This window comes from Nitrososphaerota archaeon, from assembly GCA_016872055.1.
GTDB lineage: Archaea > Thermoproteota > Nitrososphaeria > Nitrososphaerales > Nitrosopumilaceae > Nitrosotenuis.
Window position 1 is genome coordinate 230,687 of sequence record VHBH01000001.1, and the last position, 111,667, is coordinate 342,353.

Sequence of the window (111,667 nt, forward strand, 5' to 3'; positions counted from 1 at the left end):
CATCTGATATGGCGCATAGCGAACACAATAGAACAAGAAAGAGTCGTGGGTTTTTCCTGATAATACTTGGCGCACTGTTGTTCTTTATCGCACCGACTTGGTTTTCCGGTGAGCCACAAACCGGAATTGCACTAATTGTGGTCGGGTTCATAGTGGGCGGCCTTGGTTTTTACCTCCGGTTCATCCGTAAATAGTAAAATTCATCTTTGTAATACATGGTGATATCACATGGGACTCTTTAGGCGAAAAAAAGAAGAAGAAATCAGAATAGAAACACCAGAGCCAGTACAGGTAAAGAGTCCAGAGGCAATCCAAGTGGAGAAAATTGCATCCGATCTTGAACATCTAAACTTGGAATTACATTCAAAGGCAGAACACCTTAGGTCTGTATCTGAAAAACTTGACAAGGTAAAGGCAGAATATGAGGAATTAGTCGGTATGGTAATGGCGGCAAAAAAAGAGGCAAACATGAAAAAGTCAGAAATGGATGCTCAGCGAGTCCAACACCAACAACTATTCAAGCAGATAGATGCCGCCAAGCTTGAATTGGAATCGACAAAAAGGCAGGCAGAGGAAAACAAGGCCATCCTATCAGAGGTAAATAGGACCAAGACAGACCTGGAGATAGCAAGAACTGAATACCAAAAGTACAAGACCGAAACAGAAGAAATAAGGAAAAACCTGGATTCGGTTCAAATTTCATACGAGTCCAGCAGAAAGGCTCAAGAGGCTGCAAACCAAGAATTGCTTGAGACAAACCACCATCTAGAATCTGCCAGAATTGAAATAGATAAGATGCGGGCGGAATCCGAATCAAAGAAAAAAGAAATAGAAAATGCAAAGCGCGAGCTTAAATTCATTGAAAATAAGATGTCGAACGCAGGCGGTCGGGCAGATCAAAAAAGCGTAGTAGCCGCGGCTAGTTCTGTAGTATCATCGCTTAACGCAAAAATCCAATCAATGCAAAAGGAAATGGAGATAATCAAAACCACTCTACAACGCGAGCGAATAGAGCACAAGCAGGTAAATGACCAGCTTAATGAAATACTAAAAAGAAAAAACTAGCGAAGTTATTTTAGAATCTTTTGTTTGATAAACAAGAATTCCTCATCCGATAATGTTCTGGTGTCCTTGAGTACCACAATCTTTGCAAGCTATTCCACGATGTTGTCATTGATTGGGCGCCATGGGGAAGGGTTTAGAATTGTGTCTGCGCAAGTATTGCGCAAATATTCTGCGTATCGTATCTTTCGGCACTGATGATTCTCTATTTTATGTGCTCATTACAGAATTTGAATCCGGAATAGCTGCAATTTGTCGGCAAATTGTTGTCATATATGTAAAATATGCTCGTATTTGTCTTAGTCTTTGGTTGCGATAGGCTCAATCTCTGGCCGAAAATCCAGTGGATTATTAAAATGAGTAGCTCGTCTGTGGCAAAATTTGGCTTTGTTTTTATGCAAAGACAGACAAATACCAGTCATGTCGGCACTGGGCAAAATCTTCAGGGCTTTTGCTTTTGTTGTAATTGGAATTGTCACGATCATTGTAGGGGCATTTATGATCCGCGGAACAATGCACATGTGGGACAAGCCCAACGACGACCCAAAGGACAAATAATACATTTTGGTTAAGATGTCATGGTAGGCCCGCAAGACGGAGGATTTGGCTTTGACCAGTCCAAAAAATACACTGAAGTTGAGAATCTGGAACAGATCTGTGTCCAGTGCCAGGCGGGACAGCACGCAAAATGCTTGGCAAAGGCAAAACAGATTCCTAATTGTGAGTGCGAGCACTGTATCATCTTTGGGTAGGTATTCAGTTATCACTGCACTTCCTTGAAATAAAATTATACATACACAGGATACATCGAGTAAATAGATTGGACATATTGCTAGACTTTTTGGTGAATCTCATCTATTATTCATGAAACCTGAAACATAGAAAATAATCATAAATTTTCCAAAATAGTATAGAGAGCATAAAAAATCCAATGAAGAGTTTGTGAAAAGTTCAGAGTGACAGGAAGAATTAATGTGAGGATAGGCATTTGAGAAATATGATTTCGGATCGATTATAATGAATTTTAAACAATTATCAAAGAAATGTTTCAAATTCATTCCAGATTTTGGGCTCCGATTCACTGAATCCGATCATCTTTGATCAAATCTCTAACTCTTCGTCATCGCCCAATCATGTGTAAAAAACGTAAGTTAAGAGTCTGCTGGAATGATTAAAAACAAAGACTGAGCAATCACATCCATGGAAAAAGAAGAGATTCGACAACTGATCATTCAAGAGCTGGAAAAGATTCGCACTCACAAAACTAAGCTTGGACAGGGATGCGCTGCATGCCATGTCATGTTTTCACTCAAAAATACACTGAACAGCTCAGAGCAGGACTGTGCTGATTTAGTTTCTCAAGTATTATCAGAAGACTTGAAGTTAAACGAGGAATTTATCGAAACGGTAGAGCAAATCCACATGACAGAGCGAGGCCTTGGCGGTGCATTTGCTATGCGAGAGCGTGAATCAAAGGACTCGTATTTGGATGTATACTTTGCAAATGTACTAGACGAGCTTGGAACAGACCTTGCGCAATACTCATCAGAGATTCTACTTCGGAAGATTCTCCTGGCGTATCTGTCGTTGTATATCGCCCAGACAATCGGCGTTGATTATCACGCGGCAACAGAAGAACTGTATTATATTTTGCGTAAAAACGAAAAGAAAAACTTCCAGCTCGACGAGTTTATCGACAAATTACAGGACAGGATAAGGCGCACTAGCCGTCAGGCTTGACAAATTTGGCGTATCCATAGTATAGCTCAAACGGCTTGCTGTAAATGACCAGAATGCTGTACGTGTCATGGTCGATTCCCGAAATGTCATAATTTTGGTCTCCCTGCGAGGCACGTAGTGAGCCTATTTCTATTCCCGTATCTACTGTGCCGTCTTTGGTCAGGTATAGTTTTTGATCAATTCCGCTTGCTATCCCAAAGTCCTGCAATCTCAGAAACGTACTTTTGCCAGAGACATAGACAGCTGTCTGCCCGCCTGCATCGTACCCCTTTACACCGCTTATCGTGGTAAGTTTGATCATTCGGAGCTCGGATGTTCCAGAGATTTCCGTCATGATGTCCTTGCTTTCTGCTGCAAAGCTTGGCCTGTCCCTTGCTTCTTCCAGTATAAGATTTCTTGTACTAGAAGGCATTGTCTGAATTAAAAATGCCTTGGTGTCTTCGGATAGTACAATGAATTTCTCATATGTCAGGTCTTGACGTATTTCAGATAATGCCATGCCAAGCTTGTTTTGCTGCTCTGGTTGCACGTATGATGCCGCCACCACATAATACGAACCTATCAGAAATGTTCCAATTATTACTGATATGGTGACTGTCCTGAGCATTCTAGGCCTCCCTAGATAGTGTGAATTTTGATTTTGATTCCACTTGGACTGCAATTGCAAAGAACGCACCCATCACAAGGCCATATACCGCATGCAGTTCAACCGCGCTGATGAGGACAAAGTTAGAATTGGTAAGCATGAAGATTATTTCGCCATCAAGCCAGTATGTTTGTACTATTGGCATTATGACAAAAAGGCTGATTGGCACAAAAAACACTCCAAAGACTACAAGTCCTGTTATGATTCCTGCAATTGCACCATTTTTGATTGAATAGTTGTCTAGCTTTTTGTGCATCCCTGAGACCAAGCCAAAAAACGTGCCTATAATGCAGGCAGTAAGCATGTGCGATACCATTCCGATAAGCGTGGCCTCAAGGCCTGATGAGCCGACTGCTAAGCCTACGATTTTATAAAAAGACCCCTGGGCAGCACCCAGTGAGAGGTCAATTATGAAGATGCTCACAAAAATCGCAAATCCGCCGACAAGCCCCGCTACGCACCCAATCTGTGCCCTCTTTTTCAGAGAGACGACAGGATCAAAACTGATCATGTAGATGGCCAGTGTTCGCTCTCTGTTTTTTCCCACTTTATTTTTTCTTCTTTCTTTGTTTTCCCTTTCATAGAATAATCCTCATACAGCATAAACGATGCAAACAGTCCCATTATACTTCCATACAGAACGTGTAAGATGAGCGCGCCCCACATTATCTGGTCCGATGTTCCCATCAGGATTTGTGCGGTTTGTAGTTGCTCTGATGTCACCATGGAAATGCCTATTATCTGATCAGACAACATTGGAAATATCAAAAACAACGACACCGGCATGAAAAATATTGCAAAGACCTGAATTCCTGTGACTCCGCCTGCGATTATTCCCTTAGCGACTCCATTGATTTGTAGTAACCTATGCATAGTGGAGCATATGCAGAAGATTGACCCAATGAGCGCTGCAGTCAGCATGTGTGTAAAGAATCCAAATAATATTGCAGGCATACCATCTAGGCCTACAAGCATCCCAACAACTTGGTAGAACGTTCCAAATGGAACTCCCACGTCAAAGTCAATCCAGAAAAACGAGCTGAAAAGTGCGAATCCACCTACCAGTCCTGCAATACATCCTGTTTTTGCCATTCGATAGATTTCTGCACCGCTAGTTAATCTTATCACCTAAAGGAGCATTACGAATGCATGTAATTTTCAACGGTATGATATCACATCAAACGAATATAATCATCATCATTTGAATTATGAAAATTTGTTTAATTCGTATTGATCATACTGAAAAATCATTCATATGAAATTTCAGGATAGTATCGCAAGCAATGCAATGAAACTTGGTTTCACGCCACAGACCCGGTACGAGCGCATCAGTGTTTGCTTGATACTACCCTTATAGTGTAATACTATCCTAGAACAATAAAGCTGATCACACCTGATCTAAACATTTGTAATATTACAAAACAAATAACAAACACATGTTAAGGCTTGCCAAAGAGCGTTTTCTGCTTTTTATCGGTAAATGAGAGCTCCTCCATCCCTAACAACAGCCTAAGCTTGTTGGCAGTTGCAGGACCAAAGCCTTCGTATCGGTTATTTGCCATTATTATTGCGTAGGAGATATTGTCTTGGATTTTTTGTATTTTTTCAATCCAAGACTTCATTTGTTTTGTCCTGTCATTTTGCAACTTGCCAAATTCTTTTTCCGGTATACTTCTATCACCAATTAATCTCAAATAGACAAAATCAGATGTGAGTGGCGCCGAGTTTTGTATTCCTGAAACGTCACTCCATACTAGACAGATCTTTTTGTCACCGAGATACTTTATTGCAGTGTCTGAAAACCAGGATTGGTGCCTTCCTTCTATTACATAATTATTATCCGGAAAATATGATTGTAGCTGTTCCAGATTTGGCCTTGCCTCTTCAAATGATAACGATGGTGGAAGCTGCACAACAGACAAGAGAAATTTTGTCCCAAGAGATTTCATTGATTGTAAAAACTGCTCCAGATATGGTGAGGGATTTGCCAACCTTTTATCATGTGTTATAATTTGTGGAAGCTTGGATGTGAACTTGAAATGGTTTGGTGTTTCCGAGTACCATTTTTTCACCATAACATCATTTGGTATCGCGTAAAATGTCGAGTTTATCTCGGTTACATCAAAAATAGTCGAATAATGCCTCAGAAAATTCGACCTTGAGAGGCTTTTTGGATAAAACGGTCCCTGCCAACCGTCATAGCCCCATCCAGTACAGCCCACATTGACTAGCATTATTTTTTCTTGAACATCCCAAAGCCGAACCTAGAGCCGGGCTGTTTTTCTTTTTTGCCGAGGTTGTTCAAGGTTTCATATGTGATTTGCCTACCGTTTCCCACCATTTTTGATGTCTTAAGCTCACGGAATTTGAATCGCTTACCGTTTTCCAAAATTATTGTTGCGTCATCAGATAAAGCAAAGCCAGAGCCCTCGTCATGAAATGTCATGGAACCGCCGTGCATTAAGGTGATTTCGCAGTTATAGTTCATTGTCGTTCCAAACATAATGAGGTGTTTTGCTCGGACCTTCACATTGTTTATCAGATTATTTACCACTACAGTTTCTGCATCCAAGAATACGGTTTCCCTTGCGTTTGATATTACGACTTTGCCCTTTGGTGCGCGCAGCTCCGTGAAATGCTCTTTTGTAATGTATATCCCTACTCTGCCCTGAGGATCCTGCATTGTTTCCTTGATGCCAGTTACATTGCCTACCAGAATGTCGCCATTTTCTGCTGTTATTTTTACTCCATGTTCAATGATGAAATTATTTTTCAGAGGATCAATTAGGACAAAGTTTCCGTTTGTTATCGTTATTCTGGTTTTGTTCTCCTCTGCATATGCAAAATACGGGCTAGTTATACTGCCTGACATATTAATCGCTCCATCATATGTGAGTGTACCTGCCCAGATTTTTCCCTTGATTGATAGATCCCCTGTCTTTTCTCGCGAAAACTCTACTTCGCCTAATTCTTTTGAGCCAAACAACCTAGAGCCTGCTGCATTGTCGTGTTGCAGTAATGCAATCCAGTCCTGAGCTACCTTCATCTCTCGCGCCACATCACCTGATAAAACCAGGTTTCGCCTCTTTCTTTCCTCCTCAGAATCACCAGTGTATACCTTCGCTTTTTTGAGCCTTTCATCTTCCGTATCTGGATAGGCCTTACCTGCCTTGAGGTCCTCATATGCCTGAATAATTTTTTTTACGATTTCCTCGTCTCCACCCCTGTCGGAGTGATGGTCTAGGATCAGCTTGCGAAACGCATCTCTGATTTCTCTTTGAGTTGCGCTGGGCTTTATCCCCAAAATATCATAATTGCTTTCAACCAAACTATATTGTATCAATATGCTATGATTATGTATTTTTTGAGCTAGTCCTTCAACCCATAGCCGCCTATGACGGAATAGCAACCTTGGGCGCAGTCCTCGCATATTGGCTTTATGGAATCGCTTTCTGTGCTGCCAATGCAATATGGTCGTTTTTCCCTATCCATACAGTCCACTGAAAGAATTGACCAGGCGGGACAGTCGACTGGTACGGTTCCCCATCCTCCCCAGTTTTTCTTCATTAGTTCCAGCTGGCTTGGGGGGTTTATGACATAGTCGCGGTTTTGTTCTGTATTGTAAGAATGGTATCGAACACCTTGGTACTCTCTGGGCCAAATGTCATCAACCGTGGAACGCCATTTTAGGCGCAATTGTAACAATAATTGGTATCTAGGCACAAAATCCGCGCCTTGTCAATGAGATTCAATGCATGAGTTCATATGCAACATCCCATGGAGAGAATCTGACGAAGGTCACAAGGAAAGTGGAGGTGTAAAGATGAGTTTTGACGATAATTCCGGACGACGTGATAACAGACGTTTCGGTGGCGGATACAGAGGAGGCGGAGGCGGCAGACGTTTTAACAACGACAGACAGTTTGACGACCGACCAAAACCAGTAGAAACTGGCAAAGAATACGATGTATCAATTACTGAAACATCCAGACAAGGCGACGGAATAGCAAGAGTAGACGGATTTGTCATATTTGTGAAAGGCGGACAGCCAGGCCAAGAGACTAAAATCAAGGTAACACAAGTTGGCAGACGATTTGCAACAGCTGAACTAGCACAATAAATTATTTCTACAGCAATGTAGGAAAAATTTAATGATTCGATTTTTTTAATATTTTTCTAATTTTCAAAACCAGTTTATACTGTGATTTTTTTGATATAATACATGATGTCTTTGTTTCAGCTCAGCACTCGTACCTATGATTCCGAGATCCCTCTGATTAGAAAGGCATTGGGGGAGCTGGAAATAAAATGTAATTTAAAGGACAGTTACAAAATTGGTACTCCGTTTAATCGAGCTGGCTGGACTTTTTTTGATCTGGAAATAAGCATGGAGCTTGCACACATGATAGAAACCAGTGGGATGTTAGAAGGTGCTTTGGGGTTTAGGATTGGGGAGCAGCTCAAAAATTTCATTGGGCATTATTTAGAATCATTTGGAAGCCAGGTCAGAATAAAGCAAATAGAATACGACTAGAATCCTTCTGGTGGATTTTGTATAAAGACATTACAAAATAAGGTATCTGTTTTTTTGTCACGATATTGTACGTTGCATGTGACAAATTTTCCCTTTAGTGCCTGCTCTAGGTCTTCTAGTGTTCTTTCTCTTTGTGGGGAAGGGTCGTTTTCTACTTTGACTATTTGGATTTTTTCCAGCTTGCTGTATTCTTCTGAATTGTCCTTTCTGAAATGAGTCACGTACATTCTAAACATGTTGCCTGAAAGACAGTCCATTACTGGTCCACCGATTCCATCCCCCATGAAATGATATCGAATTTACTTGTTATAATTGTAGATTCATTGGCATTCTATAATGTCGGCTTTGTTATAGTATAGTGTGTTTTGTGCTACTTTGATTATTGCACCGGATCTAAAAGATAAAACCATCATGATGCCATTATAGTTTTCAAGTTTTACAAGCGCACCGTTGATTTGGTCGGGAGCTGCAGAATATAGATCATCTTCTCCTGGAAAAGGCAACCAATTCTTTCCCAGAGTGAGTCTATCGCATTTAGTTTCAGATTTAAAGTCCATGTTGTGGATTTACTACATAATTTTATTTTCTTTGCGAAATAACAAGGCGGATCCGGGGGGACTCGAACCCACGACCTGACGCTCCGCAAGCGTCCGCACTATCCAAGCTGTGCTACGGACCCGCAAAAATAATTCAAAGTAAATCCGTAAAAAATGTTCTTACTATGCAGCGCTAGTCTCTGCCTTTTTGACAAAGATATAGTGCATAATTAGTCCAGCTATTATTCCACCAATGATCGGGCCTGCCCAGTACATCCAGTGGAAATCCCAATAGCCAGACGCCAGAGCCGGGCCAAGTGTTCTTGCAGGATTCATTGAAGCGCCAGTGAGTGGAATTCCAACCAAGTGCAGCAAAAATATCATTCCGCCTATTACTAGACCATACATTCCAGCGGGCGCCTTTTTGTGCACTGCCGTCATGAATATTACAGTAACCAAAAAGAACGTAAAGACCAGTTCTAGCGCAAAGCCAGACATTGCAGAGTTTCCAAGTAGCTCACTTGGCCCACCCTGCGTTCCAAATTTGACCTTGGCTCCAAGCACTGGAAATATCGCCTTTAGCGAAAATGCCGCAATTATGGCACCAATACACTGGAATACAATATACCCAATGCCATTTACTATACTGATTCTTTTAGTAATCATCATTGGAATAGTAACTGCTGGGTTGATGTGTGCCCCAGATACATGGCCAAACGCATAGACCATCAGGCCGATTACGACTCCATGTGCCAGTGATATTATCAATAATCCTTCCAAATTCAGAGAATCGCCAAACATTGTAGATGACACTATGATAGACAAAGGTCCAAAGAAGACCAGTGCAAATGTGCACAGTGCTTCTACAAACCATGATCGTCCTGATATCATCTAATATGTCGCCCCTTCCGATTTCAATATAAAATATGCGGTCGATCCATGGTTTCAAAAATAATTAATGTAGGGATGAAACCAAAACAATAATGCTAGAAGAAGGAGAAAAAGTTCCAAGCTTTGAGCTACATGACGCAAATGGAGAGACGGTCAAATCCTCAGAGTTCAAGGGAAAAAAGTTCGTAGTCTATTTTTATCCAAGGGATTTCACGCCGGGTTGCACAATAGAAGCAGATGAGTTCTCTAAAGAATATAAAAAATTCCAAAAGATAGGCGCGACTATAATTGGAATATCGACTGACAGCGTCGAGTCGCACAAAAAATTCGTAGATAAAATGAATATTCCATATGTATTGTTGTCAGATCCAGAGTCCGAGGTATCTAAAAAATTCGGAGTCTGGGGTAAAAAACAGTTCATGGGTCGAGAATACATGGGAATCCAGAGGAGTACGTTTCTTGTTGACGAAAAGGGCAAAATCTTCAAGGTCTATCCAAGTGTAAAGCCAAAGGGCCACGCAGAAGAAGTCCTAGCTGCCCTGAAATAAAAAGATAAAAGAGAAGTTTGGATTTTTAGAAGCCTTTTGGTAATGTGCCTTTTGGTTTTGCCGGTGCTGGAGGCGGTGTTGTCGGTTTGAATCCCGCTGGTAGTGAACCCCTATTCGAGTCATTTGGTTTTGGTGGTGGTGCAGTCTTTGTTTGTTGTTGCATTCTTGCAAGGTATTCTTTTTCATATGCCTCTAGCTGCTCCTTTCTTGACGCATTTTCATTTCCGCTAGAACCACTTGATTCTACCTGCTTGGTTCCAGCTGGTAGTGAACCCCGTGTTGGGTTTGGCTTCGGCGCTGGCGGTGGAGCCGTCTGTGTTTGTGCAGAACCAGTTGCTGTTGATTGTATACCGTATCCTGCAAAGTATTTTGTTCTAGGATGGTATGCGAGTTTTTCTCGTGTTGCAAAGTACTTGTTGGATGGTTGAGTGTATCCTGTTACCTTTGCCTTTTGTAGGTTCCAGTCGGATGTTGGAACGCTTGCTTGTACAACGTGCTTGCTTGCAAAGTATCGGTTTCCTGCTGGAGAGTATCCAGTTACCTTTGCTCTGTACGAGTGGAAGTCCGATGTTGGTGCGCTTCTCCATTGCTCCCAAGCTGGGACTACTTCTCCCTCTGGCTTTGGTGCTGGTGGTGGTGTTTGAACTTGTGGTTTTGGTGCTGGAGCTGGTGCCGGAGCTGGTTTGAAACCTGCTGGCAGAGTTCCTTGCGGTTTTGTTGTTGGCGCTGGTGCTGGTTTTGGTGCTGGTGGTGGTGTTTGAACTTGTGGTTTTGGTGCTGGTGGTGGTGTAGTTACTTGTGGTTTTGATTCAAATTGACTAGCTAGTTTTGCAAGTTTTTCTTCTAATTCTGCAATTTTTGCTTCTAAATCCTTTTTAGTTGACTTAGTAGTTCCAGACATGTGTTTTCCTGACCCATAATAGTTTATTTACATTTTGTTCCCCGTTGTCAAAACAATTTAGAACATTTTTTGCCAAACCGCATAATTTTGCAACAATAAAGCCAAAAATCCGCAATTCCAGACTTGGGCACCGATCTATTCAACATAGAATTTATTCAAAAAATATGTAAGAAAATATGGAATTTTTTAGAAGCCTTTTGGTAGAGAGCCACGAGAAGTATTCTTCTTCGGCGCTGGCGGTGGAGCCGTCTGTGTTTGTGCAGAACCAGTTGCTGTTGATTGTATACCGTATCCTGCAAAGTATTTTGTTCTAGGATGGTATGCGAGTTTTTCTCGTGTTGCAAAGTACTTGTTGGATGGTTGAGTGTATCCTGTTACCTTTGCCTTTTGTAGGTTCCAGTCGGATGTTGGAACGCTTGCTTGTACAACGTGCTTGCTTGCAAAGTATCGGTTTCCTGCTGGAGAGTATCCAGTTACCTTTGCTCTGTACGAGTGGAAGTCCGATGTTGGTGCGCTTCTCCATTGCTCCCAAGCTGGGACTACTTCTCCCTCTGGCTTTGGTGCTGGTGGTGGTGTTTGAACTTGTGGTTTTGGTGCTGGAGCTGGTGCCGGAGCTGGTTTGAAACCTGCTGGCAGAGTTCCTTGCGGTTTTGTTGTTGGCGCTGGTGCTGGTTTTGGTGCTGGTGGTGGTGTTTGAACTTGTGGTTTTGGTGCTGGTGGTGGTGTAGTTACTTGTGGTTTTGGTGCTGATTCTATTTGATTAGCCAATTTTGCAAGCTTTTCTTCTAATTCTGCAATTTTTGCTTCTAAGTCTTTTTTAGTGGATTTAACACTAGACATGTAACTTTGGTGCCCGTTGCGGGGTTTATTTACATTTGGGTAAATCTCAGGCGGGCAAATCTGATGAAAAAGTGGATCAAATTTAATACCAGCGTCAAGGTATATGCTCTGTTGGACGATTTTGAAAAAGAGTATCCAGACTTTGACTGGAAAAACACTCCGGCATACAAGCACCCAGGAGGAAAGGACTGTCCGTGTCCAAAGCACGAATATATCAGAGAGCAGATCAACTTTGCAAAGACTGTAAACCAGACAAGCAAAGAGCCAACTAAGGTCACACTCAAGTTCTGCCCAGAACACTACAAAGTCTACATTGAAGAAGTCATACCATCTATGCCATTCAAGTACAAACTATTGACAAAAATCGCACTCAAAGTCGGCGCAATCCAGCTGGAAAAGCTCACCCACATGCAGTCTGATCTTTGCTTTTACTGCAAGTTCGGCTCCGGCGGACATGGAAGGAAAAGCGAGCTTCCGCCAATCCAATAACCTAGACTGGGCCGACCATTATCTTTGGCTTGTTAGGAGTATCATGGTGGCATCTTTTTCCGCAGACCGGGCACGTCTTTCTGTCCAGAAATATGCACTGGCAGATGTGGGATTTGAGGTAGCTCTCAGCAGATTTTGTATGTTCTCCTGAGCCGTTGCAAAATGGGCACTGTGTTCCAAGCAGTTCTATTGTTCCCTTGCCCTTGCAGACGGGACATTTTTGCTCACTCAATTTGATTCAATCCAATGATGCTGATTAAAATGCCTTTGTCGCCCAGTCAAGCTTTATACAACATTTACATAAACCCAAACACATTGCCAATCGAAGACGTCTCAGAACTCATATCAGCATTAGAAAAAGCAGATCAGTTAAAGCGAGTAAAGACGCAGGTCGATTCCGATTTGGAGATTGCAGAAATCCTAAGGCGTGTAATGTATGCAAACGGCCCCGCAGTACTATTTGAGAATGTAAAGGGCTATGACATGCCGGTGTTGGCAAATGCTTTTGGCTCAATAAAGCGACTACAAATCGGCCTTGAAATGGACGACTTCACCGAGATTGGTCAGAGAATAGTTGACATGACAAAGATGGAGGTACCATCAGGATTTCTCAACAAGATCAAAAAGCTTCCAGAATTATCCAAGATGGGTGAGGTATTCCCAAAATTAGAAAAGTCCGGCCCGGTAACTGAAGTGATAGAGCAAAGTCCTTCATTTAGTAAGATTCCAATTTTGAAAACCTGGCACAAGGATGCAGGAAGATTCATCACGCTTGGATTAATCGCAACAAAGCACCCGGAGACAGGCGTTAGAAATCTTGGAGTGTACAGGATGCAAATTATAGATGATACCCATGCTATGATGCACTGGCAAAAGCACAAACGCGGAGCACATCATGGAGACATTTCAAAAGAAAGGGGGCAAAAAATTCCAGCTGCAATCATTATTGGGGCAGAGCCGGCAACTGTGTTTTCTGCAATTGCTCCTGTGCCGGAAGGGTTGGATAAGTATCTCTTTGCAGGTATTACTCGAAAAAAGGGAATCAAGACCGTACAATGCAAGACGCAAGATTTGGAAGTTCCCGCAAATGCAGAGATCATCCTAGAAGGATATGTCGACCCATCAGATATTCGAGACGAGGGACCATTTGGTGACCACACCGGGTATTACACGCCAGTTGAACCATATCCAACATTTACCCTAACTGGAATAATGAGAAGACAAAAGCCAGTGTACTTGACTACCATAGTTGGCAAGCCAATTTTAGAAGACGCCCATGTCGGCAAAGTAATTGAAAGATCATTTCTGCCACTAATCCGCATGTTCCATCCTGAAGTGGTAGACTTTGCAATGCCAGCTGCAGGATGGTTCCAAGGAATGGCAATCATATCAATCAAAAAGCGTTATCCAGGGCAGGCAAAAAAAGTCATGATGGGGTTATGGGGCACCGGACAGCTTACAGTAACAAAAATGTTCATTGTAGTGGATGATGACATCAATGTCCACGATTTCAATGACGTAATCTGGGCAATCACAACCCGTGCAGATGCAGCGCGCGACTGTGTTATTATTAACAACACCCCAACTGACACACTAGACCCAGCATCACCTTTGGTGAATTTTGGCTCCAAACTAGGAATTGATGCAACACAAAAGACCCGTGAAGAAGGATTCACTAGAGAAATCCAGGAAAAGGTCGCAGTCGATGAGTCAACCAAGAATCTAGTTGATTCCAAGTGGTCTAGCTACGGTATTTGAGATATTTTCTATTCTGTGCTACATAATACGAGACAGACCACTTGAGAAAATTAGTCTCATCCAGCCGTGTCTACCCGTTTGGTGATGGCAACGGTGGAATATCGTGTACTGAAAGTAATAAAATTATGTAATTTTTTAGAAAAACTATTGGTAATGCCTAGTGCATCTTGACTAGATTATAGAAATTATCTCGTTCTTCTGCAGCATATCCAATTTGGTGGATTGCATCGATAATTTTCTGGCCGGTAAGCTCCGTAGAGCGTGCACCAGTGCACGATACAACTTCTTCGCCAATCAGTGTTCCTCCAAAGTCATCTGCACCATATTGCAGTGCGATTTGTGCCATTCCGACTCCGTTTGTAAGCCATGAAGATTGGATGTGATTAATCAGTCCATCAAAGACCAGTCGAGAAATTGCAATCATTTTTAGTAGTTGCATTCCACCAACTCCAAATGTGACCAGATTTTCCCTTTGCATCAGTGTGTTGTTTGGCTCAAAGTTCCATGGAATAAACGCCATAAAGCCGCCAGTTTTTTGTTGAAGTTGTATGATTTTATCAAAATGATTTGCGACGTCTTCCTGAGACTCTACATGGCCATACATCATTGTGGCTGATGCAGGCAATCCAATTTTATGCGATTCTTCCATTATTCTCAGCCAGTCGGCAGAAGAGATTTTCTTTGGACTAATTACGTCTTTGACAGCATCAGATAGGATTTCAGCCCCTGCACCTGGAACCGACTGCAAGCCAGACTCTTTTAGTCTTGATAGCACCTCCATTGTAGATGTCTTTTCTATTCTTGCAATCATGTCAATTTCAGATGCAGACAGTCCATGTACGCCGACCTGTGGGAACTTTGTCCTCATCATCCTAAACGCATCCTCATAGTATTCAATGCCAAGGTTCGGATTATGTCCACCTTGGATCAATACTTGGCGTATTCCAAACATATCCCATGCAGTCTTTACTCGCGTCTCAATCTGCTCAAGAGACAAAGTATACGATTCCGCATCACCCGGCGAGCGGTAAAACGCGCAAAACTTGCAGTCCGTAACGCAAACGTTAGTGTAATTGAGAATTATATTATTTACAAACGAGGCCTTTTTGCCAAATCTTTTGTTGGTCAGATTTCCTGCAACTAGACCCATCAGGTGCACATCGTCAGATTTTAGCAGACGTAAAATATCGGATTTTGTGGGTCGAGCACCACGCAATGAATTTTCTAAAATGTCGCTTATCTGACTAGAATGAATCTGCTCCGTTATCTGGCTCAAGTGCCTTTGGTGGCCGGACAATGTTATTTATTCCTGACTAGGCTGAGCAGCAAATTATCACCACGCTATTTTTATTTAGGGCAGCCAGACGAGATCCGCCATGGTCTCAGGCCTGCAAATAAGAATGGACAGAATTTTGCGAAAAGGCAAGATGCTTTGCATTCCAATGGATCACGGAATATCAAGTGGCCCAATTGAAGGCCTAGAAAGTCCAGCAAGAATAATAGCACAATGCGAGACAAAGGGTTTGACCAGCGTTATAATCAATAAAGGAATTCTCAAGACATTACCAAAGCCAGCAAGAATAGGAATTCTAGTGCATTATTCATCTAGTACGTCACTTTCCATGTCGCCAAATCGAAAGATGTTATCTGGAACCGTAGAGGAAGCACTCAGACTGGGAGCAGACGGAGTATCACTCCACATCAATGTTGGAGGAAAGGAAGAGCCAGAAATGCTAGAACAATTAGGAATGACTGCATCGGAGTGCCACAAGTGGAACATGCCATTGTTAGCAATGATGTACCCGAGAGGTGAGAATGTTAAAAATCCACACGACCCAGAAATTGTGGGCCACGTAGCAAGAATTGGCGCAGAGCTTGGGGCAGACATTGTAAAAACACTATACACTGGCGATATCGATTCGTTTGCAAAAATAGTCAAAAGTACACCAGTGCCGATTGTAATTGCAGGCGGGCCAAAAGCCAAGACAGACGAGGATGTACTCCAAATGACAGAGGATGCAATTAAGGCTGGAGCCAAGGGCGTAACATACGGCCGTAACATTTTTGCACACAAAAACCCAGACAAAATAGTCGACGCTCTGGCTGGAATCATTTTCAGAAAGGAAACTGCAAAAGAAGCAGCAAAAAGAATTGCAAAAAAATAGAGAGCTAATCATCTTGCCAAAGGTAGGCAAGTCCGGATTATCCAAATTTCTATCAAGCCTAGAATCAGAGGGAGTCAGAGTCGTATACGCCGAACCCAAGGCAATCCCGCCAAAGTCAAAGCTTGCCTCAATCTATCCTTCTTCTGCTGCAAATCTCGTAGTATTGGAAAAAGACGCTCAAAAACCCAAGGGCAAAAAAGCAGGTAAAAAATTCAAGGTACTATCAAACAGTGACATTGAAAAGATATTTTCCGAGGCAAAAAAAGGCCTAGACTTTGTTATAATTGAGGTGGTAGACTGGAAAATAATTCCGCTGGAAAATATCATCGCAAAATTGCACAAAATCCATACTGAAATCTTTGCTCTTGCAAGGACACCTGAGGAAGTGCGCAAAATGTTTTCCATTTTAGAGATTGGAGTGGACGGAGTAATATTCGAAGCAAGTACAATATCCGAAGTAAAAGAGGCAATGGTGTATCTTGGTACATCAACATTTGAAATGGTAGAGGCAAAGATAATCGAAATCAAAGAAGTAGGAGACGGTGAGCGAGTATGCATAGATACCGCATCAATGCTTCACAAAGGAGAGGGAATGCTGATTGGCTCTAGATCGAATTTCCTGTTTCTAGTCCATAACGAGTCAGTCGGTTCTTCATTTACATCACCTAGGCCGTTCAGAGTTAATGCGGGAGCTGTCCACTGTTATACAATATCTCCTGACGGAACCACGAAATATCTCTCAGAACTAGAGACCGGTGCTGAGGTGTTGGTGATTAACTCTCATGGCAAGGCAAGACGTGCAACCGTAGGTCGCTCTAAAATTGAGCGACGTCCAATGCTAATGATAAAAGCCGAAATAGGAGACGAGATAGGTGGAATTATAGCTCAGGATGCAGAGACAATCCGATTTGTAAGGCCGGGCGGAAACCTAGTCTCTGTTACTCACCTCAAAAAGGGCGACACCGTTCTTGTGCATGCAAAGAGTGCAACAGGCAGGCACTTTGGAATGGAAGTGGCAGACGAATACATTTTAGAAAAATAAATGGCATACAAGACATGTGTTAGCATCGCAGAGACTAGACCAGTCAAGGTATTATCCATGCTCAAAGGCGCGCTGCAAAAATCTGACTATGCCGAGATTCGATTTGATTTTCTTGCCCCAAAAGACATCCCCAGAGCGCTGGAGATCACAAAAAAATACCACAAACAATGCGTCTTTACTCTGCGCCCAAAAAGCCAGGGTGGAAGATTCCAGGGTACAGAAAAAGAGCGCATCTCCATTCTAAAATTAATCGCAGAATACAACCCTTATTTTGTGGATTTGGAATTTTCTACAGCTAGTAAGGATCTAGTAGATTACATCAAAAAAACAAAGACACAGATTTTGGTGTCATGGCACGATTTTCATGGAACTCCATCTGCTGCAATACTACACCAAAGATATCAAAAAATGAAAAAGGTCTCTAAACACATCAAGATAGTAACTACTGCAAAGTCAATCAAGGATGCCGCAACGGTGCTGTCGCTGTACAAAAAACAAAGCGCGGGCCTAATCGCATTTGCAATGGGTGATCATGGCAGAATATCAAGAATTTTGTGTCTGCATTTAGGTGCCCTATACACCTACGTCTCAATTGGCAAACCGGTGGCACCTGGCCAGTTCAGCTTAGATGAGATTAAATCGCTGCAATCCCTGCAGAAATAACAATGGTCAAAACATTCGCAGTGATAGGAGATCCAATAGAGCATTCGCTGTCACCTAGCATTCACAATGCTGCATTCAAGGCGCTAAACCTGGACTGCACCTATATCGCATACAGAATTCCAAGGGGCGAGCTTAAAGAGGGAACCGAGTCATTGCGCCAAATTAAAATTGTTGGATTCAATGTTACCATTCCTCATAAAATAGAGATGATGCAGTATCTGGATGATACAAGTCCGGAATGCAGGATGATTGGCGCAACAAACACAGTATCCAATGACAACGGAAAGCTCACAGGCTACAACACAGACATCGATGGATTCCTAGAGCCAATCAAGAAAAGAAATATTGGGATTTCCGGAGAGTCAGTCTTGGTACTAGGTTCAGGTGGTGCTGCTAGAGCAATAGTTGCAGGCTTTGCAAAGGAAAAGGCAAAAAAAATCACCATTTCAAACAGAACATTACAAAACGCGCAAGCCCTATCAGAATTTGCATCCAACCTCGGTATAGATTCTGATTATATCACACTGCAAAATATTGATGTCTCAAAATACAAGTTTGTCATAAACGCAACCTCAATCGGACTAAAAAACGAGTCAAGCCCCATCCCCACAGGTGCAATAAACGCAAATCACGTCGTATATGACATCATATACATGCCAATGAACACAGACCTGATCCAGCAGTCAAAGAAAAATTCCGCTACAATAATCTACGGATATGAGATGCTCCTAGCACAAGCTGTCCTAGCATTTCAAATATGGCACAAAGTCCAGGCTCCATACGATGCAATGAAAAAGGTCTTACTTGGAGGATTTTAGATGAAGGTAAAGGCAACAGTAAACGGCGCAATTTCGCTGGTAAATGCAATTGCCACATGGAAGGGTGCAACACTTGGGATAACGGCAAAAGTAGAAGCGATAGTATCCACATCTGAAGGAAGAGGAATTGATTTACAGCTATACAACAAAAACACCAGCTCGCGTCTTGTAAACAAGGTAATCGAACTTGTAGTGCCAAAAAAACAGCTGGAAAAAAACAAGATAACAATCGCACTCCAATCAGAAATTCCGACAGGATATGGCCTCAAAAGCTCCAGCGCAATTTCATCTGTGATATCGCTTGCATGCCACAAATTATTCAATTCAAATTACACGGATTCCCAAGTCCTAAACGCAGGCATTGACGCATCGCTTGCCACAAAGGTGAGCATGACTGGCGCATACGACGATGCATCTGCGTGTTATTTTGGCGGAATCCAGGTCACAGACAACAAGGCCCGTAAGATAATAAGATCAGACAAGACGCCGGCAAATCTTGTCGCAGTAGTGTTTGTACCAAAGTCAAGAAAGCGAGGAAATGTAAAGCAGCTCAAGGTGCTTGATACCATATTTGAGCGAGCGTGGAATTTTGCAAAAAACGGCGACTATTGGAATGCAATGACCCTAAACGGATATGCAACATCTGCTGTCCTAAACTCTGATCCAAAAATAATCTCCTTATTGATTGAAAACGGTGCACTTGGGGCATCGGTGTCAGGAAACGGGCCATCCATTGCAGCAATAGTAAAAAAAAGCAATGCACCAAAAATAAAAAAGGTCTTCTCAGAGCATGAGGGGGCAATCATGCTAGCAGAAATCAACAACCGGCGGGCCGAAGTTCATGAAGTGTAAGGTAGAGCAGTCAAGGCTCGGTGGGACTATGTCGTGTCCCCCGAACAAGAGTTACACGCATCGGGCAATCTTTTTGGCATCATTGGTAAACGGAAAGAGCTTAGTCAAAAACGTCCTAAGGTCAAGGGACACAAACGCAACAATAGAGATCTGCAGGCAGCTTGGAGCAGAAATCACAGAAGCAGGCAGCAACCTCAAGATAAAAGGAATATCAAAATTTAAAAAAGAAGATCTAACACTTGATGCATCAAATTCTGGAACCACCATACGAATAGCGTCAGCAATTTCTGCTCTGCGCGATGCCAACACAACACTTACCGGTGATGAGTCCCTTGTCAAGAGACCTATGAAGCCGTTACTTGATGCGCTGGAATCGCTTGGCGCAAAATGCAAATCAAATGATGGCAGGCCCCCAATAGAAATATCCGGCAGCATCAAGGGAGGCAAAATATCAATTCCGGGAAACATATCAAGCCAATTCATATCTGCATTATTCATTGCATCGCCACTGACAGAAAACGGAATTACAATCAACATTTCATCAGAGATGGTATCAAAGCCATACTTGGATGCCACAATATTCACAATGAAAAAGTTCGACGTCGAAGTAGAAGTAATTACTCCGTACAAAAAATACCACATTGCTCCTCAGGAATACAAGCATGCCACAATTTCAATTCCGTCTGACTTTTCCAGTGTCGCATTGTTATTGTCGGCTGCCGCCATGGTAGGGGAAAAGCTAACAGTCAATGTTTCAATTGGGGAGTTGGCACAGGGTGATGAGGCAATAATTGACATTTTGAGCAAAATGGGCGCGGACGTCTCACTTAACAATAATGCAATTAAGGTAAAATGCCCAGAAAGGCTTTCAGGTGGAAGGTTTGATCTATCCAACACTCCAGACCTGTTGCCGCCACTGGCAATCCTTGGACTAAAATGCGAAACACCACTGGAACTATACAATGTAAAGCATGCAAGATACAAAGAAACTGACAGAATAGCAATTCTTGTCAGGGAGTTAAAAAAACTAGGCCTAGAAATAATAGAAAAAGAAGATGGCATGATAATCAACCCGCCAACAATACTAAGGGGAGCTGAGCTAAATTCAGAAGACGACCATAGATTGTTCATGGCGTTTTGCATTGCCGGCATGTATGTTGGAGGGTGCACAGTATCAGACCCAGAATCAGTTGATGTGTCATATCCAAGCTTTGTTGCAGATATGAATCGAGTCGGAGCAAAAATTGCAACGATATAGGTTATAAGCATCAGATGCTAATTTTTTACTAATGGCGGGCAGCTCTATTGGTCAGAGACTAGTACTCACTAGTTTTGGTGAAAGTCACGGTAGATGCATAGGAGCTGTTCTTGATGGATGTCCAGCAGGCCTGGAACTGGAAGAAAAAGATATTCAAAAAATGCTTGACCAAAGAAAGCCAGGACAGTCCCTAGTATCGACACAGCGAAAGGAAGGTGATATTGTTGAAGTTCTCTCAGGCGTTTTCCGCGGCCATACTACAGGTGCCCCCATTGCAATGATAATTTGGAATAAGGACCAGCATTCTCGCGATTATGACAACTTGATAACAAAGATGAGGCCGGGCCACTCTGACTATCCGGCGCTTATAAAATATAACCAATATAACGACCATCGTGGTGGCGGCAGGTTCTCAGGAAGACTCACTGCCACGCATGTGATGGGTGGTGCAATTGCAAGAAAGCTGCTCAAAGTATCACTTGGCGTTGAAACCAATTCCTATACGGTAAAAATTGGAAAAATCTCCATGAGCGAAAAGTTCGACTCTAAAATGAAAAATGTGATTTACCAAAACGAGGTCCGATGCCCAAACCCAAAGACTGCGGAAAAAATGCGAGTAGCAATTTTATCTGCAAGAAAAAGCGGCGACTCGCTTGGCGGAATCATCGAATCCACAACAACAAATCTCCCAGTGGGCCTCGGCGAGCCCATATTTAGTTCACTAGAATCAGACATTGCAAAGGCAATCTACTCAATTCCATCTGTCAAGGGAGTTGAGTTTGGATCAGGCTTTGCAGGTTCAGAATTATACGGTTCACGAAACAATGACCCATACATTTCAAAAAAAGGCAGGGTATACACCAAGACAAACAATGCAGGGGGAATCCTAGGTGGACTGTCCACCGGAATGCCAATTACAATGAGAGTGGCATTCAAGCCCGCATCATCGATTGCAAAAAAACAATCAACAATAGACATCAAGACAAAAAAGCCGGCATTACTGCAAGTGCAGGGAAGGCACGACCCATGTGTTGTCCCAAGGGCTCCCCCAGTGGTGGACTCGCTGGTGTCATTGGTATTAGCTGATCATGCGCTCATCGGCGGATTCATCAAGCCGGTTTTATAGAAAATGTCAAACATTGACCAGCTCCGAAGCAAAATAGACGAAATCACAATGCAAATGCTCAAGCTGTTCAAGGAGCGAACCGACGTAGCAAAGCAGATAGGCGAGATCAAAAAAAGCTCCGGACTACATGTATTTGATGAAGGAAGAGAAGGACAACTTCGTGTGGAGGTCATAAATCTCTGCAACGAAATAGGGCTGGACGAGTCCATTGGTATAAAATTCCTAAATTTCCTCCTAAACGAGTCGGTAAAAGTCCAGTTAGACGGAAAACAAACGCACCTGACAATATTTCTCAAGGCAAAGACACTTGAGCAGCAAGGCAAGAAGATAATCCACATGGAGGTGGGCGAGCCGGACTTTATGCCATCGCCAATAGTAAAATCCGCACTAGCCGAAGCATACGATAAGGGCCTAGTAAGGTATGGTCCGGCACTCGGCATGCCAGAACTGCGAGAGGCACTGGCGAAATATTGTACTAAAAAATTTGGCGCTCAAATCAAAACTGAAAACATCCTAGTTTCACCAGGCGGAAGATTTTCAGTATTTTCGGCAATCTCTACTCTGTTAAACCCAGGCGATGAGATCATTGTAATAGAACCCGCATGGCCTGCATACCGAGACTGCGCAGCAAACGCCGGAGTAAAGGTCAGGACAATAGCAACCACACTAGAGAACAACTGGGAACCATCCATTTCCGAAATAGAAAACACCGTCAACCCTAACACAAAGATGATAGTCCTGAATTATCCAAACAACCCTACAGGTAAGGTGCTCTCGCCAAAATTGCAGGACCAGATCATGGAGCTGGCAAAAAGGCGAGATCTGTATGTTTTATCTGACGAGATTTATTCCGAATATGCGTTTTCAGAATGGAAGTCGATTCTATCAAACAATTATCCAAAGTCAATTGTGATACAGTCATTTTCAAAATCACACGCAATGACAGGCCTGAGAATCGGCTACACCGTCACGGATCCAAAAATAATTGAAAAAATGGTTAAGCTTCAAGCGTTATGCATTACAAATGTCGCAGAGCCAATCCAGTATGCGGCACTAAAAGCACTAGAAACAGATACTACACAGAACGCAATGATAGTAAAATCAAAAATCAATGTACTGTTAGATGAGGCAAAGAAAATGGGTTTGCAGTTTGTCAATCCAGACGGCGCAATGTACCTTTTTGCCAAAATAGATAAGCCTGGATTTGATGGGCTAGAGTTCACCAACAAACTTTTAGACCATGGTGTTGCCGTAGCACCTGGGGACGGGTTTGGCGATTACAAGGGATTCATCAGGATATCTGCATGTCAGGACATAGGCAGCCTAAAGAAGGGAATGATGATATTACATGAGGTTCTGAGGAATAATAGATGAAAAAAAGCATCACTGTTTTGGGCGCAGGTGGTAAGATGGGCCAATGGTTTACCAAGTATTTTGCATCAATTGGCTACGAGGTAATCGGTTTTGATTCGGAGGCACCAATCACTGACAAGTCAGTCAAAAAGGCGACATCTTTAGTCGGTGCAGTTCTCAACGCCGACTTGGTACTATTATGCACACCAACGAGACGCACACCAGAGATAATCAGACTGATTGCAAAGGAGATGAAGCGAGAATCATTTCTTATAGAGATAACATCGCAAAAGGCAAAGACAGCAGCCGCATTATTGAAAATTCCATCAAAGATAAACCCAGTTTGCATTCACCCAATGTTTGGCCCAGGCGCAAAAAAGATCAAGGGGCAGAATATCATATCTATTCCAATCAAGGATGCAAAAAAAGAGCTTGCACTTGTAAAATCACTCTTTGAGGGCGCAAACTTTGTCACGATAGATGCAATAGAGCACGACAAAAAAATAGCAATCATACTCGGCCTAACACACCTTGTGAATCTGGCATTTGCAAATATTCTATCCAAGGATGACAAGATTTCCCTGACAGAGCGCATGTCCGGCACCACATTCAAGATTCAAAAGATTCTCTCAGAAAGCATCATGACGGAATCAACTGAGCTGATTGAAACAATAATATCAAATCCAGAAATCAGAAGAGCCGCGGAGGAATTCTGGAAGGACGTTGGAAGACTACTGACTGCTATTCAGGAGGGAAAGTCAGAGGAAATAAACACATACATTAGAACAGTTCAGGAAAACTTGGCAAAGAACTCGAACCTTGAAGAGTCCTACAAGAAACTAAATACAATGATCAACGCAATCGAAAAGTGATGCGTTCTACAAAAATAGTAACATCCTTTGTGGTATCGCAGGAAAAAATCCTCATCCTAAAACGAAGCAACCACGTAAAATCCATGAAAGGGTTGTGGGGCGCAGTAAGCGGAATAATAGAGTGTGGAGAGGAACCACTACATCGAGCAAAGATAGAGATTTTCGAAGAAATTGGCGCAAAACCAGAATCAATAGAGCTTCTCAAGGCAGGAAAGGACATGACAGTATCATCTCCACAATATCCAAACCACCAGTGGCACATCTTTCCGTTCTTGTTTAAAATGGAGACTACGGAGGTCCAGCTAAACTGGGAAAACTCATCCTATAAGTGGATTAATCCCAACGAGATAAACCAGTATGAGACAGTGCCAAACCTGGATGAAGTCCTACTCAACTTGCTGTAGGTTTTCGTTTTCTTTGACGTACTTTCTTTGCTGTGGCAGCATCAAATAGACGCATGCCCCGCCACACATTGTACAGGGGACGTTGTTGCCAGTATGCTGGCCTGTCCTGTTGTGTATTCTAGCTGCCTCTTCAGGATCAATGGACAGGGCGATTTGTTTTTCCCAATCAAGGGTTCTTCTTGCTTCTGTCATCTTTGTGTCCCATATGATTGCCTTGTCGCGCAGCTTTACTAGGTCTCCCGCATGTGCTGCAATTCGGTAAGCAATCAATCCCTGCCGAACTTCTTGTGCATTTGGCAATGCAAGGTGTTCTGCAGGAGTCAGATAGCACAAGAGGTCGACTCCCTCACTTGCGGCAATTGCGGCACCTATTGCACTGGAGATATGGTCATAGCCAGATGCGATATCTGTAACCAATGGTCCCAGCACATAATACGGAACATCTCCAATAAGTGATTTTGCAAGCCTGACGTTTGCTGCAACCTCGTTTAGCGGAACATGTCCTGGGCCTTCAACCATTACCTGAACGTCTTGCTCGTGCGCTTGCTTTGTCAGCCTTGAGATGTTTATCATTTCCTGCACCTGTAGCTCGTCATGTGAATCCAAAATTGATCCCGGTCGCAGTGCGTCGCCAAGGCTAAACGTCACGTCATATTTTTTTGCAAGTTCCATCAGATAATCATAATGAGTAATGTATGGATTTTCCTTGTCGTATTTTAGCATCCAGGCGGCAGTGATTGTTCCGCCCTTGCTCACAACTCCCCCATATCGCTGAACCTTGAGTATTCTCTTGGCGATTTCCTTTGTTATGCCAGAGTGTATTGTGGTGTAGTCTACGCCGTCTTTTGCATTGTTCTCAAACGCATTTAGAAAATCATCCTCGGTGATATCTAGTGGGTTTTTGTGCTTTTCAACCCCATGGTTGTATGCCTCGTAAATTGGCACCGTACCAAATGTGATTGGTGCGGCCTCTAGCAAAGCGCGCCTAATTGCTCCAACGTCTCCACCATCTGACAGATCCATGATAGTATCAGCATGGTGCTTTACTGCCATTTGCGCCTTTTCAATTTCCTCGTTTAGATTAACTTTTAGTGTAGATGTGCCAATGTTTACGTTGACCTTGGTCTTGAGGCCTTTGCCGATTCCGACTCGGTGTACTTTTTGCGGTCGAACATTATTTGCAGGAATGATAATCGAGCCGGTTGCCATTCTAGAACGTAGCCACTCTGGAGTTACTCCCTCGTCTTTTGCCACTTGTTTCATTTCGTCTGTTATAACACCACGACGTGCTGCAGCTAGCTGAGTTCCCATGATACCATTAGGCCGAGTCTAGATTTAAACAGTAGGCAGAATGAACTACAAATACTATAATTCAGAGAATCTCCATGAAATCTCAATGAATATTTTGGTAATTGGCGGCTCTGATCCATCTTCTGGTGCAGGAATACAAGCCGACATATTAGCAGCGCATGTGCTTGGCGCAAATTGTTTTTCCGTAATTACTGCAATCACTGCACAAAACTCCAAGCAGTTCAGCCATGTAGAGCCCGTCTCGGCAAAATCAATTGGAATGCAGATTGATTCTGTCTTGTCAGATTTTGATGTGGATGTAATCACGGTAGGGATGGTGTACGATATTGCCGCAATCAAGGCAATTCATGCCAAATTGAAAAACGCCAAGATTCCAATAATATTGGACCCAGTCATAAAATCCACTACTGGTGGGGTATTGCTAAAAAAAAATGCAATCTCTGAGCTAAAAAAACTAATCCCAATTTGCAATACTATAACCCCAAATGTTGCTGAAGCAGAACTGATTTCAGGCGTAAAAATCAAAAAACAATCTGACTTGCTTTTGGCTGCAAAGGCAATGACCAAGCTTGGCGCTAAAAACATCATAATAACCGGCCACGCCCTCGAGAAGGGTAAAGTCAGCGATTTCGTCTTTGACGGGACAAGACACCAGTCAATTCCGGGCAAAAAACTGCCTGTGCAAAACCACGGTAGCGGGTGCAATTTTGCCATTGCGGTATCATCACACATTGCAAGGAAAAAAAACATTTTTGATTCCTCCATATTTGCAAAACAGTTCACGTATGATTCCATAAAATCCGCACGGCGACTTGGCCGCGGATTAAAAATTACAAGGCCTGGTCAGGATCAAATCCAGTCCGAGCTTGCAGAGTCTATTAAAAAATTTGAAAACCTAAAGGAAATCCATACCCATATTCCAGAATGCCAGACAAACTTTGTCTTTGCAAGACCAAAGGCAAGGACTGGCTCGGATGTTTTGGGAATCTCTGGCAGAATTGTACGGGCAGGTGTCCAAGCCATAACAGCCGGAAGCCTGGAATATGGAGGCTCAAGACACGTGGCAACTGCTGTTCTTACAATGCAGAAAAAATTTCCCGAGATAAGATCTGCTGTCAACATAAAATACGACGAGGCCACAATCAAAAAGTTCGCGAGATCTAGGTTAAAGATTGCAAGCTACAACAGACTGCAGGAACCAAAATCCAACAGGAAAAAAGAAAACTCATCCATATCTTGGGGAGTCGGCCAAGCAATACAAAATCTCTCAACCCCGCCAGACATCATATATCACAGGGGAGATTTTGGAAAAGAGCCAATGATCATTGTCTTTGGCACCACACCATCCGATGTATTGCAGAAACTGGCAAAAAATCTCTAGTAGCAGGCGCAAAGATCTTTGTGTAATTGTGCATAAATACTTGGTATTTTGGTATAATTTTATGAAGGCAGTAATTCTGGCAGGCGGTCTCGGAACGCGACTTCAGCCATACACTACGTTTTTGCCAAAGCCAATGTTGCCACTGGGAGAAAAACCACTGCTAGAGCACCTTATAGAATGGCTTCGGTGCAACAAGGTCGACGAAATTGTTCTGTGTGTCAGCTATCTGAGAAAGACAATCGAGGATTATTTTGAAGACGGATCCAGATTTAGAGTCAAAATAGAATATGCAATTGCAGACAGGCCACTTGCCACTGCTGGTCAGCTAAAGACCGCCGAGTCATTTGTCGATGATACTTTTGTGTGTGTTTATGGGGATTCCGTGTTTAACTTTGATCTTAAAAAAATGATTGCACAGCATAAGGTAAAAAAATCATTTATCACAATGAGTCTTCACCAGTACAAGACCAACCTAAAATACGGAATAATAGAGACTGCCAAGTCTGGCAAGGTAACGGCATGGAATGAAAAGCCAGAGATCAAGGCAAACATCAACATCGGGTGTTATGCTATGGAGCCCGGAGTTTTCTCGTACATTCCCCAGGCAAAGCCATACGGAATGGATGACGTCATCAAGAAGGCACTTGCTAGGAAAAAGGACATCGGCAGCTTTATCATCAAAAATGGGTTTATTGACATTGGAGACAGAGCATCCTACAAAAAGGCACATCAAGAATTTAGGGAAAAGCTTGGCAAGATTTAATGTCTGATATTCTAGTTCGCAGAATCATCGAGTCGGATCTTGACAATGGGTTCCTAGAGTCGCTTGACTCACTTAGAATAGCAAGTAATATTGACAGAAAAAAGGCAAGGCGGATCCTAGAGAATATAGGCAAAAACCCAGACCATGTGATTTTTGTTGCAGAGTATAATAGAAAGATAATCGGCTCCACGACACTCCTAATTGAGCAAAAATTCATCCATGACGGTGGTAAGGTAGGCCACATTGAGGATGTTGTGGTCTCAAAGGAATTCCAGTCAAAGGGAATGGGTGTGATAATGATTCGTGCAGTGTTGGATTATGCAAAAAGCCAAGGCTGCTACAAAACCATTCTGGACTGCGATGATATTATCAAGCCATTCTATGAAAAGCTGGGCTTTACTAGGCATTCAAATGGAATGCGATACGACCACTAGAAGAATTCCTTGATTGGTCGCTTTTTTGTCCTGAACAGTACGGCGCCTGCTACCATTACCGCAATAGAGATCCACATGAACAATGGCGGGACCAGCTCAACAGTTGAGATTCTATAGTTAACATCGATTCTTGGCACGATCGAGTTTGCAATTATCATTCCAACTAGCAATACTGCGCCGCCTGCAACAATCAGCATTCCTATTTGTCGCGAGCCATATCTTTTTGACATGATAAACGCAGTACCTGCCATCACGGATGCAGGTGCTACGCCAATTGACATGTACATTAGCAATTTTGCCTCTGGTTCCGTCTCTACGTTTGGGTTTGTCAGGTAATTGTAAAATACGTTGACTTCCCCTGCAAACATTGCAAAGAGTCCAAGCGATGCAATCGCAATATATTTTTCAATTCCCGCCATAATACACAAAAATGATTTTAGATAAATAAACGGTTAGATTATCCCAACTAGGCCTGCAAGTTCTTTTCTGCATGCGGCACCCAATTGCTCCGCCGCTTTTTCCGGCGTAATCGAGTTGAGGAACACACCATATCCGCGTTCCAGGCCAGACCATGCAGATGTGAGCGGGTATACCTCAATATGCCAGTGGATCTGTCTACTGTTTTTCTTTTCCGGCGACAGATGGAACGCTAGATTATACGAGACATTTTTGAGCGAGTTTGAGAGTCCGCCAAGTGTTGCCCGTAAAATCAGAGAAAGATCATTGATTTCCTTTTGGGTTATCTTTGAAAAACTTGTAGTGTGTTTTTTTGGGCAAATCCAGAATTCGTATGGGTGTGATGGGGCCCACGGGCAGAAAGCCAAAAACCCTTCAGTCTGAAGCACCTGCCTTGGTCCGCCAGTCTCGGTGTTTACCGTCTGACATAGCGGACAGGCTCCCTTTTCGTTAAGGATCCTATGCGAGGATTCCGCCTCGGATTCTATTAGTGGTGGAATTGTGGAAAATGTCACCATGTTGATGTGCGGGTGCGCCGTTACACTTCCTGCCTCCTTACCATGGTTGATGTAAATTGAAACGTATGTAACACCACGCTGGGTGTACAACCATCTTAACCTATCCTGGATTACGACTAGGATATTGGACCACTGTTCTACAGATATTGTTGCCAGAGATTCCTTATGCTTTTCAGACGCCACAACAATATAGTGGTAGCCGTATGCTGGCTCGGAATAAAGAGGTCGCTCGCTGTATGAGTTTTCTGCCGCAACTGTGACTGCCGCATTTTTGCTCTCAAAGACACGAACCGTCCAGTTCTCAACGTAGTTGTCCTCAGAGTCCTGGAGTCTTTGCAGCATTCCGTCTTTGGCAACAAGCGACAACAATGATGGGTTTGTCATAGATTCGTTTCCAGGACAAAAGGGGCATTTTTTTGAATCGATGACTTTATCGTCATTTTGGGAGACAATTACAAATCGTTCAGAGATGTAGTCCTTTCGCATGCTCCCCATATTCGATACTATGAATACGTGTATCATAAAACCTTTTCAAGGATCGCGAATTGATTTTGGGTCAGCTGAAAGTTTAAAGTGATCTTGGATCAGATTTCAAAAGGGGATTTGGTTTGGCGGACAATTTCAAAGTCAAAATGGTTTACGTTTTGCTTGATGGAGTCGGGGATCTACCACATCCGGATCTGAAAAACACAACCCCGCTTGATTATGCACAGACACCAAATCTAGACAAAATGACAAAAAACGGCGCAATGGGGGAAGTCATATCAGTAGGAAAGGGAATTGCACCGGAATCGGACATTGCAGTTTTCAATATGCTTGGCTACAAGTTCCAGCACTCGGAATACGCAGGACGCGGAGTAATAGAGGCAATAGGAACTGGAATTGACTTTGAGGATGGCGACCTAGCTTTGCGCGGAAACTTTGCAACATTAGATGATTCTGATATCATAGTAGACAGGCGCGCCGGACGCAAAATCGAAAAAGAAGACGCACTTAAAGTATCAAGGGAAATTGAAAATAAAATAAAATTCTCAGATCCTGGCGCATCGGTAGTAGTTGCGCCCACAATTGGGCATCGAGTGGTAGTCAGGATTCGCTGTGAGGGAAAGCAGTTATCATCAGATATAACAAACACCGATCCTGCATATTCGCGGGTGGACGGTATGGGAATCGCAAAAGCTGTAGGCGACTATCTCAAAATAGAGCGATGTCTTCCTCTAAATCAGCTGCCTAATTCCGAATTGACTGCCAAGTTGATAAATGAATTCACAGAACAATCACTCAAGATTTTACGAGAGAGTGAGACAAACAAGAATAGAAAATTGCAGGGCAAGAAGCTTCTAAACTCTATTTTACTTCGCGATGCGGGCAACCACTACCCAAAGGTAGTGCCAATCAACGACTTGTATTCAATGAGATTTTCCTGTATTGTTGACATGCCAGTAGAAATCGGCATAGCTGAAGTACTCAAGATGCGCACATTTAGCGCGGGAGGCCTGACAGACTATGAGGAAAAGGCCCGCGTTGCAGCAAAGGCAATGGAGACAGAAAATGCTATCTACGTACATCTAAAGGGACCTGACGAGTTTGGCCACGACGGCGATGCAATTGGGAAAATGAAAAATATTGAGGAAATTGACAAGAGGTTCTTTGGTACTTTGCTAGACAACATCGATACTGGCAAGGTCGCAATTGTTGTCTCTGCTGATCATTCCACTCCATGTATCAATAAGGGTCACTCTGACGATCCTGTTCCGGTCTTGGTTTCAGGAGACATGGTCAAAAAGGACAACACCACGCGATACACGGAAAACAATGCAAAAATAGGAAGTATTGGACTGCTTGAAGGCGCTCAGGTAGTCAAGACGGCAATCCAGATGATCATATAGTAAACAGCAAAATTTTCCCAGAATCTCTAATTGCATCCAGCTTTTGTCTAATCAAATCCATATTGATTCCATGGTATGATCCAGAAGAATTTTTTAGCTTATCACTGGCCCGACCCAAAACAGAAAGACAGATAGAATTTTCATCCTTTTGGAAATGTACAAAGGCTGCAGCTACCAGAATAATTCCCTGAACTAGGTCTTTTTCATCCTCGTAGCATTTCTTCCAGACTCCTTCCAGAACTTCGTGCGCCTCCCAGAACCGCTCGTCATTAAAGTAAGAAACACCTTGCTGGATTGCCTCTTCCTTTGGGATATGTTCTGCTATTGCCAGCCTTGCGTGATCCAGAGGCGCAATTGGTTTTAGATTACCAACCAGCTCATCCATTTTTGATTTGTCAATTGATACGTCAAACTCGACGTATTTTGTAGAGACCCGGCAGTCGCGTATTGTACAGTCTTTTCCAAGGCTTCTAGCTTGCATCAAAAGCTGGCTTGTATCGGATGGAGAAAATCCAGTGTTCCTCAGATGCAGCATGAATCTGTCCAACAATTGACAAATGCTGAATTTTCTTAAATCTCTTCGCGAATTTCCAGTAATGGTTTATATGAAATAGAAAAACGAGGCAAGAATACATGTCTATGCAAGTAGTAAGCGATGTAAACAATACGTTTCTCTCAAGAAGAGAGATAGTGTGCGAGTTTCCAGGCTTGGCAGGCAAGCTCAAAAAGCTAGACGCCGCAGACATGATTTCAAAGCAGTTTAAGCTTGACGGTAAGATAATCATACCAATTTCTATGAAAAGCCACTCAGGCAGACCAACTGTCCGGGGAACTTTTTATGTTTATGACGATGAAGCGTTGGCAAAAAAACAGGTCAACCCAACCATTTTCAAGAGACTAGACAAGATTAAGGCAGCAATTGCGGCAGCCGCTCCAAAAGAAGAGGCTCCTGCAGAAACACCAGCAGAGGCTAGCTCATAATGGCAGACAAAAAAAAGGCAGCAAAGTCAACCGGCGTTGCAGCATACTATAAAATTGTAGGCGACAACGCAACTAAGATCAGAAAAATCTGCTCACGATGTGGAAAGGGTGTGTTCATGTCAGAGCACAAAAACAGAAAGACCTGCGGCAAGTGCGGTCTGACTGAGTTTAATCAGTAGAGTGTCTTTTTTCGCAGTTTGGATTCCTTATCTTCGTATTCTCGGATTTTTTGCAACAACAATGTGTCTATTGTAACCTTTGACATGGATTCTGCAGAAAGTTTTACAGTGTTGGAATCAAGTGCCACGTTTGTGACTGGGAGTTGTTTTGCAATCCAGAGTTTTTCCGTCTTGTCTTCCAGCTTATAGTCCTTAAACCCGGTAGGAAACTTTTTTGTAATGTGTGTAAGCAGGGTTTGGTCTGAGAATACCGCCCGTGGCTCAAATAATCTTGTACTATCGGCATATGTACTCTCAAATAAATTCGAGGATATCTCGTCGGATAGTAATTCCATCTTAGATATTTTGCGAATCAATTCTATATAATGCAAAAATTCATGCGCCAAAATGGCATGAATTGTTCCCTTGAGACCAAACGCCACAAGCGGCGCAGAAATCTGGATCATTACCTGAAATTTTTCCTCAAAGAACACAGGAATCGTCCTTGCAAATAAAATTCCGTATTGAAACGACATGTCTGAGCCGCTAGTCAAAATTACAGACGGCTCTACGTAGGATATCGGATATTTTGCACCGGAAGCTTTTTCGATTCGCGTTATTCCCTCAGTTACGAGCTCAAATCTCTCGTTTATTGTAGCATGTATGTTCTGAGGCAGAATTCCTTTTTGGTATGCCTCCCTTACCTTTACTAGCTGATCCAACGGTATGACTCTGGCGGGACATGTAAAAAGCCTTAGCGTATATGTATTTGGTCAAAATCAAATTTCTCTAGAGTGCATTTTATTGAAATCAGATCAGAGACATTTGGAAAAATGTTATCGCCATACACAAAATGCTTTAGTGGAACTCCCCCATCAATTGTTAGCTCCAATGTAAAGGAATTTGGTGACGTCAACGCATGTTTTACAGAGTGGATTTTCTTTTCCGATCGTTTGCCTGACTTTTCATAGATAGCAATCGTGTTGTCTGCAAGCCCATCAAGCTTTGCAAGACTATCTGGGGTGATCGGATTTTCTGCAGTGATGTAAAGTGTTACTTTGGATAGAAATGGGATAGGCCCCTGCGGAATCTTGGGTATTTGTTTGAGGTTATGGATTTTGATTTTGCCAGAGGAAATTGTCTTTGAAAGTGTGAGTTTTCTTTTCTTTGGGTTTAGAAGCTTAGTAAAAAACGGCCTTCCTTTGCCCAAGACAAGGCTTGTAGTGTCCTCTCCGCCAATCCAAGTTATCTTTGCCTGGGCTGCGCCTAACTTGTCAAAAAAATACTTGCAGATAATGCCCTCTACGCTGTCAAACTCTGTCATGCCGTGCCTATTGCAGCTAACGCATCCCTTACCAAGGCAATTTGAACATGGTTTCTGTTTTTGCGCAATGTCGCGAGTTGATTTTGTGTATCTTCCTGAGAAATAAAGCGATTTAGAGTGAGCCTCGCAGGATTCTGTCTTAAAATCGACTGTCAAAGTTAGGTCCGGCTCGGCCTGGTTTTGCCTTTTGTTGGCTTTACGAGAAAATTGTTTGGCCAGCTCTCGTGTAATGCTTGTCTTTATTCCATCAATTCCCTTTAACTTGAACTGGGATCTGATGTGATCGTCCCTGTCCAGAACCGACGGTCTTAGCTTCGCACCTACCAAAAACGTCTTGTATTGGTACTGCGATGAGGAATTCTGCATCTTTTCAATGTAATAGTGTAGAGAGTCAAAGACATTCTTGCAAATGTGGCATTTTTTGTTTTGAATGCCTAGTTTTTTGTGGATTTTTTTTCCAAGAAGTCTGTATGACGAGAGGCCTAGTTTTTTTGCAAACATCCTGCCAAGGCAATTATCACACAGATCGTATTCGGATAGGATTTTTTTTGATGACATTAATACCGATACAAACTTGTCTTGTGCCAATGACAAAAATCTGATAATATGACTATTAGTGGTTTGCCTATCCCATTCCCATTTTGCGCAAAAATCCTTGCATCTGTCTACCCTTGGCCGCCTTCATCATACCCTTGGAGTTTTTGTAATTTTTGAGCAATTCCTTTACCTCGTGTTCCGGCCAGCCAGAGCCCCTGGCAATTCGCTTTATCCTTGACGCGTTTAGCAGGTCAGGGTCTGCTTTTTCTGCCTTTGACATGCTTTGGATGATGTAACGCCAGCGTTGGATTCTAGTTTCCATTTGATCTATCTGATCCTCTTTTACCATTCCAGACATGCCAGGCATGTTTTCCAAAAATCCCTTGAGTGAGCCTACCTTTGATACTTCCTCCAACTGATAATAGAAATCATCCATGTTCATCTTTCCGCTAGAAATTCTCTTTAGTCGGACATCATCCGCCTCATTTTCCAGCCTCTTTGCCAAGTCCAGGACAGCCTGTATGTCGCCCATTCCAAGCAATCTACCTACAAATCTGGTAGGTGAGAATAATTCTAGGTCATCTATTCGCTCGCCTGTTCCAATGTACATTACCTTGGCTCCGGTTGCCGCAGAGGCTGCCAGTGCTCCACCTCCCTTTGCAGATGAATCAAGTTTTGTAATTATGATGCCGCCAACTGGGACGGTCTTGTGAAATGATTCTGCTTGGTTGTAGCATTGCTGTCCTATTGTTCCATCTATAACAAGCAGTGCAAGATCCGGCTCCGCTACCTTGCCTATCTCTTTCATCTCATCTAGTAGGTCTTTTTCCTCCTTATGTCTACCCGCAGTATCAATTAACATGATATCTAAGGTATGATTCTCAAAGTGTTTTAGGCCATTTTTGACTATACCGGGCGCATCCTTGTTGTTTTCTTCCCCATATACTTCGACTCCGGACTTTTCGCAGTTTGTCTTTAGCTGGACTAGTGCCCCAGGCCTATAGGTATCAGCACCAATCACTCCTACTTTGTAGCCTTGTTTTGTGAGGAATTTCGCCATCTTGCCGGTAACTGTAGTTTTTCCGCTTCCTTGGATTCCAAGCATCAATACCTTGTTTAGCTTACCTGGCTTGAATTCGAAATTGTTTTCTTTACCCAACAATCCTGCTAGCTCGTCATATAGAATTTTGATAATGTGATCTTTGCGCGACAGTCCAGGTGGCGGAGTCTCGTTAATGGAGCGTTGCTTAAGGTTTTCTGCTATTCTCAGTGCGAGATCAATTTTGACATCAGCTGCAAGTAGTGACTTTAGAACATCGTTTGCAAGCTGCTTAATTAGCTCCTCGTCCACTCCGGATGAGCTGACTATCTTTTTGATTGCTGCCCGAAGGCCTGTCTTGAGATTATCTAGCATTATTTTTCATCTTTGCAGCCAGTATTTCAAATCTTCCTCTATATCCATCCCAGAACTTTTCATATTGAATAATTTCTATTGGGCTAGAAAAAATTGGACAGCTGGTCACAAACGTTTCTGCCTCGCCTCCCTCAAAGCTCAAATTGAATTTGAATTTTTCCGATTTTTGTATTAATTCGCCAAGATTTTGCAATGTTATTTTTTTTCCAACCCAAGATTCATCCAATCCATCACAGGAAGCTGCAGATATGACAAACTCAAAGCCAGCGTTAAGTAATTCCTTCATGTATTGTTTTTGATCCTTTTTCCAGATTGGTGTAATTACCTCAAGGCCTAGATCATGCGCTGTTTTTTCAAATTTCGCCTTTTGAAATTCTGATAGTATTCCGCCATGGACCACACCCTCAACAGAATAATCCTTTTTTGCCCGAGTGAGCCCTTGCTTTAACAGCTCCAATTCGTCCTCAGTCTTGTCAGATTTTGACTCTAGTAAGATCTGCGTAATGTTCATTGATTGCGCCTGTACTTTTGTTGCCGAAATATTTGGATGGTGTAACAGATGACTGTCTGCAGATTGCGCCATGATTGTAATCAGGCATTTTACAGCATGTCCCATTTTTTGTGCCCGATAAATTGCAAATGTGCTATCCTTTCCGCCAGAGAATAGTGCTGCCAGATTCATGTCATTGTATGGTATATTGAATATTAGAGTCCTTCAATACTCATAATCGTCATCAACAATCAGATGGCTTTTCCGCCCTATCATCAGGACCCGATTTAAAATTTAATTTGTAGTATTAGTAACTAGCTCTTAATTCTCATTATCTTGGTACGTTCCATGACCTTCCAGTATTCCACTGTCTGACCTTGCTCGAGCTTGCCTTGAACTTCCTCGTCAATCATTTGAGCATCTATTGTCTCAAATGTTTCGCTGTCCATTAACTGGACTTGTTCGCCGGTAATTGAGATGATTTGTCCGGAGCGTTTGTCAATTAGTGGTATGTGTACCTGCATTGAAACCGGGCTTACGTGTGGTCTTTTTTGTCCATCAAAGATTCCAACTCCGACAATTCTTGCTTTTGCTGCACCGTGTTTTCCTGGCTTGCTAGTATCATATTCGATAATCCTGCACGGCTCACCGGTTGGTTGGTCAGCCACCGGCAATAGAATGTAAGAGCCGATCTTAAGTGATCCAAGGTCTGCAGGCTTGCTCATAGTCTGAACAATTTATGCACGGTATTTAATATTTATGAAGATCACTTTAGTTTTTCTAGAATTGACAATCCGACTAGATTATTCATTGTGAGTCCTTTTCTACAAACATTTCGTCTAGTTTGCTCACAGTGCTTGTTTACACTTTGGTGGCTTTTTTGGCTTGATACCTCCAATACCACGATGTTGTTCTTGTAGGGGAATTCGAATTTTGATGGTTCGGATGAAAATGACTCCATATTTCCTGTTGTTGCCTTACTTACCAGATCGTTTTTAGATACAGTTGTTGCAAGTTCCGACAGGTCTTCATCGGATTTTAAATATTCCAAATAATACACGGATACAAAGTTCATCATTCCATCTATGTCACGTTCAAAGAGATCTGCTATTGTGTTAAAGACAAAGGAGGTCTTTTGTTGATGGTTTATTTCAAGCTCCTTTTTTATTTTGACGCCATCTTTGAATTTAGCGATAAGATAGTGATTTGCATATGTGGGAAAATATTGCTTGCTGTCCTCAGAGAATGTGGCAGTCGCGAAATACATATTTTCTATGTTTTTTGCCTCCTGCCAGGAATCCTTGATCTCTACAGATTGATGGTCGTGCATGTATGGAATACACACATAACCATCAGATGTTGCTTCTGACACTGAAAAAATTCCCTTTCAAGATTATTTAACAGTTTTTTGATCTATGCAATTATAGAACAGTGAGTTTTGCGCAAAATTTTCTGATCCTCTAACAATACCTATTTAATACAAACATTGGCGAATTTTTTTGTCCCAGCCTAGCTCAGCCTGGTAGAGCTTCCGGCTGTAGTGGTTGGCCATCGGCTAACTGAAAATCACAGCCTACTAGGCACACAGATACCGGAGTGTCGAAGGTTCAATTCCTTCGGCTGGGACTACACTCCTTTTTCCAAATTTAGTTTATAACTCCGTTTTGCCAACAAGTGAATTATGGACTCTAAGTTTTGCACATCGATAAGCTGCATTGACGGAAGAATTCAGATGCCAATAACACAATGGCTAAAGAAAAATTACGGTGTCGATTATGTAGACACCATAACAGAACCTGGTGTCGACAAGATGTTTTCCAACCCAGACAAGATAGAAGAGCTCAAGGCCAAGGCTTCAATTTCGGTCAATGCGCATGGATCAAAGATAATCGTAGTGTCAGGACACCATGATTGTGCAGGAAACCCAGTGTCAAGACAAGAACACATCGAACAAATCAGAGTAGCCGTCTCTACAATAAAGTCTTGGAATCTTCCAGTCAAAGTGATTGGGGCATGGGTAAATGAGAGATGGGAACTGGAAATACTTTAGAGCGCATTGAGTTCATAGCTTACAAAAATTAAGATCAGAATGCATGAAGGAACAGGGTTCAAAGCTGCACAGCATATAAGAGAAATTTTGTATCAAGGAAATTCATCGATGTAACGCCGCTCCAGATTCGGCGAGATATTTACCGATTTGTTATCAGTGTTATAATTTGTGAAAGCTTGGATGTGAACTTGAAATGGTTTTGTGTTTCGAAGTGCCATTTTTTCACTATCATATCATTAGGTATTGGATAAAATGTCGAATTTACCTCGTTTACATCAAAAATAGACGTATAATTCCCCAGAAAATCCTAACATAGGAACTTTTTGGGTAAAACGTTCTCTGTCAGTCCCATCATTTCCAGTGTAAAGCCGGCGTGTGTTGGAATACCTAGATTGGTCAAATATCCCTGTATTTTGAGAACGATAGCCTTACTGTCATCAACTATTACGAAAGATCTAAGATTTCTTCAGGTGTTATGGTGAACTACTTGGACTTTTCAAATGTGTCTTTTGCGGAATTGGATTGAACTACTTTTAGAAAATATTTTACAGAACACAAAAAATTTTAGGTTATGTTTTATTTTATACTAGTTTTTTAACGATTGAACATATATGATGAAAATTATGCACCCACTATCCAGTGTATAACAATAGTAGACACATATGCAATTGCAGCGCTTCCAGGAATTGTTATCAGCCAAGTTACAACAATTTGTTTACCTACCTTCCAGCGAACTGCATGTTTTCTTCTTGTAGCGCCGGCACCCATAATTGAACCAGTAATTGCGTGGGTAGTACTTGCAGGAATTCCAAGTGATGCAAATACTGCCAGTATGATTCCACCTCCTGTCTCTGCAGCAAAGCCTTGATACGGTCGCAATCTAGCAATGTTCATGCCAAGGGTCTTGATTACCTTAAACCCGCCAATGAAAGTACCTACGGCTATTGCAGATGCGGCCGACAGAATAACCCATATGGGGACTTCAAAAGATGTGATGATTCCCTCCGCCATCAGTATCAACACAATTATTCCCATTGTTTTCTGCCCGTCGTTTGCTCCATGGGTTATTGCAAACCAAGCCGATGAAACCAATTGTAGTTTACCAAAGACCTTGTTTACAGGTCCTGGTTTTCTTTTTGCAAACATGGTGATCAGCGCAGTTGTAAACAAGACTCCAATCAAAAGACCGCCAAGTGGCGATGCAATAATCCCAATTAGCACCTTGTACATACCATCGAAGAGTAGTTTTTCATAACCAACTGAGGCTAATCCCGTACCAATTAATCCTCCAATGAGAGAGTGGCTCACTGATATTGGCATACCAAAATATGTGCATATTGCGGCCCAAGATATTGCTCCCGCAAGTCCCCCAATTATCATGTAAACTGTGACATCTTCCGGATTTAGAATTCCTTTTGCTATTGTTGTTGCAACTGCAACGCCAAACAAAAACGGTCCAACAAAGTTAGCAGCTGCTGCCAGAAGCACAGCATGTATTGGCTTTAAGACCCTAGTCCCAATTACTGTTGCAACAGAGTTTGCAGCATCGTTCCAACCATTAACAAAATCAAATATCAGTGCCGCAATTATAGCACCTATTGCAAGCTCATACATGGTTATGTGTATTTTAGAACGATGTCTTCAATTACATCTGCAACATCAAGGCATCTGTCTGATGCAGACTCGATTGCTTCGTAGATATCTTTAAGCTTAATTATGGTTATTGCGTCATTTGTTTCAAAGAGTTTTCCCACTGCTATTCTGTACAGATCGTCAATGTTATGCTCAATATCGCTGATTTTTCGGCAATGATCAATGAGGGATTTGTCTGCCTTAACTTCCTTAAGTCGCGATATGAGGATCTCAACTTCTTTTATGGCATTTAGTAGTTCTTTTGCTATATCTAACATGTATGGGGGTGCTGTTTGCACGTGATAGCTTTTGATCCTGCCTGCAATTCCTTCGATGTAGTCAATTACATCGTCTGTCTTGGAAGCAATTCTCTGAATGTCTTCTCTGTCTAGAGGAGTAATGAAGGTCTTGTTTAGTTCTGCAAAAATGGAACGAGTAAGCTCGTCTGCCTCTCGCTCTAGTTTTTTGATTTCCTCTTGGTATTGATCGGATTTATCCATATTAGTAAGCAGACTAACAAGCTGCTCTGCAGTCTCTTTTGCCTTGATTGCCAAATTATCCAAAATTATCAGAATCTCTTTTTCGTTTGACTTTACCCACGATAACCATTGACCCATGAGAGTGCTCAAAGCTCATGTGATAAAAATGTCTTCTACATATTCTATAGTTCGCTATATAGATACAGATCCATATACGAGCAAAGCAAAATGATTTAGTATTATTGAGAGATCATAAAATCATGAAGCGCGTAGAGGCAATAATCCCAGTAAATAGTCTTAACTTGGTAGTCTCTGCAATAGAAGAGGTAGGCGTTACCGGAATTACGACAATTGAAGTCAGGGGGAGGGGTAAGGGAATAAGGCCATCGCTTCGAAGTTCTCGTGGCACAAGTACACGAGTAGCTGAATACAACAAACTAGCCACAATAATCACTATTGTTGAGGATTCTAGAGTAGATCAGATAATCAGCACAATACTAAATACGGCGAGCACCGGCTCTAGCGGAGACGGTAAGATCTTTGTCTCCACAATTGATGATGTAATTGACATTCAGTCAAAAAAGAAAGGTCTTGTCTAGAACCTGACTGAGTTTAGATCATAAGACATCTTTCTGAATTTTTGCTGCAATTCTGGTAGGTATTCTAGGATGCAAAAATTAACAAAGTCGCTAAACGATTTGATTTTGTAATTTTCAAGCAACATTACCTTGTTCTGCTCGTAAAACTCTTCAACCTTAGTCAGCGTATATTTTTGTAGTGGGACAAGTCTGCTTCGCTTGGTTGGAGTTGTGACTTCAAGTTCTTTTTCTCCTTCTAATGTGTTTATGTCTACAATTTCAGTCATCTCTGAGACGAAGATTTTGCCACCATTAGATGGTTTTATGCCAGATGATTCAGAGATAATTCGAATTACTTTTTTTGCATCAACGTCTGGAATTACCAGCTCAATTTTGACCAGAGGTATGCTCTTGACATTTGTGCTTCCTATTTTAGAGCCGTGTTGATTTTCAAAAATTTCATTGTTGTTTATTTCTTGCTTGACTAATAGATATGCGCCTATTTTTGAAATTCTGCTTTTGAGCTCAATAAAGTTTTGTGCGCGAATTATCGCTTCGATTTTCTTCATTTCTAAGGATTAATGACTGCTCTGCCCAAAATCTTCCTGGACTTGAGATCCTCTAGTGCGACATTTACTTCAGATAACGGATATCTTTTAGATATGATTGGATTGATTACTCCACGCTTTGCCAAATTCAGCAATTCCACCATGTCATTATAGTTTCCAGTGTATGCGCCCTGGATGGTGATTGCCTTTAGTGGGATTGATACCAAGGATAGGTCAATTGCGCCACCAAATAGTCCGACCAATGTCATTGTGCCACGTTTGCGAATGACTGCAAGACCCATCTTTACCGTCGGCGGCGCGTTTACAAAGTCAATTACACACTCTGCGCCTTTACCCCCACACAGTGACATTATTTTCTGAACTGCTTCAGGATCCTTTGAGTTCACGGAATGATCCGCGCCTAGCTCCTTCGCGGTTTGGAGTTTTGTCTCATCAACATCAACAATTATGATATTTGCGTTTGTAATTGCCCTTGCAATTTGGACACCCATTAATCCCAGGCCGCCTGCGCCAAAAATCACCATATTGCTTTGTGATGTAGCATTTGACTTTTTGATTGCAGTATAAGCCGTAAGGCCAGAACAAGCAAGAGAAGCTGCTGCGTCAAGATCAATTCCCGTTACTTTGGCTAGGAATTTGAAATGTGGAACCAGTGCATATTCTGCATAGCCACCGTTTTGAAAAACACCCAAAGAGCGAGGAGTATCGCAAAGATTGTCATTTCCCACTCGGCATGCGACACAGTTTCCGCATCCAATCCATGGATATACTAAGACATTATCACCTACTGTTATTCCCTGAACTGCATTTCCTATTTCAGACACGGTGCCCACAATTTCGTGTCCTGGGATGACTGGGAATTTGACGCCCCTGTCGGTTACCTTCATGAAACCATCGCCAGTATCATATCCGCCTTCCCAGAGGTGCAAGTCGCTGTGGCAAACGCCTACCGCTTTGACCTTGACTAGTACTTCGGTTCCTTGCGGTGTTGGTTTAGGTACTTCGGATATCTCTAGTGCCTTTTTTGGTTCCAATATTCTGGCTGCCTTCATCAGAACACAGAAAAAGTGATTAGAATATAAGAGTTAGTTGACTGGAGACAACAAAAAAGTAGAGCCTTCATGTATTAGTAGACAAATGAGAATTCTTACTTATTGAGTGAGAACCAATCAGAAAACATCTCTCAAGCGCCAGTAAACATTTTGTTTAACCCAAATACAGTCATAAAAAAAGACGTTTGGGAGATAAACATCATCCAGATTCTTGAAATCCTAATTAGAATTCTAAAAAAGGCTGACAAAAAGGACTTGCGCGTTGCAGGAATGGCCGCACTATCATCGTCATTGATTCACAGAATGAAGGTGGAGAGAATCTTTGCGCTGCAAAAGGCTGCAATGGAGAAAAAGCCACTCTCGCAGAGAACAGACGTCGACATACAGCTGCTAAACATTCCATATCGCCACGAGTCGACATATCCAGTAACACTGGAAGAGCTGATGGACCTGCTTGAGAACTTGATTGGAACAATTGCAAACCCACGATCAAGAAAAGGCGGACAGCTAAAGTTCGAGCCAATAGAGGCACCCGACTTTAAAGAATATTTCGTATCATTAGAATCCCTGATTGGTAAATATGAAGAATTGATACTGCGCAAGCTCGGCCCAGACGGGATTGGCTTTTTGCATACAATAATTGCGGATTTGGACACTACTGATTCAATTAGGTGTTTTTTTGCCATCTTGTTCCTAGCCAGAGATCAAAAAGTAGACCTAGAACAGGCAGGTGATGACATCAAAATTACAATACTGCGTGAGGTAACGACATGAAAATAGAGGACGAAGTCGAGGCAACCTCAAGACTAGAGGCAGCCCTGTATTCTGCTGGAAGGCCTCTGACAGTAGAAGAATTAATCAAGGCATCAGGCACGGAATCTCGAACGAAAACCCTGACATTACTAGGAATAATAGAAAAAAAGACCAAGTCTGCATTTAGGGCTATCGAGATAGCCACTTTACCTGATGGCTCGTATGTGATGCAGTTAAGACCTGAGCTAAACGATACGGTGCGCAAGTTTGCCTCGCGCCCAATTCTTGCAAAAGCCACTCTAAAGACATTATCATACATCGCATACATGCAACCAATTTCCTCAAAACACCTAGTAGAGACAAGAGGTAGCGGTGTCTATTCCCACCTAAAAGAGCTTGAACAGCTTGATTTCATATTACACCAAAATGTTGGAAGACTCAAGATTTTCACCACAACTGCAAAATTTCAAAAATACTTTGGAATATCTGGAGACACCGATATCCTAAAGCAGATTCTATTCAAGAAACGAAAATCCACTCCAATATCACAGCCAATCACGCAGCAAGCCTAGATTTGCTCCGGATTGTGGCGTTGTGTATAAATTAGAGTATTCCAGACTCTGACTTGTGAAAAGATCAGTCGAAAATCTTGCAACAAGCAAAATTACTGGCGGAAGACGCGTCCCACTAAAGACTAGAAGAAAATATGACATGGATAGATTCCCAAATGAGGCAGTAATGGGTGAGCAAGTAACCGTGACACGCGAAGTCCGTGCAAACCACACAAAGACAGGACTAAAGAAAGCTGGTTTTGTTAACTTGGCAATTGTAGGTGGTAAGGTGAAAAAGACAAAGATCCTCAAGGTTTTAGAAAACGCAACAAACAGTGATTATCAAAGGCGTGGTGTAATTTCCAAAGGCGCAATTCTAGAAACTGAAGACGGCAAGTGTCGTGTTGTATCAAGACCTGGCCAACACGGACAAGTAAATGCGATTTTGATTAAGTGATTAAATGAAAGATTACGAACATGTCGTAATCTGGCTGGATTATTTTAACAAGAACCTAACAATTCGGGCTGGACGAAGACTACCAAAAGAAAAATGCATTTTCGATCCATCCCTAAAAGAACTCCAAGATGCTGCAACCGATGCAGGCCTAGTACTAAAAGAATCCAATGAAAAGGCAAGATTTCCAAGACGGGCGTTTGTCAGGTCAGGATACATTGTAGTACCAAAAACAACACCCAAGGGAAAAATTCTTGCCAAGATTTCCGAGAAAATGGTATCAAAACGTGTCAAACAGTCAAAATAAGATCGACCCTAGCTACAAGCTAAAGTAAAGTTGACAAAAGTCTATGATTAGCTGAGATTCATTTTGAAAAACAATTGCAGGAGATAGGGGAAATTATGCACTTAGCCAGTAGTGGCCGAGTCATCATCAAGTTGACTAGGCCTCTAGATGAAGGCGACTATGTTTGCGACGATTCCGGTAGAAAAATCGGCAAGGTCACAGAACTAATCGGTCCTGTGTCTGCGCCGTTTGCGTCTGCCATATCGCTGACAAACAATATTAGAAAATATGTCGGGGCCAAAGTGTACTTCCTTGATGAGCCTGTGATTAAGCGAAATAAATCAAGGAGATACAGAAGATGAATATCACAGAACTAGAAACTTGCTGCCCAGAATGCAAATCATCTTTAGTAGATGATGTTCATAATGGAGAGCGAATCTGTTCCATGTGCGGAATAGTCGTCATGGAACAGCTGGCCGACTATGGTCCAGAGTCAAAAAGCTCAAGCCTTGAGGAAAGAACAAAGCTCACACGCGCAAGCGGACAAACAACTTTTTCGCAACACGACTTTGGTATTGCAACAGAGATTTCCATATCTACAAAGGACTTTTCTGGAAAAACAATCAATTACCAGGTCGCAAGCCAGATGCACAACCTTCGAAAGTGGCAACAACGAGTACGAGTCTCATCTCCAAAAGAGAGACGACTTGCAAACGTTCTGTCCATGATAGGCAGCACATGCCAATCCCTGACACTGTCAGGAAATGTTTTGGAGACTGCGTCGATGATCTACAGAAATCTTAATTCCCACATGGAAGTTAAGGGAAAATCTGTTGCGTGTATTGCAGCTGCCGTAATCTACATGGCGTGCAAGCAATGCAACGTAGTAAGATCACTTGAAGAAGTCTGTTCCGGTACGGGATCAAATAAGGACCTCAAAATGAGGACCAAGTTGTCTGCCAAGTACTACCGCATGCTAGTCATGGAGCTAGGCTCAGTCACAGCACCAGTCATAACCATGGACAAGTACATCTCCAAAATCTCGAATCTTACCAGCACGGATGTTCGAGTAGAGAGACTTGCCTTGGAAATAGCAGAAAAGACAAAGGACATGAACGTCTCAGATGGTAAGGCACCAAACGGAATTGCCGCTGCCTATCTGTACATTGCCTCAATTCTTTTGGGGCAAAACGTTCTACAGCGCGACGTATCAAGCGTTGCGGGTGTAACCGAAGTCACGATTCGAAACAGGTGCAAAGAGATTCTTTCAGGGTATAAGCTGAATCTGACGCTAAGACCGAGTTTTGCCAAAAACTAACTCTTTTTCTTTTTGTTTTTTTAGATTAGGACTAGCTAAATTTCATCGGGATTATATACACAATAAAAACAATGCGAAAATATGGCAGTCCTAGAAATTGTCGATTTGCACGTACAAAGAGAGGGAAAACCAATTCTCAAAGGAGTCAACCTAAAGACTGGTCCCGGAGAGGTCCATGCTATCATGGGGCCAAACGGCTCTGGCAAGTCTACTTTGGCATACACCCTACTAGGACACCCAAAATACGAAGTAACGCAAGGAAAAATTATCTTTGATGGCGATGACGTAACAGAAGCATCAACTGATGAGCGGGCAAAAAAGGGATTATTCTTGGGATTCCAGTATCCAACCGAAGTGTCGGGTGTAGGATATTCGCATTTTCTTAGAACATCATACAATGCTCTATCCAAATCGCTGCAAAGCGGCAATAGAGAGGTGTTCATCACGGTTAGAGAATTTCAAAACTATCTCAAGAAAAACCTGCAGACAGTAGGACTGCGGGATGACTTTTTGGGTAGATATCTAAACGAAGGATTCTCCGGAGGAGAAAAGAAAAGATCTGAGGTACTCCAAATGGCAGTACTAAAGCCAAAGGTATCCATTCTAGACGAGCCTGATTCGGGACTCGACATTGATGCAGTACAGGCAGTTGCAAAAGCAATCAATGACGTCTCCACACCAGATGCCACGATCATAGTGATTACTCATTATGCGAGAATTCTTAATTTTCTCAAAAAGCTGGACTATGTGCATGTGTTTGCCCAAGGCAAGGTTCTGAAGTCAGGCGATGCAGGCCTTGCGCAAGAATTAGAGCAAAAAGGGTACGACTGGATAGTAAAAGCATAGTTGCGACTAGTGTTTCATAGTTTTCAGACAAGACTTTGCTGAGATTGTTGGAAATCATATCGCCATAGGAGTTACTACAATACATGTCGGCAGTGCAGCCAATGAAGAAATCATCGAAAACGTGTAAAGCATTTTTGTATTTCTTCTAAATTATACATAAAAGTACGGCGACAAATCATGAAAAGATTATCGATATTGTATAAAAAAACAACAATTGGGAAAACTGCAATAGTCGAAATTGTTCAGGTTTTTACAATACACGCATAGAATCACACCATGACTCATCAGGCAACACAATTCAAGAATTTAACCTATGAAATGTAAACTGGTTGATTTTTGTCTGGTGTTTAACGCCAATAAGTTAGATTACCTAAATCTGGAGTCCAGTTTTTGCTGGTGTGCTTGCTCTCGTTTTTCCAAGGACTCGTATTCTACCATACAGTAATAATCAAAAATCTTCATCTTTTTTGCACGCGCTTCTGATACAAATTTTTCAATTTCAGATACCAACAAGCCTTGTGCTGCCAAGAATGCTTCATCTTCTTTTCCTAGCTTTTGATATGCCTCTGATTTCGCCATTTGAGTCTTGGTTTGCTTTTCTTGTTGTTGCGCCAGATCATAATACGATACAGCATCAGAATATTTTCCCAAAAACGCAAGAGTGTTTGCCTTGTTTAGCAGAGCAGTTACGTTTGATGGCTCTATTGCAAGAGCCATGTCGTAGTATGATATTGCGACAGTGTGTTCCCCTAGCTCGTTGTATGCCAGTCCCTTGCTGTTTAGCATCCACGAATTAGATGAATTTTTTGATAATGATTTGTTGCACAAAGCAATTACAGCGTCATGCTTACCAAGTCTTTCTAGTGCCAAAATCTTGTTTTTGAGAGCATATTCGTCAAACTCGTTTAGTTCAAGTACTTTATCAGAAAAAGAAACAGCCTCATCGTATTTTCCCAAGTTCAGCAATGCGTTTGACATGTTTTGCAGTGCAGCTAGATCCTTTTGATCAGAATCCAGTATTTTTTGGCAAAACAACACGATCTCGTCCCATTGCTGGTTTGAGTATAGCTTTTTGATTACGTCGATTGGGTTGCCAACATATGCCAAGATATCATCATACTAGTATAGATACACATTAAGATTTCAAGATGATTTTTCCCTTTTTGAAACGTTCATGCAGTTCTATTATAAAATGAAACCCAATTACCTTGGCAAAGACAATGCCAGAAATCATAGCAATTGTTGTTTGGCCCAAATACAGCAAATATACAGTAACACCAGATGCAGTCATTAACTCCAAGGCAGTACAGGTACAAAACCAAAGCAGCCTATCTTTTTTCACGGCACAATTACCACACCATTTCAATTAAAGATTATCAGATAGGAATTCTAAATTATCGTTAAATATGGTAATATCAAAGCAATTCACATGTCAGAAAACAGAACATTCTTCAACTTTTCATTCTTCAAAATAGACCCAAAATGGCGCTGGATGGCAGACCTGGCAAAGGAAGAATCAGCAAAGGAAATCGACCAAGTAATTAGAAACTCCAAGATAAAGTGTAGGACCTATTCCACGCTAGGCCTGAGAGACGACGCAGAATTCTTGTTCTGGTTTGCATCCGAGTCAGTAGATGAAATCCAAAGTGTGATATCAAAGATCTACTCCACCGTCTTTGGAAAATACATTATTCCATCCCATGTGTATCTTTCATCCACTAGGCCTTCAATTTACGCAAAGATGGGCAGAGCAATGTCGTTTGTTGCAGGTGACGAGCCAAAAAAATACGTAATTGTGTATCCTTTTGTCAAGACTAGGGAATGGTATCTGCTACCTCTAGAGCAAAGAAAGAAGATGATGGATGAGCACATTGATGTTGGACACAAGTACCCACAGGTATTGCTAAATACGACTTATTCCTTTGGAATCCACGATGAAGATTTCATGTTGGCATTTGAAACAGACGACCTTCACGCATTCCAAGACCTGATAATGGAATTACGAGAGACACAGGTCTCCAGATACATCGAAAAAGACACACCCATGATCGTGTGTGTCAAAAAAGATATTGTTCCGCTGATTTCAAGTCTTGGATAAATTCAGGGATGCAAATCTTGGAAAGCCATAAATGTAAATTCAGAATCGAAACTTCCAGTATCAAGGGAATCATACAATGAAATATCGAACTCTGGGAAAAAGTGGAATTAAAGTATCCGAGATAGGATTCGGGGCTTGGACCATAGCGCTTGACTGGTGGGGCAAAAAAATCGAGGATGATGAAGCAAAAAGAATGCTAAGACGTGCATACGACCTTGGAATCAATTTCTTTGAAACAGGCGACATGTACGGTAAAGGCAAAAGTGAAAAGCTGATCGGCGAGGTATTCAAGGGAATGCGTAATGACATTGTAATTTCTACTAAATACGGCTATGAATTCGATGGTGCGACGCAAATAGGGCATTCAGAATTGCCGCAGAGGTTTGACCCATTATTCACGGAACATGCTCTAAGAAACAGCTTGGCAAGGCTGCAAACTGACCATATTGACGTGTACGGATTGCACAATCCAAAAATGCATCATATTCAGGACGACGTTATTTTCAATACTCTGGACAGAAAGATAAACGAGGGTGTAATCGGCACATACCAAGTAGCACTTGGTCCGGCAATTGGATGGACGATGGAAGGCATTGCGGCAATGAGTCGAAAAAACGTCTCTGCAGTCCAAACAGTCTATAATATTTTGGAGCAGACACCGGGAAACGAGCTAATCGACGAGGCGGCAAGAAAAAATCTCGGAATTTTGGTACGAGTACCAGACGCATCAGGAATTCTCACAGGCAAAGTAAAGGCGGACACTAAGATTGACGAAAAAGACCATAGATCAGTTAGACGCGGAGAATGGGTAAAGTCCGCACTGGATAAAGTAGAACAATTACGACCAATTGCGGAGAGAAACGGCCTTGGCATTACAGAGCTAGCAATCAAGTTTATTCTATCAAAGAACCCAGTATCATCGGTATTTCCAACTGTTATTAGTATAGAGGAAATTGAGCAGTTTGCCGCAATGTCGGACGGGCGATACATTCCCTCCTCAGACATGGAACAAATTGCTAAAATGTACTCTACTTGGCCATCATATGAGCTCAAGGCAACAGTAGTATAATATTCCACTTTGGAACTAAAACATGGATCTGGTTCCAATCTCATCATATCACATTAGTACTAAAGCGAGTCGTCCAAGACATCTTTGTCGTAAAGCCTAGACAGTGATTGGCTCTTCTACTGTAAACTCGCTTTCCGTGAAATATTCCACGCGTGTCTTTTTGAATTCGCGTGAGCTGAATAAAATTTTGTAGTCGTCCACATCAATGTGTTTTTGGATGTCTTTTGCCATTTCCTCTGCCTCTGGAATGGATTTGCAGTGGACCATGGAAAACACATTGTACGGCCAGTCTGCATAAACTGGCCTTTGGTAGCAGTGGCTGATTTGTGGAAATGCCCCAAGCTTTGCGCCAACTGGCTCTATTTGGTCTTCTGGTACTCGCCAGACAATCATTCCGTTTGCCACAAATCCCGCATCGCGGTGTCTCAGTATTGCGGCATATCTCCTCATCACACCGATTTCTTCGTAATATGCTAGTTTTTCAAAGACCTGTTCCTCTTTCATACCAAGTGCGTTTGCTGCAGGAAGAAACGGTCTGTCTACCACAGGTAGGTCTTTTTGGAGATGTCTGATGAATTCCTTGTCTTCCTCAGTTGGTGTGAACTTTACCTCTGTTACCTTTTTCTTTTCTTCTGTTGGGGCGACCTCCTTTTTCTTGTCGTCTACCATGTCCAGTTTTACTCCTATTTTGAAGAGCTTTATCGTCGGAAGCAATCTTACCTTTAGAATTCCAGGCAACTTAGAAAACTTGTCAACCTCTGTCTTTAGATCAGAGCCAGGTGGTGTTGCAAGTGTGAACCACAAATTGTACTCATGGTTTCTTTCATAATTATGTGACACGCCAGGGTGTCGATTAATCTGGTTTGCGACATAGTCAAGCTTATCAGGGGCAATCGCCATTGCGACGAGGGAGCTCTTGTATCCAAGTCTCCTTGTGTCAAAAATTGCAGACAGTTGGCGCAGTACGCCTGTTGATTTTAGATTGGTGATTCTTTTTTTCATCTCTTCATGTGTTATGTTGAATTTTTCTGCCAGTACTCGGTACGGCTCTAGGACTAGCGGAAAGGACCACTGGATTTCATTTAGAATTTCTCTGTCTAGAGCATCCATTACACCATAAAATCTCGGTTTGAATTAAAAACGTAGCGAGAATTTCACAATCCTATAAATACAATTTCGAATCTGCTCTGATCGTGATTGTCGACCTGAACCTCAAAGATAATCTAGTCATTGTGGTCGGCGCAGGGGAAGAAGGACTAAAAAAAGTGAACTCACTTATGACACAAGACTGCCAGATTTTAGTAATATCTGATTCTGTAAACACGCAGATTACGAACCTTGCAAAGCAAGGCAAAATTCAATTCAAAAAGACAAATCTCGAAGACGCGAATTTCCTCAAAGAATACGATCCGATTTTGGTAATGGCATCCACCGACAACAAAGAGCTAAACAGAAAGATTGTACAACAGGCAAAAAAGAAAAGGTGCTACGCATATGCATCTGATGACCCTAGGTTTTCGGACTTTGCGCATCCATCCGTCATCAATATCCAAGACACTGTTCAGGTGGCAATCTCTACTGGTGGGCGCTCCCCTGCAATGGCTCGCAAGCTCAAACTAAAGGCGGAAAAAATATTCAATCAGATAATAGATAAGGAAGACATTTACCAAATAAAACTTCAAAAAATAGCGCGTGATGCGGCAAAGACAAGGATCTCGACAGTTATAGAGCGAAAAAAATTCCTATACTGGTCCCTCAACGATAAACGTATCAAACAGTTATTAAAAGATGACAATTTTTCAACTGCACAGAAAGAAGTAATGAGGAAACTAGGCGAGTGGAAATGAGCAATATTATCAATGCCCGTGTAACTTTTAGAAATTCCCCAATCCATATTCTGGAAAAATTCACTTTCAAGGATCTGGACTCGGCGTACAAGTCTTTCAAAAAACACTCTGGGCTCAAGGAATTGGTGATTTTGCAGACATGTAACAGAGTCGAAATATTTGGCTCAACTAACAAACCAGATATTAGGAAAATAAAAAAAACTTGGGCTTCCTTGTCAGGCCTAGAAGAAATTGCATTCAGGGAAAATTTCGAAGTATCAGACGACACCGCAGTCTGTGAACATTTGCTTAGGCTAACATCGGGCCTTGATTCCATGGTAGTCGGAGAAGAACAGATCCTAGGCCAGATTCGCGACGCAATAATAGATGCCAAAGAGCGCAAAATGTCTGGCGAATATCTCAATACATTGTTCGATAAAGCAGTAAAGATTGGTACGCGCGTTCGCAACTCTACTGGAATAAACAAGGGAACAATATCAGTCGGCTCCATGGCAGTGAAACTAGCTGAAGAAAATATTGATAAGCTAAAATCAAAGAATATCCTACTAATTGGAACCGGTGAGGCGGCAACACTAGTTGCAAAATCGCTTGAGAAGCGTGGCTATCCTTTTTTTGTCACAAGTCGAACAATGGAAAGGTCGCAGGCATTTGCAGAAACTGTTGGCGGAAAACCTGTCAGCTTTGAGGAGATAATGAAGGGATTCTCCAACTATGATGTTTTATTTGTGGCAACAGTCGCCCCGTATTTTTTGGTCACATATGACCGAATAAGTGAGGCAATGAAGAACAAATCAGGCATGATGATTCTGGATCTATCCAATCCAAGAACCGTGGACGAAAAGGTTTCAACTATCCATGGCATAAAAATGATGAATCTGGACCAGATAGCGGAAATGGTGGACAAGAACATGCTTTATAGAACAAACCAGAAAGATAGTGCAGAAAAAATAATTAGCGAAGAAATACAGGTACTAGAGGCCCAAATGAGAAGACTCGAAGTAGAACCAGTGGTAAAGGAGATTTTCAAGGACATTGATACGAGGCGTACAAAGGAACTCGAAAAGGCACTGCGCATGCTTGGAGAAACGGATGCATCCAAGGTCAAAATCATAGAAGACCTCACAAAGGCAGTAGTTGAGGGCATAATATCAGAGCCGATGAACAATCTAAGAAAGGCATCAGAGCAGGCAGACGATGACCTGCTCAAGGCAGCGTCCAAGCTGTTCGATTACAAGAAAAAAGATTGACCTAGGATTATATTGTATTAAATAAAGAGTCGCCATATGTCTGCATCATTTCCTACAAAAAGACTTCGAAGATTACGCAAAAGTGAAAAGATGCGAAATTTGGTCCAAGAAGTTATGTTTTCGCCAAATGATGTGATTTGTCCCGTTTTCGTACAAGAAGACCTCAAGGAAAAAAGTGTTGTGAAGTCCATGCCAGATATTGTAAGGTTGCCTTTATCCGAGGTAACCAAAGAAGTCCAAGAAATAAAGGACCTGAGGATTCCTGCAATTATGTTATTTGGAATTCCTGCACATAAGGATGATTCCGGAACCGGCGCATTTGTTGACGACGGCATTGTGCAAAAGGCAATTACACAAGTGCGACAAAACTTTGGTGAAGATATTGTGATAATGGCAGATGTGTGCTTATGTCAGTACACAACATCAGGCCATTGTGGGATTCTCAAGGGAAATAAAATCGATAATGACATTAGTTTGAAAACACTGGCAAGCATTGCATTATCACAGGCAAAGGCAGGAGTCGATATTGTCTCTCCTTCTGCGATGATGGATGGTCAAGTAAAGGCAATAAGGGAAATCCTTGATGAAAACGGGTTCACCGATGTTGGAATAATGTCGCATTCTGCAAAGCACCGATCCTCATTTTATAATCCGTTCCGAGACGCAGCCGATTGTGCACCACAATTTGGCGACAGAAAGACTTACCAGGTCCCATTTACCAATCCCAGAGAGGCAATGCGAGAAATCGAGCTCGACATAGCAGAAGGAGTAGATATAGTCATGGTAAAACCCGCATTATCATATCTAGACCTAATTGCTGAGACAAAACGCATGCATAATATTCCGGTTGCTGCCTATTCTGTCTCTGGCGAATATGCTCTAGTCAAAGGTGCTGCCCAGCTAGGATGGATAAATGAGGCAGACATCATGTCAGAAATTTTGATTTCTATCAAAAGAGCTGGTGCAGACATGATAGTTACCTATTTTGCCAAGAAAATGGCTGCCCTGCTTTACAAATGAGAGACGATGAGCGATTTGAAATAGGGCGGGCATATGACGTGCTACCGCATGTGATTGGTGCCAGCTGGGCTTGCGTATGGTTTAGGACTAACGGAATCAAAAAGCCTACCATTCAAGAATTCAGGGAAAAAACTTTAGAGTTTTTTAGCACAATACAGAAACTGGATGAGTCTTATCCAGCTGAGGAAAAATTTTCCGACATTGTATCATACATGAAAAGGCGCTACAATGAAGAAGTAGAAAACATCATCCAGGGAAAAAATCCCGAGATAGAAAAACGGTACAAGCGGTACATCGACTACGGTTAGATCTCTGATTTCATCTCAGAGAGAAACTGGATCATTATCTTGGTTCTTTTCTTGGCAAGTGCCTTAGCTGCTTTTGTGTTCATTTTTTTCTCCAAGAGTAATAATTTTTTGTAGAAATGATCAACTGTCCAGGCGTGGTCGTCTGGCTTTCTTGTACGACAGAAAGGATCAGAATCGCGATAAATAGGTCTGCCCTCAGAACCCCCTACAGAAAAGGCCCTAGCTATTCCTATAGATCCTAATGCATCCAGTCTGTCTGCGTCTTGGAGTATCTTGCCTTCCATTGTTTGTGGGATTTTGCCGCGCGAATAGCTGTGGTCTCTAATCGCATCGCAGATTATCGTAATGTCAGGCTCTGAAAAGCCATGTTTTTGCAGAATTTTTGCAGCCAAAATGGCGCTTTTTGTAGAGGATGATTTGGATTGTGGATCAGACTTTGGGAACTGGACTATGTCGTGGAGTAGTACGGACGCCAAGACAAGTCTTGGGCTCGCCTTTTCCTTTTTTAGTATTGTTTGAGCGTTTTTGTAGACCCGTATTACATGGGAATAGTCGTGCGCGGGATCGTTTTGGATTATTTTTTTGACTTCGGATTCTAGTGATTTTAACGACTTCACTGCAAAAAAATTCCCAGCCTACCATACAAATAGTTTTTTCACACTAGCTAAAAGTCATAATTAATGCTCGCTAAAAAATTCCAAATTCTGGACAAAGTGCTAGTTTTGCGCCATCCAGAAATGTCTGATGTTCAAGGCTTGATGAGCTTGATTAACTCTCTAGTCAGTGAAAAATCAGACATTGCAAAAACTACACAGGTCACATTATCCCAAGAAAGGGCTTGGCTGAAAAATACAATTAAGTCAATTCAAAACAAAGAAAAATTAATGATCCTAGCAGAGATGGATGGAAAAATAATTGGTAGTTGTGAGATAACCAGGGATCCGTATGACGTATCAAGGCATGTTGGTACACTAGGAATAGGTATAATCAAAGAGGCACGAGGAATTGGAATCGGTACAAGACTAGTCCAAGAGGCATTATCCGAGGCTAAGAAAAAGCTCAGACTAGGACTGGTAAAGCTGTATGTTTTTGATTCCAACAATATAGGAAAAAGTCTCTATGAAGAAATGGGATTTACAGAAATAGGTAGAATTCCCAAAGGTGTCTACCACAACAAAAAATACAAAGATGACATCATCATGGCAAAAAGATTATAGTTTCCAGAACTTGGGCTTGACAAAGCGTATTTTCTTTTCAGATATCAGGGCATTCCAGTTCACAGAGGCAAATAGTAGCATCATTGCAATACTTGCCAAGTCCACTACCAACACACCTACATAGCGCTCCTGAAACATTTGCAAAAATGGTGTTAGGACTACGTCGCTTACCGATAACATCACATAGTATGCTGCAAAGCGGCCAAGCCAATACCCACAATAAATCTGGACACTTTTTGCCCTCATCAGACCATACGTGATAAACAAGATATTATCAGGAAGTGGTGTTGCGGCAAAAACAAACGATGCACCAAAATATCCAAGTCTTTTTGACTGCAGATAGTTCTGTATTTTATCAAGGCTTGATTTTCTTTCTGTGCTAAGAAATTTTGTAAAATAGCTGCTTGCCTTGAGCAATACAAATCGTCCAAGTGTTGCTCCACTTGCCCCAATTGCAGCCAAAGCAACCGGATTCAGTGTAGGGTCTAGCGCCCTAAATGACACTAAAACAATCCATGTAGGAGGCATTAGAATAGGAGCGGTGTTGAGAATGAACATCAAAAGAAAGATTCCAAGGTACCACATCTGATAGAAAACGGAGAAGACCTCTTCCAATGAATGATTTTTTGTATCCATCCTAAATTGGTTTGTGGTTTGTGGCTCCAAAATTGTACAATTTCAGCTAACAATCTTGCAATAATTTGCGATTCTGATCCCGATTTGCAAATTTGTGGACGAATTGTCCAATATATTTAAATTTTAAGTAGTGTATTATACCCCATGAGTGCCCGGGCTTGGAAATGTTATAGGTGTAACCTAATTTTTCGGGATGAAATGTCTGCACAGATCCATTACGATTTGACGGGCCACAAAACAACCTCTGCTGAGATTGTAGAATTATAGGTGCAGAGGGTGGGATTTGAACCCACGAACCCCTAAAGGAAGGGATTTCTTATTTTGATCTTGAGTCCCTCTCGGTTGGCCGGGCTTCGATACCTCTGCAAGAGCAATTTTCTATTCAGAGTATATAACTGCTATAGCTAGGATGCGATGTTTTGGGGTAATTTGAAAAAATCTAAATTAATTTTCAAAAACTTAATTATGGAATAATTCTGGATTTGATTGTGGTAACCACAGAACAAGCAAAAAACCAGCGAAATAAAATCGACATTGAAGGAACCATAGAAAGGATGGGAGAACCACGAACAGTAAATCTCAAAGTTGGTGGAACAGCCGAGGTATGCGACATGTTTTTGGTTGATAGTGCGGGTGAAATCAAGCTAGCACTTTGGGGAGAGGACATCAAAAAAGTAAAGAATGGATCCAAAGTGGCAATCAAAAACGGCTACACAAACACCTTCAAAAACGAAACATCGCTTGGCAAAGGCAAATACGGCGAGCTAATCGTCAAAGAATACTAGGTAAACCTAGAACTTTTCTTTCTATAATCAATTACTAGAGTCATTACTCCAATTATTAATACGATAATTCCAACCATTAGTAAAATTCCAGATATTGCAAGCGGCACCAGTGTTTTGACAAGAGGAGAGTCTGGGTCTGAGAATTTCTCAGACGTTTCCGGATTTTTTGTAAACATCATCAAAATATTGATTGGTCTAGATCCTGTGTTTTTTACATGAAAACTGTAAATGTCTGCTTGTTCTATTTTCATCGTTTCAAATATTGCAGGTTGGTCTGACTCGAATGTTCCAAGCTCATCGCCATAAATGTTTGATATTGAAATTGATACAGAGTCACCACTCTGGAAATCCATTATCTGTATACCCCAAAACACCGAGTCAACCCCACTGCTGGCATCAAACGAAAATGTCACCATCTCGTTAGACTCGATCTGGGTTCTGTCGGTGACCTCATCGAATATTCCTTCCATCATGTCAGATATAGCAAACTCGGAATCTGGAAAGCCAGTGCTTGAAACAAGCGACATTGCGACTGCAAATGATATCACCACTAGCAATACCCCACCAACTGAAATGTAAATTCCGCGCTTTTGCATGACTGATTAGAAATTTTGTGTTATAATGAGCTTATCGTCTGGATTTCTTTGATTTTCCTTTCTTTGCTTTTTTAGCTGACTTTTTTCTTTTTGTGTTATTTTTCTTGGCAGTTGCTTTTCTTTTTGCCGCTGCTTTTTTGGCTGCCGCCTTTCTTTTTTTGGCCATTTGCTCTTCTAGTTTGGCAGTAATCTTTGCCAATGCTTTAGATGCACTTTCCACTCGCTTTTCTGCCGTTGTAAGTTTTTTCTGGAACTTTTCAGAATCAATTTTGCTTTCCTTTAGTTGTGTGACAAGAGTGGGCTTTGATTTTGTCTCTTTGTGTATTTTCTGAGTAGTTGCGGATTGGGATTTTTTGTAATCAATGATTTCTTTGTCAACCTTTTGTACTGCTTTTTCCCTTATGTTTAACTCTGATTCTAGTTCTTGGATCTTTTCTGTTGCTATGTCCACGCGGTATTGGGCGTTTGATTTTGCCTCGTCGGTGTCGGCGTTTGCCATATCAATTTCTCCCTGGTCTTTTGCCTCGAGTTCTTTGATCATTCTTTCCTGGGCGGACTTTGCCAGTCTTTCCAAGCTTTCCTTTCTTGCTAAAATCTGGTTAAACTCCATGTTAATGTCAGTTAGCTGTTCTTTGTCGTGGTCTAGGTGTCGCTCCAATCTTTTTAGTCCCGATGTTGACCGCCTTCTAAGTGATTTTGCCTCATCTAGCGCGCGCTCGCTTTGCCTTCGAATTTTGGCTGCTTCCATCTTTTGCTGTTTTAGTCTCTCAGCCATCTTTTGTAATGATGCCATTACCAAAACTTCTAGGATGATACGCATAAGCTTTACATATTTTCAGTATTTGACTTGTGAGTTAAGAAATTTAACACTGGTACGAGTTTTTTGGTAGTGGTAAAGGGGCGGATTTAGTTAAATTGATCCCATTATACCACCAAAGCATGGAATTTCACCCATCTCAGATCCCAGTAATCAAAACTTATAGTATCATAGACGAAAAGGCGGCATCTGAGTCTGCCATAGAGATGGTCAATTTGGGATTTGAGAACCAAAAGGGTGGATTCAGGGTTTTAATGCCAAAACAGGAAAAGATTGCAAAAAGAATAGGATTTACCATAACCACTGAGATCAATTACATGTTGCGCAAAAAAAACCAAGAGCGAAACCTAAGGTACTGGACCTATCACCATGACGAGAAAAACTATGCAATCGTGCTGATTAGCGGCAAGGTCTTTGACGAGCTAGGCCTTTGATTTTTCGAAGAATTTGTACAGTTTTAGCTTGTTACCTATGATAGCTGCTAGAGTAATGCCAAATATTGTTCCTCCGATTACATCCATTGGATAATGCTGCAAAACATAGACTCGGCTCAGGGATTCCAGAATGGGAAATATCCAGATCAGATATCTGCCACGAGGGAATCTATTAGATATTGCATAGCCAGCAAGTAGAGCAATCACTGTCGCCCTAGTAGCATGGCCTGACGGAAAAGACCCGTTTGTTCCCAGAACAAATGTGTCTTGGGCTATCTCGTATGGCAATTCACTTCCCAAAAATTCCAGCTCCGGCCTCGGGTTGTCAATCACATATCCCTTGAGATAGCCTGCACCGATTGTACCTGCAACTAGGCTCAAAAGCATCACAAGTCCAATTCGCCTTGTTCTTCTAATAATTAGAATTACTATGCTAAATAACACCAGCCAACGCACATCCCCAATTTCGGTTATAATCCACATTGTAAGGTCCAAGTTGTGATTTCCCCCAATTGACTGGAAATACAAAACAGTGGAACGATCAAATTCTTGTGTTACTTTTGTCTGAACCAAAATAGACAGCACTATGAATGATATCACCAAGACAAAGAAAGGCCTAGATCGTAGACCAAACAACCAGTTTTGCAATCACACAAAGGCCAGTGCTGTTGCTTTTAATTTTTCTGGAGAAATTGATCGGCTCAAAGATTTTAAGATAGCAAAAAAACACCACAGACGTGAAGATCCTAACGCTTGGAGATTTTGACCTAAAGGGAAAGACAGTTCTCCTTCGCGTTGATATGAATTGTCCAATTGATCCTTCAACCGGCGAGATTTCTGGAGTAAAAAGAATTGAAGAGGCGACTGAAACCATCACTGCATTATCAGAGGCCAAAGTGGTTGTGGTGTCACATCAAGGCAGAGTTGGCAATAAGGACTATATCGGAATGGAGCAGCACGCAAAAATTTTGGAAAAGATGCTTGGTAAAAAAGTCACATACGTGCAAGATGTAATCGGTTCACCTGCCCAAGAGGTAATTAAGAAAATGCAAAACGGTGACATAATTTTATTGGATAATTTGAGGTTTTGTGCAGAAGAAAACTACGAGTTTACACCAGAAGACGCATCGCAGACAATAATGGTGCAAAGACTGGGAAAATTATTTGATTTGTGTGTTCTGGATTCATTTCCATCCGCCCACAGGGCACATCCTTCCTTGGTAGGGTTCTCCTATGTTATACCCACATGTGCAGGTAAGATAGTAGAGCGGGAGGTAAGAAAATTGGAAGAAATCCTCACCGTTGCCAAGGCACCACATGTTATAGTGCTTGGCGGCTCCAAGGTAACTGACAGACTAGAAGCAATCAAGATGTTAATCAAGCGAGGAAGAGCAGATCAAATACTTCTGACGGGTCTAATAGGCAACGTTTTCATGCGTGCACAGGCTCGAATCAAGTACCCATTAGGCATCAAGGGTGAAGAGGACGCAGTTGCCAAAGCCCATGCATTAATGGGAGAATACCCAGACGTCTTTTTCACACCGGTGGATGTAGCAATTAGTAATGATGGAAAGCGAGTAGAGCTTGATGTGCGACAATTGAACAAGGGAGACCAAATTTACGATCTTGGGCCAAAGACAATAGAGCATTATTCCAAGATAATAACTGGTGCAGGAACTGTATTCATTTCAGGTCCGCCTGGATTTTTTGAAAAGGAAGACTTTAGTTATGGAACCAAGGCAATGCTGGAGGCAGTTGCAAATTCCATGGCAACAACAATTGTTAGTGGTGGACACCTAACTTCTGCTCTAAAAAAATACGGCCTGGCGGAAAAAATAACTCACATTAGTACCGCAGGCGGTGCATTGGTGTTATACCTAACTGGAGAAAAGCTTCCAATGATCCAGTCGTTGGAATCAGCAGCCATTAGATTCAGAGCTAAATAGCTGCATTACAGAGAGGACAGTTTTTTTCTTCGGACTTGTTTACTGGAATTTCTGCCTTGCATGCAGGACATGTTACCTTTTCCAGCGGATCGAACAGCTTGAACCATTGTGTAGTAAAGTTTTGTCCAATATTTCTCATTATTCCTGTATCACACAGATTGGCAAAGTACGGCTCCATGTCGTCTATAGTGAGTGATTTTTCTATTTTGTTCGTATTTTGTAGTTCTGCAAATATTTGGTCGTTTGTGAATCTCTCATCTGTGTTGAATTTTGCAAAAATGGCGTTGCGAATCTCTAAAGAAATATCCAACATGACACCACTAGTATAGGCTTGAGGCTTCCTGCTTTAAGGCATCTGCATTTGCGTCTTTGGCTACCAAATACGAATACAGGCCGTATTTTAGGACCTTGAGCGATAGTAATGCGCATTTTATACGCACGGCCTGAAGATTTTCTAGGCCCAATTCCCCGAGGACGTCATTTTTCTGGATCTTTCTCACGTCCTCGATACTCTTACCCTTGACGATTTCGGTCAAAACCGAGGTGCATGCAAGACAGATTGCGCATCCGCGTCCGCTGAACTTGATGTCGGATATCTTATCTTTATCCACATTCATGTAAATGTCGATGCTGTCACCACAAAGAGGATTGCTGTCGTGGTAGTGAACTGTAGGATTTTCAATTTTTCCAAAATTGCTTGGGTGCCTTGAATAATCCACGATCATTTCATGGTAAATGTCTGCATTACCACTCAAAGCTTAAACAGCCTCGCAGCTCGAGATAACGAGTTAATCAGAACATCTACTTCTTCTTTGGTATTGTAAATGTAAAAGCTTGCGCGAGAGGTTGCCGCTACATCTAGTTTCTCCATTAGTACTTGAGCGCAGTGGTGGCCTGAACGTATTGCAATTCCGTCTTCATCTATTATTGTAGCTAGGTCGTGCGGATGAATGTCTGCAAAATTAAATGATATTACTCCTCCTCGCTTTGACATGTCCGATGTTCCGTATAGTTTGATTCCGTTTATTTGTGATAGCTTGTCCAGCGCATATTTTGTAATTTCTATTTCATGTGCACGGACATAGTCCATGCCAATGTTATTTAGATAGTCAATCGCGGCAGCAAATCCGATTACGTCCGCAATGTTTGGCGTACCTGCCTCGAACTTGTACGGCAGATCATTCCATGTTGTTTCATACTTGTGAACCTCTCGAATCATGTCGCCCCCTCCTTGGAATGGGGTCATTTGCTCTAAGAGTTCTTTTTTTGCCCAAAGTACCCCAACACCTGTAGGACCTAGCATTTTATGCCCAGAGAAAGCAAAGAAATCACAACCAAGCGCATCAATGTCCACTTTCATGTGTGCGACTGACTGGGCGCCGTCAATTAAAACCCGGACTCCTGCCTTTTTACATTTTGCAATTATTGTTGCAACATCAGTAATGGTTCCCAGTACATTTGACATTTGGCTTACTGCCACTAGTTTGACTTTGCCTGTTGCCAGATACTGGTCTAGCTGGTCTAGTATTAGATCGCCATTGTCATCGATTGGGATGTATTCGAGCTTACCTTTTTTTTCCTGAGTCAGGAGCTGCCAAGGAACAATGTTAGAATGATGCTCGTATTCGGTGGTGACTATGATGTCGCCTTCCTTGATGTTTTGCCTTCCCCATGCATATGCAACTAGATTGATTGCCTCTGTAGTCCCCCTAACAAAGACGATTTCTTGCCTGTCTCGGATGTTTAAGAATTTTGCAATCTTATCGCGGGTCATCTCGTATGCTTCTGTTGCCTCTTCCGCCAGTGCATGTACTGCCCTGTGGATATTGGAATTGTGATTAGTATAGAAGTCTGTAATTGCATTGATTACTTGGATTGGTTTTTGTGTTGTTGCCGCATTGTCTAGGTATACTAGGTTTTTTCCGTTTCTAACCTTTCTCTGTAGAATTGGAAAGTCTTTTCTTATTTGTTCAGTAGAAATTATAGTTTGCATGGCTAAACCTCAACATAGATCTCGTTGTGATCTATTTTAACATTGTAAATTTTCAGAGCAACTTCGGCAGGCGGATTTTGTGGTTGTCCATTCTCCAGATTAAAAACAGAAAGATGTAATGGGCATCGAACCCCATCATCTGACAAAAATCCAGTCGATAGGTCAGCCTCAGCGTGCGTGCATATTCTGTCTGTTGCATATATTTTGCCCCCTAGATTTGTGATTAGTAATTTTTTTTCTTCAATGTCAACAGAACACATATCATTATTTTTTAGCTGGTCTTGTGCACATGCCTTTTCCCATTTTCCCAAAGATGATCACCTATACTTGTAGTGGGTTTCTATTTGATCTGCTTCCTTGTATCTTACTTCTTCCACTTCTACTATGGCGCGAAGGTTTTCGTCTGATTTGAGAACCAGGTCGCGTCCTGCCCACTTTGATTCAATAAGATATGCGATCCATGCACGGACTTGGTATGACATTGTTCTGGACATTGGCTCTAGAAATCCTTCTACGATGATTCTCTCTGCCTCTGCCTTGTCTAGACATCTGCATCCCAAATAGAAAATCTGCTCTTCGTCTACCTGTGCTACTGATGCAGAGTGTGTCGCCTTAACATCGTTGGTCAGAATTTCTAATCCTGGAATTGCGTCAGACTTTGCGCCCTTATCTAGTAAAATAGAACGTCCCGACAGAAATGACCTTGATTGTGATGCGCCTTCCATAATTTTGATCATTCCCTTGAATAATGATTTTGATTTGTTTCTGAGAACTGATCTTTGCACAACTTTCCCTTCGGTTGACTGCTTTTTGTGAATCAGGTTTGCAGACAGATCAAATGATTGTTCATTGTCCCCAAAGACAATTTCTGCATCTTCTGCATATGCACCAACGCCGTCAAGGTAATAATTTGTCCTGTATCTAGACAGCATAGAGCCAAACAATCCCAGATACCAAGTTATTTTTGCATCTTGCGAGATGGTACAGTTTCTAGTGGAAAAATTGACGGCTGACTGGTCCATTGCCTGAAATGTAGTCATTGCAAGCTGCGAGTTTGGCTGTGCGTCAACTGTAAGCAATTCCATGTATGCTTGCTGGCTTGTACCCTTTGGCGCATACAATTCTTGTACAATGTTTGCCTTACTAGACTGTTCTGCCACTATGATATTTTTTGATATTGTGGATGTACCGTCTGGAGATATGCTAGACACGATATGAATTGGCTTGTCCAAGATCAGGTTCTTTGGAATTTTGATAAATATTCCAGAATTGAATGCTGCATTGTTTAGTGCGGTATACTTGTCTTCCTTTGGATCGGACGATTCCAATGCTTTTTTGACTAGATCTGGATTGTTTTGAATTGCTTCATAAATCGAGGATATCACGACTCCTTTTGCCTTGAGATCTTCTGGGAGATTAATTCTGAAAATATTAGTACCAACTTGGATGATGTGAATTTCTTTTTCCAGCTCTGCCAGCCTTGGCTTAAGAGCATCAAAAATTGTATTTTGTGATTCTGTTACTAGCGATACCTCGGATGGGTTCATTCTTTTTGCGTCTGTGTACTTGTTGTATAGTGGTGACACCTCTGGTGGCAGTGATTCGTAGATTGTAAACGAGTTTTTTCTGATTTGTTTTAGCCAGTCTGGCTCTTTTTTTGATGCTGAGATTTCATCCACATTGTTCGGATTGATTGTGGATAAAGCGAGTTTTTGCATGGTACAACAAAAAATGTGATAGGCTTTATCCTACCGAGTCGTCCATTTCCAGTTTTATTAGTCGGTTTAGCTCTACTGCATATTCCATTGGGAGCTCTTTGGTAAATGGCTCCATGAATCCGTTTACAATTAGTGTCAGTGCTTCTTCTTCTGAAAAGCCTCTGGTCATTAGATAGAAGATTTGCTCATCGCCTATCTTGCCTACTGTTGCCTCATGAGTTACAGTTGCATCCTCTTGGTTGATTTCCATGTATGGGTAGGTGTCTGTTTTTGAAGTATCATCTAGGAGCAGTGCATCGCATCGAATTGAGGATTTTACGTTTGTAGCTCCTTTAGCTACTTGGAGTAACCCTCTGTATGTAGTTCTACCGTTTAGTCTGCTAACTGATTTTGATGTGATTCTAGATGTGGTTTCTGGTGCCAAGTGTACCATTTTTGCTCCTGTGTCTTGGTGCTGACCTTTTCCCGCAAATGCGATGGATAGTGTTTCGCCGTGTGCCTTTGGTTCTAGCAAGTAAATTCCTGGATACTTCATTGTTATTTTGCTGCCAATGTTGCCGTCAATCCACTCTACTTTGGCTCCTTGGTACGCATATGCTCGTTTGGTGACAAGATTGTACACATCAGAGCTCCAGTTTTGGATTGTTGTGTATCTTAGTTTGGCGTCCTTGTGTGCAACCAATTCCACTACGGCAGAGTGCAATGATTCTGAGGAATATACTGGTGCAGTACATCCTTCGATGTAGTGGATCTCGGATCCTTCGTCTGCAATGATTAGTGTTCTCTCGAACTGTCCAATATTTTCTGCGTTGATTCTAAAGTATGCTTGTAGCGGCATGTCGACTTTAACTCCTGGTGGAATGTAGATGAACGATCCTCCGCTCCACACTGCAGAGTTTAGTGCCGCAAACTTGTTGTCCTCTGGAGGAATTATTTTGCCGAAATATTTCTTGAAGATTTCTGGGTGCTCTTTTAGAGCAGTGTCGGTGTCTAGGAACAGTACACCCTGCTTTGCTAGGTCTTCACGTAGATTGTGATATACAACTTCAGATTCGTATTGTGCTCCTACGCCTGCCAGGAATTTCTTTTCTGCCTCTGGAATTCCTAATTTGTCGAATGTTCGCTTTACCTCTGGTGGGACATCATCCCAGTTTTTCTCTGTTTTTTCAGAGGCTTTGGCATAATAGTAAATATTTTGAAAGTCGATCATGCCCAAATCCGGACCCCAATTCGGCATTGGTTTTTTCATGAAAACTTCGTATGCTCGCAGTCTAAAATCGAGCATCCACTGTGGTTCATTCTTTAATTTTGAAATTTCTTGAACTACTTCTTTTGATAATCCTTTTTTTGATAAATGCACATACATCTCGGTGGACTCTTTAAAATCATATTTTGAATAATCCATGTTGAGATTTTCTTGCGCCATGAAACACAGAACTTCGTTTTGTTATAAATAGATTCTACACTGATTACTAGTTGTGGGTCGGAGTAGGGAAAGCTAATGTAGCTCAAGCTAATGAAAAAATATTTTTCATTGCTTCAAAAGCTCCCGGAACAGTATGAACGTCTGCAATTTTTGGTTCGACGTTGAATTTTTTTAATTCCTCTGCGGTGAATGGTCCGATTGCAACAATCTGTGTTTTTTCTAATTTTTTTAGCATCTCTTTATTTTCAAAATCAGACATTATGTCAAAGAATCCTCGAACAGAGGATGCGGATGTGAAAACAATTCCGTCAATTTTGTTTTGTGAAAATAATTCCTTGAAGTTTTTCCATTGGGTATGATCAGAGAATGATTGTACATCATACAGGTAGTTTTCCTTTACTATCAATCCTATTTTTTCCAGAAGCTTTGCCAAAAATTCTGTAGATGCGCTACTTCTTGGCACGATTACCTTTTTTCCTTCCGCATTTAGCTTGGTGAACTGCTCGCCTACACCAACGGAAGAGAACTTGTTTGGAACAAACGACACCCGAATTCCCTCGCCTTCCAGTGCCTGTTTTGTCTTTGGGCCTACCGCCATTACCATGGTGTTTGCTATAGCAAGTTGTAGTTGCTGGTGTTTTCCTGTACTTTTTGCCACATCAAATAGCAGTTTAACTGCCTTTGAGCTCATAAAAACGGAATAGTCTGGCTGGAATTCTTGTACGTCCTGCAAAAAGTCATCTACTATTTTATCTCCCTTTGGCATTAGTTCTATTGTCGGTATGGGTAATGGGATTGCGTTGTCTTTTGATGCTAGGTCAATGAATTCCTGAGCATCGTCCTTTGAGCGAGTTATGGCTATTATTTTTCCTGAAATCATTTTCTCCACGCTATTGTTTTGTGTAGTTTGACTACGTTTCCTATTATTATAACTGACGGAGGTGTGAATTTATTGTCCTTGATTTTTTGCGCAATGTTAGATAAATTTCCGATTAGGATTTTCTGGTATTCGGTTGTTCCCTTGTATATCACTGCAACAGGTGTTGTCTTTGCCATGCCACCGGCAACCAATTGTTCTGATATTGATCCAATTCTGGAGAGCCCCATCATTATCACTATTGTCTCAACTGATTTTGCAAGCTTTTTCCAATGCACTGGAGATTTTGTTTTTCCTGGGTCTTCGTGGCCTGTCACAAAAACTACAGATGAGGAGTATTTCCTATGAGTCAGTGGTATGCCAGAGTATATGGCAGAACCAATGCCAGATGTTATGCCAGGGATGATTTCGAATTTTATTTTGTATTTTTTTAGATATTCTGCTTCTTCACCACCACGGCCAAAGATGAATGGGTCGCCTCCCTTTAGTCGAACGACGTTTTTATTTGACTTTGCAAACTTTACCATCTGCAAATTGGTATCGTCTTGGTGCTTGTAGTCATCGCCGACCTCTCTGCCAACATATAGCTTGGTTGTCTTTTTTGGAATCATTGCGATTATTTTCTTTGATACCAGTCTGTCATAGAGTACTACGTCTGCAGATTTGATAAGATCAGTCGCACGTAGTGTGAGTAATTTGTGGTCTCCAGGACCTGCCCCAACTAAATATACTGTTCCGCTCATTTGTTCCACTCGTCCAGCTTCGCTCTCCAGTCCTTGGCAAGATCATTTACACCTTTTCGTTGCAATTCTTCTGCTGCCTCTTTTCCTATTTTATATGGATTTGACTTGTTTCCAGATTTTGTCACGACGAGTGCTTGCTTGCCATCAATTGAATATGCGATTACTGTGAGATCTAGTGTTTCTCCATTGATTTGAGCAAATGCACCAACTGGGAATCTGCACCCAGAGTCTACAAATTCTGATAATACTCTCTCCGATTCCACTGCTATTCTGGAATTATTGTCTTGGATTTTTTGCAGCATAGATATTGTTTGATTATCATTTTTTCGACAAACAATTCCCAATGCACCTTGGCCTGGCGATGGTGGAAAGTCATCTAATGGTAGTGGTGTATGCTTAACATTTACTCCAAGCCTGTTGATTCCTGCCTGTGCCAATACAATACCATCAAAAGTACCATCTTGGACTTTATTTATTCGAGTTTCAACGTTTCCGCGAATTGTCTTTACCTGGAGATCCGGCCTTTTTCTGAAAACTTGTACGGCGCGTCTCAGACTGCTTGTACCAATTAGTGCACCTTCCTTGATGGTATCTAATGTGTCACCATTTTTTGAAATAAAAATGTCGTTGAACGACTCTCTTGGAGGAACACATCCAAGGATTAGATCATCTGGAAGAATTGAGGGTACGTCCTTGAGGCTGTGCACTGCAAAGTCAACTTGTTTTTCTGCAACTGCCTTGTCAATTTCTTTTTCAAAGATTCCCTTTTGGTTTATAGTGAATAACGGTCTTGCGTCGGTGTCGCCCTTGGTCGTTATTGTTTTGATTTCATAGTCTGAATCTGGATTTTCCTTTTTTAATTCTGATACGACCCAGTTTGTCTGTGATACTGAGAGCTTGCTTCCCCTTGTCCCAATCAGATATTTCATTGCCTGACCTGCCTTAATGCGTAATCGTATGCGTGTATTGTCTTGTCCAAGTCAGATTCGGTGTGGGCATATGACAAAAATCCTGTCTCAAACTGAGATGGTGCAATAAAAATCCCCTCCTTTAACAAACTATGAAATAGTTTGTAGAATTTTTTACCATCTGCTCTTTTTGATGATGCATAGTCTGTGACCGGCTTGTCCGTAAAAAAGATCTGAAACATTGAGTCGATTGCATTTACTTGATGTTGTATTCCATATTTTATAGCTGATTCGTGAATGGATTTTGTCAAAGTTAGGCATTGTTTTGCCAGCTTGGGGTAGATTTTATTTTTTAATGCAGACATTGTGCGTATTGATGCTATACCGGCAGAAACGGAAATTGGATTGCCTGCAAATGTGCTTGCCTCGTAAACTTTACCTCCTGGTGCTAGCTGGTCCATTATCTCTTTTTTTCCGCCAACTGCAGAGATTACAAATCCATTTGAGAGAGATTTTCCAAGTGTTGTGACATCAGGTTTGATTCCAAATTGCTCCTGCGCACCCCCCAGACCCATCCTAAATCCGGTTATGATCTCATCGAATATCAGAGGAATGCCAGCTTGCTTTGTCATTTTTCTCATGTCTCGGAGAAAATTCTTTTCAGGAAGAATAATGCCCATGTTGCAAAGGATCGGCTCTACTATCACACCGGCAATGTCTTTGTTCTTTGAGATTATTTTGTCTAATTGTTCTGAATTGTTGTATTGAACCACTATGGTGTTTTTTGTAAAATCGTCAGGTATGCCATCAGATACTGAGGTTCCTGCTAGTCCAGAGCCAGCTCGCACCAGCATTGATTCATGTGCTCCATGGTAGCAGCCTTCAAATTTTATTATCTTTTTTTTCTTTGTAAAGCCTCTTGCCAGTCTAATTGCTGTCATGGTGGCCTCAGATCCAGTGTTTACCAAACGCACCTTTTGCATTGAAGGATATGCTTTGTTGATCAGGGTTGCAAGTTCTACTTCAAGTGCTGTAGGTGCTCCATATAGTGTTCCTGTATTTAGCTGTTTTTGTACAGCAGAAATCACTTGTGGATGTCTGTGTCCCAAAATCATTGCGCCGTAACCTGTGCAATAATCGACATATTCGTTTCCGTCTTCATCCCAAATCAGGCTACCCTGGGCCTTTTTGACAAAAAACGGATATGGCTCAAAATATCGTACAGGACTGCTAACACCGGACGGGATTATTTTTTTTGCAGAATCAAATAGTTTTTTTGATTTAGGCAACGAATTATAGTGGAATTTTTGTTATTATTAATTCTAGACTTATTCACATTTTATGAGAATGTCATCGTCATTTTCCGATACTATACAAGAGTCTGAATCATCACCGCCATCAATTATATCAACACCAGTCAATCCAATTAGGAAATCCTCGCCAGACTGTCCCTTGAGTATATCTGCGCCGTCTCCGCCATTGATGTAGTCGTTTCCTTCGTTTCCATATATGATGTCATCACCGTCACCTGCCAAAATACAGTCGTTTCCTTTACCTGCAGTTATGATATCGTCTCCTCCAAGGCTGATTATTAGGTCAGCTCGATTTGTCCCTACTAGAATATCGTCGTCTTCTGTACCGATTATGACATTGTATGACGATTCTGGTTTGCCGCATGCTTCCACATTTACTGTCTGGGTTTTGCTCATCGAGTTGCCGAACATGTCCTGTACTGTCCAAGTTACTATTGTCTGTCCAAGTGGAAATGTTTCTGGGGCATCGTTAGTTATGTTTGGCGTATCATCCGTAAGATCAGTCGCGGTTGCAACACCCACGGATACTGGTGTCTTGAGCGATGTTGCATCAATCACTATATTATCAGGAATGGCCAGTGTTGGTGTTGAAGTATCTACCACAGTTACCTTTTGTGTTATGGTGGATGTATTTCCTGCCTCGTCTGTTGCAGTCCAGGTTACAATGGTATCGCCTAGCGCAAATACAGACGGTGCATCGTTTTCGATGTGAACGTCGCTTACTGTGTCTTGTGCAATTGGTAATGATAATGAAATTATGTTTTGCGTTGCAGATGTAGCCTCTACTATCAAGCCTTCAGGTTGTGTTATTTTTGGTGTAGTAGTGTCTACTAGAGTGATTTTCTGGGTTGCAGACGCTATGTTTCCTGACAGGTCAGTTGTAGTCCAGGTTACAATGGTCTCGCCCAATTGGAACACAGATGGTGCATCGTTTGTTATTGTGGATATTTCCACTAGATCTGCTGCATCTGCTTCTCCAAGAGATACAGTGTTTTCTCTAAATGATGTTGCCTCCACGGTAACGTCTTCTGGTGGCGTAATTATTGGCGATGTCGTATCTTGTATGGTGATTCGTTGTGTTGCAGTGGCTGAGTTGCCCGCCTCGTCTGTTGCAGTCCAGGTAACTGTTGTTTCTCCCAGCGGGAATTGTAATGGAGCGTCATTGGTCAATGATGTAATATCCAAAATATCAAAGACAGTTGGTACTACTAGGGTCACAGAATTGCCATCCTTGCTTGTCGCTTCTACGGTATTATCTGACATTTTAGAAAACTTTGGTGGAACAGTATCAACTATGGTAATCTTTTGAGATACCGACTCTGAGTTGCCCGTGCTGTCCTTGGCAGTCCAGGTTACAATTGTATCCCCTACTGGGAAGAATTCAGGTGCATTGTTAGTAATGGATTCAATTCCGACGTTATCCGATACTGATGGCGTCTCTAGGGTTACTCTGTTTTCCAGTTTCGATGTTGCCTCTTGGGTGATATCAGACGGTGCAGAAATTGTCGGTTTTGTGGTGTCTTCTATTGTTATTTTTTGAGTGGCAGTGCTTGTGTTTCCAGCAGAGTCGGTTGCAGTCCAGGTTACAATGGTCTCGCCCAATTGGAATGACTCTGGTGCATCGTTTTCAACTGATACCAGTGCAACTTTATCTTCTGCTTTTGCTTCTCCCAATTCTACAACATTATCAGATGACGAGGTTGCCTCTTGGGTGATATCTGCTGGCGATGTGATAATTGGATTTGTATTATCAGATATTGTGATTTTTTGAGTGGCGGTAGCCGAGTTGCCCGATGAATCGCTTACTACCCAGGTGACTAGGGTTTCACCCAGTGAGAATGATTTTGGTGCATCGTTTGATATCGTAACCTCACTTACCGTGTCAGATGCTATTGGTTCGCCAAGAGATACCGCATTATCAGTCGGCGATGTTGCCTCAAAGGATACATCTGATGGTATTGTGATAATTGGCGATGTCGTGTCTTGTACAGTTATAGTCTGACTTACAGTAGCCGAGTTTCCAGCCTCATCTGTTGCAGTCCAGGTGACAGTGGTTACTCCTAGCATGAAATAATCTGGTGCATCGTTAGTTACTGATACCACCTCAACTAGATCATTTGTCTTGATATTTCCAAAGTCAACTGCGTTCTTGTTCTCGTTTGTTGCTTCTACCGTGATATCAAATACGCGGATTTCTGGTTTGGTGGTGTCCACAATACCTACTTTTTGCTCCACAGTAGATATCAGACCGGATGAATCTGTTGCAGTCCAGGTTACAATTGTATCCCCTACTGGGAAGAATTCAGGTGCATTGTTAGTAATGGATTCAATTCCGACGTTATCCGATACTGATGGCGTCTCTAGGGTTACTCTGTTTTCCAGTTTCGATGTTGCCTCTTGGGTGATATCAGACGGTGCAGAAATTGTCGGTTTTGTGGTGTCTTCTATTGTTATTTTTTGAGTGGCAGTGCTTGTGTTTCCAGCAGAGTCGGTTGCAGTCCAGGTTACAATGGTCTCGCCCAATTGGAATGACTCTGGTGCATCGCTAGTTATGTTAACTTCGCTTATTGTATCAGATGCAGTTGGTAATTGAAATGATACCACATTATCTGAAGCAGATGTTGCCTCTTGGGTGATATCAGACGGTGCCATAATGCTTGGTGCGGTGGTATCGATAATGGTGACTTTTTGATTTGCAGTCGAGATATTTCCTGATGAATCTGTTGCAGTCCAGGTTACAATGGTCTCGCCCAATTGGAATGACTCCGGTGCATCGCTAGTAACGGATTCGACCTTGATTACATCGCTTACTTTGGCATCCCCAATCGATACTTGTGTTCCCTCCTTTCCTGTTGCCTCTTGTATTACATCAGCTGGAACATAGATTACTGGCGCTGTTGTGTCTACTACAGAGACTAGTTGTGTGGAGGTTTTTGTGTTGCCCGAAGTATCAGTTGCAGTCCAAGTTATACTGGTGTCTCCTAGTGAGAATGATTCTGGCGCATCGCTAGTAACAGATGCTACTTCGACTAGATCAGTCGTCTTTGGAGTTCCAAGTTTCACGATATTTCCGGTTGTGTCTGTTGCCTCAAAGATAATGTTTGGCGGGGCGGAGATTCCAGGAGCGGTAGTATCTATAATGGTGACATTTTGGGTCTTAGATACTGTATTTCCATAATTATCAGTTGCAGTCCAAGCTACTATAGTGGTTCCAAACGGATAATCTGAAGATCCATTGTGACTAATTGATGATACACCTGTTGCGTCAGTTGCTACAGGCTCGCCAAGAGATACAATGTTGCCTGTCTTGCCAGTCGCCTCTTTGGTTACGTCGGCTGGAACAATCAAGGTTGGGGCCAAAGTATCTACTATTGTGATTGTCTGGTTTATGGTAGAATTGTTTCCAGAAACGTCCTTTGCCATCCATGTTACTTTGGTATCACCTATCGGGAAAAAAGTCGGTGCATTGTTAGTTATGGTGACAGCTTGAATATCGGTTGCATTTGGTGGAATCAGAGAAACTATGTTCTGCTTTTCAGATATCGCCTCTATTGTTAGGTCTAAAATCGGTAGAATTGCTGGCTTTGTTGTATCTATTATGGTGACCTTTTGCGTTGCAGAACCTACATTTCCAGCTAAGTCCACTGCGGCCCACGTTACAGTGGTCTCACCCAGTGGAAAAGATTGCGGCGCATCATTTGTAATTGATGATATTTCAGAATTATCGGTGACTGATGGCTGGCCTAATTCCACAGAGTTCTGATCAAGGCTTGTTGCCTCATAAGTTATTGCAGATGGTGTCTTTACCTTTGGCGGTTTAGTGTCAATTATTGTTACGGTCTGTGTTACAATTGCCTCGTTTTTTGCAACATCGATTGCAGTCCAGGTGACTATTGTCTCTCCATATTGATATGTATCTGGTGCATCGTTTTCTATTGATAAGACTCCAACCGAATCATTTACTGTTGGGTTGCCAAGGCTTACAGTGTTTTGAGCACCATTTGCTTCTAGTGTGATATCAGTCAACCCAGAAATTACTGGGGGTGTGGAATCGCCAACGGTAATGGTCTGGGTCGCAATTCCCATGTTTCCGGCATTGTCTATTGCAGTCCAGATTACTGTGGTTATACCAAGCGGGAATTCCTCTGGTGCGTTGCTGTTAAGGGATTTTATGCCAGATATGTCAGTTGCAATCGCTTGGCCTATAGATACTCTGGTCAGGCCACCTGTTGCCTCTACGTAAAGGTCCTTTGGAGGTGTGATTGTGGGTTTTTTGAAATCAGTTCCTAAGGGTTTTGTGGTAGTTGTGGTTGTTTTGGGGGTTGTAGTTGTGCTCTCTGTTGCGGTGTCTTTGGAGCCAAACTTTTGAATTCTGTGATTGCTAGAATCCACTACAAACAAATCGCCATCAGAGTCTACCACAACATCCTTTGGCATCTTAAATTGAGAATTGCCTATTCCTGTCTTGCCAAAGACGGTCACTGACTTTCCATCTTTGTCCAACACTACGATTCTATTATTGATAGAATCTGCAAGGATCAGATTTGATCCCGAATCAATATCAATTCCGTCTGGAGAAATAGCAAGACCACCAACTGAAGAACTATAGCTGGTTAAAAATGCCCCATTAGAGTTGAATTTAAGAATTTTTTTGTTTCCAGCATCAGCGACGAAAACATTCCCGTCTGAATCCAATGCTATTCCAAGCGGTGTTAGAAATCCGCCATCAGATGTTCCACTAAAGCCAATGATGGACATAAATTTTCCAGTAGAATCAAATTTTTGAACCCGCGAGTTGCCCGTATCAACAACAAAAACAAAATTGTCTTTGGACACTGCAATACCATTTGGAAGATTTAGCTTGCCCGGCTCGGTTCCTGTTCCTCCCCACGAGGAGACAAAGTTTCCATTGGTGTTAAATTTTTTTATAACGTTTTGTTCATGGTCTACCACATAGACGTGGCCTCCGCCCACTGCAATTCCTGCAGGTTCTTGAAACTCAGACTTGCCAGTTCCCTTGGAGCCCCATGCATGTAGGAATTCGCCATCGTTGTCAAATTTCTGGACTCGCGCATTTCCAAGATCTGTGACATAGATGTTGCCGGAATCATCTAGTGCGGCATATTGAGGATAGTTAAATGCGCCGGTCTTGACTAGCCCCTGTGTTCCAAAGCTGGATACATGTGGATAATTCACGGCTGCCAGCGCAGGCTGGGATAATACCATAGTAAAAACAAAAAACGCTACTATCGTAGCTATTTTTAGCTGCATTTACGCATTGTTGGCTATTTCGGCAAAAGATCTGCCAAGTTAGGAATAGTTGAAGTTTAGGTCAATTTTTGACACTTAGAACGGTTTGTTGACTTCGCGCGTAAAGACATAGCTTGCAATAACTAACATCGAGACCACAAATGCGCCAATTATGCCCAGGCTCATTACTGCAGACACGCCTTCCGTCACACCAGTCATCATTTCACGCACTAGAAGAACGGTATAGGTAACAGGGTTTAGCCTAGCAACTGTCGCAAGCCAGTCAGGGAGCAATTCCAATGGGAATAAAGCAGGACTTAGCATGAAAAGCGGCATCCCAAGAAAATTTATTATTCCCCAGAACGTCTCTTGCGATTTTGCAGTGGCAGCCACAATTACGGAAATTCCGGAAAATCCTAAAGAAAATAAAATTACAATTGCCATTATTGGAATGATTACCAAGAGGTTTGAAAATGTGACACCAATTAGAATAGCAATTCCAATTATCAATGCCGACTGTATTGCAGAGATCATAGATATCGCAAGCATTTTTCCAAGCGCAATTGATGATCTTGAAGCTGGAGACACCAGCGCCTTGTTCATGAATCCGTACCTTCTGTCCCATAATGTGTTTACACCGCCAAAAACACTGGTAAATATCGCAGTCAGAATTATGACTCCAGGCGCCATGAACTCCAGATAGCTTCCATCAAAACCCACAGACTGGATAAGGGGTTGTGTTCCAGCAAAGGTGTGTCCTATTACAATTATCCAGATTGCGGGTTGGATCAGTCTGATCAAGACTCCGCTTCGGGATTTGCGGTATCTTTTCAGCTCGCGCCAAAACACAGTATAGGTATCATATAGCATCATGCCTTCATCCTCTGCATTTTGCGGTATTCCTTTCTTCTATCATATGATTTCCGAGTGTTGTCGTCGCGCATGTCATGGCCGGTAAAAGAAAGAAACACGTCGTCAAGTGTCGGCTGCTTTATGGACACTGATTTTATTACAATACCAAGACTAGAAGAAAGAGAAAGTATCATTGGGGCAACCTCAGTTCCCTTTGCGGAAAAAACGGTAATGATATCGTCTAGAATCGTGGCGTCGCGCACAAACTCGATTTGTTTTATTTTTGAGACAAGCTCGGCCTTTGCCGGATTTTCCTGTATTGTGAGGGAAATTATGCCTCCACCAAGTGCATTTTTGAGACTTGAAGGAGCACCTATTGTCTGAATTTTGCCGTGGTCTATTATTCCGACTCGCCCGCAAAGCTTGTCGGCTTCCTCCATGTAATGGGTAGTAAGAAAAATAGTCATCTTGTATTCATTGTGGATTTTTTTGATATATTCCCAGATTTTCTGCCTAGTTTGTATGTCAAGGCCCACAGTCGGCTCATCTAGAAATAATACTTTGGGCCTATGCAATAATCCACCTGCAATTTCCAATCTCTTTCGCATTCCGCCAGAATATGTAATGGCCGCGTCGTTTGACTTGTCGTCTAATTCTACTAGATTTAGAAGTTCCTCGATTCTGGAATTTATTTGATCTTTGTGGATGTGGTTTAGCCTTGCCTGTAGTAAGAGATTTTCCCTGCCTGTCAGATATTCATCAATTGTTATGTCTTGCTGTACATAGCCGATCCTTGCACGGACATTTTTTTGCTGAGTTGCAACATTATACCCTGCGACAAATGCCTCTCCCCCTGACGGCTTGAGCAATGTGGTTAGGATCATCATTGTTGTGCTTTTGCCTGCACCGTTTGGCCCCAAAAATCCAAAGATCTCGCCTTCCTCTACACCAATTGATATTCCGTCGATTGCCACCGTTCCGGACTTAAAGATTTTTTTGAGATCCTTGGTTTGTATAGAATACACTGATATGGTTCCCAGATATTGCTATAAAATTCTAGGTTTTTGTATTAAAGCCCGCACAAAAAAAATAACAAATTATTTTATAAAGTAATTATGGGGTTTGTCATGTAAATATTTCCTCAAATGTTGAGATAGCACTACAAAATGGCATGCCGGTTTGCGCTGCATGCAAGTCAAGAATAAAATAAAAATTAGTGTAGGTTCTTGAACTGTTCTTTTGTCAGCTTCAGGATTACTTTATTTCCAACACCCCAAATGTCAGACTTGGTAACGATTCTTGTGTGAATCAGGCCGTCAGATACTTCGATGGAGTGTAGTTCATTTGTCTGCGGGTCCTTTACCAATCGCTTTATCTTGCCCAGCTTGTGGCCGTCAATGTCTGTTACATGGGAGTTGGTCCTGACTGGCGACCTTGAGAGTAAAAGAGTCTCCTCTGTGAAATGGTCAATGTATTCTGCTGGCAAATAGTAATCCTTGTGGAACCCTTGATGTATTGTGACTCCAGATACTGCTAGGGTCTTGGAGTTGATGTGGATGTGCTTTACTTCGCCGTACTTGATTCCCTCTCGGTCAACTACGCGCTTGCCTGTGAATGTGTCTGCGGTGCAGTTGTTTTGTGGTATTTCTTCTAGTGCTGCCATGCTGTACGATTTTGAAAATAGTTTATCCAAGCCAAAAATCACAATTTTCAATCAATCGGATTAAATTACTTGACTTTGGGCACGCCTCATGCAAAAGGGCGCATTTAGAGCCACGTTGACAACAAAGGGCAGAAAGACAGGCAAATCCCATTCTGTTCAGCTGCGCGCAGTATGGCATGATAATATGGTGTTTTTTTCTCGCAGAAACGAAAATGCGGACTGGCTAAAAAATGCCCTTGTAAACAATTCAGTATCAGTAGAGTTCGACGGAAAGTCTCATTGCGGGACGGCATCGCTGGTAACGGATGAATTTCTTGCCAGAAAAATCTCAGAATTGAAATACCCTGGCGAGGCGCGGGCCCAAGAAGTACGTACAGTCTTGCAAATCAAACTAGGCTGAATCAGACCTTCATATTTACAAAACAAGAACAAGCCAGTGAAAGTCATGGTTATTACTCATTGCAATATGTTTAGTTTTTGTAAAATTCAGGCTAAAATAATCTAATCATGTTTTTATCAAGCAAAATTCTGGCAATCAGATTCAAAGATACTAAATAATGTGAATTATAGTAGAGACTCCGCGCTTATCAGTCTCGTAGCCGTTTTCCATTTCTGCAACAGTTATAGTAAATGATATCAGATCTCGTTGCTGTGCCGCAGTCGCATCTAGATATAGATGCACATCCATCAGGTCAAATTCTTCCTGAGGAATTCTCATCTCGTCTATGAAGACCTTAGCAGTCGACTCGACTCGGGTTTGCTGGCCCTTGTAGTGCTCGATGATCTTGGTCTTTCTTCCGGTTCTGCCTGCCGCCTTGACATTGACGTCTATTATTCCGGGCTTTGAGCTAGTATATCCTGACTGTTTGTTTACAAATACTCCCAGCTGGAATGGCTGGCCTGCTGTAGATTCTGCCATTTTTTGTATTCCGTCATTCATTGCAACATCTACTCCCTTGATTGTCTGGGAAACCTTGGCAATCCACTCGTTGCTTTTTTGGATGACTGCGGCTATTCTCTCCCTTCTTTTTTTGTCCTCTTCAGCCTCTAGCTGGTACCTATCAACCCAGGCCAAATAGTCCTTGGAAATGTCCTCGATGAACTGAATACATGTTACCTTGTAGTCATCGACAGAATTTGCCCGCTCTGATGCCTCATCAACTCGCATTCCATCATAATCAGCAGGCATTGCCATATTACCAGAGTGATTCCAGTCTGTAAAAAACCAATCTTGAAAAAATATAACCCAAATTATGCTGGAAGAATCGTTGAGTTTTACTAGTATTACAACACATCTGCAGGTGCAGTTAAAATCAAATCTGCCCCAGATTATGATGCTATTGCGGAACAATCCCGCAATGGCATACACAAAAATAACAGAGATAGGTCTAGATGTAGGCAAAAAATACAACATCCAGTTATTGGTAAATTTCCCACAGGAAAACAAGATTAACGAATTTGACTTTTACGGCAAGCGCGACCTATCCATTATAGTAGACAGACAGAAAAGAAACTTTGCAATTTCACGCGAGAAAATCAAGGACGTTGCTGCCAAGATTTTCGGCCCTGCTAAGATAGATGACGCTTACATGTATGAGGGAAAGGAAGGCGTTCGCGTGACATTTGATGGCGGTAGAATAGACATTTTGCCACATTCTCTGCACATTTGGTGTTTCTTTGATAATAGGGTAAACGAGTTTTGCAATTGGTTGCTAGAGCATGTCTATGATAGAGCTCATGGTTCTAGCGCTACCAGCTCATAAGAATAGTCCAGTGCGCCGTCTATTGTATAGTATTGCGCTTTTGTAGGGAGTGGAAAATTATCTGCAATCCATAGCTTGTTTTCAATGTCGCTTATTCTGTATGACACCACAAATGTTTTGAGTGTGCCAAACTCAAACTCGGAGTCCACATATTCTTTCACCTTTAGTTTTGGAGTAAATTTGCCGATATATGTTGTGCCCCATTCGGCTCCAACTATTAGATATTTGGGGCCAGTCAGAGTGTCCCTGACTGAAAAGACTGAACTGTCTAGTGCCTGAATGTATGGTTTCATCTCATCGTTTACTCCAATAAAGACAAAGGCCTCACCAATTTGCAGCTCTTGCTCTATGTGTTGGCCTGTTTTTTTGTCATCTATTGTGAGGTGGATTTTTTCAGTGTCGCCTGTTTTTTCCAAAAAAGCAATCTTTGCCAAAAATTCCTTATCCTGATAATTTACCAAATATTGCAGGACTGGTTGCTCTTCTACTCCTTTTCCAACATGCCACTGGCTTGCAAATCTAGGAATGATATTCTGCTCGGTTCCCGGAACCCCAGTCAGAAGAGGAAATGAAAGTCCAATTGCGGCAGCTCCCAGCATTATTCCTAATGGTATGAAGAGTGCTTTGCGAACCAATTGTTTGGATTTTCTAGGACTTTAATTTGATGATTCCGTTTGTTATTAGATACTGCAGGCCGTTGACAAAGTCCTTGTTGGTTGTTTGCCCCTCTGCCCATAACTTGGCTGCGTCCTTTACCCAGGATGGTATGGTGTCGCTTTTTACTCCAGTAGATGTGCTGGTTGGAATCTTTATTATTTTTTGATTAATCAAATATTGAATGCCAGAGACAAAGTCCTTGTCTGTGATGCTACCGTCTGACCAGAACTTGGCATTTGTCTTTATCCAAGACGGAATTACTATTTCTCCAGGTTTTGGTGTTGTGGTTGGCGGTGGAGTTGTTGCTCCGGTGCCCGACTGAACATTTACATCAAATATGACATACCCCCCCTTTAGCGGGTCTGGTGCAACTTCTGGGCCTGTGCCTTTGACATATATCGCATAGGTAGTTTTGCCAGATTCTTTGATGTCAATTGTTGTTCGAACTTGGCCTCCGGTTGTAAAGAGTGCATCGCGATTTGCCTCTTTAGCAATTGATCTTACAATTTCTGTGCCAGATGCTCCTGCCTTTACCACCAAAACGTCATAGTGAACCTCGTTTTCAAATTCCTCTTGGTTTACCTTACGTTTGAAATCAATAATCATGTCCATTGGGCATCCTTGCTTGGGGTTCTTTGGAGAATATTTCACGCTAATTATCATGGTGTTAGTGTTTGTGTTTTTAGTAACATATGCAAAGTCTTCAGTGATGGTAGGACAGTCTGCTCCTACAGCGACTGCGCCAGTATCCACTATTTTCTCAAATGGATTCTTGGTGACATCTCGCTGAAAATTCAATAATTCAAATCTGTACTCTTGTGGTGGGACTCCTTGTGAAACATGCGCGTATGTGTCAGCTTTTACTGGGAACGGGAAATTGTCCACAACCCAGACATTGTTAACTTTGCCGCCCGTCTTCCATGTAACTCGAATCGTATCAAATACGCCTGCCGGAACTGGAATATTTTCTTCTGCCGCGGGGATAATCTGCTCTCCACCAATGTTTCCAATTTTGCCCCATGACGGCATTGAGAATTTCTTTGGACCCTTGCCGGTCAGATCACCTGTGTCTGCTGTCGCATATGCGGAAAGCCAAGAGAGTGACGACTTGAAAGCAGCTGCGTGTGGAATTAGGTTTTTAGTACTTCCTATCGGCTCAGCGGCAATTTTACCTAGGTTGATCGTTCCCTTGTGGACTTTGCCGCCATCATAAACTACGACTTGGAGCTTCCACTGGTCTTCGCTACCGACTTGTTGACTACCCTCCACCCAAAAGTCAATCTTGAATGGTGTGCAGTCCTTGTAGTAAACATGACATAGGTTGTAGCTGAACTGATCTCCTTTTTTGAGGCCTTCGCCAATATACCAAGAGCCTTCCTTGTTTACTCCTCCCGCTTGGATCTGGGCACTGGCCCCCTGTGATAATCCGGATGCTAAAAGTGATATGGAAAGTAATGCCACTAAAAACGTCTTCAACTATACATATAGTTGATTTTGGTTAGTTAAATGTTGTTTATCTAAGCTAAGCAAATATAGAGGCAATTTGGTTTTCCAAATAGAAATGTGCGAATGTACCAAAGTTCACATGTTTGATATTGAATACAAACTGGTTGGAATGGTCGTGGTTCCAACCTGTAAAAACTGTGGCAACGCATTAAACGAGACCCAGCTTGAGAAATTCCAAAAAGAACTTGTAAAATCATGGGGCCTTGATCCTGAAGACGAAAAACTAATCTAGATACAAAAAATAAAAACAAAAAGTAGGTTAAGTTTAACTTAACCTTGATACCGCTTCTTTGCAAACAGAAGCCTTGCAATGACAGTCTGCACTACACAGACAGTGACCTTGCATTTCACAATCGCATTGAAATTCTGGATCGCCTGTTTGTGTTTCGCATCCGCAAGCTTGATCTACCATAAAATAGTAACCGTTTGGAGTGTTTTAAAGGTTGTTAGATTGAAATAAAAGAATAACCTTTATGCAAAGTTTTGCAGACGTAAAAGTTCATTTGCTATTTTGTGCAATAGTATGGCTTGCTGCTCTAGTTTGATTATGTCGTACTCCAAGTCCATCGCGGTTTTTAGAACATGTATTAGTTCTGGCTTTTTATGAATGGAATCACGTATTGTTACAATATTGTTTTTGTTTATGTAACCCAGATAAAAGTAGCAATCAGACAATAGCGAGTTTGCTGTAAGAAATTCGTATTTTTTCTGTATTATGGTACCGTGTGAAGAATTCTCAGTCATGTCTGAGAAACCGATTGTGGATTTTACCATTCGCTCTAAAAGTGAATGTGTTGCTCTTTCCAGTCCAAGAACTTCTGTTATGTTAGAAAAGTATTGATTTTTGTTGTTTTTCTCAAATTTGCGGATAAATTCGAGCATGTGTGTCGGACTGCGCTGCTTTGAGTTTAGTAGGACTAGTCCATCACAAATTAGATAGGCTGCACATTTTGTCCAGATTGCTGCAAACTCATCATTGATATTTTGCTTTGCACGGATTGCAAAAAATGCCGCATCAACTAATGTTTTTTTTGCCACGGAATTACGAATCTTTTCCTGCTTTTCTTTTGTTTTTGATAATAATGTTCGAAGCTCCCAGGACGGATCGGAGAGAATCTGCATGGATTCATATTTTTGCAAAACATCTGGATCTGTCTCGTTTATTTTACCATGATGGATTTGCACTAAGATTCCATCTATGATTTTTGTATCAATTCCTGATTTGTCATCAAACACCGTAATGTCATATTCGCAGCAATCGAGTGTTGTTCCATGTGTTTTGCATCCGCCAAGGCCTACCATATTATTCGATAAGGAAAGTTTACCTACTAGATCCTGGACCTGCAATAACAAAAATTGATTTTTAATTTTCTTAAATGTAGTAATGATTATTTTTTAACCAATCAATCGAATAGCATTCCTTTAAATTGCTAGAATCCACGGCTTTTTTTGAAGCTCCTGTGGTGTAGTCCGGTTAAGCATACTGCCCTCTCAAGGCAGTGATCCCGGGTTCAAATCCCGGCGGGAGCACTCACTTTTCCAAATCAAGCTTGAATGTTTTGGCATACTGAACAAAATCCAAATTAGAATAGAACTCATGTGATTCCCTTCTCGCATGTCCAGATTCTAGCCTAATTCTAAAGCAGTTTTGCTTTTTCGCCAATAATATAGCATGATTAATGAGGGCTTTACCGATTCCCATTTTTTGATGAGTGTTAGATACGACCAGTTCTGGAATGTACATTTCTGAACTAGTTCGGTTTAGTCGTGGCGTCAGAATCATGCTAATTACACCAGCTACTTCAGAGTCGACTTGCGCCACTACGAGTTGTTTTTTCTTGATATATTGCAAAACTTGTTTTTCAAACATTGTTTTTTGGGATTTGGTTCTAGGTTTTGGTCTACCAAGCTCGTACAATAACAACAAGATAGAATCAATGTCGTTTTTTGTTGCAGCTCGAACTATCATTCTATAATATTATACACTAAGAGTGATAAATTTTGCATTTAAATAACATCAATTCCCAAAAAAATTATGGCACTCAAAGACATCCCACTAAAACTACAGTATAGAACAGACATAGACAACCTAGTAACAGAATTTTTCATCCCATGCCTTTCAAATTCCGTAGAATATGATAGAGCAGTTCAATATATCACCCTAAAGAGCATCTCAACTTTGTCTTTGGGCCTGCAAAACTTTACAGATCATGACGGAAAGATACGAATCATCACTGGTCATCGTTATTCCACTACAGACTTGGATATTTTGGGTAAAATTTTCAACAAAAAAAATGAAACGTTCTCGCCTGGCGAAATTCGAGGTAATAAGCTGGACATTTTACAGAAGCTAGTACAAAAAAACAAAATCCAGATCAAAATAGCAATCCCAAGATCAGAACATGTTGATGGCTCTTTTTCTGAGAGAATTGGGATATTTCGAGACGAGCAAGGCGAAATTGTGACATATACTGGTACATCCAATGAGACATTTAACACGGAAAATCGAAATTTCGAATCCGTCGATGTTTATACTTCATGGAATGATAGGCCAAGAGTAGATATCAAAATAGGCGACTTTGAGCGACTGTGGAATAACGAGACAAAATACGTCCAAGTATACGACTTTACAGACGCATACAAGAACAATCTTGTAAAATACGACTCACAGTGGGTAATAGATACACTTAGCTAAACACAAAACCAGACGAATCGATATTTTTTGTGTTTTCCATAAACCTCACATTGGATATTTTATAATAGATTACTTCGCCTCTTCGTTCAATTACGGCAAGTATTGGTTCTTTTCCCATCTTTGTGATTTCATCAATATTTTTTTGTAGCGTTCCCATTTTTTCCTGCTTGCCTTCGGCTAGGCCAAACACCAAATATTTTGCGCCCTTTTCCCCGAACTGCCCTCGCTCATACACACGAAAGTCAGCCCCAAACCCAAATCCGTCTTTGATTGCATAGCCACGTACCCGCAAATCGCGGTAAATTAGAAATTTAGTCAGCGCATTTTCGTCCTTTTCTGAGGCGATGGATAGCATCTGCTCAAAGTCTATTTTCTTTTTACCCTTCGACAAATCAAGTTTTTTGTAGAACAGAAAATATAGTGTCTCAAACGGTTTTAGCAGGAATTTTCCCTGTCTTGTCTCTCCATATCCCTTGGATTCCAGTTGGTTTTGCATCTCTTTGCTTTGGATTATTGTGTGATCGTCAAACAAAACTCCTACAATGTTTGGCTCTGTATCAGAACTCATTTGCAAAAAATCCCACAAAATTCCATATAAGCGTGATCAGAGGCGCAAAAGCCGCTTCACCCTTAAAATATGGGAACTTTGGGGTTTTATTGAGTCATAATGCACGGTGGATGTTACAGATTAGGAAACGGACAACCTTATTCTCGCAAAGAGTTCATCAAGGGCAAACCCCAGCCAAAAATCGCAAAATTCCAAGGCGGAAAGCGAGGCGAATATGACTTTATCGTGATGTTATGCTCAAACGAGAAAATGCAGATTCGCCACATGGCAATAGAATCCGCAAGACTTGCGGCAAACAAGACCCTAGAGCAGACGACCGGGGAAACAGGCTACTTTTCGGTTTTGAGAATTTACCCGCACATCCTACTTCGAGAAAACAAAATGATTGCAACTGCAGGGGCAGACAGACTTCAGGAAGGAATGAGACGAGCATTTGGCAAAGCAGTAAGCCTTGCAGCTCGAGTGCGAGGCGGACAGTGTATTATGGAAATGCATGTCAAAAAGGACCATGTTGAGGCAGCAAAAAAAGCACTAGTCGGTGCCTGTGTAAAGCTTCCAATCACGCCAACAATCAAAGTCATGCCAGCAAAGAAAAATTAGAGTTTTTGTAAAATTTCGTTTTTCCTACTAGATAGGATTTTTAAAAATTCCGCAAATTCTTGCGGTGTTGGATCGCGCTCAAGTATTCTTCTGCTCTGATAATAAAACGAGTTGTACAGTCTACCAATTATTATTCCATATTTGAAATCGGTGTCAGTTTTTTCTGCATCGATGGATTTTGCAATATTATTGATTTCAGAAGTGTTGCTTAACGCATCAGTAATTTTTTGGTTGATTTTTTGCTCCAGTCTTTTGTCCATGCTACAATATGGTCCAAGTTGAATTAAAGGTTAAACAATTGATTTTAATAGACTCTGTTTAGTCTATTCGATCATGCGGCTGTAGTATAGCCTGGCCAGTACGCGGGATTGCCAATTCTGTGACCCGGGTTCAAATCCCGGCAGCCGCATTTGAAATTTCAACAACAACTAAAACACTTTATAAAAAATTACAATACCACAACTAAAAATATACGTTAATTCAAGTCCAAATGTAATAATTGAATAAATTAGCAGTATTTGCAGAGGCTCGCCGTGCGGCGTGGCTTTCGGTTTGGACATTATTTGGAATTGGTGTAGCCGAAGTATCCATATCAGCATACACAGGTAGCCTCACACTGCTTGCAGACGGGCTTGATTCCATGGCAGACGCTTTGGTGTCGTTTATTGTGTGGTTTGGAATTAGAATGCTTCACAAGCCAAGAAACAAATTGTTTCATTTTGGATACGCCAAAATAGAGAGCTTCGCCGCATTCATTGCAGCCATAATAATCGTAATACTTGGAATCTTTATCGTCTATCAAGCCTACGAACACATACTACATCCATCAAAGGCAATAAATCCAGAAATCACAATGATCACGCTATTAGCTGCCGGAAGCATTTCTCTACATCGAGCATTTGTGGTCAGAAAAATCGCAAAAAAGCACAACCTTATTTCGTTAAATCTTGATGCAAAAAACTCTATCAAAGATGGATCCGCGTCATTTGTAGGATTTGGAAGTGTTCTTGCGGGGTATTTTGGAGTTCCGTACATGGACGCCATCGGAGGCATCATAATTGCAGGTTACATTTTCTTCATGGCGTATACTGCAATCAAGGAATCTACATTGGTGTTATTGGATGCGGTAAAAAACCCGGAGCTCCAAGAGACAATAACAAAGTTTGTGGAAACGGAATTCAATGTAGAAGTAGAAGACGTGCTAGTAAGGCCACTTGGACACGCCTTGTCAATACAGGTACACATATTCTTGGATAGAAGTATGACTTTAGACAAGGTAAATGACATTGTCAACAAAATGCAGGATGCAGTAGGCAAGAAATTTGAGGCAGAAGAGACCCTCATAATCCCAGATCCAAGGTAGTACATTTGTAAATTATCAAATCAGAGAAGATCAGTAGAAAAAATTAGTGATAGAATCTAGGCATTGATTTATTATCAATAAGAACAAATTTTGATTATGAAGTCGCATCTTGGCATTTTCGGCATGACGATTCTTGCAATTGGTATTTTTGCCTCACCGTTACTGGTTAGCGCACAAACACATGAGCAAATAGTATCAACTGACATGGGCACGCTCAAGGTTGGCGTTTCCACAGAGCCCGCATCACCAAAATCCGGCGAAACATCAAAGATGAAGATCGACTTTCTAAACCCACAAAGTGGCAACATACAGGAGCATATCGACTATACAGTTCTAGTTACAAATGGCGGAAATGCTGTCTTTGGGCCAATTCCACTTACACATACATCTCTTGGGTCTGCCACAATCCCAATCCAGTTCAAAGACGGTGAGAATAAAGTCGTAATCGAGGTACAGGGAATTTTGTTTAGACCAATTCCAACAGAGAAGGCCTCATTTTCAATCACATTGGGCGATAAATCAGCTGCGCCAAAAGAAGCACCGAAGATAGCGGAAAAGCATTTACAAAAACAAGTAGACAAGTCAAAATCAGCAGAAACAAAAGACAAAAAATCAGACAAAAAAGAAACCAAGAAAGATCTAAAAAAAGACAAGAAAAAAGATACAAAAAAGAAGATCGTAGAAAAGCCAGTTAAGAGGTAGAAATCTAGATCTTTACCTGCAGGCCCTTTTTGATTATATCTAGCGCATTTGCTATTTTTTCAGGCCTTGGAAGCTGGATCATAAACACGTTATCTTTTCCTACTTGGGAATGAGGTGATGATAAAGCAAGCATTGATGTGGTTGACAGAGACTCAAAAAAGTCGAGTGACTCGTTTGCATATAGTAATATTTTCTCATCAATTCCGCCTTCGGAAAAGGTAAGTGCAATCTCCACAAAGACATTACCTAGTCCGTTTTGCAAAATGTTAAGGTTTGTATCAACTGATAGTGGCTTGCCGGCAACTTTAACCATTATTTCATCAAATCTTTTTTCTTCTAAAATCACGCATGGAACATTGGCGCCATTATAGTTAAACGATGTAATGCCTACGTGTACTTTGTCCATCAGTTCTTTCATTCCATCATCCATGCTATTCCTCCACATTCTTTGAAACAATTTTGTCGCTTGCCCTAATTAAAAATGGTGAGATAAATGCCGAAATTATAGATATGATTCCTATCAGTGGGAATAAGAAACTACTAACTGCGCCGATGTCTACGCCCGTCTTTACTATGACAATAGAGAATTCCCCACGCGGGCCTGCAAGTGCAAATGCAAAACGCAGTGATTTTGCCTTGCCTTGCCTAAACAGGTATGTTCCTAGTATTGCTCCTCCAAACTTTACTCCAATTGCCAGTGCAATAATTCCAAATGCCAAGAAGATGTAGTTTTCCAATTCTGAAATATTCATGAGTGCGCCGACAGAGACGAAAAATATAGCAACAAACATGCCCTTAATCGGACTGGATAAAATTTTGGAAACTTCGGAGGATTTTGATTCTGCGACGAGAACTCCTGCCAGAAATGCACCAATTGCGACAGACAGACCAACTATATTTGCAAATAATGCATAGCCAAAACACAAACCAAGAACAGATAACAACAGAATCTCTTTGTGCTCGGTAGCTGCCACCCGATCAATTAGTTTTGGAATTAGTTTTGTTCCAATGGTCAATGTCCCACCAATCAGTGCACCTGCAACTAAAATCACAGTTATGATGCTTTCATATGATACGCTTCCCACCAGTGCAACAGATTCTAGTGTTGCTATCAGAATTACAGCAATAATGTCTTCGACAATTAAAACACCCAAAACTAGAATTGATGATTCCTTTTTTATTTTACCAGCATCTTCTAGAATTTTTACAATTACTGTAGTACTGGTAATAGATAGTGCTGCACCCAAAAAGAGCGAGTCCATAAAATTCAGACCAACCATGTTTGCTACATAAAACACAATTCCCAGTGTCAAAAATAATCCAATTGTTCCTGCACCAATTGCGACTTTGCCAATTGAGCGGATTTTAGAATAAGGAAACTCTATTCCAATTACAAACAAAAGCAAAATCACTCCAAGTTCGGCAAAAATATTTAGCAGTCCGAGATCAGACAACAGCCCCGTCTGTTCAAATCCCATAGAGTTTTGGCCCCCAGGCAAAAGCCAGGTCCAAATTGGAGAAAGCGGGCCTATTAGCATTCCTGCAAACAAGTAGCCAATTATCAAAGGTTGTCGCATTTTGAAAAACGCCAAGGTTGTAACTGATGCCAAAATCATGATTATTGCCAAATCCGTCACAAATGAAGAATGTGGAATTTCTGGCGTGACCTGATCTATAATGGATTGGATACCAGATTCAAGAAAATAATTTTGCATAACTATATTAAAATTGAATTATTAAAATGATTTCTGTTTTATATTACCGAGATTGTTTTTGCCAGGATTTTGACTTTTTCGGACTCCGGCTCGTCAAGTTTGCGCTCTGCGTACTTGTTACTAAAGTATAACAAGTCAATCACCTTGGATTTGTCCACATTCACTATTGTAGCCAGATTTGACTGTTGGATGCTGGTATTTGTTATGATTACTAATTTATCCACAAATGCAGATGATTTCACCACATTAGAGATTATCTCAAAGTTTTTTGCGTGATTGTCGTCCATGACTACGGCAATTCCTATTTTTGTGCCAAATGGATCTGAATACACCACATCAAAAGACGGATTTTGTTTTGCTGATTTAGAAACATTACCAATTTCATGCGCATAGTTTACCAGATTTTCTATTGCCTGCTTTACTTGGTCTTGGGTAGCACCTGAAGTTCTCTTTATCTTGATAAATTCAGATATTGGTACTTCCATAATGCTTCCCTTGATTTTTAGTCCTGGATATGTGTGCTTGATGGTTTCATCAATTACTGTCTCTGTTATTTCAGAAGTGTCTAATTCGTATGCTTGCTCTATTGCATGGTTTAGTATGTTTATGATAGAGCGGACGTTTCGGAATTCTGGGAATTCATCACATAAAACTCGAATCTTTGCTGCCAAGTCGTGCTGTTCTTTTTTATTGAATCGCTCTGTCTTGTCAGCTTCCTTGATGTATTCAATTGCTATCTCGATTAGCTCGTCTACTGAATTTGCGCCGGCGAGATCAATTTTGTAGTTTGCCTTTTCCAGCCTGTCAAAGACTGAAGGATTCACTTTTTGTATGTCTAGATATAGTGATGGCGTGGTAATCAAAAGTAAAACAGATGCCGGAATGTGCGCATTTATGAGCGATTTTACAAATTCTAGTGTACCTTCTTGTGCGTCAAGCTCGTCTAGCTCAAAGAGAGTTACTTTGCCCAACAAATTATGGAAAAATTTGCATGTTGCAGCCAGTCGGCCGTGAAGATCGTCCAGATTCGTTACCCTGTCAAATGAATTGGAAATTATATTCTGTATCACAGCTGATTCGTGCTGTGAATAGTGAGCGCCAAGATAGCTGCGCAGAGTCTCTTGGGATATAGTATTTTTGTCATAGATGATTTCTTCTGCCTTTTGTTTTATGGTGACTCCCTTTAGCCTGTCCAGAAATCCATAACCAAGTGTCCTTTTTGCAAGCGTGTCTCCTTTTTGTGCTCGCTCGCAGATCTGAATTACAAGCTTTGCTCGCAGCTCTGAGAACATTTCACGGCTAAATCCACGCATTATTGCGGAATAAATGCTCTCGCTGGTCTTTGGCGATATTGTGGATAAGTCAACATATGCAGTGACGATATCCCTTCTTGTCTTAAGCGTCTTGATATGCAATGCAAGATGAGTCTTGCCAGAGCCCACATCTTGCACTACCGTGATTAATCTAAAGTCATTTTCATTGGAATTTCTTCGTGATGTTTGCTTGTAAAGATCAGAGATACATTCTACAATCGAGTTTTTTGCCTCTTGATGTCTTGTTCCACCTAAAATCTTGGCATCCTGCTCAGTTGGTGTCGGGCTGCTAGGATATGGATTGGACTTAAGGCCGTATGGATATGTCATAGTCGTCTGATGTATCCATGTAGCATTCCACGCACATGGATTCCCTCCATACCACCTGTCGATATCTCATATTTTGACGGGTTTTGCTCTATTATTGTAGATACCTCAGAGTAGAATTTTTCCTGAGTAATGCCTAGGATTTGGCAAACTTTGGCCCGCACGTCTGCGAGTGGAACCCATCCCAAGGATGACGAGATTTCTGATATGCGTTTATCAAAATGAATCTTGAAGTCAGTAGTATTTTCTGATTTAACAGGAATTTGTGATATTTTCGTCTCTAAATTGTGGACGAGTCTTGCCAGAATCTTGAATTTTGGGTCGTTTTGTGACACATGAGACAGGTAATTATCCTTACTCCACACATAGTGTGCAACGCCCTTGCTGTCCACTATTACTTTGTCCTCTTTTGCAAGCTCGTTTATTGTATTTTCACAGTCTGCCCCAAAAATCTTCTTTAGTTCCGCTTTTTTTATTCCGCAGACTCCTGATGATTCAACTTTCTCAAGAATCTGGGAATTCACATGTTAGAATCCCTAAAATTTTTTTTAATTGGAAAGGTCGAGTTGTATTACTATTTTGTGAATAATATTTACCTAGGCTGCGCCAAGAATTATTAGGAATGATGCCGCAACCTCGCTTGCAGGGTGATGATTAGGTCATCTGAATTTTATGTAGAATGAGACCTGGGGTATCTGACTGCTCTAAATCAACTTATTCCAAGCTCTTTTCGTATTTCGTCCACGCCACGTATCCCAAAAATGTCGCGCACTTGGTTGATACGGATGTTTTCCTTTACAAGTTCTTTACCAAGCTTGGTTATTAGAACATTAAACAAATCAGAGAATCTAATCTCCCACTTGTCGGCACAGTCAAGCATTTTGGATATTGCCCACTTACGAACCTCTTGCGGCAGCGAGACTTTATCCTGTGACTCGATTGCCACCTTGTCAAATAGATTGACAATGTCTGATGTTTGCTCTGCCATTTTCTCGATGTCTATTATTTCGCCATATTTTGATTCTGACAAAATTCGAATGTTTGACTGGAACTCGGATAGCTTCAATAGTGCAATTACCTCCTTTGATGAAGTAGACGAGGACTTGGTCGCGGCACTTTTGACGTGCTGCATTTCTTGGACCAGATGGTCTGCCTTTTTGTGGAACTCGGATGATGCATTATCTGCTCTTTTTAACAGCTCGGATATTGAAGAGACTTTTTGATCAATGGTGTTTGTCTTGCCAAGGATGTGTTCCTTAAACGATGCAAGATCAGACTGGACTGATTTTACTCCTTCGCCTACAAACGCAGTTGAGTCTGCCCTTTTGACTAGAGAGCCAATCTCTGATTCAATTTTGGCAATTTCCCCGCTAAGGCGAGTGATGGATTCAGTCTTTGCCATGTTTGTCACAAGCTCGTTTTGCAGTGATGTCAGACTTGCCTTTAGTTGAGTAACCTCGGATTCTAGGCTGGATTTTGACGAGTTTGTAAACAACGTGAGTAGTTTTTCTTTGATTGTATCCAGTTCTGATTCAATGTTGGATGTCTTGTCTGCCTTGGATGATATGTCGACTAGATCATCTTTTATGGTGTCTATTCTCTGGGCAATCTTGATTATCATGTGAGTGTTGTTTTGAATCGAGTTTTGGCTGTCTGATACTGCCCTCATTATTTCCTCTGGCGCAGGTGTGTCCTTTTGGGCCTGGACTAGTTTGTTTACCTGTTCTTGAAGTTTGCTTGCATGCTCGCCAACACTTGTAATCGTGCTTGCCTGTGCTCGCACCTGATTAAGCCCAGCGTAGAGCCGTTGGTTGTCCTCTTCTATGAGGTTTAGCTGCTTTGATTGTTTTTGGATCTGCTCCAGCGTATCGATCAGGGTATCGATCATTCCCTTCATCGACAGGAGTACCTTTTGGTTATCAGAGAAGACCTTTGCCATTGATTTGATTTCTTTGGATAATGATTTAGTAGAATCAGAGACTGCCGTTACTTTTTTTGCCAAATTAGCAGTATCTCTTTTTGTTAGCGATTTTTCTGCAGTTTTTGGAGTTTTTCTCGTAGACATTGATTTTATCAGGTCTCAAGGATACTAAAGTTTGGAGCTAAAATAAGGTGAACCACTTGAACATCCATTTTTGCGCCAACCAGATCTGCTGTTTCAAAAATATAAAAAAGAGTAGTTACTCGTTGACCAATTCTGGGCCATGGAGTATCTCATGGAGTGTTTTTTCGGTCAGTCCAGTCATGGATTCGACGAACTGTTTTGTACAATATTCGCATGTAATCATATCGTACGGTACTAGTACCGTACTAATAATACTGTGGTTATGTCATAATTACTCATGCCTAATTTGCACAAAATCATGAACAGGTCAGGTAAAATTATGCCACCAATTGTAGTCGAAGACATTAAGGTCTAAAACGAGGTAAACCGAGGCAAGATGTTAAGAGTGCTAGCTGAAGTCGCTTGACGAGATAGTATGTCATGTCAAAAATATCTCAGACAAGATCAAACACCTATCAAAATAGCACAGCAGGAGGTAACCAAAGTAAACGAAATGTTTGCAAAAGTTATAGAAATCTCTGAAGTTGTAGAACAAAACACATCGGCTACAGATGAAACATCTGCTACAGTAGAACAATAAACTGTACATATCAAAGTCGCAGCTGCGGCAAACCAAATATCGGTTTTAGCAGAACAGTTTCAAGGTTTGATTTCTAAATTCAAGCTACGCTCTGTTCAGCAGAAAGAGATCCCGTCAGTACAGGCCTAGACGTCTTCTGACATATCGTAGGCCTTGAGTTGGTCTTTCTTTCTTTTGAGTACCGCAAAGATTCCAAGAATTGCAGCAATCCAAATTGAGCTAAACACAATGTTTGAAAAACTAGCATACATGTACGGGGTTGCATCCATGATGTTTAGTCGCATTTGTACTGCTCTTAGGTGTAGATCAGACATAGTAGTGCTGTATTCAACTGAGCTCTTTGGTTGGTTTTGTATTGCCTCTACTGATTCTATTAGGGAATCAACGTCTTCCTGGATTCGTCCAAAGTCAGTAGTGTCTGTCGGGAAGATCCAGACGGGGTTGCCTTCCTTTGGAAGTTGCGCCTTTATTGCGTTGAGATCCTGCAGCATTTGCTGTGGATCTCCTCCTGTTGCAATTCTGTCCAGGTTACCGCGTGACAAGTCCAGTGGATATACATCGGTTTGGTATCCCTGGTACGCCATGTATGCACCAAAGGCGATTATTGCAAACATGCCGACTAGTGCAATCTGGTAGTAATTGTCTGCCATTTTTTCTGCTTTTAATCTTGGCCTCTCAGATTTATTTCTTTTAAATCTGGAATGCGACAGGCTCTGATATGCTACATACGCAATGCCAATTGTTGGGATTGCAATTATTGGCGCAAAGATTGGGTTTTTGGAAAATATTGCGATCAGTATTCCCATTATTCCATATACTGTAAAAAATATCTCAAGTAGTGTTGTCTTGGTAAACGGTAAATTGTACGCCTTGTCGCGCCAGTCATCAGTGTTCTTTATGATACCATATTTTGGCGTGCGCAAAAACTCGTTCTTTTTGCCAAACAGCCCGTCAAAGACCGCCACAGTGTTATTCACGGACAAGCCCGCAGAATAGATGAGCAGGAATGGCATGACCTTTGCCTTTTGCTTCCAGTTTTGGCCCCACAAATTATAAATCACGACCAGGTATGCAAACGGCCCCATCGCAAGATATGCCGCAATAGTTAACACCGGGACGAATTTGAGCGCATGAAGGTTAAAGTTTGCGGCCAAAAGTATTGGTAATGCCAAAAATTGTATCAATAACAACGGATATCCAATGTGGCGGGTAAGCTGGACAAACGCTTGGACCTTTGCCTCTATTGGAATGTGTCGCTTTATGACAATATCACCAAGCAGTTTTACAGCACACTGGATTGCGCCCTTTGCCCACCTGAATTGCTGCCTTTTCGCAGCGTTCATCTGCACTGGCAGCTCCGCATCAACTACAATGTCTTCGATAAATATGCACTTCCATCCCTTCATCTGCGCCCTATAGCTTAGATCAAGGTCTTCTACCAGTGTGGCAGTGTGCCATCCCCCAGCATCCTCAATGCAGTCTCTCTTCCAGATTCCCGCAGTTCCATTGAAATTCATGTACATTGAAGAGTTACTCTTTGCCTTTTGTTCTACTAGAAAATGAAAGTCAAGGCTTAGCGCCTGTGCCTGGGTTATTGCAGAATAGTTCTCATTTACATGCCCCCACCTGCACTGGACTAATCCAATGTTGGGTTTGGCAAAGTACGGCATTGCCTTATTTAGGAACCATTCCGGCGGGATAAAGTCCGCATCAAAGATTGCGACGTATTCCGTGTCGGTAAGCGTCATTGCGTATTTGAGTGCCCCTGCCTTGTACCCCTTTCTTGTACCTCGTCGTATATGGACAATATCATAGCCATCCCTTTTGTAGTTGTTTATTTGGTCATACAAAAGATTTGTAGTTTCATCGTCAGAATCATCAAGGACCATTATCTTCATTTTGTTCTTCGGATAGTCCATTGCGCAGACTGCATCAACTAGTCTTGCTGCTACATATTTTTCGTTGTATAGCGGTAGTTGTATAGTAATTGACGGCGTACCGATTTTTTTTGTCTGGTACTTGTCCTTTCTTCGTATTGCCAAAATCGCAAGATAGTAAAAGTTGAACGTGTATGCAGTCAGTAAAATTGCCGAAATAATGAAAATATCAAAAACTAACACGGTAAACGGGTTTACTGCCATTAAAAGTCACCCAATGGCATGGTATTTACAACTTAGGATTTTTTTTGGAAGATTTTGATTGCTTGTGGTGGACATACTCCCTCACATGCTAGGCAAAAGATACAGTCTGGCTCGCGTGCCATCAATGGTTTTTTTTCTGATGCCGGGTTGCCAGGCGTGTCAAACCACTCGTACACTGCTACTGGGCATGCGTCAATGCATGCACCGTCTGCTATACAGATATCATAGTCAACTGAGACAAATTCGCCCCAAACTCCCATGACTCCGTTGTCTGTTCCCTGTCGTCCCCATGTCTTGATGACATTTTTGTTTGCAGAAACCGTGAATGGTGAGCTTGCAGGCATGTGGGATTTGTATTCAACGTCGATTGGTCCTGGTTTTGCGCCGTCACGTGCCTCTACTACTTGTGCAGCTGCCGCTACTGGATTTCCTTCCGGAATTTCGGCCTTTGGTTTTGGTTTTGCATTTGGAACTATTTTTGCAAGTGGTGTCAGTACTTCTAGTCGTTTTGTTGCCGCTTCTTGGTCCAGCTTTTCTAATTTCATGAGGCTTTCAATCATTTTATCTGCTAGGATTGTGTTTCGAAGAATTGTGTCAATTATCATTTTTGCATAATAGTCCGCCTTTTTGCGATAGTCCTTTACCCATTGTGGGTCACCGAACTTTTCAATTGGGAAAATTTGGTAAATAATATCAACTACTTCTCCAGAGACGATCTCTACTGTAATGGAGAGGTTCACCTTTTGGTATCCCTTGGCGTCTGGGTCTGGCACGTTTTCTTCGCTCCAGGTATAACTGGCAAAGACTCTGTCTGCAAAGGTGTCCATGGCAAAGGTCTTCTTTAGGCCGTCAGTAATGGACTTCATTTCTGCAGGATCCTCTAGCTTAATTGGCAAGCGATACAGACCAAGCTTGTATCCGTGTAATGGATAGACTCCTCTTTTTGCCGTTGGAGACTCCATTGTGTAAACCCGATCTTTTAGTAAAAGTGACATGATGACATTGACTCCAGATTATTTTTAAATCTTATTCAATCTGAGTCGTCTGGACAGGTAAGCTCGCGCAGTTCCGTGTATTTTTTCTCAATCTTTTCCGCATGAGCCACTACTTTGGCAAGATCATGGTCCTTTTTTGGGTAATACCATCTAATTGGAACCCAGTGCCCGATTCCGTCCATGTCGTGAATCATGCCCTTGTCTGCAAGAATCCCATACGCCTCATCTGGGGTCTGCTCGCGCACAGTCAACCCTCGCTTTGTCCTATCTTCTAGGATGTGATCGGCATGTCCGTCCCGGATATAGTAAAATGCACCCTTTTTGAGAATTGGCAGTTCCTGACTCATTATTTTTCTACTGGGTTGCCAATCATGTTGCCCCATTCGGTCCAAGAACCATCGTAGTTTCTAACTTGTGGGTATCCAAGCAAATACTTTAGGACAAACCAAGAATGTGATGAGCGCTCGCCGATTCTGCAATAACATATGATCTCCTTGTCTGGAGTTATTCCTTTTGGGGTATAGTTTTGTTTTAGCTCATCCACTGTCTTGAATGTACCATCTGCATCATTTACTGCAGTGGCCCATGGAATATTTTGCGCGCCTGGCACGTGTCCACCTCTTTGTGCATGCTCCATTGGATATTCCGGTGGCGCAGTGATTTCTCCGGTGAATTCTTTTGGAGATCTCACATCCACTAGGCCGATTTCTTTTCTGTTTAATGCGCGTCTTACATCAAACAGATATGCGCGCAATCCTTCGTCTGGTGGCTGTGCAGCATAGTTAGTTGGAGATATTTTTGGTTCCTCTGTAGTGTATGATTTTTTTTCTAGCTCCCATTTTTTGCGGCCGCCGTTCATTATTTTGATATTCTTGTGGCCGTAATACTTGAAAACCCAAAATGCGAATGCCGCAAACCAGTTGTTAAAGTCACCATACAAAATTACCTCGCTTTCCGGATTGATTCCGTTTTTGGACATTAATTCTTCGAATTGTTTTTTATCCACAATGTCTCGAGTTAGTGAATCATTAATGTCACGCCTCCACCATATCAGAGTCGCTCCTGCAATGTGGCCCTTTCTGTAGCCGTTTTCAGGGTCATAGTCAACCTCTACCAATTTCAGGTTTGTGTTTGGTGGATTTTTTGACACATAGTCAGTGTCTACTAGAACTTCGGGATGTGCGTAAGTCATTTTCAATTCTATGTCATTTTATGCATAATTAATTTTTTCCATCACATAAAAAACTACATTTTTTAAACAAACAATACAAAAACAAAGGGTTGAAGCTTAATCGGGTAGGCATTGTGTCTAAATTTGGCTCTGAGGAATCCGAAAATGCCGCAAAAAAGGTGGCAAAAAAATTCATCTCGAGCAAAGCCGAAGTGTTCACAATAGCGCCAGTAACGGTAGAGGGAACTAAAAAGGTAGAATCAGTAGAGGATCTCAACGACAAAAAGCTTGACCTAGTAGTAACATTGGGTGGAGATGGTACTACCCTCCGAGCATTCAGAAGCCTTACCGGAGAGATTCCGCTTTTGACAATAAATGTTGGAGGAAATAGGGGGATTTTATCAGAGATAACACTGGACAAAATAGACACGGCGATTTCGGATATCAAATCAAACAAGATCTGGTTTGACAAGAGGACCCGCGTTGTGGCATCAGCCGGTGGAGAAGAGTTTCCGCCGGCACTAAATGAAATATACATCAACAGGCAAAACATGACCAAGACTGCAGAATTTGAGATTAAGTTCCAAAACGATATTGTCAAGCACAAAATGGACGGAGTCATGATCTCAACCCCAAGCGGCTCCACAGGGCACTCTTTTTCGCTTGGCGGTCCGGTATTGCACGAAAGCCTCGATATTTTGATAATCACTCCAGTTGCCCCGGTTCTCAGATTGTTGCCGTCAATTGTTGTGCCTGATGAGAAAATAGAAGTGATTTGCTCGCATGACACCAATATTGTAATGGATGCACAGGTGATCAAGATGGCCGGATTTGAGGAGCCGATTGTGATCAAAAAACACCCAAAGCGCGCAGTCTTTGTCAGACTCAAAAAACGCGGGCTAAGACAGATGAGCAAGCTTGGCGTCTAGAGTTTACGATGCCAGTGCGTTTTATGCCGGAGTTCCCTTTGCCTCGCCAGAGTTGGGCCTGACAACAACGCTTGTCTTTGAGGAAATAAGTCATATCAAAAAAAGCCATGGTGCACTAGAAATTCTGCTGGACACAAACAGGCTACAAATACAGGATCCGGATCCAGCAAGTGTGAAATTTGTTTCCAATGAAGCAAAAAAAACGGGTGATGTTCAAAAGCTATCAAAGGCAGACATTTCCGCAGTTGCTCTGACACACCAGTTGGGAGCAACTCTGATTACAGATGATTTTGCTATATCGAACCTTGCAAAAAACCTCAGGCTCCAAGTACAGCCAATAATGACAAAGGGCATACGCGATGTTGGAAAATGGCTTCATTATTGCTCAGGCTGTAGAAAAGAATTTTCTGGGTTGGAGTTTTGCCCGAACTGCGGCAACAAGCTGAACAGAAAACTACTCAAGCTGTAGTTTTTTGAAATACCAGTCAACAAATGAACCATCATAGAGTCTGACATTTTCAAATCCTGCAAGTTTTGCCTGGTAAAAAAGACTTGATGCACGGTGCCCATGCATGCAGTAACATATTATTTCCTTGTTACGCGGAATTTCTCTTTGTGAAAATAGGTTTCTAAGAGATTCTCTAGATTCAAGCAGCATTCCGTCCTGGCCAATCCCGTCAGTGAACGGAAACAAGACAGATCCCGGAATGTGGCCCCCAAAGAACTCTTGTGGAGTCCTTGCGTCCAATATTGTTGCCTTGCCAAGTAATCCCTGCAGCTCAGCAGATTCTATTCTGATATTAGTTTGGATTTGAGGTATAAACTGAGTTGGTGAATTTTTCTTTGATGTTTTTGTTATTTCCAAGCCAAGGCTTTGCCAGGTTCCAATGCTTGCATCCAAGATTTTGGTGTTTTTTTGGCCGAGATACTGCAGAGTCCACGCTATTCTGAACACGGACGGATCAATTAGTTCGCCAGTAACGATTACGGTTTTGTCATTATCTATTCCAAGATTGCCCAATAGTTCCGATGTTTTTTGAGGGTCTGGCGCTAGGTGTGCCCCAGTAGAACTGATCTGGATTAGCTGGTCAACTACTAAAGATATGGAATTTGGAATGTGGCCATACGAATATGCAATTTTCGGTCTTGTATCAATTATGACTGGATCATTAATGTTGTCTGCTAACCATTGATGTGATACAAACATACCTAGAGGTCCAGTGTTTTCTGATTTGATTCTTTGTGTAGCTTGCTTTGCTGATCTAGCATTTGCTTTATTTTTTTGGCGCGAACCTCACCTAGTCCTTCTACTTTGGCAAGATCCGAAAGTGATGCGTTTAGCGTTTTGGAAGGCGAGCCAAACTTGGCAAGCATCCTAGTAGCCAGTTTTTCCCCAATTCCAGGAAGGCTGCACAAAACAGATAGTTGTTGTCTTGATAGGTCGTCGGATTTTTTAATTTTTTTGAGGAATGGTCCGCGTAGGGATTCCTTTCTTGAACACATTGATACTAGCATTTTGGCAGTGTGCGTAGCGCTTGGCGTCGGAATGATTGGGATCTTAAAGTCAATTGCAACTGCAGACATTGCGCCATAGAACACAAGCGGGTTTTCCACTATTTGCTCTATTTCCTTGACATTTCCCTCCATCAGTATGACTGGATGTGTAAAATGCTCCTTTAGTCGGTTGCACTGATCAAAAAGTCTTCCATCAAATATTGATGATATTAGATCAGATACGGATTTTCGCTCTACAATTGTCTCCGGCGCAACAATATAGTCACCTACAGGGAGTGTCTTTATTTCCAGATTGATTCCGACTGCCCTAAGTAAATCAGGTATGCCACTTTTTTTTTCGCGCTCATCCACTACTATCCGAAGATTTTCTATCTTCATGGTGTAATGTGCTATTATCTGTTATTTATTGAGATGGCGGCTTTGAGCCATGAATCATTTCGTTAATTTTTGTTTCCTGTTCTTTGATGCTTTCCTTGATTCGTGTTTCCTGTTTTGCCAGTACTGTGATTCGAGTATTTGCAAGTTCTTTTTTCTCTTCTAGTTCTGTGATCAAGGCAGTCTTTGTAGATTTTATGAGAATTGTTCCTGCGTGCTTGTATACAGGATCAGTGTCTGCCGCCTTTTTTAACTCCTCAAGAGCACGTTCTGATTCCACCTGCTCCAGATCTAGCTGTTGCTTTTGCGCCATAATGGATTGCAGATTTTGCTGAGATTGCTGTAGTTTCATTAATTGTTCCTGCAGCCATGGAGGAATTTGCTGTCCTTGTGACATGTCTGTGATCACTTTGAATTTCTTATATCTTTAGCGATTCAAGCGAGTCCGAGCTTGCCTGTACCAATCGGAGTGTAGAGTTTAGGTTTGCTCTTAAGTGCGCAATCTCATCAGCAGTAATTTCTATATGGATCGTGTCTTTTTTCATAGTGATTTTTGTTTTTGTTGGGTTTTCCGGATAGAATCTGTTGTCGGCAGACAGAGAATCAAATATTGCTTGTGTTTTTCCTTTGTCCCGAATGTACAATACGGCACTAAACTGCGACGTCATATGCGGTTCCAGTAACTTTGTATCCGCATTTTTTGCACGACCAAATTCCTACCGCCTCTCGCCCAAATCGGAGCGAGCCGCACTGTGGACACTTTCTTTTTTGTTTTAGTACAGAATGTACCGCAGAGAATTTCTTTCTGTGCTTGATTCCGTATTTTTGTCTAAGACCTTTGAGTGATGCGCCTTTTTTGAGCATTTAACTACCTGCCTTTTTTAGGATGTCCCTTATTTTTGCTCCGGTCGCAATTGAGATTTTGCCACACACCGCCAGTTCTTCTGGCGTGAATCCATCAGTACCACCCTTTTGGATTGCGCAAATGTTTCCTGCGGCATTTGTAGTAATCGTTATTCTTGCCTCCATGCATGCCCATTCGTCTGCATTGGGGTCAACTATGATGTTGTTGCCAATTTTGCCCATCGTGACAGAAACAGGGATTGTAGTTATTGGTGGTGCTGTAAACTCGCCGTCTACTTTGGTCACAACCCCATCAGCATAGTTGTATTTTGGAATTTTACATGAAAGAACGCTTGCAACAGAAGCATAAGAGCATGCATCAAAGAGATTTCCGTCATGATCAGTAACAGAGTTGTCAATGAATATGCCTACTACGGACTTGTCCTTTTCTAGGACTAATTGCTTGAGGTCAACCATTCCGCTTTCTCTAATTCCCCTGTCTACCACACGTGCAAGTTCTATTACTTCTTCGCCTGGTGGGCCTGGCTCCGCCGTAGGATCTGCCAGTGGCAAGATTTCAGCAGTGCAGATAAAAATTCCCCTGTCGCCCAAATCCGGAAAAGGTTTGTCTGGTTGAACCTTGACACCACATACTACCTCGGTATCGCCCAGTCGTACTCGCGCAGAGCCTTCTGCCTTTGGAATGACGCCAGTGTCAATTATCAGCTGTCTAGGCTCATCCAGTGCACGGCCATCAACTCGCTGTCCTTCTTTGAGTAAAGTATGAATTTTTTTCTTTTTCAGGTCATCTAGTATTGTAGTCGAGGTCATTGTGAATCACCAAAGAATTTTTCCTGTAATGCCTTTTTCTGAACCTCATAAACGATTTTGCATCCTTCCAGTGCGGTATTTACGCATTTTTCATATTCCTGTGGTGTCAAGACACCATCAAGCTGAATTAGTGTGATTTTGCCCAAGTTTGGCATGTATGCAACAGGCATGTCTGCCTGACCTTCCTGGTCTTCCTCATTGTTGATGTCAAGTACTATGGTATCAGCTACTTTGCCTGCGGCACATGCTGAAACCATGTCCCTCATTGGAATTCCGGCGTCTGCCAATGCAACGGCTGCAGCATCTAGTGCTGCACATCTAGAACCTCCGTCTGCCTGTAGAATCTCTATGAAGACGTCAACTACGGTTCTTGGGAAGTTCTCCAACATTACTGCTGGCTCTAGTGCCTCTTTGATTACCTTGGAAATCTCAATTTCTCTTCTAGACGGTGCGGGATTCTTTCTCTCGCCTACTGAGAATGGTTGCATGTGGTATCTACATCGCAGAATTCCGCGGTCGGTATTTGCCAAGTGTTTTGGATGAACGTCTCTTGGGCCAAATACTCCTGCCAGAATTTTGTTTTCGCCAAACTCGATATATGCAGAGCCATTTGCGTTTTTTAGAACTCCAGCTTTAATCATGATTCTGCGAGGCTCGTTGATTTTTCTGCCGTCGCAGCGAATTCCTTTATCGTCTAGTAGTATTATGTCTGTTTTTTTTACACCCATTATTATTCACTATTTGATCCTAACATTTGTTGTATTCTTTCAGTCAGATTTGGAACGTGTGCTTGTTCTTCGACCGTTTTGATTGCTTCCATGGCCTTTAATAATCCATCTGGCTCCTCGCACGACACCACGACAAATCCATTTTGCCCTATTGTGATTATTGCTTTTGTTGCACTCTCTATTGTTTGAATCATAGAGCCGCGCTTGCCAATCAGTCGTGGAACCTTGCTTGGGGAGATTTTGATTAGCTCACCTTCTTCAATTTTGCCCAAGTCCCTGTCAGCTATTGTGATTAGTGGATCGCGGGATCTTTCAGAGTTTGCAACGCGTGCCGCAATAAGATCACCTGTCTTTAGTCGTGAAGTAAGATCGTCTACCTTTGGGTTAAAGTCTCGGCCAAAGACATCTTGTGCAGGCAATATACCCGCATAGCACGAGTTGATGTTTAGCTCCCAAGAAAGAGATGTGTGAGATTTCACTATACCAATGATAAAGTCGTCAATTCGTGGAATATACATTCCAGTCAAAGGAATTACTCGAACGCCGCTGTCAAAAATTTCAGAAATACCAACGGTTGTCGCAATTATTTTGTCGCCATAAAGATGGACATTTTCTTCTGCTCTATACGGACCAGTTGTTATGACATCGCCAGGTATGACGTAATTTCTTTTGATATCATCCATTACTTAACCATCTCCACTGTTGCAGAGCCTTTGGTAATGGAACCTAGTCTATCGATCACGCTTGCCCTTGCTCCCGCAGGTATTTCTAGTATTGCTTTAAGTGATCCGTTGTTTTGCCATTCTTCTTTTTTTAGCGTCCCGGTCGATTTGAGGACAGCATATGACTGACCCGCATATTGCGCCGGAACCAAAATTTCCAGCAACATGTTTTCTGATTTTAGTGGTATGATACTTCTAAGTGACTCCACCACATCCTTGCACTGCTCTTCAGTGTTTTTGAAAGGATCAATTGATATTCTCGCCTGCTCTAGCGCTTGCTCTATTCGAAGCGGCGGATGTGGTAGGTGTGATCTAGGATCGACGTATGTCTTTGCGATAAAATCGATGATCTGTTTTCTTTTTTCTGTAACCATTTTGCGCCTCTGATCAGTGGTAAGGTTAAGGTCGCCTTTTTTGAGAATAATTTCTATTATAGCGTTGGTGTCTTGTGTCTTGAATGCCTTTAGCAGTTTTTCAGTTGATGCTCGAGTTCCCTTGTTAGAATCAGTATAGACCTCATCAGATACCAAGACCGTTGAGATGTCCTTTCTTTTGCCAAGCTTATATTCCAGGGCAGGATCCGGCTTTACTAGAATCTCGAACTTTTCGCCCGCCACCGAATGTCGGATTACTGTTACGTCAGTCATGGGTTTGGTAGCGAAATATTGGTATTTATCTCTGTCAAATTTGGCTCAAAACTCACGCTAGATTTTTATGTGGACTTGGAAAAATTTTTTCAAATTGCCTTCTTTGGAGATCATTTCACAAGACAAAAACCGTATTTCAGTCAAGATAAAGGGTGTAGCACTGCAATACGCAAATGCACTAAGACGAATCTGCCTAAACGGCGTTCCAGTCTTTGCTATTGATACGGTAGACGTAATTGACAATTCTTCCATAATGTCAGATGAAGGAATTGCCCATAGATTGGGACTCATACCAATAAAGACAGATCTCAAAAGATTCTCAGAGGCAGACCTATGTTCCTGCAAAAGCCAGGCGGGCTGCTCAAATTGTAGAGTAATGTTGGTAATTGATTCTGGCGATACCGACACTACAAGAACAATCACATCATCGGAATTAAGCTCCGAAGACCAAACAGTAAAGCCAATTTCCGACAAAATCCCAATTGTCCAGATTGCCCCAGGGCAAAAGGTAAAGCTAGAGGCATATGCAAGACTAGGACGGGGAACAACCCACGCAAAATGGAATTCCGCCAATGTCTCAGTTCTAACACACACCGACAAGCCAGATGAATTCATCCTTACTGTAGAGAGCACTGGTGCACTTGCCCCAGAGCAAATAGTGACTGCCGGTGTTGACGAGCTTGCTCAAAGATTAGAAGAGTTCAAACAAGTCATTGCAGAGCTAAAAGCCTAATCATAACATTATATTTGGGTTCCAAAAGCGCAATATCTGTGACCAATCAGCTAGTCCAAGGAATGATAAAAGAGCTAAAGATAGCTTCTGTAAAGAATAAGGCTCCAATTTGGGCAGATCTTGCAGAAATAGCACTCAAACCAAAGATAGCAAAAAGACTAGTCAACGTCACACGGATAAATCGAGTAACCTCGGACAACGATATCATCATAGTTCCAGGCAAGGTACTAGGAACAGGTAATATTTCTCACAAGGTAACATTATGCTCATTTGCAATATCTACGACAGCTGCCAAAAAGATCAAGGAGGCAGGCGGTAAAATTGTATCATATTCTGACTTAATTTCTAAATACCCAACAGGAAAGGGAGTGAAAATAATTGGTTGATCAAGCACAATCAGTCATAGTTGATGGAACAAATCTGCTGGCAGGAAGACTCAGCTCTAATGTGGCAAAACTTCTCCTGCAGGGAAACCATGTAACCGTAGTAAACTGCGAGAAAATCCTGATTAGCGGAAACAGACGAAGTATAATTCAAAACTACAAAAACTTTCTTGAAATCTCCAGCATTTTACACCCTGAGCATGGACCATACCACCCACGCAGGCCAGACACAATCATCGCAAGAATGATTCGCGGAATGCTTCCAAGAAAAAAGCCGTCCGGGACCGCTGCATTGCGAAGACTAAGAACCTATGTAGGAGTTCCAAGTGGAATGGGCACGTCCAAGAAAACAAGCTTTGATTCAGCAAAAATAACAAGACCAATTGCAAACTATACCAGCATGTCAGATTTGGCACAAGAAGTAGGGTGGAATCGATGACTCCAAAAACTGAAATCTATTTTGCAACAAGAAAGACGTCACGAGCTCATGTCTACATAACAAAGGGCTCCGGCCGAATTAGAATCAACAATGTCCCAGCAGAAATGATAAACCAGGAGTCAGCAAGAGAAGTAATTCTATCACCACTAGAAATTGCGGGAGATCTAAGATCCAAAGTAGACATTTCAGTTCGAGTAAAGGGTGGAGGATTCATGGGTCAGGCATATGCAGCAGCAACTGCAATATCACGAGCACTCACGGGCTGGACAAAATCCAAAAAAGAACCCAAAGAGCACCCATTCCCAAAGCAAACAAGAACCGATCTTAGGAAAAGGCTAAACGATTTTGATAAACACCTCCTGAGTGGAGACGCCAGAAGAAAAGAACCAAAGAAGTTTGGCGGACCTGGCGCAAGAAGAAGAAAGCAGAAGTCATACAGGTAGATTGAAAGCAGTAATCTTGGCAGGCGGCAAGGGAACGCGTGCAAGACCTTTTACTGATTATTCTCCAAAGGCAATGATTCCTGTGTATGAAAAGCCACTGATTTTTCACATCATAAATCACCTTTACTCGTTTGATTTCATATCAGAAATAATCATAGTTTGTGATTTGAGCGGCTTTGGAGGACAGATAAAGAACTATTTTGAGAAATCGAAGATACGATTCATTCAGGATTCTTCCAGTGGAACTGCGGGAGATCTGGTACACTTGGCAGGCCTAGTAAAAAGAGAGTCGTTTGTTTTGTGGTTTGCAGACAATCTTTGTGCACTTGATTTGGGAAAAATGTACAAACATTATACCAACAAAAAAAGTATGGCATGCATTGCCACAAGGCAATTCCGCAAAGAGGAAACGGGTTTTGCCCAAGTAGATGACGGAGTAGTCAGCCAGTTCATTGAAAAACCAATCATAAAGATGGAAAATCATGAATGTACTGGGATCTATATATTGTCAGGTAAAATCATCGACATTATAAAATCAAAATCAAAGAAAAACCTCAACTTGTCCTATGACATTTTGCAAGAATTATCAAAAAAAGGACAGGTAAGCTCCTTTGATATTGGCAAAACTCCTTGGGTCGACGTTGAATCGCCTTCCATTATACAAAGAAAATCAGACGATATTAAAAAAATAATTAAATCAATAAATCACAATATGTGACTTTTTTCAAATTGGGTAATTTTGTTTTCATGCTGCAGAGTTACTGCAATGTCATCTAGTCCTTCTAAGAGCGTTTTCTTTCGCGATTCATCAATGTCAAAATGAATAGACTTTAAATTGTATTGTATTGTCTGTGACGCAAGATCCACATGCACGATAGAATCGGTCTTCATGAGATCATTTACAATATCTTTTTGCAATGATATCGGCAATATGCCGTTTTTGAAGCAATTATTATAGAAAATATCTGCGAATGAGGGCGCAATTATAACATCAAACCCATAGTCCTTAATAGCCCAGGCCGCATGTTCGCGGCTAGAGCCACACCCAAAATTGTCACCGCTTATCAAAATCTGAGAGCCTATGTATTTTGGATCATTTAGGACAAATTCTTTTCTTGGTGAGTTGTTTTGATCAAAGCGCCAATCATAGAACAAAAACTTTCCAAAGCCTGTTCTTTGCACCAGTTTGAGGAATTGTTTTGGTACAATTTGATCGGTATCCACGTTTGGCCTATTGAGAGGCATTACTATGCTGGAAACTTGTCCTAACTTTTCCATCTAAACCCACTCCCTCACATCTACAAAGTGTCCTTCAATTGCGGCAGCTGCTGCCATAATAGGGCTAACCAAATGAGTTCTACCACCAGCCCCCTGCCTCCCCTCAAAGTTTCTATTTGATGTGCTTGCGCATCTCTCACCTCGTGACAGAATATCAGGATTCATTCCAAGGCACATGCTACATCCAGACTCGCGCCACTCAAAGTTTGCGTCCTTGAAGATTTTGTCAAGGCCCATCTCTTCTGCCTTTTTCTTTACTTGTTGAGATCCTGGGACCACCATCACCCGAACATTTGGTGATGCCTTTTTTCCCCGGATTATGCTTGCAGCCTCTATTAGGTCTTGCAGTCGTGCGTTTGTGCAAGAGCCAATGAAGACGCGGTCTATTTTGATATCAGTGATTGGCGTACCGGATTTGAGATCCATGTATTGTAAAGCGTTTTTTGCGGCACTCTCTTGACTTGGATCTCCATTGGCAAATTCGGCAGGATCTGGTACAGATTCTGTGACGTCCGCAGTCATTGCAGGGTTTGTCCCCCAGCTTACCTGAGGTATAATTTGTGATGCGTTAACTGTAAAGGATTTGTCGAACTTTGCCCCATTATCTGTTTTAAGTGTGTTTTTCCATTTTTCCACTAGCTCGTCGTAGTTTTTTGGAGTGTATTTTCTGTTACCAAGATAATCGAATGTTTTCTGGTCAGGTGCAACCAAGCCTGCGCGCGCTCCTCCCTCTATCGACATGTTGCATATGGTCATACGCTCATCCATCGATAGATCCGAGATTGCCTTCCCTCGATATTCCAATACGGTGCCGTTACCTCCGGCAGTTCCGATTTTTTTGATTATAGTGAGTATGATATCCTTGGCAGTAATTGCGTGCGTGTTTTTTCTTTGTCCATCAACTCTTATTTCAAATGTCTTCGGCTTGTCCAAAACAAGGCATTGGGTTGCCAATACATGCTCTACATCCGATGTACCAATTCCTAGTGCAAATGCACCAAATGCACCATGTGTAGAAGTATGCGAGTCACCGCAGACGATTGTGGTGCCAGGTAGAGTAATTCCCATTTCAGGTCCTATGACATGCACTATTCCCTGGTATGGCGAATCCAATCCAAACAATGGAATTCCAAAATCTTGGCAGTTTTTTTCCAGAGTCTTGATTTGTATTGCGGAGATTTGGTCAGCGATAGGCAATGATCTGTTTGTTGTCGGCACGTTGTGATCCATTGTGGCAAATGTCAGGTCCGGCCTGCGCACCTTTCGTTTGTTAATTCTAAGGCCGTCAAATGCTTGGGGAGAGGTAACCTCGTGTACCATGTGCCTGTCAATGTAGATTAGAGTACGGCCGTCAATTTCATCAACTTTGTGCGAGTCCCAGATTTTCTCAAACAAGGTCTTGGCCATATGTATGATCAACAATATAGGTATAAAATTGTAAATTAGTCAGGCTTGTACTTGAAGAGCCCGCCCGCCTCAATTATTTTGGCCACAATCTCCGAAAATGGCTTCATGGAATAGTCTTGGTTTTTGGTAAGATTCTTGATCTGGTTTTTTCTTATATCCACTTCGATTTGGTCTCCGTCGGAGATTTTCTTGTAGGTATCCTCATCCACTTCAATTGGAAGCAAAAAACCACCATCAACTGCATTCCGATAGAATATTCTGGCAAAGGTTACCGCAATTACGCCCTTTATTCCGCATTGGCTAAGGGCAATTGGTGCGTGCTCTCGCGATGAGCCACATCCAAAGTTACGGCCTGCAACCAGAAAATCTCCCTTTTGCACCTTGGAGTGAAAATCTGGGTCGATTCCCTCCATTGCGTGCTTTGCTATTTCGTCATAGTCGTGTAACTTAAGATATTGACCTGGCAAAATCACGTCAGTGTCGATATTGTCTTTTTCGTATTTGATTACTTTGCCCATTACAAATCACGTGGATCAGTTATTTTGCCAGTAACAGCAGACGCTGCAGCAACTAGTGGAGATGCCAAATACGTCTTGGATTCGACATGACCCATCCTGCCAGGGAAATTCCTATTTGTGGTACTGATGCAGATTTCGTCTTTAGCCAATACCCCCATATGTGCACCACAGCATGCACCGCATGTTGGTGGGCCCACGGTAACTCCGGCATCTAGAAATATTTTGATCAAGCCGTTTTCCATTGCTCGCTTGTATATTGATATTGCAGCTGGAAGAACTTCGGTTCTGATTTTTACTTGGCGGCCCTTTAGTATTTTGGCTGCCGCTTCGAGGTCTTCGTATTTTGCTCCAGTGCAAGAGCCAATATAGGATTTGTCCAGTTCGATTCCTGCAACGTCGCGCACCGTCGCAATATTTTCAGGAGAAAATGGTTTTGCTATTGTCGGCTCTAGTTCTGATGCCTCATATTCGTATACCTTAGCATATTCTGCATCGGCATCTCCATACACAGGAGCATATTTTGTGGCACCTCTTTGGAATAGATAATCAAAGATCTTTTGGTCCGGCTCGATTATTCCGTTTTTGGCACCTGCCTCTGTAGTCATGTTGCACAATGTCAACCTAGATTCTACAGACATTTCCGAAATGCCATCACCGCCAAACTGCATTGCATAATACGCAGCACCTTCGGTTCCAATATCGCCAATTATTTTGAGTATCAAGTCCTTTGCCATCATGTGATCAGGTAATTTGCCATTCAGCTTAAAGTATAATGTCTCTGGTACTTTGAACCAGATTCTGCCGTTTAGCAAGACATATGCAATATCGGTATGACCAAGGCCGCATGCAAATGCACCCAAGGCACCAGTGGTGTTAGTATGGGAGTCGCCTCCAACATAGACTTCGCCAGGCAGTACCATTGCTTCCTCATGAGATAAAGTGTGGCATATTCCGTACTGTCCCATTCCATACTTGAAGTGTTTTTCAATACCATATTGTTTTGTAAATTTTGTTAGCTTGACAATGTTTTCAGCAGAGATCTTTTCAGCAGACGGCACAAAGTGGTCTTCTGCAACCCAGACTTTGGATGAATTCCAGAGCTTGTCCGTTGGAATTCCCTGTTTTTGGAGCTTTTCAAATACCTTGATAACGCCTGGCCCTGAAACATCGTGAATCATTGCCTTATCCACATTTGCAAATATTATATCGTCTGGCGCAACGCTTGATTTGCCGGATGCACGCGCAAGAATCTTTTCTGTTATATTCACAGAACAAAGATCTAGTCATTTCAGATTAAAAGCTTTGGAGAAGGATAAAAAATGCGAAAACCGCAACAATATCGTTGACTAGAATAATTCCAATCAAGACCTCAAGAAAACAATCCAGTTTTGAACTGTATGAGGACGTAATAGAATCAATAAAGCCTCACATCTTGGAAACAGGCGATGTCATTGTGATTTCAAGCAAATATGTGGCAAATTCGCAGGGTCGACTATTAGACATTACAAAAACTAGGCCGTCGTCGGAAGCAGCAGAATTATCAAGGAGATACCAAATAGACTCAAAATTTGCCGAAGTCATTCTGCGTGAATCTGACAAAAGGTTAGGCGGAGTGGCGGGATTTGTTCTCACATCATCAGACCATATCTTGGCACCAAATGCGGGAATTGACAAGTCTAATGTAAAAAAGGGCACCGCAATACTATATCCTGATTTACCATATACAATAACAGAGAATATCCGAAAAAAAATTCTTCTAAATCTTGGAGTCCATGTTGGAATAATTCTAGTAGACAGTAGGTTAATGCCCACAAGGGCAGGAACCACAGGTGTTGCAATAGCAGTATCTGGCTTTGAGCCAGTTCAAGATTTACGTGGCCAAAAAGACCTAGATGGAAACCCCTTACGAGTCACCATGAAAGCAACGGCAGATAATTTGGCAACGATTGCAAACCATATCATGGGGGAGGGATCAGAATCCACACCAATTGTAATAATCAAAGAATCTGGAGTAAAGATCACATCACGTAAAATCAAACCAGATGAAACGTCAATATCATCAGAACTTTGCGTGTACATGCGCGGCTTTGCGAACTAATTTAAATAAAGTAAATTCAAAGAGTGGCCAATGCACTATCTAACCAGATACCCAAGGACGATATCGTTCGGTGGTGGAAAAAGTCATACCATTGACATTGATGCCAAAGGAGTAGAGCAGCTCACAGTTATT

General features: G+C 41.8%; 138 protein-coding genes and 5 tRNA genes (2 of these 143 cut by a window edge). 62 read left to right on the forward strand and 81 right to left on the reverse strand.

Translation table 11 applies throughout. From position 1 onward, the window contains the following. The 4 genes from lysS to FJ354_01290 all read left to right on the forward strand — a co-directional run. A protein-coding gene (gene lysS / locus FJ354_01275) for a lysine--tRNA ligase (GenBank protein ID MBM3905302.1) crosses the window boundary here: on the forward strand, positions 1–7 show its final stretch. The gene continues 1,586 nt to the left of window position 1, outside the view; 7 of the gene's 1,593 nt are visible here — the last part of the coding sequence; its start codon lies beyond the left edge, outside the window; it ends in the stop codon at positions 5–7. Between the two features lies 1 nt (position 8). Continuing rightward, complete coding sequence (locus FJ354_01280) at positions 9–194, forward strand: hypothetical protein (GenBank protein MBM3905303.1); 186 nt, start codon at positions 9–11, stop codon at positions 192–194. A 34-nt stretch (positions 195–228) separates the two neighbouring features. After that, on the forward strand, positions 229–1,065 hold the full coding sequence (locus FJ354_01285; protein MBM3905304.1) for a hypothetical protein: 837 nt from the start codon (positions 229–231) through the stop codon (positions 1,063–1,065). A gap of 1,197 nt (positions 1,066–2,262) precedes the next feature. Further along, a complete protein-coding gene (locus FJ354_01290) occupies positions 2,263–2,802 on the forward strand; it encodes a hypothetical protein (GenBank protein MBM3905305.1) in 540 nt (179 codons plus the stop codon). Here FJ354_01290 and FJ354_01295 read toward each other — a convergent pair. The 6 genes from FJ354_01295 to FJ354_01320 form a co-directional block, all read right to left on the reverse strand. Then, positions 2,786–3,409: a hypothetical protein gene (locus tag FJ354_01295; GenBank protein ID MBM3905306.1), complete on the reverse strand. Its 624-nt coding sequence runs from the start codon at positions 3,407–3,409 to the stop codon at positions 2,786–2,788. The two genes, FJ354_01290 and FJ354_01295, sit on opposite strands and share 17 nt — an antisense overlap. 1 nt (position 3,410) lies before the next feature. Continuing rightward, positions 3,411–3,995 (reverse strand): hypothetical protein, encoded by a 585-nt coding sequence (locus tag FJ354_01300; GenBank protein ID MBM3905307.1) that lies wholly within the window; start codon positions 3,993–3,995, stop codon positions 3,411–3,413. Then, on the reverse strand, positions 3,956–4,540 hold the full coding sequence (locus FJ354_01305; protein MBM3905308.1) for a hypothetical protein: 585 nt from the start codon (positions 4,538–4,540) through the stop codon (positions 3,956–3,958). Before FJ354_01305 ends, FJ354_01300 begins: the two co-directional genes overlap by 40 nt. Positions 4,541–4,887: 347 nt before the next feature. Then, positions 4,888–5,682 (reverse strand): DUF72 domain-containing protein, encoded by a 795-nt coding sequence (locus tag FJ354_01310; protein MBM3905309.1) that lies wholly within the window; start codon positions 5,680–5,682, stop codon positions 4,888–4,890. Continuing rightward, entirely contained in the window at positions 5,682–6,776 is a 1,095-nt protein-coding gene (locus FJ354_01315) for a J domain-containing protein (GenBank protein ID MBM3905310.1), read from the reverse strand. The genes FJ354_01310 and FJ354_01315 overlap by 1 nt, the downstream gene beginning before the upstream one ends. 41 nt (positions 6,777–6,817) lie before the next feature. After that, positions 6,818–7,171, reverse strand: a complete 354-nt coding sequence (locus FJ354_01320) for a hypothetical protein (protein ID MBM3905311.1) — start codon at positions 7,169–7,171, stop codon at positions 6,818–6,820. A 100-nt stretch (positions 7,172–7,271) separates the two neighbouring features. Here FJ354_01320 and FJ354_01325 point away from each other — a divergent pair, with 100 nt between their 5' ends. Both FJ354_01325 and FJ354_01330 read left to right on the forward strand, forming a co-directional pair. After that, positions 7,272–7,568, forward strand: coding sequence for a TRAM domain-containing protein (locus FJ354_01325; protein ID MBM3905312.1), 297 nt, complete (start codon positions 7,272–7,274; stop codon positions 7,566–7,568). A gap of 102 nt (positions 7,569–7,670) precedes the next feature. Then, positions 7,671–7,982 carry a hypothetical protein gene (locus FJ354_01330; GenBank protein MBM3905313.1) on the forward strand — a complete coding sequence of 104 codons (312 nt, stop codon included), beginning with the start codon at positions 7,671–7,673 and terminating at the stop codon, positions 7,980–7,982. Here FJ354_01330 and FJ354_01335 read toward each other — a convergent pair. From FJ354_01335 to FJ354_01350, 4 genes are all read right to left on the reverse strand, one after another. After that, positions 7,979–8,266 carry a hypothetical protein gene (locus FJ354_01335; protein MBM3905314.1) on the reverse strand — a complete coding sequence of 96 codons (288 nt, stop codon included), beginning with the start codon at positions 8,264–8,266 and terminating at the stop codon, positions 7,979–7,981. The two genes, FJ354_01330 and FJ354_01335, sit on opposite strands and share 4 nt — an antisense overlap. A gap of 36 nt (positions 8,267–8,302) precedes the next feature. Next, positions 8,303–8,539, reverse strand: a complete 237-nt coding sequence (locus tag FJ354_01340) for a hypothetical protein (GenBank protein MBM3905315.1) — start codon at positions 8,537–8,539, stop codon at positions 8,303–8,305. A 47-nt stretch (positions 8,540–8,586) separates the two neighbouring features. After that, a tRNA-Arg gene (locus FJ354_01345) sits at positions 8,587–8,661 on the reverse strand. A 40-nt stretch (positions 8,662–8,701) separates the two neighbouring features. After that, positions 8,702–9,409, reverse strand: a complete 708-nt coding sequence (locus FJ354_01350; protein ID MBM3905316.1) for an MIP family channel protein — start codon at positions 9,407–9,409, stop codon at positions 8,702–8,704. A 92-nt stretch (positions 9,410–9,501) separates the two neighbouring features. On the opposite strand from FJ354_01350, the gene FJ354_01355 reads away from it, so the two are divergent. After that, a complete protein-coding gene (locus FJ354_01355) occupies positions 9,502–9,957 on the forward strand; it encodes a thioredoxin-dependent thiol peroxidase (protein MBM3905317.1) in 456 nt (151 codons plus the stop codon). Between the two features lie 25 nt (positions 9,958–9,982). On the opposite strand, the gene FJ354_01360 is transcribed toward FJ354_01355, so the two are convergent. Beyond that, positions 9,983–10,858, reverse strand: coding sequence for a trans-sialidase (locus tag FJ354_01360; GenBank protein ID MBM3905318.1), 876 nt, complete (start codon positions 10,856–10,858; stop codon positions 9,983–9,985). Positions 10,859–11,044: 186 nt separating this feature from the next. Beyond that, positions 11,045–11,698 carry a trans-sialidase gene (locus FJ354_01365; GenBank protein ID MBM3905319.1) on the reverse strand — a complete coding sequence of 218 codons (654 nt, stop codon included), beginning with the start codon at positions 11,696–11,698 and terminating at the stop codon, positions 11,045–11,047. A 111-nt stretch (positions 11,699–11,809) separates the two neighbouring features. Here FJ354_01365 and FJ354_01370 point away from each other — a divergent pair, with 111 nt between their 5' ends. Then, positions 11,810–12,187, forward strand: coding sequence for a hypothetical protein (locus FJ354_01370; GenBank protein ID MBM3905320.1), 378 nt, complete (start codon positions 11,810–11,812; stop codon positions 12,185–12,187). A 1-nt stretch (position 12,188) separates the two neighbouring features. Here FJ354_01370 and FJ354_01375 read toward each other — a convergent pair whose 3' ends face one another. Beyond that, on the reverse strand, positions 12,189–12,419 hold the full coding sequence (locus FJ354_01375) for a hypothetical protein (GenBank protein ID MBM3905321.1): 231 nt from the start codon (positions 12,417–12,419) through the stop codon (positions 12,189–12,191). 83 nt (positions 12,420–12,502) lie between these two features. On the opposite strand from FJ354_01375, the gene FJ354_01380 reads away from it, so the two are divergent. Further along, positions 12,503–13,945: a menaquinone biosynthesis decarboxylase gene (locus FJ354_01380; protein MBM3905322.1), complete on the forward strand. Its 1,443-nt coding sequence runs from the start codon at positions 12,503–12,505 to the stop codon at positions 13,943–13,945. Between the two features lie 157 nt (positions 13,946–14,102). On the opposite strand, the gene mqnC is transcribed toward FJ354_01380, so the two are convergent. Continuing rightward, positions 14,103–15,221 carry a dehypoxanthine futalosine cyclase gene (mqnC, locus tag FJ354_01385; GenBank protein MBM3905323.1) on the reverse strand — a complete coding sequence of 373 codons (1,119 nt, stop codon included), beginning with the start codon at positions 15,219–15,221 and terminating at the stop codon, positions 14,103–14,105. Between the two features lie 100 nt (positions 15,222–15,321). Between mqnC and FJ354_01390 the strand changes: the two genes are divergently transcribed. From FJ354_01390 to FJ354_01435, 10 genes are read left to right on the forward strand one after another with little or no spacing between them, the layout of a single operon-like run. Further along, positions 15,322–16,110 (forward strand): fructose-bisphosphate aldolase, encoded by a 789-nt coding sequence (locus tag FJ354_01390; GenBank protein ID MBM3905324.1) that lies wholly within the window; start codon positions 15,322–15,324, stop codon positions 16,108–16,110. Beyond that, on the forward strand, positions 16,097–17,152 hold the full coding sequence (locus tag FJ354_01395; protein ID MBM3905325.1) for a 3-dehydroquinate synthase: 1,056 nt from the start codon (positions 16,097–16,099) through the stop codon (positions 17,150–17,152). The genes FJ354_01390 and FJ354_01395 overlap by 14 nt, the downstream gene beginning before the upstream one ends. Continuing rightward, positions 17,153–17,815, forward strand: coding sequence for a type I 3-dehydroquinate dehydratase (gene aroD, locus FJ354_01400; protein MBM3905326.1), 663 nt, complete (start codon positions 17,153–17,155; stop codon positions 17,813–17,815). Positions 17,816–17,817: 2 nt separating this feature from the next. Next, complete coding sequence (gene aroE / locus FJ354_01405; GenBank protein ID MBM3905327.1) at positions 17,818–18,633, forward strand: shikimate dehydrogenase; 816 nt, start codon at positions 17,818–17,820, stop codon at positions 18,631–18,633. Beyond that, positions 18,634–19,485 carry a shikimate kinase gene (locus FJ354_01410; GenBank protein MBM3905328.1) on the forward strand — a complete coding sequence of 284 codons (852 nt, stop codon included), beginning with the start codon at positions 18,634–18,636 and terminating at the stop codon, positions 19,483–19,485. Then, positions 19,475–20,743 carry a 3-phosphoshikimate 1-carboxyvinyltransferase gene (gene aroA, locus FJ354_01415; GenBank protein MBM3905329.1) on the forward strand — a complete coding sequence of 423 codons (1,269 nt, stop codon included), beginning with the start codon at positions 19,475–19,477 and terminating at the stop codon, positions 20,741–20,743. Before FJ354_01410 ends, aroA begins: the two co-directional genes overlap by 11 nt. A gap of 31 nt (positions 20,744–20,774) precedes the next feature. Beyond that, positions 20,775–21,869, forward strand: coding sequence for a chorismate synthase (aroC, locus tag FJ354_01420; GenBank protein ID MBM3905330.1), 1,095 nt, complete (start codon positions 20,775–20,777; stop codon positions 21,867–21,869). A 33-nt stretch (positions 21,870–21,902) separates the two neighbouring features. Continuing rightward, positions 21,903–23,243, forward strand: coding sequence for an aminotransferase class I/II-fold pyridoxal phosphate-dependent enzyme (locus FJ354_01425; protein MBM3905331.1), 1,341 nt, complete (start codon positions 21,903–21,905; stop codon positions 23,241–23,243). Next, a complete protein-coding gene (locus FJ354_01430; GenBank protein ID MBM3905332.1) occupies positions 23,240–24,094 on the forward strand; it encodes a prephenate dehydrogenase/arogenate dehydrogenase family protein in 855 nt (284 codons plus the stop codon). The genes FJ354_01425 and FJ354_01430 overlap by 4 nt, the downstream gene beginning before the upstream one ends. Further along, positions 24,094–24,498 carry an NUDIX domain-containing protein gene (locus tag FJ354_01435; protein ID MBM3905333.1) on the forward strand — a complete coding sequence of 135 codons (405 nt, stop codon included), beginning with the start codon at positions 24,094–24,096 and terminating at the stop codon, positions 24,496–24,498. Before FJ354_01430 ends, FJ354_01435 begins: the two co-directional genes overlap by 1 nt. Here FJ354_01435 and thiC read toward each other — a convergent pair. Continuing rightward, positions 24,481–25,809, reverse strand: coding sequence for a phosphomethylpyrimidine synthase ThiC (thiC, locus tag FJ354_01440; protein ID MBM3905334.1), 1,329 nt, complete (start codon positions 25,807–25,809; stop codon positions 24,481–24,483). The two genes, FJ354_01435 and thiC, sit on opposite strands and share 18 nt — an antisense overlap. An 85-nt stretch (positions 25,810–25,894) precedes the next feature. On the opposite strand from thiC, the gene thiD reads away from it, so the two are divergent. From thiD to FJ354_01455, 3 genes are all read left to right on the forward strand, one after another. After that, entirely contained in the window at positions 25,895–27,190 is a 1,296-nt protein-coding gene (thiD, locus tag FJ354_01445) for a bifunctional hydroxymethylpyrimidine kinase/phosphomethylpyrimidine kinase (protein ID MBM3905335.1), read from the forward strand. A 61-nt stretch (positions 27,191–27,251) separates the two neighbouring features. Further along, positions 27,252–27,953: a nucleotidyltransferase family protein gene (locus FJ354_01450; protein ID MBM3905336.1), complete on the forward strand. Its 702-nt coding sequence runs from the start codon at positions 27,252–27,254 to the stop codon at positions 27,951–27,953. Continuing rightward, a complete protein-coding gene (locus tag FJ354_01455; GenBank protein ID MBM3905337.1) occupies positions 27,953–28,387 on the forward strand; it encodes a GNAT family N-acetyltransferase in 435 nt (144 codons plus the stop codon). The genes FJ354_01450 and FJ354_01455 overlap by 1 nt, the downstream gene beginning before the upstream one ends. On the opposite strand, the gene FJ354_01460 is transcribed toward FJ354_01455, so the two are convergent. Next, positions 28,384–28,806, reverse strand: coding sequence for a hypothetical protein (locus FJ354_01460; protein ID MBM3905338.1), 423 nt, complete (start codon positions 28,804–28,806; stop codon positions 28,384–28,386). The genes FJ354_01455 and FJ354_01460 overlap by 4 nt on opposite strands. Positions 28,807–28,839: 33 nt before the next feature. Continuing rightward, on the reverse strand, positions 28,840–29,856 hold the full coding sequence (locus FJ354_01465) for a DUF4921 family protein (GenBank protein MBM3905339.1): 1,017 nt from the start codon (positions 29,854–29,856) through the stop codon (positions 28,840–28,842). A gap of 137 nt (positions 29,857–29,993) precedes the next feature. Between FJ354_01465 and apgM the strand changes: the two genes are divergently transcribed. Next, a complete protein-coding gene (gene apgM, locus FJ354_01470; protein ID MBM3905340.1) occupies positions 29,994–31,250 on the forward strand; it encodes a 2,3-bisphosphoglycerate-independent phosphoglycerate mutase in 1,257 nt (418 codons plus the stop codon). On the opposite strand, the gene FJ354_01475 is transcribed toward apgM, so the two are convergent. Beyond that, the gene (locus FJ354_01475; GenBank protein ID MBM3905341.1) at positions 31,243–31,785 is read right to left on the reverse strand and encodes a DUF309 domain-containing protein; all 543 of its coding nucleotides are present in this window, start codon (positions 31,783–31,785) and stop codon (positions 31,243–31,245) included. The genes apgM and FJ354_01475 overlap by 8 nt on opposite strands. A 98-nt stretch (positions 31,786–31,883) precedes the next feature. On the opposite strand from FJ354_01475, the gene FJ354_01480 reads away from it, so the two are divergent. Both FJ354_01480 and FJ354_01485 read left to right on the forward strand, forming a co-directional pair. After that, entirely contained in the window at positions 31,884–32,231 is a 348-nt protein-coding gene (locus FJ354_01480; protein MBM3905342.1) for a hypothetical protein, read from the forward strand. After that, positions 32,231–32,410: a 30S ribosomal protein S27ae gene (locus FJ354_01485; protein MBM3905343.1), complete on the forward strand. Its 180-nt coding sequence runs from the start codon at positions 32,231–32,233 to the stop codon at positions 32,408–32,410. The genes FJ354_01480 and FJ354_01485 overlap by 1 nt, the downstream gene beginning before the upstream one ends. Here the strand turns inward: FJ354_01485 and FJ354_01490 are convergent. The 6 genes from FJ354_01490 to FJ354_01515 form a co-directional block, all read right to left on the reverse strand. Further along, entirely contained in the window at positions 32,404–33,111 is a 708-nt protein-coding gene (locus tag FJ354_01490) for a hypothetical protein (protein ID MBM3905344.1), read from the reverse strand. The genes FJ354_01485 and FJ354_01490 overlap by 7 nt on opposite strands. Positions 33,112–33,143: 32 nt before the next feature. Continuing rightward, the gene (locus tag FJ354_01495; GenBank protein MBM3905345.1) at positions 33,144–34,271 is read right to left on the reverse strand and encodes a pseudouridine synthase; all 1,128 of its coding nucleotides are present in this window, start codon (positions 34,269–34,271) and stop codon (positions 33,144–33,146) included. A 67-nt stretch (positions 34,272–34,338) separates the two neighbouring features. Next, positions 34,339–35,664 (reverse strand): signal recognition particle protein, encoded by a 1,326-nt coding sequence (locus FJ354_01500; protein ID MBM3905346.1) that lies wholly within the window; start codon positions 35,662–35,664, stop codon positions 34,339–34,341. Further along, complete coding sequence (locus tag FJ354_01505; GenBank protein ID MBM3905347.1) at positions 35,654–36,346, reverse strand: diphthine--ammonia ligase; 693 nt, start codon at positions 36,344–36,346, stop codon at positions 35,654–35,656. The genes FJ354_01500 and FJ354_01505 overlap by 11 nt, the downstream gene beginning before the upstream one ends. A 122-nt stretch (positions 36,347–36,468) precedes the next feature. Continuing rightward, complete coding sequence (locus FJ354_01510) at positions 36,469–36,879, reverse strand: translation initiation factor IF-5A (protein ID MBM3905348.1); 411 nt, start codon at positions 36,877–36,879, stop codon at positions 36,469–36,471. Positions 36,880–36,920: 41 nt separating this feature from the next. Then, the gene (locus FJ354_01515) at positions 36,921–37,484 is read right to left on the reverse strand and encodes a hypothetical protein (protein ID MBM3905349.1); all 564 of its coding nucleotides are present in this window, start codon (positions 37,482–37,484) and stop codon (positions 36,921–36,923) included. 173 nt (positions 37,485–37,657) lie between these two features. Here FJ354_01515 and FJ354_01520 point away from each other — a divergent pair. Beyond that, positions 37,658–37,780 (forward strand) — tRNA-Tyr (locus FJ354_01520). A 55-nt stretch (positions 37,781–37,835) separates the two neighbouring features. After that, complete coding sequence (locus FJ354_01525; GenBank protein MBM3905350.1) at positions 37,836–38,204, forward strand: hypothetical protein; 369 nt, start codon at positions 37,836–37,838, stop codon at positions 38,202–38,204. 139 nt (positions 38,205–38,343) lie between these two features. Here the strand turns inward: FJ354_01525 and FJ354_01530 are convergent, their stop codons facing one another. From FJ354_01530 to FJ354_01540, 3 genes are all read right to left on the reverse strand, one after another. After that, a complete protein-coding gene (locus tag FJ354_01530; GenBank protein MBM3905351.1) occupies positions 38,344–38,505 on the reverse strand; it encodes a DUF72 domain-containing protein in 162 nt (53 codons plus the stop codon). A gap of 320 nt (positions 38,506–38,825) precedes the next feature. Beyond that, positions 38,826–39,818 carry an inorganic phosphate transporter gene (locus FJ354_01535; GenBank protein MBM3905352.1) on the reverse strand — a complete coding sequence of 331 codons (993 nt, stop codon included), beginning with the start codon at positions 39,816–39,818 and terminating at the stop codon, positions 38,826–38,828. A 2-nt stretch (positions 39,819–39,820) separates the two neighbouring features. Beyond that, a complete protein-coding gene (locus FJ354_01540; protein MBM3905353.1) occupies positions 39,821–40,453 on the reverse strand; it encodes a DUF47 domain-containing protein in 633 nt (210 codons plus the stop codon). Positions 40,454–40,575: 122 nt separating this feature from the next. On the opposite strand from FJ354_01540, the gene FJ354_01545 reads away from it, so the two are divergent. Continuing rightward, on the forward strand, positions 40,576–40,914 hold the full coding sequence (locus FJ354_01545; GenBank protein ID MBM3905354.1) for a P-II family nitrogen regulator: 339 nt from the start codon (positions 40,576–40,578) through the stop codon (positions 40,912–40,914). On the opposite strand, the gene FJ354_01550 is transcribed toward FJ354_01545, so the two are convergent. Together FJ354_01550 and FJ354_01555 are read right to left on the reverse strand one after the other, a co-directional pair. Then, entirely contained in the window at positions 40,911–41,462 is a 552-nt protein-coding gene (locus FJ354_01550; protein ID MBM3905355.1) for a transcriptional regulator, read from the reverse strand. The two genes, FJ354_01545 and FJ354_01550, sit on opposite strands and share 4 nt — an antisense overlap. A 2-nt stretch (positions 41,463–41,464) precedes the next feature. After that, on the reverse strand, positions 41,465–42,514 hold the full coding sequence (locus FJ354_01555) for a zinc-binding dehydrogenase (protein MBM3905356.1): 1,050 nt from the start codon (positions 42,512–42,514) through the stop codon (positions 41,465–41,467). Between the two features lie 102 nt (positions 42,515–42,616). On the opposite strand from FJ354_01555, the gene FJ354_01560 reads away from it, so the two are divergent. From FJ354_01560 to sufC, 7 genes are all read left to right on the forward strand, one after another. Then, on the forward strand, positions 42,617–43,288 hold the full coding sequence (locus tag FJ354_01560) for a chromosome segregation protein ScpA (protein ID MBM3905357.1): 672 nt from the start codon (positions 42,617–42,619) through the stop codon (positions 43,286–43,288). Beyond that, complete coding sequence (locus FJ354_01565) at positions 43,285–43,839, forward strand: SMC-Scp complex subunit ScpB (GenBank protein ID MBM3905358.1); 555 nt, start codon at positions 43,285–43,287, stop codon at positions 43,837–43,839. Before FJ354_01560 ends, FJ354_01565 begins: the two co-directional genes overlap by 4 nt. Positions 43,840–43,894: 55 nt before the next feature. Next, positions 43,895–44,275, forward strand: coding sequence for a 30S ribosomal protein S8e (locus FJ354_01570; GenBank protein MBM3905359.1), 381 nt, complete (start codon positions 43,895–43,897; stop codon positions 44,273–44,275). A gap of 4 nt (positions 44,276–44,279) precedes the next feature. Continuing rightward, complete coding sequence (locus FJ354_01575; protein ID MBM3905360.1) at positions 44,280–44,579, forward strand: hypothetical protein; 300 nt, start codon at positions 44,280–44,282, stop codon at positions 44,577–44,579. Positions 44,580–44,653: 74 nt separating this feature from the next. Next, positions 44,654–44,920, forward strand: a complete 267-nt coding sequence (locus FJ354_01580; protein ID MBM3905361.1) for a hypothetical protein — start codon at positions 44,654–44,656, stop codon at positions 44,918–44,920. After that, the gene (locus FJ354_01585) at positions 44,917–45,876 is read left to right on the forward strand and encodes a transcription factor IIB (GenBank protein MBM3905362.1); all 960 of its coding nucleotides are present in this window, start codon (positions 44,917–44,919) and stop codon (positions 45,874–45,876) included. Before FJ354_01580 ends, FJ354_01585 begins: the two co-directional genes overlap by 4 nt. Before the next feature lie 81 nt (positions 45,877–45,957). Then, positions 45,958–46,722 (forward strand): Fe-S cluster assembly ATPase SufC, encoded by a 765-nt coding sequence (sufC, locus tag FJ354_01590; GenBank protein MBM3905363.1) that lies wholly within the window; start codon positions 45,958–45,960, stop codon positions 46,720–46,722. A 366-nt stretch (positions 46,723–47,088) separates the two neighbouring features. On the opposite strand, the gene FJ354_01595 is transcribed toward sufC, so the two are convergent. Continuing rightward, a complete protein-coding gene (locus FJ354_01595; protein ID MBM3905364.1) occupies positions 47,089–47,829 on the reverse strand; it encodes a hypothetical protein in 741 nt (246 codons plus the stop codon). A gap of 28 nt (positions 47,830–47,857) precedes the next feature. After that, positions 47,858–48,064, reverse strand: coding sequence for a hypothetical protein (locus FJ354_01600; GenBank protein MBM3905365.1), 207 nt, complete (start codon positions 48,062–48,064; stop codon positions 47,858–47,860). An 87-nt stretch (positions 48,065–48,151) separates the two neighbouring features. On the opposite strand from FJ354_01600, the gene FJ354_01605 reads away from it, so the two are divergent. Together FJ354_01605 and FJ354_01610 are read left to right on the forward strand one after the other, a co-directional pair. Then, complete coding sequence (locus FJ354_01605; protein ID MBM3905366.1) at positions 48,152–48,820, forward strand: chlorite dismutase family protein; 669 nt, start codon at positions 48,152–48,154, stop codon at positions 48,818–48,820. A 76-nt stretch (positions 48,821–48,896) separates the two neighbouring features. After that, on the forward strand, positions 48,897–49,889 hold the full coding sequence (locus FJ354_01610) for an aldo/keto reductase (protein MBM3905367.1): 993 nt from the start codon (positions 48,897–48,899) through the stop codon (positions 49,887–49,889). A gap of 96 nt (positions 49,890–49,985) precedes the next feature. Here the strand turns inward: FJ354_01610 and FJ354_01615 are convergent, their stop codons facing one another. After that, on the reverse strand, positions 49,986–50,999 hold the full coding sequence (locus tag FJ354_01615) for an Lrp/AsnC family transcriptional regulator (GenBank protein MBM3905368.1): 1,014 nt from the start codon (positions 50,997–50,999) through the stop codon (positions 49,986–49,988). Positions 51,000–51,082: 83 nt separating this feature from the next. On the opposite strand from FJ354_01615, the gene FJ354_01620 reads away from it, so the two are divergent. From FJ354_01620 to FJ354_01635, 4 genes are read left to right on the forward strand one after another with little or no spacing between them, the layout of a single operon-like run. Further along, positions 51,083–51,736, forward strand: coding sequence for a bifunctional precorrin-2 dehydrogenase/sirohydrochlorin ferrochelatase (locus FJ354_01620; protein ID MBM3905369.1), 654 nt, complete (start codon positions 51,083–51,085; stop codon positions 51,734–51,736). Next, the gene (hemA, locus tag FJ354_01625) at positions 51,727–52,983 is read left to right on the forward strand and encodes a glutamyl-tRNA reductase (protein MBM3905370.1); all 1,257 of its coding nucleotides are present in this window, start codon (positions 51,727–51,729) and stop codon (positions 52,981–52,983) included. The genes FJ354_01620 and hemA overlap by 10 nt, the downstream gene beginning before the upstream one ends. A gap of 36 nt (positions 52,984–53,019) precedes the next feature. After that, positions 53,020–54,003 (forward strand): porphobilinogen synthase, encoded by a 984-nt coding sequence (gene hemB / locus FJ354_01630; protein ID MBM3905371.1) that lies wholly within the window; start codon positions 53,020–53,022, stop codon positions 54,001–54,003. After that, the gene (locus FJ354_01635) at positions 54,000–54,311 is read left to right on the forward strand and encodes a hypothetical protein (GenBank protein ID MBM3905372.1); all 312 of its coding nucleotides are present in this window, start codon (positions 54,000–54,002) and stop codon (positions 54,309–54,311) included. Before hemB ends, FJ354_01635 begins: the two co-directional genes overlap by 4 nt. Here FJ354_01635 and FJ354_01640 read toward each other — a convergent pair. Continuing rightward, positions 54,308–54,928, reverse strand: a complete 621-nt coding sequence (locus tag FJ354_01640; protein ID MBM3905373.1) for an HD domain-containing protein — start codon at positions 54,926–54,928, stop codon at positions 54,308–54,310. The genes FJ354_01635 and FJ354_01640 overlap by 4 nt on opposite strands. 63 nt (positions 54,929–54,991) lie before the next feature. Between FJ354_01640 and FJ354_01645 the strand changes: the two genes are divergently transcribed. After that, positions 54,992–55,528 carry a GNAT family N-acetyltransferase gene (locus tag FJ354_01645; protein ID MBM3905374.1) on the forward strand — a complete coding sequence of 179 codons (537 nt, stop codon included), beginning with the start codon at positions 54,992–54,994 and terminating at the stop codon, positions 55,526–55,528. On the opposite strand, the gene FJ354_01650 is transcribed toward FJ354_01645, so the two are convergent. Both FJ354_01650 and FJ354_01655 read right to left on the reverse strand, forming a co-directional pair. After that, complete coding sequence (locus tag FJ354_01650) at positions 55,523–56,143, reverse strand: hypothetical protein (protein MBM3905375.1); 621 nt, start codon at positions 56,141–56,143, stop codon at positions 55,523–55,525. The genes FJ354_01645 and FJ354_01650 overlap by 6 nt on opposite strands. Before the next feature lie 289 nt (positions 56,144–56,432). Beyond that, positions 56,433–56,530 (reverse strand) — tRNA-Leu (locus tag FJ354_01655). 116 nt (positions 56,531–56,646) lie between these two features. On the opposite strand from FJ354_01655, the gene FJ354_01660 reads away from it, so the two are divergent. Continuing rightward, positions 56,647–56,949, forward strand: coding sequence for a DNA-binding protein (locus tag FJ354_01660; protein MBM3905376.1), 303 nt, complete (start codon positions 56,647–56,649; stop codon positions 56,947–56,949). On the opposite strand, the gene FJ354_01665 is transcribed toward FJ354_01660, so the two are convergent. Continuing rightward, positions 56,946–57,545 (reverse strand): hypothetical protein, encoded by a 600-nt coding sequence (locus tag FJ354_01665; protein ID MBM3905377.1) that lies wholly within the window; start codon positions 57,543–57,545, stop codon positions 56,946–56,948. The two genes, FJ354_01660 and FJ354_01665, sit on opposite strands and share 4 nt — an antisense overlap. A gap of 31 nt (positions 57,546–57,576) precedes the next feature. Next, positions 57,577–58,338: a hypothetical protein gene (locus FJ354_01670; protein MBM3905378.1), complete on the reverse strand. Its 762-nt coding sequence runs from the start codon at positions 58,336–58,338 to the stop codon at positions 57,577–57,579. Between the two features lie 146 nt (positions 58,339–58,484). On the opposite strand from FJ354_01670, the gene FJ354_01675 reads away from it, so the two are divergent. Then, on the forward strand, positions 58,485–58,796 hold the full coding sequence (locus FJ354_01675) for a hypothetical protein (GenBank protein ID MBM3905379.1): 312 nt from the start codon (positions 58,485–58,487) through the stop codon (positions 58,794–58,796). On the opposite strand, the gene FJ354_01680 is transcribed toward FJ354_01675, so the two are convergent. Continuing rightward, positions 58,785–59,444, reverse strand: coding sequence for a phosphatase PAP2 family protein (locus FJ354_01680; GenBank protein ID MBM3905380.1), 660 nt, complete (start codon positions 59,442–59,444; stop codon positions 58,785–58,787). The genes FJ354_01675 and FJ354_01680 overlap by 12 nt on opposite strands. Before the next feature lie 89 nt (positions 59,445–59,533). On the opposite strand from FJ354_01680, the gene pgk reads away from it, so the two are divergent. Then, on the forward strand, positions 59,534–60,742 hold the full coding sequence (gene pgk / locus FJ354_01685) for a phosphoglycerate kinase (protein MBM3905381.1): 1,209 nt from the start codon (positions 59,534–59,536) through the stop codon (positions 60,740–60,742). On the opposite strand, the gene FJ354_01690 is transcribed toward pgk, so the two are convergent. The 14 genes from FJ354_01690 to FJ354_01755 all read right to left on the reverse strand — a co-directional run bounded on the left by FJ354_01690 (position 60,735) and on the right by FJ354_01755 (position 77,485). After that, entirely contained in the window at positions 60,735–61,055 is a 321-nt protein-coding gene (locus FJ354_01690) for a hypothetical protein (GenBank protein ID MBM3905382.1), read from the reverse strand. The two genes, pgk and FJ354_01690, sit on opposite strands and share 8 nt — an antisense overlap. A 7-nt stretch (positions 61,056–61,062) precedes the next feature. Further along, a complete protein-coding gene (locus FJ354_01695; GenBank protein ID MBM3905383.1) occupies positions 61,063–61,497 on the reverse strand; it encodes an iron-sulfur cluster assembly scaffold protein in 435 nt (144 codons plus the stop codon). After that, the gene (locus FJ354_01700) at positions 61,494–62,735 is read right to left on the reverse strand and encodes a cysteine desulfurase (protein ID MBM3905384.1); all 1,242 of its coding nucleotides are present in this window, start codon (positions 62,733–62,735) and stop codon (positions 61,494–61,496) included. The genes FJ354_01695 and FJ354_01700 overlap by 4 nt, the downstream gene beginning before the upstream one ends. A 2-nt stretch (positions 62,736–62,737) precedes the next feature. Beyond that, complete coding sequence (locus tag FJ354_01705; GenBank protein MBM3905385.1) at positions 62,738–63,046, reverse strand: non-heme iron oxygenase ferredoxin subunit; 309 nt, start codon at positions 63,044–63,046, stop codon at positions 62,738–62,740. Positions 63,047–63,052: 6 nt separating this feature from the next. Then, positions 63,053–64,453: a SufD family Fe-S cluster assembly protein gene (locus FJ354_01710; GenBank protein MBM3905386.1), complete on the reverse strand. Its 1,401-nt coding sequence runs from the start codon at positions 64,451–64,453 to the stop codon at positions 63,053–63,055. 25 nt (positions 64,454–64,478) lie between these two features. Then, positions 64,479–65,879, reverse strand: coding sequence for a Fe-S cluster assembly protein SufB (gene sufB / locus FJ354_01715; GenBank protein MBM3905387.1), 1,401 nt, complete (start codon positions 65,877–65,879; stop codon positions 64,479–64,481). A gap of 82 nt (positions 65,880–65,961) precedes the next feature. Beyond that, positions 65,962–66,759, reverse strand: a complete 798-nt coding sequence (locus tag FJ354_01720) for a uroporphyrinogen-III synthase (protein ID MBM3905388.1) — start codon at positions 66,757–66,759, stop codon at positions 65,962–65,964. After that, complete coding sequence (gene cobA / locus FJ354_01725) at positions 66,756–67,499, reverse strand: uroporphyrinogen-III C-methyltransferase (protein MBM3905389.1); 744 nt, start codon at positions 67,497–67,499, stop codon at positions 66,756–66,758. The genes FJ354_01720 and cobA overlap by 4 nt, the downstream gene beginning before the upstream one ends. Next, positions 67,496–68,428 carry a hydroxymethylbilane synthase gene (gene hemC, locus FJ354_01730; protein ID MBM3905390.1) on the reverse strand — a complete coding sequence of 311 codons (933 nt, stop codon included), beginning with the start codon at positions 68,426–68,428 and terminating at the stop codon, positions 67,496–67,498. Before hemC ends, cobA begins: the two co-directional genes overlap by 4 nt. Continuing rightward, positions 68,425–69,696 (reverse strand): glutamate-1-semialdehyde-2,1-aminomutase, encoded by a 1,272-nt coding sequence (gene hemL / locus FJ354_01735; GenBank protein ID MBM3905391.1) that lies wholly within the window; start codon positions 69,694–69,696, stop codon positions 68,425–68,427. Before hemL ends, hemC begins: the two co-directional genes overlap by 4 nt. Positions 69,697–69,735: 39 nt before the next feature. Next, a complete protein-coding gene (locus FJ354_01740) occupies positions 69,736–74,991 on the reverse strand; it encodes an HYR domain-containing protein (protein MBM3905392.1) in 5,256 nt (1,751 codons plus the stop codon). Between the two features lie 75 nt (positions 74,992–75,066). Next, complete coding sequence (locus tag FJ354_01745) at positions 75,067–75,843, reverse strand: ABC transporter (protein MBM3905393.1); 777 nt, start codon at positions 75,841–75,843, stop codon at positions 75,067–75,069. Next, positions 75,840–76,847: an ATP-binding cassette domain-containing protein gene (locus tag FJ354_01750; GenBank protein MBM3905394.1), complete on the reverse strand. Its 1,008-nt coding sequence runs from the start codon at positions 76,845–76,847 to the stop codon at positions 75,840–75,842. The genes FJ354_01745 and FJ354_01750 overlap by 4 nt, the downstream gene beginning before the upstream one ends. A gap of 188 nt (positions 76,848–77,035) precedes the next feature. Continuing rightward, entirely contained in the window at positions 77,036–77,485 is a 450-nt protein-coding gene (locus FJ354_01755) for a hypothetical protein (GenBank protein MBM3905395.1), read from the reverse strand. Between the two features lie 88 nt (positions 77,486–77,573). Between FJ354_01755 and FJ354_01760 the strand changes: the two genes are divergently transcribed. Continuing rightward, a complete protein-coding gene (locus FJ354_01760; GenBank protein ID MBM3905396.1) occupies positions 77,574–77,885 on the forward strand; it encodes a DUF385 domain-containing protein in 312 nt (103 codons plus the stop codon). Between the two features lie 150 nt (positions 77,886–78,035). On the opposite strand, the gene FJ354_01765 is transcribed toward FJ354_01760, so the two are convergent. After that, a complete protein-coding gene (locus tag FJ354_01765) occupies positions 78,036–78,680 on the reverse strand; it encodes a hypothetical protein (protein MBM3905397.1) in 645 nt (214 codons plus the stop codon). Positions 78,681–78,753: 73 nt separating this feature from the next. Here FJ354_01765 and FJ354_01770 point away from each other — a divergent pair, with 73 nt between their 5' ends. Next, complete coding sequence (locus FJ354_01770) at positions 78,754–79,248, forward strand: hypothetical protein (GenBank protein MBM3905398.1); 495 nt, start codon at positions 78,754–78,756, stop codon at positions 79,246–79,248. Here the strand turns inward: FJ354_01770 and FJ354_01775 are convergent. From FJ354_01775 to FJ354_01785, 3 genes are all read right to left on the reverse strand, one after another. Continuing rightward, entirely contained in the window at positions 79,221–79,883 is a 663-nt protein-coding gene (locus tag FJ354_01775; protein ID MBM3905399.1) for a hypothetical protein, read from the reverse strand. The genes FJ354_01770 and FJ354_01775 overlap by 28 nt on opposite strands. Before the next feature lie 13 nt (positions 79,884–79,896). Further along, on the reverse strand, positions 79,897–81,381 hold the full coding sequence (locus FJ354_01780; GenBank protein MBM3905400.1) for a peptidase: 1,485 nt from the start codon (positions 81,379–81,381) through the stop codon (positions 79,897–79,899). 501 nt (positions 81,382–81,882) lie between these two features. Beyond that, positions 81,883–82,797 (reverse strand): hypothetical protein, encoded by a 915-nt coding sequence (locus FJ354_01785; protein ID MBM3905401.1) that lies wholly within the window; start codon positions 82,795–82,797, stop codon positions 81,883–81,885. Between the two features lie 68 nt (positions 82,798–82,865). Between FJ354_01785 and FJ354_01790 the strand changes: the two genes are divergently transcribed. Then, a tRNA-Glu gene (locus tag FJ354_01790) sits at positions 82,866–82,941 on the forward strand. Position 82,942: 1 nt separating this feature from the next. Here FJ354_01790 and FJ354_01795 read toward each other — a convergent pair. Continuing rightward, entirely contained in the window at positions 82,943–83,380 is a 438-nt protein-coding gene (locus tag FJ354_01795; protein ID MBM3905402.1) for a GNAT family N-acetyltransferase, read from the reverse strand. A gap of 66 nt (positions 83,381–83,446) precedes the next feature. On the opposite strand from FJ354_01795, the gene FJ354_01800 reads away from it, so the two are divergent. Beyond that, positions 83,447–84,106, forward strand: coding sequence for a DNA repair helicase (locus FJ354_01800; protein MBM3905403.1), 660 nt, complete (start codon positions 83,447–83,449; stop codon positions 84,104–84,106). Here the strand turns inward: FJ354_01800 and endA are convergent. Further along, complete coding sequence (gene endA, locus FJ354_01805; GenBank protein ID MBM3905404.1) at positions 84,099–84,674, reverse strand: tRNA-intron lyase; 576 nt, start codon at positions 84,672–84,674, stop codon at positions 84,099–84,101. The genes FJ354_01800 and endA overlap by 8 nt on opposite strands. 99 nt (positions 84,675–84,773) lie before the next feature. Here endA and FJ354_01810 point away from each other — a divergent pair, with 99 nt between their 5' ends. Further along, entirely contained in the window at positions 84,774–85,274 is a 501-nt protein-coding gene (locus FJ354_01810) for a 50S ribosomal protein L16 (protein ID MBM3905405.1), read from the forward strand. Here the strand turns inward: FJ354_01810 and FJ354_01815 are convergent. After that, positions 85,271–85,534 (reverse strand): hypothetical protein, encoded by a 264-nt coding sequence (locus FJ354_01815; protein ID MBM3905406.1) that lies wholly within the window; start codon positions 85,532–85,534, stop codon positions 85,271–85,273. The two genes, FJ354_01810 and FJ354_01815, sit on opposite strands and share 4 nt — an antisense overlap. A gap of 75 nt (positions 85,535–85,609) precedes the next feature. Between FJ354_01815 and FJ354_01820 the strand changes: the two genes are divergently transcribed. The 3 genes from FJ354_01820 to FJ354_01830 all read left to right on the forward strand — a co-directional run bounded on the left by FJ354_01820 (position 85,610) and on the right by FJ354_01830 (position 87,339). Further along, positions 85,610–85,683 (forward strand) — tRNA-Gly (locus FJ354_01820). Positions 85,684–85,773: 90 nt separating this feature from the next. Continuing rightward, positions 85,774–86,637, forward strand: a complete 864-nt coding sequence (locus tag FJ354_01825; protein ID MBM3905407.1) for a cation diffusion facilitator family transporter — start codon at positions 85,774–85,776, stop codon at positions 86,635–86,637. A 96-nt stretch (positions 86,638–86,733) separates the two neighbouring features. Continuing rightward, the gene (locus FJ354_01830) at positions 86,734–87,339 is read left to right on the forward strand and encodes a hypothetical protein (protein ID MBM3905408.1); all 606 of its coding nucleotides are present in this window, start codon (positions 86,734–86,736) and stop codon (positions 87,337–87,339) included. Between the two features lie 4 nt (positions 87,340–87,343). On the opposite strand, the gene FJ354_01835 is transcribed toward FJ354_01830, so the two are convergent. The 9 genes from FJ354_01835 to FJ354_01875 all read right to left on the reverse strand — a co-directional run bounded on the left by FJ354_01835 (position 87,344) and on the right by FJ354_01875 (position 97,667). Continuing rightward, entirely contained in the window at positions 87,344–87,769 is a 426-nt protein-coding gene (locus tag FJ354_01835; GenBank protein MBM3905409.1) for a hypothetical protein, read from the reverse strand. A 1-nt stretch (position 87,770) separates the two neighbouring features. Continuing rightward, positions 87,771–89,054 (reverse strand): cation:proton antiporter, encoded by a 1,284-nt coding sequence (locus FJ354_01840; protein MBM3905410.1) that lies wholly within the window; start codon positions 89,052–89,054, stop codon positions 87,771–87,773. A 38-nt stretch (positions 89,055–89,092) separates the two neighbouring features. Then, entirely contained in the window at positions 89,093–90,697 is a 1,605-nt protein-coding gene (locus tag FJ354_01845; GenBank protein ID MBM3905411.1) for a hypothetical protein, read from the reverse strand. Further along, positions 90,694–91,218, reverse strand: a complete 525-nt coding sequence (locus FJ354_01850) for a hypothetical protein (protein MBM3905412.1) — start codon at positions 91,216–91,218, stop codon at positions 90,694–90,696. The genes FJ354_01845 and FJ354_01850 overlap by 4 nt, the downstream gene beginning before the upstream one ends. A 185-nt stretch (positions 91,219–91,403) precedes the next feature. Beyond that, positions 91,404–92,759 (reverse strand): chemotaxis protein, encoded by a 1,356-nt coding sequence (locus FJ354_01855; GenBank protein MBM3905413.1) that lies wholly within the window; start codon positions 92,757–92,759, stop codon positions 91,404–91,406. 705 nt (positions 92,760–93,464) lie between these two features. Next, the gene (locus tag FJ354_01860; GenBank protein MBM3905414.1) at positions 93,465–95,480 is read right to left on the reverse strand and encodes a glycosyltransferase; all 2,016 of its coding nucleotides are present in this window, start codon (positions 95,478–95,480) and stop codon (positions 93,465–93,467) included. A 32-nt stretch (positions 95,481–95,512) separates the two neighbouring features. Further along, positions 95,513–96,475, reverse strand: coding sequence for a ferredoxin (locus FJ354_01865; GenBank protein MBM3905415.1), 963 nt, complete (start codon positions 96,473–96,475; stop codon positions 95,513–95,515). Positions 96,476–96,510: 35 nt separating this feature from the next. Then, positions 96,511–96,822, reverse strand: a complete 312-nt coding sequence (locus tag FJ354_01870) for a hypothetical protein (protein ID MBM3905416.1) — start codon at positions 96,820–96,822, stop codon at positions 96,511–96,513. Continuing rightward, the gene (locus FJ354_01875) at positions 96,822–97,667 is read right to left on the reverse strand and encodes a sulfurtransferase (GenBank protein MBM3905417.1); all 846 of its coding nucleotides are present in this window, start codon (positions 97,665–97,667) and stop codon (positions 96,822–96,824) included. The genes FJ354_01870 and FJ354_01875 overlap by 1 nt, the downstream gene beginning before the upstream one ends. Positions 97,668–97,756: 89 nt before the next feature. Here FJ354_01875 and FJ354_01880 point away from each other — a divergent pair, with 89 nt between their 5' ends. Together FJ354_01880 and FJ354_01885 are read left to right on the forward strand one after the other, a co-directional pair. Beyond that, a complete protein-coding gene (locus tag FJ354_01880; GenBank protein MBM3905418.1) occupies positions 97,757–98,575 on the forward strand; it encodes an NAD(+)/NADH kinase in 819 nt (272 codons plus the stop codon). Beyond that, positions 98,565–99,044, forward strand: a complete 480-nt coding sequence (locus FJ354_01885; GenBank protein MBM3905419.1) for a nucleotide-binding protein — start codon at positions 98,565–98,567, stop codon at positions 99,042–99,044. The genes FJ354_01880 and FJ354_01885 overlap by 11 nt, the downstream gene beginning before the upstream one ends. Here FJ354_01885 and FJ354_01890 read toward each other — a convergent pair. The 9 genes from FJ354_01890 to FJ354_01930 are packed head-to-tail and all read right to left on the reverse strand — an operon-like array spanning position 99,030 to position 104,236. Continuing rightward, on the reverse strand, positions 99,030–99,782 hold the full coding sequence (locus FJ354_01890; protein ID MBM3905420.1) for a sulfurtransferase: 753 nt from the start codon (positions 99,780–99,782) through the stop codon (positions 99,030–99,032). The genes FJ354_01885 and FJ354_01890 overlap by 15 nt on opposite strands. 2 nt (positions 99,783–99,784) lie before the next feature. Beyond that, positions 99,785–100,468, reverse strand: coding sequence for a heavy metal resistance protein CzcA (locus FJ354_01895; protein MBM3905421.1), 684 nt, complete (start codon positions 100,466–100,468; stop codon positions 99,785–99,787). Positions 100,469–100,493: 25 nt separating this feature from the next. Next, positions 100,494–100,862, reverse strand: coding sequence for a prefoldin subunit beta (locus tag FJ354_01900; protein MBM3905422.1), 369 nt, complete (start codon positions 100,860–100,862; stop codon positions 100,494–100,496). Between the two features lie 22 nt (positions 100,863–100,884). Further along, complete coding sequence (locus FJ354_01905; GenBank protein MBM3905423.1) at positions 100,885–101,133, reverse strand: hypothetical protein; 249 nt, start codon at positions 101,131–101,133, stop codon at positions 100,885–100,887. Then, a complete protein-coding gene (locus FJ354_01910; protein MBM3905424.1) occupies positions 101,117–101,329 on the reverse strand; it encodes a 50S ribosomal protein L37 in 213 nt (70 codons plus the stop codon). Before FJ354_01910 ends, FJ354_01905 begins: the two co-directional genes overlap by 17 nt. Beyond that, positions 101,330–102,139, reverse strand: a complete 810-nt coding sequence (locus FJ354_01915) for an exosome complex protein Rrp42 (GenBank protein ID MBM3905425.1) — start codon at positions 102,137–102,139, stop codon at positions 101,330–101,332. Next, on the reverse strand, positions 102,136–102,867 hold the full coding sequence (locus FJ354_01920; protein ID MBM3905426.1) for an exosome complex exonuclease Rrp41: 732 nt from the start codon (positions 102,865–102,867) through the stop codon (positions 102,136–102,138). Before FJ354_01920 ends, FJ354_01915 begins: the two co-directional genes overlap by 4 nt. Positions 102,868–102,869: 2 nt before the next feature. Then, positions 102,870–103,550 carry an RNA-binding protein gene (locus tag FJ354_01925; GenBank protein ID MBM3905427.1) on the reverse strand — a complete coding sequence of 227 codons (681 nt, stop codon included), beginning with the start codon at positions 103,548–103,550 and terminating at the stop codon, positions 102,870–102,872. Continuing rightward, positions 103,550–104,236, reverse strand: coding sequence for a ribosome assembly factor SBDS (locus FJ354_01930; protein MBM3905428.1), 687 nt, complete (start codon positions 104,234–104,236; stop codon positions 103,550–103,552). Before FJ354_01930 ends, FJ354_01925 begins: the two co-directional genes overlap by 1 nt. A 94-nt stretch (positions 104,237–104,330) precedes the next feature. Here FJ354_01930 and FJ354_01935 point away from each other — a divergent pair, with 94 nt between their 5' ends. The 5 genes from FJ354_01935 to FJ354_01955 are packed head-to-tail and all read left to right on the forward strand — an operon-like array spanning position 104,331 to position 106,952. Further along, positions 104,331–104,969 carry a DNA-directed RNA polymerase subunit D gene (locus FJ354_01935; GenBank protein ID MBM3905429.1) on the forward strand — a complete coding sequence of 213 codons (639 nt, stop codon included), beginning with the start codon at positions 104,331–104,333 and terminating at the stop codon, positions 104,967–104,969. Between the two features lie 38 nt (positions 104,970–105,007). Further along, entirely contained in the window at positions 105,008–105,355 is a 348-nt protein-coding gene (locus tag FJ354_01940) for a 50S ribosomal protein L18e (GenBank protein MBM3905430.1), read from the forward strand. A gap of 16 nt (positions 105,356–105,371) precedes the next feature. Next, a complete protein-coding gene (rplM, locus tag FJ354_01945; GenBank protein ID MBM3905431.1) occupies positions 105,372–105,791 on the forward strand; it encodes a 50S ribosomal protein L13 in 420 nt (139 codons plus the stop codon). Then, on the forward strand, positions 105,788–106,234 hold the full coding sequence (gene rpsI / locus FJ354_01950) for a 30S ribosomal protein S9 (GenBank protein MBM3905432.1): 447 nt from the start codon (positions 105,788–105,790) through the stop codon (positions 106,232–106,234). The genes rplM and rpsI overlap by 4 nt, the downstream gene beginning before the upstream one ends. 1 nt (position 106,235) lies before the next feature. After that, on the forward strand, positions 106,236–106,952 hold the full coding sequence (locus FJ354_01955) for a nucleotidyltransferase family protein (GenBank protein ID MBM3905433.1): 717 nt from the start codon (positions 106,236–106,238) through the stop codon (positions 106,950–106,952). On the opposite strand, the gene leuD (FJ354_01960) is transcribed toward FJ354_01955, so the two are convergent. Genes leuD (FJ354_01960) through FJ354_01975 form a run of 4 tightly spaced genes read right to left on the reverse strand, consistent with a single transcriptional unit; the run spans position 106,940 to position 110,705 of the window. After that, entirely contained in the window at positions 106,940–107,512 is a 573-nt protein-coding gene (gene leuD / locus FJ354_01960) for a 3-isopropylmalate dehydratase small subunit (protein MBM3905434.1), read from the reverse strand. The genes FJ354_01955 and leuD (FJ354_01960) overlap by 13 nt on opposite strands. Next, a complete protein-coding gene (gene leuC / locus FJ354_01965; protein MBM3905435.1) occupies positions 107,513–108,919 on the reverse strand; it encodes a 3-isopropylmalate dehydratase large subunit in 1,407 nt (468 codons plus the stop codon). Positions 108,920–108,954: 35 nt separating this feature from the next. After that, complete coding sequence (gene leuD, locus FJ354_01970) at positions 108,955–109,437, reverse strand: 3-isopropylmalate dehydratase small subunit (protein ID MBM3905436.1); 483 nt, start codon at positions 109,435–109,437, stop codon at positions 108,955–108,957. Beyond that, positions 109,437–110,705, reverse strand: a complete 1,269-nt coding sequence (locus FJ354_01975; GenBank protein MBM3905437.1) for a 3-isopropylmalate dehydratase large subunit — start codon at positions 110,703–110,705, stop codon at positions 109,437–109,439. The genes leuD (FJ354_01970) and FJ354_01975 overlap by 1 nt, the downstream gene beginning before the upstream one ends. 68 nt (positions 110,706–110,773) lie before the next feature. On the opposite strand from FJ354_01975, the gene FJ354_01980 reads away from it, so the two are divergent. Further along, complete coding sequence (locus FJ354_01980; protein MBM3905438.1) at positions 110,774–111,535, forward strand: cytidine deaminase; 762 nt, start codon at positions 110,774–110,776, stop codon at positions 111,533–111,535. A 30-nt stretch (positions 111,536–111,565) separates the two neighbouring features. Continuing rightward, positions 111,566–111,667, forward strand: the 5' end (the start) of a protein-coding gene (locus FJ354_01985) for a hypothetical protein (GenBank protein MBM3905439.1). Its footprint extends 450 nt past the window's final position; only the first 102 of its 552 coding nucleotides appear in the window; its start codon is at positions 111,566–111,568; the stop codon falls past the right edge of the window.

Excerpts from the sequence above, each read along its gene's own strand:
- FJ354_01280 (MBM3905303.1), top strand. The coding sequence starts at position 9 with ATGGCGCATAGCGAACACAATAGAACAAGAAAGAGTCGTGGGTTTTTC.
- FJ354_01285 (MBM3905304.1), top strand. The coding sequence starts at position 229 with ATGGGACTCTTTAGGCGAAAAAAAGAAGAAGAAATCAGAATAGAAACA.
- FJ354_01290 (MBM3905305.1), top strand. The coding sequence starts at position 2,263 with ATGGAAAAAGAAGAGATTCGACAACTGATCATTCAAGAGCTGGAAAAG.
- FJ354_01295 (MBM3905306.1), bottom strand. The coding sequence starts at position 3,409 with ATGCTCAGGACAGTCACCATATCAGTAATAATTGGAACATTTCTGATA.
- FJ354_01305 (MBM3905308.1), bottom strand. The coding sequence starts at position 4,540 with ATGGCAAAAACAGGATGTATTGCAGGACTGGTAGGTGGATTCGCACTT.
- FJ354_01310 (MBM3905309.1), bottom strand. The coding sequence starts at position 5,682 with ATGCTAGTCAATGTGGGCTGTACTGGATGGGGCTATGACGGTTGGCAG.
- FJ354_01325 (MBM3905312.1), top strand. The coding sequence starts at position 7,272 with ATGAGTTTTGACGATAATTCCGGACGACGTGATAACAGACGTTTCGGT.
- FJ354_01330 (MBM3905313.1), top strand. The coding sequence starts at position 7,671 with ATGATGTCTTTGTTTCAGCTCAGCACTCGTACCTATGATTCCGAGATC.
- FJ354_01335 (MBM3905314.1), bottom strand. The coding sequence starts at position 8,266 with ATGGGGGATGGAATCGGTGGACCAGTAATGGACTGTCTTTCAGGCAAC.
- FJ354_01340 (MBM3905315.1), bottom strand. The coding sequence starts at position 8,539 with ATGGACTTTAAATCTGAAACTAAATGCGATAGACTCACTCTGGGAAAG.
- FJ354_01350 (MBM3905316.1), bottom strand. The coding sequence starts at position 9,409 with ATGATATCAGGACGATCATGGTTTGTAGAAGCACTGTGCACATTTGCA.
- FJ354_01355 (MBM3905317.1), top strand. The coding sequence starts at position 9,502 with ATGCTAGAAGAAGGAGAAAAAGTTCCAAGCTTTGAGCTACATGACGCA.
- FJ354_01360 (MBM3905318.1), bottom strand. The coding sequence starts at position 10,858 with ATGTCTGGAACTACTAAGTCAACTAAAAAGGATTTAGAAGCAAAAATT.
- FJ354_01365 (MBM3905319.1), bottom strand. The coding sequence starts at position 11,698 with ATGTCTAGTGTTAAATCCACTAAAAAAGACTTAGAAGCAAAAATTGCA.
- FJ354_01390 (MBM3905324.1), top strand. The coding sequence starts at position 15,322 with ATGGTCTCAGGCCTGCAAATAAGAATGGACAGAATTTTGCGAAAAGGC.
- aroD (MBM3905326.1), top strand. The coding sequence starts at position 17,153 with ATGGCATACAAGACATGTGTTAGCATCGCAGAGACTAGACCAGTCAAG.
- aroE (MBM3905327.1), top strand. The coding sequence starts at position 17,818 with ATGGTCAAAACATTCGCAGTGATAGGAGATCCAATAGAGCATTCGCTG.
- FJ354_01410 (MBM3905328.1), top strand. The coding sequence starts at position 18,634 with ATGAAGGTAAAGGCAACAGTAAACGGCGCAATTTCGCTGGTAAATGCA.
- aroA (MBM3905329.1), top strand. The coding sequence starts at position 19,475 with ATGAAGTGTAAGGTAGAGCAGTCAAGGCTCGGTGGGACTATGTCGTGT.
- aroC (MBM3905330.1), top strand. The coding sequence starts at position 20,775 with ATGGCGGGCAGCTCTATTGGTCAGAGACTAGTACTCACTAGTTTTGGT.
- FJ354_01430 (MBM3905332.1), top strand. The coding sequence starts at position 23,240 with ATGAAAAAAAGCATCACTGTTTTGGGCGCAGGTGGTAAGATGGGCCAA.
- FJ354_01435 (MBM3905333.1), top strand. The coding sequence starts at position 24,094 with ATGCGTTCTACAAAAATAGTAACATCCTTTGTGGTATCGCAGGAAAAA.
- thiC (MBM3905334.1), bottom strand. The coding sequence starts at position 25,809 with ATGGGAACTCAGCTAGCTGCAGCACGTCGTGGTGTTATAACAGACGAA.
- thiD (MBM3905335.1), top strand. The coding sequence starts at position 25,895 with ATGAATATTTTGGTAATTGGCGGCTCTGATCCATCTTCTGGTGCAGGA.
- FJ354_01450 (MBM3905336.1), top strand. The coding sequence starts at position 27,252 with ATGAAGGCAGTAATTCTGGCAGGCGGTCTCGGAACGCGACTTCAGCCA.
- FJ354_01455 (MBM3905337.1), top strand. The coding sequence starts at position 27,953 with ATGTCTGATATTCTAGTTCGCAGAATCATCGAGTCGGATCTTGACAAT.
- FJ354_01460 (MBM3905338.1), bottom strand. The coding sequence starts at position 28,806 with ATGGCGGGAATTGAAAAATATATTGCGATTGCATCGCTTGGACTCTTT.
- FJ354_01465 (MBM3905339.1), bottom strand. The coding sequence starts at position 29,856 with ATGGGGAGCATGCGAAAGGACTACATCTCTGAACGATTTGTAATTGTC.
- apgM (MBM3905340.1), top strand. The coding sequence starts at position 29,994 with ATGGTTTACGTTTTGCTTGATGGAGTCGGGGATCTACCACATCCGGAT.
- FJ354_01475 (MBM3905341.1), bottom strand. The coding sequence starts at position 31,785 with ATGCTGCATCTGAGGAACACTGGATTTTCTCCATCCGATACAAGCCAG.
- FJ354_01480 (MBM3905342.1), top strand. The coding sequence starts at position 31,884 with ATGTCTATGCAAGTAGTAAGCGATGTAAACAATACGTTTCTCTCAAGA.
- FJ354_01485 (MBM3905343.1), top strand. The coding sequence starts at position 32,231 with ATGGCAGACAAAAAAAAGGCAGCAAAGTCAACCGGCGTTGCAGCATAC.
- FJ354_01495 (MBM3905345.1), bottom strand. The coding sequence starts at position 34,271 with ATGTCATCAAAAAAAATCCTATCCGAATACGATCTGTGTGATAATTGC.
- FJ354_01500 (MBM3905346.1), bottom strand. The coding sequence starts at position 35,664 with ATGCTAGATAATCTCAAGACAGGCCTTCGGGCAGCAATCAAAAAGATA.
- FJ354_01505 (MBM3905347.1), bottom strand. The coding sequence starts at position 36,346 with ATGAATCTGGCAGCACTATTCTCTGGCGGAAAGGATAGCACATTTGCA.
- FJ354_01510 (MBM3905348.1), bottom strand. The coding sequence starts at position 36,879 with ATGAGCAAGCCTGCAGACCTTGGATCACTTAAGATCGGCTCTTACATT.
- FJ354_01515 (MBM3905349.1), bottom strand. The coding sequence starts at position 37,484 with ATGCACGACCATCAATCTGTAGAGATCAAGGATTCCTGGCAGGAGGCA.
- FJ354_01525 (MBM3905350.1), top strand. The coding sequence starts at position 37,836 with ATGGACTCTAAGTTTTGCACATCGATAAGCTGCATTGACGGAAGAATT.
- FJ354_01535 (MBM3905352.1), bottom strand. The coding sequence starts at position 39,818 with ATGTATGAGCTTGCAATAGGTGCTATAATTGCGGCACTGATATTTGAT.
- FJ354_01540 (MBM3905353.1), bottom strand. The coding sequence starts at position 40,453 with ATGGGTCAATGGTTATCGTGGGTAAAGTCAAACGAAAAAGAGATTCTG.
- FJ354_01545 (MBM3905354.1), top strand. The coding sequence starts at position 40,576 with ATGAAGCGCGTAGAGGCAATAATCCCAGTAAATAGTCTTAACTTGGTA.
- FJ354_01550 (MBM3905355.1), bottom strand. The coding sequence starts at position 41,462 with ATGAAGAAAATCGAAGCGATAATTCGCGCACAAAACTTTATTGAGCTC.
- FJ354_01555 (MBM3905356.1), bottom strand. The coding sequence starts at position 42,514 with ATGAAGGCAGCCAGAATATTGGAACCAAAAAAGGCACTAGAGATATCC.
- FJ354_01565 (MBM3905358.1), top strand. The coding sequence starts at position 43,285 with ATGAAAATAGAGGACGAAGTCGAGGCAACCTCAAGACTAGAGGCAGCC.
- FJ354_01575 (MBM3905360.1), top strand. The coding sequence starts at position 44,280 with ATGAAAGATTACGAACATGTCGTAATCTGGCTGGATTATTTTAACAAG.
- FJ354_01585 (MBM3905362.1), top strand. The coding sequence starts at position 44,917 with ATGAATATCACAGAACTAGAAACTTGCTGCCCAGAATGCAAATCATCT.
- sufC (MBM3905363.1), top strand. The coding sequence starts at position 45,958 with ATGGCAGTCCTAGAAATTGTCGATTTGCACGTACAAAGAGAGGGAAAA.
- FJ354_01605 (MBM3905366.1), top strand. The coding sequence starts at position 48,152 with ATGTCAGAAAACAGAACATTCTTCAACTTTTCATTCTTCAAAATAGAC.
- FJ354_01610 (MBM3905367.1), top strand. The coding sequence starts at position 48,897 with ATGAAATATCGAACTCTGGGAAAAAGTGGAATTAAAGTATCCGAGATA.
- FJ354_01615 (MBM3905368.1), bottom strand. The coding sequence starts at position 50,999 with ATGGATGCTCTAGACAGAGAAATTCTAAATGAAATCCAGTGGTCCTTT.
- hemB (MBM3905371.1), top strand. The coding sequence starts at position 53,020 with ATGTCTGCATCATTTCCTACAAAAAGACTTCGAAGATTACGCAAAAGT.
- FJ354_01635 (MBM3905372.1), top strand. The coding sequence starts at position 54,000 with ATGAGAGACGATGAGCGATTTGAAATAGGGCGGGCATATGACGTGCTA.
- FJ354_01645 (MBM3905374.1), top strand. The coding sequence starts at position 54,992 with ATGCTCGCTAAAAAATTCCAAATTCTGGACAAAGTGCTAGTTTTGCGC.
- FJ354_01665 (MBM3905377.1), bottom strand. The coding sequence starts at position 57,545 with ATGCAAAAGCGCGGAATTTACATTTCAGTTGGTGGGGTATTGCTAGTG.
- FJ354_01670 (MBM3905378.1), bottom strand. The coding sequence starts at position 58,338 with ATGGCATCATTACAAAAGATGGCTGAGAGACTAAAACAGCAAAAGATG.
- FJ354_01675 (MBM3905379.1), top strand. The coding sequence starts at position 58,485 with ATGGAATTTCACCCATCTCAGATCCCAGTAATCAAAACTTATAGTATC.
- FJ354_01690 (MBM3905382.1), bottom strand. The coding sequence starts at position 61,055 with ATGTTGGATATTTCTTTAGAGATTCGCAACGCCATTTTTGCAAAATTC.
- FJ354_01700 (MBM3905384.1), bottom strand. The coding sequence starts at position 62,735 with ATGCAAACTATAATTTCTACTGAACAAATAAGAAAAGACTTTCCAATT.
- FJ354_01710 (MBM3905386.1), bottom strand. The coding sequence starts at position 64,453 with ATGCAAAAACTCGCTTTATCCACAATCAATCCGAACAATGTGGATGAA.
- sufB (MBM3905387.1), bottom strand. The coding sequence starts at position 65,879 with ATGGCGCAAGAAAATCTCAACATGGATTATTCAAAATATGATTTTAAA.
- FJ354_01720 (MBM3905388.1), bottom strand. The coding sequence starts at position 66,759 with ATGATTTCAGGAAAAATAATAGCCATAACTCGCTCAAAGGACGATGCT.
- cobA (MBM3905389.1), bottom strand. The coding sequence starts at position 67,499 with ATGAGCGGAACAGTATATTTAGTTGGGGCAGGTCCTGGAGACCACAAA.
- hemC (MBM3905390.1), bottom strand. The coding sequence starts at position 68,428 with ATGAAATATCTGATTGGGACAAGGGGAAGCAAGCTCTCAGTATCACAG.
- FJ354_01740 (MBM3905392.1), bottom strand. The coding sequence starts at position 74,991 with ATGCAGCTAAAAATAGCTACGATAGTAGCGTTTTTTGTTTTTACTATG.
- FJ354_01745 (MBM3905393.1), bottom strand. The coding sequence starts at position 75,843 with ATGATGCTATATGATACCTATACTGTGTTTTGGCGCGAGCTGAAAAGA.
- FJ354_01755 (MBM3905395.1), bottom strand. The coding sequence starts at position 77,485 with ATGGCAGCACTAGAAGAAATACCACAAAACAACTGCACCGCAGACACA.
- FJ354_01760 (MBM3905396.1), top strand. The coding sequence starts at position 77,574 with ATGCAAAAGGGCGCATTTAGAGCCACGTTGACAACAAAGGGCAGAAAG.
- FJ354_01765 (MBM3905397.1), bottom strand. The coding sequence starts at position 78,680 with ATGGCAATGCCTGCTGATTATGATGGAATGCGAGTTGATGAGGCATCA.
- FJ354_01795 (MBM3905402.1), bottom strand. The coding sequence starts at position 83,380 with ATGATAGTTCGAGCTGCAACAAAAAACGACATTGATTCTATCTTGTTG.
- FJ354_01800 (MBM3905403.1), top strand. The coding sequence starts at position 83,447 with ATGGCACTCAAAGACATCCCACTAAAACTACAGTATAGAACAGACATA.
- endA (MBM3905404.1), bottom strand. The coding sequence starts at position 84,674 with ATGAGTTCTGATACAGAGCCAAACATTGTAGGAGTTTTGTTTGACGAT.
- FJ354_01810 (MBM3905405.1), top strand. The coding sequence starts at position 84,774 with ATGCACGGTGGATGTTACAGATTAGGAAACGGACAACCTTATTCTCGC.
- FJ354_01815 (MBM3905406.1), bottom strand. The coding sequence starts at position 85,534 with ATGGACAAAAGACTGGAGCAAAAAATCAACCAAAAAATTACTGATGCG.
- FJ354_01830 (MBM3905408.1), top strand. The coding sequence starts at position 86,734 with ATGAAGTCGCATCTTGGCATTTTCGGCATGACGATTCTTGCAATTGGT.
- FJ354_01835 (MBM3905409.1), bottom strand. The coding sequence starts at position 87,769 with ATGGATGATGGAATGAAAGAACTGATGGACAAAGTACACGTAGGCATT.
- FJ354_01840 (MBM3905410.1), bottom strand. The coding sequence starts at position 89,054 with ATGCAAAATTATTTTCTTGAATCTGGTATCCAATCCATTATAGATCAG.
- FJ354_01845 (MBM3905411.1), bottom strand. The coding sequence starts at position 90,697 with ATGACATATCCATACGGCCTTAAGTCCAATCCATATCCTAGCAGCCCG.
- FJ354_01855 (MBM3905413.1), bottom strand. The coding sequence starts at position 92,759 with ATGTCTACGAGAAAAACTCCAAAAACTGCAGAAAAATCGCTAACAAAA.
- FJ354_01860 (MBM3905414.1), bottom strand. The coding sequence starts at position 95,480 with ATGGCAGTAAACCCGTTTACCGTGTTAGTTTTTGATATTTTCATTATT.
- FJ354_01865 (MBM3905415.1), bottom strand. The coding sequence starts at position 96,475 with ATGTCACTTTTACTAAAAGATCGGGTTTACACAATGGAGTCTCCAACG.
- FJ354_01870 (MBM3905416.1), bottom strand. The coding sequence starts at position 96,822 with ATGAGTCAGGAACTGCCAATTCTCAAAAAGGGTGCATTTTACTATATC.
- FJ354_01875 (MBM3905417.1), bottom strand. The coding sequence starts at position 97,667 with ATGACTTACGCACATCCCGAAGTTCTAGTAGACACTGACTATGTGTCA.
- FJ354_01890 (MBM3905420.1), bottom strand. The coding sequence starts at position 99,782 with ATGTTTGTATCACATCAATGGTTAGCAGACAACATTAATGATCCAGTC.
- FJ354_01895 (MBM3905421.1), bottom strand. The coding sequence starts at position 100,468 with ATGAAGATAGAAAATCTTCGGATAGTAGTGGATGAGCGCGAAAAAAAA.
- FJ354_01900 (MBM3905422.1), bottom strand. The coding sequence starts at position 100,862 with ATGTCACAAGGACAGCAAATTCCTCCATGGCTGCAGGAACAATTAATG.
- FJ354_01905 (MBM3905423.1), bottom strand. The coding sequence starts at position 101,133 with ATGACGTCGCAGTTTAGTGCCGTATTGTACATTCGGGACAAAGGAAAA.
- FJ354_01910 (MBM3905424.1), bottom strand. The coding sequence starts at position 101,329 with ATGCTCAAAAAAGGCGCATCACTCAAAGGTCTTAGACAAAAATACGGA.
- FJ354_01915 (MBM3905425.1), bottom strand. The coding sequence starts at position 102,139 with ATGACCTCGACTACAATACTAGATGACCTGAAAAAGAAAAAAATTCAT.
- FJ354_01920 (MBM3905426.1), bottom strand. The coding sequence starts at position 102,867 with ATGGGTGTAAAAAAAACAGACATAATACTACTAGACGATAAAGGAATT.
- FJ354_01925 (MBM3905427.1), bottom strand. The coding sequence starts at position 103,550 with ATGGATGATATCAAAAGAAATTACGTCATACCTGGCGATGTCATAACA.
- FJ354_01930 (MBM3905428.1), bottom strand. The coding sequence starts at position 104,236 with ATGACTGACGTAACAGTAATCCGACATTCGGTGGCGGGCGAAAAGTTC.
- rpsI (MBM3905432.1), top strand. The coding sequence starts at position 105,788 with ATGACTCCAAAAACTGAAATCTATTTTGCAACAAGAAAGACGTCACGA.
- leuD (MBM3905434.1), bottom strand. The coding sequence starts at position 107,512 with ATGGAAAAGTTAGGACAAGTTTCCAGCATAGTAATGCCTCTCAATAGG.
- leuC (MBM3905435.1), bottom strand. The coding sequence starts at position 108,919 with ATGGCCAAGACCTTGTTTGAGAAAATCTGGGACTCGCACAAAGTTGAT.
- leuD (MBM3905436.1), bottom strand. The coding sequence starts at position 109,437 with ATGGGCAAAGTAATCAAATACGAAAAAGACAATATCGACACTGACGTG.